Below are 112,740 nucleotides of genomic sequence, written 5' to 3'. Positions count from 1 at the left end.
TGTTTGGTGGGGGGGGGGGGGCGGCCGCCCCCCGCTGGGTTTCGCCCCGGCGGGGGGGGGGGGGGGGGGGTTCCCCCCCCCCGGGGGGGGGCGCCCCCCCCCCCCCCCCCCCCGACGTTGTGGTAATCGCTCGTGCTACCCCACCATCTTCCTCAGCTCCGCCTTCGCCACCTTCTCCAGCGTCGAGCGCGGCATGTCGTCGACGAAGCGGATCTCGCGCGGCATCTTGAAGTCGGCAAGGCCGGCGCGGCAGGCGGCCATCACGGCGTCGTGCAGATCAGGCCGGGCACCGGCGACGCCACCCTGCGGGATGATGAAGACGACCGGCACCTCGTCCAGCATTGGATGCGTCTTCGCCACCACGGCGGCCTCGCGCACGCCGGGGACCAGTGCGACCACCTGCTCGATCTCCGACGCGGCGACGTTCTCGCCGCCGACCTTCAGCATGTCCTTGCTGCGGTCTGCGAAGCGAATGTAGCCGTTCTCCAGCCGCCCCACGCGGTCACCGGTGAGAAAGAAGCCGTGCTCGTCGAAGCTCTCGCGCGTCGCCTTTTCGTTGTGCAGATATTCGGCGAACAGCGACAGGCCGACAATGCCCCTGATCGAGAGATTTCCGGTGCCGTCGATTTCGGTCGGCCGCCCGTCGTCGTCGGTGATGCGGATTTCATATTCCGGCGCGGCGCGGCCGATCGACATCGGGATGTTGGGCTGGTCGATCTCGCCGACGATGCCGTGGGTGATGGTCTCGGTCATGCCCCACCAGCCGATGATCTTGACGCCGAAGGCGGCGAAGGCCGGCGGCTCGTTGATCGCGGTGCCCCACAGACGGAATTTGTGATCGCTCGGGATCTCCTGCTCGAGCAGCGCCTTCATGCAGAACGGGATCGTCGAGGTCCAGGTCGAGCCGTGCTCGCGCGCAGCGCCCCAGAACCGGCTGGCGGAAAAGCGCGGCTGGATCACGCAGGTGGCGCCGACCCATAGCGTCGCCAGCATCGAATAGGCCAGCGCGTTGGTGTGGAACAGCGGCAGATAGGCCTGATGCACGTCGCTTGCGTGCAGGTCTTCGTGCGCGGCGTTGATCTTGGCGCCCCACAGCGCGTTGGCGTGGGTCCACAGCACCGCCTTGGGGCGCGATGTCGTGCCCGAGGTGTATTGCACGCTGCACGGCGCGAGCGGATCGATCGCGCGCCTGGGACGGTCGGCGCTATCGGCGAACAGCTCCTCAAAGCTGTCGCCGCGTGAGACCGGGTTCCCGGGCGGCGCGCCCGCATCGTGCGAAGTCACCGCCATCCAGCGGATGTTGCGGCAATTCTGCGCGACGATCTCGGCATAGGCCGGCTGTGTGATCGCGGCGACCGCGCCGCAATGATCGGCAAAATAGTCGAGTTCGGCCGGCGCCGAGCGCGTGTTGGTGGTCACCGCGATGGCGCCGAGTTCGACACAGGCGAACCAGGCCAGCAGCGCCTCGATGCAATTGTCGAGGTGAATGAGCACATATTCGCCCGGCTTCACGCCGCGCCTCCCCAGTCCCGCCGCGAGCGCGCCGACCCGCTCGTGAAACTCGCCATAGCTCCAGCGCCGGGCAGGCGCGTCGAACGGCGCCCAGATCAGGAACGGATGTGAGCTGCGCACGTCAGCCCGCATCTTCAGCAGCCAAGGCACATCGAGCCCGTCGAATGGGCCGACGATTCCGGCGGCGGCTTGCGAAGTCGGCATATGTCCTCCCGTGCAGCCTGCATCTTGCCGGCGGCCGCGTTTTGATGATTGCGTCTTCCTGCTCGCTCGGCCCTCATGCGACGGTGCGTGGGGCAGGCGGCTTGGCCTTACCGGCCGCCGTCCTCGTATGACGAAATCTCGATCAGGCTGCCATCCGGATCCCTGCAATAGACCGAGCGCAGCGTGCCGCGGGCGCCCTGCTTGGGAACCGGGCCCTCTTCGATCGCAACGCCATGTGCCTTCAAATGCGCCACCACCTCGTCGGGGCTGGCGGAGGTGAGGAAGCACAGATCCTCGCTGCCGGGGGTCTGGTGGTCCGCGGTGAACCACTCCACCTTGTCGGCATCGCGCGGCCGGACGTTGATCTTCTGGTTACCGAATTGTAGCGACGTCCGCGGCGCTTTGCCGCCGCCGGGGTCGAACACCTTGACTTCCATGCCGAGAATCTTGCCGTACCACTCGGCGGTCACTGCGACGTCCGCGACGTTGATCACGAGATGATCGAGGGCTTCGACCTTGACCGCCATGCCTTATCCTTTCGTCGTGATGCGCCCCGTGTACTTTCCGCCTGCGGCAAGCTTTGTTACAACCGCGCCGACGCCATTTTCAAGCTATCTGGCTTCAAGAACAACACGTTGGGAGAACCCTTGAGATGATCACACGCCGTACCGCGCTGAGCCTGCTCGCCGCCAGTCCGCTTGCAGCCAGCCCGCTGTCGAAGGCCCTTGCCGCCGATTACCCGACCCATCCGGTGAAATGGGTGGTCGGCTATCCGCCGGGCGGAGCCACCGACATCCTGGCGCGCCTGATCGGCCAGCGGTTGTCGGAGAAGTTCGGCCAGCAATTCGTGATCGAAAACAAGCCGGGTGCCGGCAACAATATCGCCACCGAATCGGTCGTCAACGCCGAACCCGACGGCTACACGCTGCAACTGGTCAATCCGGCCAACTTCATCAACGCCTCGCTCTACACCAACCTGAAATTCAACTTCGTGCGCGACATCGCGCCGGTCGCCTCGTTCCAGCGCGTGCCGAACGTGATGACCGTCAACAAGGACGTGCCGGCCAAGACCGTCGCCGAGTTCATCGAATACGTGAAGGCCAACCCCGGCAAGGTCAACATGGCCTCCTCGGGCAACGGCACCTCGGTGCATCTGTCCGGCGAGATGTTCATGGCGCTGACGGGCTGCAAGATGCAGCACGTGCCCTATCGCGGCGCCGCACCCGCGATCACCGACATGCTCGGCGGCCAGGTGCAGGTGATCTTCGACAACATGCCCTCGATCATCCAGCACATCCGCTCCGGCTCGCTCCGCGCCATCGGCGTCACCACGGCGGAGCGCTCGCCGCAGCTGCCCGACGTGCCGGCGATCGGCGAGACCGTGAAGGGCTATGAGGCGAGCGCGCTGTTCGGCATGGGGGCGCCGAAGAACACGCCCAAGGAGATCATCGCCAAGCTCAACAGCGAGATCAACACGCTGATAAAGGAGCCGGACATGGCCAAGCGCCTGGTCGAGCTCGGCGGCGAGCCGCGGGCGCAGACGCCCGAGGCGTTCGGCGACGAGATCAAGGCCGAGACCGAGAAATGGAAGAAGGTGGTCGAGTTCGCCGGCCTGAAGGTCGAGTAGCGATCTTGTGATGTCCGGGAATGGAGCCCTGCCGTTCGGCAGGGCTTTTTTCTTGGATGCCGTGCCATTGAGCTGGAATAAAGCGGCTTCGTGAAACCTGATGGGTATATGGCGCGTATGATGCGCTGTGAGGAGAGGAGTAGATCATGCGTAAGACGCAATTGGTGCTGGTGGCACTCGGCGTGACGGCCCTTGCCGGCTTCGCGACGGTTACGCCGGCAGCGGCGCGCGACTATCCTTGGTGTGCCCAGGGCGGTGAGTATGATTATCCGGGGGAATGCTCCTACAGCAGCTATGAACAATGCCAAGCCAGCGTGTCCGGCCGGCTGCTGTACTGCGATCGCAATCCCCGCTTTGCCTACAGCCAGGTTTCTCCGGCGCAACCGCGATCGCACCGGCGGCCGCGCCCCGTCGCGCCGTACTAGCGAGCTGGCTGACTTCAGCCCGGTTGGAGCGCCTCGTATAGGCTCGACGCCTCCAGCCGGCCCGCGTTGCCGCTACCGCTTCGCGTCGGCCTGCTCGATTCCGTTGCATGAGATCAGCATCGTGTAGGGCCGCGCATTGCCCGCGATGTCTGTGGTCTTGATCTCGCCTTTCGGTTCGGCAGTCTGGTAAGGCACCACGGAGTTGTCGAGGAAGTCGCGCAACGCGCCGGTCTTGATCGCGAAGTTGATGTTTTCGGGGATGTTGCCGGTCGCAGCGGCCATCCGTAATCCGTCCAGCTTTCCCGTAACGACGCCAACGATCTGCCCGGTGGTGTCGAACAGCGGGCCGCCGCTATTGCCGGGCTGCACCGGCGCACTGATTTGCAGGAAACGCGAATCGTTGCGCATGCCGCTGAGCGAGCTGACGATGCCGGTCGTGACGGTGAAGTCCGAAGTCAGCAGCCCATGGAAGGGAAAGCCGATCGCGACGACGGAATCGCCGGAGCGGATCGAGCGGTCGCGGATCCGGGCGAACTCCTTGAACATGGTCGTCGACGGCGCCTGCAGCAACGCGAGGTCGTTGTTGGCGTCGCTCGACACCACGCGCAAAACCATTCCGGCTTCGCCCGTGAGATTGCCCTTGATGTCGCCGATGCAGCCATTGATCACATGGTTATTGGTGACGACGTGTCCGCTGGCACTCACGACGAACCCGGTGCCGCTCTTGGCTCTGGCAGGTTTGCTGCCGTTGGCTGGCGGTCCCTGCTTGTCCGGCGCTGGCTGCGGCTTGGCGGCGATCTTGGTGAAGTCGCCGGCCTTGTCGAGCCCGTCGGCTTTCACCTTAGTGACGCAATTGGCCAGTGCCGCAATCACGGGCCCGGCCGAGGTCAGGTCGAAATTCAGCACGGTGCGGCCGCTCGTCGCGACCATCAGGCTTGCCTTCTGAAACGTTCGTACCACGTTGGCAGGCATGACGGAGCTGAGCATGTTCGTCTGGTTGGCCGTGGCGAACAGTCTGGCCTGCTCCTGTCCGTCAAAGATGACGTCGATCGCGGCGTTCTCGCCCTGCTTGAAGCGGTAGCTGGGACTGGCAAAGCTCAAGATCCACGAGCCCCCAGCATTCTGGCCGACGACGAGAATGACGCCGTTGGCATAAGGCGCCGTCGCGGCACAATGCGAGAAGGCTCCCGTTTCGTCATTGCTGAACGCGCCGCCGACCCAGTTGCCGATTTTGACGCTGCCGAATGGGCCGGCTGCCTGTGCTGCGGTGACGACGCTCACCTGCAACAATGACGCAACGATGAATGACTTAAGCCACATACTCTCCCCCCAGCGCGTTCGCGCGCATCTTATCTGCGGGAGGACGTCTCGCGCAACCGGCAGTTGTCTGTTGAGGACGGATCCTCTCGGGCGACTTCGGGACTTGCCTTTACTTTGCAATCCGATATACTTTGCGGTACAAAGTAACGGACCGATAGACCCGGCAGGGATAGGCGGAGCGAGGTTTTGGCGTTGCCAATGCGCGATCTCGACAAGGCACTGGCCGACATCGTGGCGATCCGCAGCCAGATTGCGGCAGGCACGGCATTTCGCGGTTACGGCCCGGCGACGATGGCCGCGACCGGCGCGGTCGCGCTTCTCACCGCGATCCTGGAATTCTGGCTGCTTGGTGATGCCACCAGCGAACCGCTCGGCTTCTTCTTCGGCTGGTTCATTGCCGCCGCGCTCTCCGGCCTGATCATCGGCATCGAGATGCGCGCGCGTTCGCGCCGCCATCATTCGGGCCTCGCTGATGCCATGATCCACCAGGCTGTCGAGCAATTCCTGCCCGCTGGCGTTGCCGGTGTGCTGCTTGCGGTGGTGATGTGGAAGTTCGCGGGCGAAACGCTGTGGCTGCTGCCGGGCCTGTGGCAGATCCTGGTGTCGCTCGGCATTTTTGCCTCCGTCCGTTCGCTGCCGCGCACCGTGGCGCTCGCCGGCGCTTGGTATTTCATATCCGGCTTTGCGGTGGTGGTGCTCGCGAGCCAGACCCATACGCTGTCGCCATGGACCATGGGCCTGCCCTTCGTGATCGGGCAATCGGTGATGGCGGGCATTCTGTATTTCGCATCGGGAGACCATGATGTCGAAGATTGACAGCGCACCCTTCTCTTATGAAGGACTGGACCGCGTGATCCACGAGAAGGCGAGGCTCGGACTTCTGACCTCGCTGATGGCGCATCCGAAAGGTCTGGCGTTCGCCGATCTCAAGCAGCTCTGCGGCCTCACCGACGGCAATCTCAGCCGGCATCTCGCCGTGCTCCAGGAAGCCGGCCTCGTCGAGGTGACCAAGGGCTATGAGGGCAATCGCCCGCACACGACCTGCCGCCTGACCAAGGCCGGCCGCCGCCGCTTCCTCGACTATCTCGCCGTGCTCGAACGCCTGGTGCGCGACGCAGCCAAGGCTGCCGGCCGCGAGGCGGCGCCGCTCGGCCGTCTCGGTATCGTCTCGACCTGATCCTCCCCCTCTTTTGACCGGAGACTTTGCAATGCAAAGTGACCTTGTGTCCCGCAACGAGAAGCTTCACGTCGGCATCATCATGGATGGCAACGGCAGATGGGCGACGCGGCGCGGCCTGTCGCGCGTGCGCGGCCATGAGGCCGGCGTCGAGGCGATCCGCCGCATCGTCGAGGCCGCGCCCAAGCAGGGCATCGGCACGCTGACGCTCTACGCCTTCTCGACCGACAATTGGCGAAGGCCGAAGGCCGAGGTCGCCGCGCTGATGACGCTTCTGAGATTCTACCTCGGCAACGAGGTGCAGAGCCTGGTCAAGAACGGCGTGCGCCTCACCGTGATCGGCCGGCGAGACCGCCTGCCCGACGGTATCGCCAATGCGATCGCGCGCGCGGAAGACGCCACCGCGCACGGTGGCACGCTTCATCTGCGCATCGCCGTCGACTATTCCGCCCGCGACGCCATCCTCAACGCGGCGGCGAAGGCGGCGGCGCTGACGAGTCTCACCCGCGAGGCGTTCTCGCAGCTCGTCACCGGCGAGGCCGGTTTGCGCGACGTCGACCTCATCATCCGCACCTCGGGTGAGAAACGGCTGTCGGACTTCCTGCTCTGGGAAGGTGCCTATGCCGAGCTGCACTTCACCGAGCGGATGTGGCCCGAATTCGACGCGGGCGATCTCGCTGCGGCCCTGGCCTCCTTCCACGGCCGCGAGCGTCGCTTCGGCGGCCTCCAGGCGATCGTGCCGGAGGAGGTGCCTTCACTCTCTCGCGTGTGACGCCCGGCACCGAGCAACGAACTGTTCGTTTTCGGCCGCAAGATTGGCAGCACCGTCCAAGCGGTAAGCGCGCGGTCTCGGCTAGGTGTGCATTCGATGCAACCTGCCGAGAGCCGCGCGCATGTCACAGCCGTTGCTGGATGCCATTGTCGAGTCAGCCGAAGGCAACGCCACGCTTCGTATCAGGCCGGCCAGCGCGTCCGATGTCGAGATCCTCTCGATCTATTTCACGAGCCTCTCCACGACATCGCGCAACAAGCGCTTCATGGGCGCGCGGGCGGACTTTGCAATGATCGCGGCCGAATGCGTCGCCAAGACCAGCAATCCCGGTCATTTCACCCTGCTCGCCGAGATCAGGCACGAAGGGCAGGGCACGATCATCGGCGAAACCAGATACGCCTACGATGCGGCTGCACGGCATGGTGATTTCGCCATCTCTGTTGCCGATGGCTTTCAGCGCCAGGGCGTCGGCCTCCAGATGATGACGGCGATGGAGAGGCACGCGAGCGATCTCGGTCACGAGATGATTGCAGCCGAGACCGCGCGCGTGAACGCCGAGATGCGCGGTCTTGCGAAGAAGGCGGGGTTCGAGGACACCGGTCTCGGAGACTGGCAGTCGGTCCATCTCGCGAAGCGTCTGTCGCGATAGCCGGGCTTGCCGCGAACCGAGCAAGCGCGACCGAAGTCGGCGGACGTGGCGGAGCTGGACCCGAGCGTCGAATTCTGGTGTCGTGGCACACCCTCAATCGCGTGTCTCCCAATGACCTCCTTCAAGACCATTCGTGCGCGCGCCGAAAAACGCAAGGGCGGGCCCAAGGCGCTCGAAAAGCTGATGCCGGAAAAGCCCGACCTGAAGGGCCTCGCCAAACGCGGCGACGACCGCATCGTCGCAGAGATGACGAAGCGTGTGTTTTGCGCGGGCTTTGCCTGGAGCGTGATCGAGACGAAATGGGACGGGTTTGAAGACGCCTTCCTGCGTTTCCAACCGGCCAAGCTCACCTTCCAGCCGGAGGATTATTGGGAGGACCTGCTGCGCGACGCGCGCATCGTGCGCAACGGTGCCAAGATCATGTCGGTGCGCGACAACGCGGCCTTCGTCCAGGAGATCGCAAGAGAGCACGGCAGCTTCGGCAGGTTTCTGACGAAGTGGCCGCCGTCCGACCAGATCGGCCTGCTCGAGCTTCTAAGCAAGCGCGGCAGCCGTTTGGGTGGCAATACCGGCCAGATGCTGCTGCGGTTCGTCGGCTGGGACGGCTTTGTGACGTCCAGGGACGTCGTGGCCTGCCTGCGCGATGCCGGTCTCGACATTGCCGAAGAGGTCAAGTCGAAGGGCGATCTCGCCAAGGTGCAGGCGCAGTTCAACGCCTGGGCCGAGGAGACCGGGTTCTCCTACACATATCTGTCACGCATCTGCGCGCTCTCTGTTGGCGAGAACAGAAGCGAGTAACGAATTCGGCTCTTGAAATCAGCTCTTGGAATTTGGCTCTTGGGATGTTGAATCATGTGCATCCTGTGGCGATCTGATGCCGCAAGCGCGGCAGACGCGACGCGCGATCACGAAATGCATTTCTCCGGAACATTTGTGCGTAGCACCTGTTCGGGAGATTGGGCCAGGCGAACATCAGCGCAGGGAACGCCCGCTCTGGCTCAGCTCAGTGAAACCGACGTGACAGAAACGGAGCAGCTCATGAAGCTCACATCCGAACAGGTGAAGCAGACCGTCAACCAGCTCGGCGCTCAAGTGCTGCCCGACGAGCATCCCGCGATGCCGCAGCTCAACAGCATGTTCGGCGAGCACACTTTCTTCGTCGATGAGACGGGGCTGAAGGTCGTCGAGCCCACGGCGCCGCCCGGCACCGAGCGTCAGAGCGGCGAAGTCGTCAGCCTCGCCGATTGGGGCGATTCCGAGCTGACCCGCCTGATGGCACACGAGCCCGAACCGACGGGCGTGATCGTCGTGTTCGAGCACGTGAGGCATTGATCGGGCCCAGCGGATCGTCCTTCGGCGGCGAGTCTGAAAACCCGCCACCGTAGATTTGCGTTGCGAGCGCGCTCGACGTGGCTCTCTGCGTCCGCCGAAAGCCCGTCGGTTTGGTTCAGATGCCGAGAGTCAGCTGCGGCGGCTCCGCATCGTCCCCGGCCTGGAGGGAAGACAGCGAGACCCCCAGCAGCCTGACGCTCTTGGGCAGCGGAATCTCGACTTCGAGCAGGCCGCAAGCCAGCCGCTCAAGATCGTCCCGGCCTGCAACCGGCGAAAGAGCGGACCTGCTGCGCGTGATGATCTCGAAGTCGGCAAACTTGATCTTCAAGGTGACGGTGCGGCCACGGCTGCCCGTCGCCTCGCAATGGCGCCACACCTTGTCGACGAGCGGCTTGAGCTCGGCGACCAGCGCGTCGAATTCGGTGAGATCGCTTGAGAACGTGGTCTCCGCGCCGATGGACTTGCGGACCCGGTTGGCCCGGACCGGCCGTTCGTCGACACCGCGCGAAATCCAGTAGTAATAGGCGCCCGACTTGCCGAAATTCGCATTCATGAACTCCAGCGTCTGACGACGAATATCGAGACCGGTGAACATGCCGAGCGCGTTCATCTTCGCACCCGTGGCCGGGCCTATCCCATGGAACTTTCCGACCGGCAGGGTCTCGACGAAGGCGGGTCCCATCTCCGGTGAAATCACGAACTGACCGTTGGGCTTGCGATGATCGGAGGCGAGCTTGGCCAGGAACTTGTTGTAGGAGATGCCGGCCGAAGCGTTGAGGCCCGTCTCGGCCTTGATCCTCTCGCGGATCCTGAGCGCAACATCACGCGCCAGCGGGATGCCCTGCAGGTTTTCCGTCACGTCGAGATAGGCCTCGTCGAGCGACAACGGCTCGATGATGGGGGTATGCTCCGCGAAGATGTCGCGGATCTGCCTAGAGATCGCCTTGTAGACCTCGAAGCGCGGCTTGACGAAGATCAGATCGGGACATTGTCGCTTCGCCGTCACGGATGGCATGGCAGAGCGAACGCCGAACTCGCGGGCCTCATAACTGGCGGCCGCGACGACGCCACGTTCCGCGGAGCCTCCGACGGCGACCGGCTTTCCGCGCAGCTCCGGATGATCGCGTTGTTCCACGGACGCGTAGAAGGCATCCATGTCGATATGGATGATCTTGCGGACGGGCGAAGCTTCGCCGGTCGCCGTGTCGGATTCGCTCATGGCAAGATGATACAATCGAGCGATGAGAAGCGCGAGGTGGGTGTGGTTCAGCGCTCGAGACAGGCTGGCCGCCGCTCCGGGATGTCCCACTTCATCAAAAAACAATCTCAGGCTTGTGAGTGGCCAGCATGGCCACGCGCTCTAATATGAGGCTGCGGAGGACAGCCCATGCAATACAGCTCCGAACTCATTCGAACGATGCGTCAGGCGCTGGAGGCCGTGATGGCCAGCGTGCCGCCCGATCAGTCGGTGTTCGGCCTGAAGGCGGCGGTCGCCGAATGCATCCTGAAGGCGGCCGCACACGGTCAGACGTCGTACGCCGGACTGGTGACGTCGGCTTCCGACCAGGTCCAGACGATCATCTCGATGCTGAATTGAGCGTGGGCTTGCGCTGAGCAGGCGATGGCTCCGGCGCGAGCGGTATCAAGGAAATTCGGGTGAGGGTGCTCCCAGCGCGGACTGGAAGAGACTGGCGCACCCGACACGATTCGAACGTGTGACCTTTGCCTTCGGAGGGCAACGCTCTATCCAGCTGAGCTACGGGTGCTAGTCGAGGTTCATTTAGCCGATTGGCGGGGGGCGGGCAACCGCTTACGCCGTCTTCTGCCAGGCTGATTTGGGCTAGGCTGATTTACGCGCCACGTGGCCAGGAACCGGCACGCTGTCCCGGCCGAGCTTGGCGAACTCGGCGAGCAGCCGTTCGGAGCACATGACGCGGTTGCGGCCGAGCCGTTTGGCCGCATAGAGCGCCTGGTCAGCGGCGCCCAGCAGCCGGTCGGGGCTGCCGTCGGTTTCGCCCGGAATGTGGCTGGCGACGCCGACGCTGAGGGTGACGTGGTCACCGGCCCCGATGGCGCCATGGGTGATCCGCAAGGTCATCACGGCGCAGCGGATCTCGTCGGTGATGGCGCAGGCGGCATCGCAATCCATGTCCGGCAGGATCAGCGCGAATTCCTCGCCGCCATAGCGGCTGGCGAGATCGAGCGGGCGCACGGCATGCCGGCTGACGACGGACGCGACCGCGCGCAGGCATTCATCGCCGCTCTGGTGGCCGTGGCGGTCGTTGAACAGCTTGAAATGATCGACGTCGACGAACAGCAGCGCCATCGGCTTCTGCGTCCGCTGGGCGCGGGCCCATTCGCTCATCAGCATCTGGTCGAACGCGCGGCGGTTCGACAGGCCGGTCAACCCGTCCTTGGTGGCAAGCTCCTTCAGGGCCATCTCGGCGCGCTTCTGGTCGGTAAGGTCGCGCAGCGTCTCCACCACCGCGATCAGATGGCCGGCCTCGTCGTGGATCGGCCCGGCGTCGATGGCGAGATAGAGCTGGCTGCCGAGCTTCGGCATCACGCACCAGTTTTCGGCGCTGAAGCCAAGCCCGTTGTGGCCGCGCGCGCCATACTCCGAATAGAACTCCGGCAGCTGTTCAGGGCGGTCGAGTGCGACGAGGTCAGCGAGGCAAGGGCGCCTGGTCTCGTAGAAGGCCTGCCAGTGCTTATTGGTGCCGATCACCTCGGAGGCGGCGACACCGGTCAGCCGCTCGCAGGCCCTGTTCCAGATCACGACGCGGCGCTTGGGGTCGATCACGAAGGTCGGCACCACCAGATGCTGCATCAGCCGCACGGCATAGGAATCCGCAACGTCGACCGTCTTGGCTGGCGTTTTCCCCGGCTTCGCCATCTCAGGCCACCGCCGCCACCGGCAAGGCATGGCTCGAACCGAACAGCTTTCGCACTTCGCTGGCCGGCTTCGGTCTGCTGAAGAGATAACCCTGCATCTCCGTGCAGCCGAGCGCACGCAGCATCTCGCGCTGCGCCTCGGTCTCGACGCCCTCCGCGACCGTGGTCATGTCGCTGGCGGCGGCGATGTGCACCACCGCCTGCACGATCACGGGCGCGCCGCTCGTCTCGGCGATATCAGCGACGAAACAGCGGTCGATCTTGATCTTGTCGAACGGAAAGCGCTTCAGATAGCTGAGCGAGGAGTAGCCGGTGCCGAAATCGTCGAGCGCGATGCGCACGCCGATGGCGCGGAGCTGGTGCAGGATCGAGAGCGCCGCCTCGTCGTCGCGGATCAGCACGGCCTCGGTGATCTCGAGCTCGAGCCGGGAGGGGGCAAGTCCGGAAGCGACGAGCGCGCCGGCGATCCGCAGTGCCAGCGTGTCGCATTTGAGCTGCACCGGCGAGACGTTGACCGCGACACGCACATGCGCCGGCCAGGTCGCGGCCTCGTTGCAGGCCATGCGCAGCACCCAGTCGCCGAGCTCGTTGATCAGGCCGGTGTCCTCGGCAATCGGAATGAACTCCGCCGGCGACACCATGCCGCGCTCGGGATGCCGCCAGCGCAGCAGCGCCTCGCAGCCTGTGACCTCATTGGTGCGCAAGTCGACCAGCGGCTGATAGTGGATCTCGAAACCGCCGTTCACCAGGGCCTGCCGCAGATCCTGCTCCAGGCTCAGGCGCGCCTTGGCGCTCGCATCCATCTCCGGCTCGAAGAAGCGGTGAGCGCGGCGTCCTCCGGCCTTGGCGCCGTACATCGCGAGATCGGCATTCTTGATGAGCTGGTCGAGATCGGTGCCGTCCTGCGGCGCCATCGCGATGCCGATGCTGGCGTCGGTGGAGAGCTGATGGCCGAAGCAGTGATAGGGCCGGCGGATCGCCTCGAAGATCCGCGTCACGAATGACACCACGTCGGCGGACGACTTGATGCCGGTCTGGATCACCGCGAATTCGTCGCCGCCGAGCCGCGCGATCAGGTCGTCCTGTCCGAGGCAGCCGCGGATGCGGGCGGCGATTCCCTTCAACAGCTCGTCGCCGACGTGATGGCCGAGCGAATCGTTGATGCCCTTGAACTCGTCGACGTCGATATAGAGCAGCGCGAACTGACTGCCGCCGCCGACCTTCTCAAGTTCGCGCTCGATCTGCTCGCGGAATAGCGTCCGGTTGGGCAGGTCGGTGAGCGCATCGTAATGCGCCATATGCGCGATCTTCTCGTCGGCGCGCCGTCGTTCGGTGACGTCCTCGACCACGTTGATGAGGTAACGCGGCTCGCCGGAATTGTCGCGGATCCCGATCCGGGTCGAGGTGATGTAGCGCATTCCCTTGGCCTGGCTCTGCCAGGCATGTTCGTCTTTGAACAATCCCTCGGTCATCTGCAGCGCCTTGCTGTCGTCGTCGGTGACGACTCTGGCGGAGGCATCCGGGTAAATGTCGAAGGGAGTCTTGCCAACGATGTTTTCACTCGATTGGCCGAATTGCTCTTCCGCGGTCCGGTTGACCAGCAGATATTGCCGCGTTTGAGCATCCTTCACCGTGATCTGCGATGGGATGTGGTCGATGATCTCGCGCAGGAACATGTAGTTGCGGTCGCGTTCCTGCTCCAGATTGCGGCGTTCGGTGATGTCTTCGATCGTGGCCACCCATCCGCCCTGCGCGAGTGGGGTGTTGATGACCTGGAAAGCGCGGCCGCTCGGCAAGTGATGGCTTCTGGTGGAGACCGTGCCCTCCGCGACGATCCTCATGACGTCGGCGCAAAATGCCTCGACATCGCCTTCGAACGCGCTGCGCTCCTTGCGATGATACATCGCCTCGCGGATGTGACAGCCGGGCTTGATGACGTCGTGGGAGAGGCCGAACATGTCGGCGTAGCGGCGGTTGCAGGTGACGATGTATCCGGCTGCATCGTACAGGATCAACCCTTGCGACATGTTGTTCAAGGCGGTGTCGAGCCGCCCTCGCTCCGCTTCCAGCCGCTGCTGCGCCTCCCGATTCTGCCGGCTGATCTGGCGAACGATCAGGAACAGGATCAGCGCAATCACAGTCGCCGAAAGCGCGGCGGTGGTGACCATGAAACCGGTCTGCTGCCGCCAGTCGGCCAGTGCCGCGCTCGTGGTGTTGGTCGCGACGATGACCAGCGGGAAATGCGAAAGCGAGGCGCCGGAGCCGAGGCGCTCGTCGCCGTCGATCGGGCCCCTGACGCGCAGGGTGTGCCGGCCACCTTCGGCCAGCATCTTGCGCATCAGCGGCGCGTCCTTGAAGTCCCTGCCGATCAGCTCTTCGACATGCGGGTAGCGCGACAGCATCTTGCCATTGCGGTCGAACAGCGAGATCGCCGTGCCCTCCGCAAGCGCAACGGATGCGAAATAGTTCTGGTAGCTGTCCGGATCGATCCGGCGGACCATCGTGCCGAGGAAGCTGCCGTCCACGCCGTTCAGCCGACGCGCGACAATCGTGGTCCATTTGCCGATGATGAAACTGCGGACCGACTCCAGAATTACCGGTTCGGCCATCGGATCGGATTTGAAGGTCTGGAAGTAGGCGCGCGAGGAGATGTTGATCTTGGGCAGCGGCTGGGCTCGCGACCAGTTGATCAGTTCGCCATCGGCATCGTAGATCGCGATGTCGCCGAGATAAGACACCGAGCTGATCTTGCTCCGCAGCATCTGGTTCGTCGCAGGTCCGGACATGCGCTCGCGGAACATCGCGGCGGAACTGATCTCCGGCAGGTTCATCTGCCCGATCACATCGGCGGCGACGACGTCCGCATCTTCGAATTGCTGATCGAAGTGCCGCGCGATCAGCTGCACGGTATTTTCCAGCTCGCGCTCGCGGTTGGCCAGGGTACGTTCGCGAAATTCGCCGACGGCCATGGCGGTCACGGCGAAGATCCCGGCGACCAGCAACACGCCGCACAAAGTGAGCCACAGCACCGGTCCGCGCCGAATGGCTGCCTCCCAGCCGTGCTTCGCGGCTAGGAGCATTCGTGACGCAATCTCTGCAAAGACCTGGCGCATTCCCTCCCCCTGGAAGGACAGGAATACACCGCACAAATGGCGTAAAGCTTAGGAAAGCCAGTTACCTGGGCGTTAATCTCGTTGCGAGAATACGGTTGCGCCGAGCGAGCCGCCGCGCTGCATCATGAATCGCGCGTTAACGCGCGCTGCCCGCACTCTTGTGGTCGCCGGCACTGCGCAGCCGTCCCACCACGCCGGTCGGAAAGAAGTAGACGCTGGCGATGAAGAGCAGCCCGAGCCACAGCAGCCAGCGATCGGGATGCAGCAGCCCTGGCAGCAGCGGCAGGCCGGCTTCCGACGCCGCCTTGGAGGCGACGCCCATCAGCGCCTGCAGATAGTTCTGGGCGAGGATGAAGATGGTGGCGCCGATGATCGCGCCGTAGATCGTGCCCATGCCGCCGATCACGACCATCAGCAGGATGTCCAGCATGATCGAGAAGCTGAGCGAGGTATCGGGGCCGGCATAGCGCAGCCACAGTGCATTGAGAATGCCGGCGCCGGCGGCGACCAGTGCGGCGATGCAGTTGGCGTAGCTCAGGTGGAAAACGGTGCGGAAGCCGAGCGCCTCGGCGCGGAAGCGGTTTTCGCGGATCGCCTGCAGCACGCGCCCGAACGGCGAGTTCACCACCCGCAGCAAAGCGAGGATCATCAGGGCGGAGACGGCGAACACCAGATAGTAGGTCAGGATGCGGCCGTTGACCTCAAATCCCAGCACGTTCTTCGAGATCAGCACCGTGCCGGGCCTGAGCAGCTCGGGCAGCTGAAAGCTGCGCCCGTCCTCGCCGCCGGTCAGCCAGGACAGCTGCGAGGCCAGCACCTGGAAGGCGGATGCGACCGCGAGCGTGATCATGGCAAAGAAGATCGCGGCGACCCGCAGCGAGAACAGTCCGATTGCAAGCGCAAGCAGCGCGGCAAGCGGCAGGCCGACCACGATGCCGGTTGCGACCGCGCCCCAATTCGGGCCCATCCCGTACAGCGCGATCGCGATCGCGTAGCTGCCGATCCCGTAGAACATGGTGTGTGCGAATGACACCGAGCCGGTATAGCCGAGCAGGAGGTCGTAGGAGGCGACCAGCGCGGCGAAGACGCAGATCTTGGCCGCGACGTTCAGCGCCTTCGCCCCGGGAAACAGGAACGGCGTCGCCACCAGCGCCAGGATGATGAGGACGAGAACGAGCGTGAGCACGCGGCTGCGCGGCGGATCGCCTGACAGGATCATCATCGGCTGGTCACCGCATAGAGGCCGCGCGGCCGCCACATCAGAATGGCGACCATCAGCAGGATGTTGGAGACGAGGGCGAGCTTCGGCACCAGGAAGCCGCCGTAATTGGCAATCATTGCCACCAGGATCGCTCCGATGAAGCAGCCGCCGATCGAGCCGAGGCCCCCGATGATGACGACGATGAAGATCAGGACGGTGAGGTCGTCGCTCATGGAGGCGTGGACCTGCTCGCGATACAGCGCCCACATCACGCCGCCGAGGCCGGCGAGCGCCGATCCCGTCATGAACACGCCGAGGAACAGACGGCGGATGCGATAGCCGAGCGCCTCGACCATCTCGCGATTCTCGACGCCGGCGCGGATCAGAAGCCCGAGCTTGGTTCGGTTGAGCACCAGCTGGATCGCGATGAAGACGGCGAGGCCGATCAGCGTCGCCAGCACGCGGTATTTCGCGATCGCGACGTCGCCGAGGATGAAGGAGCCGCGCAGCGAGGTCGGCAGCGGCGTCGGGATGATCTGCGGCCCCCACACCGCATAGAGCGTCTGCTCGGCGACGATCAGGCCGCCCGTCGTCATCAGGATCTGCTTCAGATGCTGGCCGTAGACGGGCAGGATCAGCACCCGCTCGACGATCAGGCCGAGCGCGCCGGACACCGCCATCGACAGCAATGCCGCCGGCGCCAGCACCGCGAGGTTGATCCACAGCGAATCGACCTGGAGCGAGGCCGCGAACGGCGCCAGAACGAGGGTCGCGACATAGGCCCCGACCGCGATGAAGGCGCCATGGCCGAAATTGAGCACGTCCATCAGGCCGAACACGAGCGTCAGTCCGGAGGCCATGATGAAGATCATCATGCCCATCGCGAGGCTCGCGGCCGTCAGCGTCAGCCAGGTGCTGGGCGAGCCGATCAGCGGGATCATCACGAGGGCGACCGCGATCGGCAGCAGGATCGGCGCGATGTCGCGCTTCGGCTTCGGCAGCGGATCGGTTGCGGCGAGCTCGGTCATTGATGCGTCTCCAGGCTCAGGCCCAGCAGCCGCTCCTGCAGTGGCACGTCGGCGGCCAAGGCGGCCATCTCGCCGCGATGAACGATGGTGCCGTTGTCCATCACCAGCACGTCGTCGCCGAGCTCGCGGGCGGCAAAGAAATTCTGCTCGACCATCAGGATCGTGGCGCCCTTGCGCTTGATCTCCTTCAGACACTCGATCAGCGCCATCACGATTGCTGGGGCCAGCCCCTTGGTCGGCTCGTCGATCAGCAGGAGCTTGCGCGGTTCGATGATGGCGCGGGCAATCGACAGCATCTGCTTCTGTCCGCCCGAGAGACTTCCCGCGCGCGACAGCCAGAACCGGCGCAGCGCGGGGAAGAAGCCAAAAATCCAGTCGAGCTGGGCGTCGTCGAGTGGTCCGTCGCGCGCCGCCAGCACCAGATTTTCCTTCACCGTGAGGTCGGAGAACACCGCCATGCTCTCCGGCACGTAGCCGACGCCGAGCCGCGCGATGTCGGGCGTCGCACGGCTCTCGATGCGCTCGCCGGCGAGGCTGATCTCGCCGGAGGAGGCCTGCCAGAGGCCCATGATGGTGCGCAACGTCGTGGTCTTGCCGGCGCCGTTGCGGCCGAGCAGCATCGTGGTCTGCCCCTGCGCGACAGCGAGATCGATGCCCTGGAGGATGTGATAGCGGCCGATATGAGTGTGAACACCGGAGAGCCTCAACAGATCGGTCATGCTGCGCTCCCTGCAACTTTATTGGGCGCGACGCCGAGATAGGCTTCCTGCACGATCGGTGACGCAATCACCTCGGCAGGCCTGCCGTCCGCAACAAGCTGCCCGTTATGCAACACGATGATGCGGTCGGCGAGCGATCGCACCACGTCCATCTTGTGCTCGACCAGGAGAATGATCCTGCTTTTGTCCTGCTTGAGCTGCGCGATCAGGTTCAGCACGACCGGCACCTCGTCGATGCTCATGCCCGCGGTCGGCTCGTCGAACATGAACACCTTTGGCTCGAGCGCCATCATCAGCGCGACCTCGAGCTTACGCTGATCGCCATGCGACAGTGCGGTCGCGGCGACGCCACGGCGGCCGCCGAGCGCGACCTGATCCAGGATAGCATCGGCGCGGGCGATCAGATCACGGCGGACCATCCAGGGCCGCAACATGTCGTAGTGAGTGCCGTTGGCGGCCTGCACCGCGAGGCGGACGTTTTCCTCCACCGACAGATTCGGAAAGAGGTTGGTGAGCTGGAAGGCGCGCCCCAGGCCTGCGCGCGTCCGCATCGGCGCGGAATGCTGGGTGATGTCGGTGCCGTCGAACAGAATGCTGCCGCTCGATGCGCGGAGCTGGCCGGAGATCAGGTTGAAATAAGTGGTCTTGCCGGCGCCGTTCGGGCCGACGATCGCGGTGAGTTCGCCCGGGCGGAAGCTGCAAGTGACGCTGTTGACCGCGACATGGCCGCCGAAGCGGATGGTGAGGTCGCGGGTTTCGAGGGTCAGCGTCATGGCGGATCTGGCAAATGATGAGAGGAGAATTTGTCCGCGATCAGGCTGCGCTCCCTCTCCCGCTTGCGGGAGAGGGTGGGAGAGGGTGTCTCCTCAGGCGAGAACCCCAAGAGGACAGAGCCTTCTCCCGGCCTCTCCCGCAAGCGGGAGAGGTGAAGGAAGAAAGATCAGCGCTTGTTCTTGATCGGAACGTCCATGTCTTCGATCTTCAGTTCGCGCACCGGCTCGAGCACGGCCCAGGCGACATTCGGATCGACCTTGACCTTGAAGTGATACATGCTCTGCAGCGCCTGATGGTCTTCCTTGCGGAACATCATCTTGCCCTTCGGCGTGTCGAACTCCAGGCCTTCCATGGCCGTGATCAGCTTCTCGGTATCGGTCGACTTCGCCTTGGTGACGGCGGCGACGACGGACATCGCGGCGGCGAATCCGCCTGCGGTGAAGAAGTCCGGCGGCGCGTTGAAGCGCTTCTGGTGCTCGGCGACGAGCCAGTCATTCACCGGGTTCTTCGGGATCGCGTAGAAATAATAGGTCGCGCCTTCCATGCCGGGCAGGCCCTTGTAGGCGGCGAGCGCCGGCAGGATGTTGCCGCCGGTGGACAGCTCGATGCCGTAGCGCTTCGGATCCATGTCCTGGAGTTTCGCCAGCGGATTGCCGGCGCCGGCCCAGATCACCCAGATCACCTTGCGGCCCGGCTTGTCCTTCAGCGCGTCGAACAGGCGCTGGCCGACCGCGGTGAAGTCGGTGGTCGAGGTCGGGGCATATTCTTCGGCGGCGAGCGTCGCCCCCGTCTTGCCGAGCGCCTCCTTGAAGGCGGCGACGCCGTCGCGGCCGAAGGCGTAGTCCTGCGCCAGCGTCGCGACGGTGACGCCCTGCTTGCCGATCGCGACTGCGTTCGAGATCGCGTCCTGCGACGAGTTGCGCGCGGTGCGGAAGATATAGCGATTCCACTTCTCGCCGGTAATCTGATCCGCGACCGCGGGCTCGACGATCAGGATTTTCTTGTTTTCCTCGGCGACGGGCAGGATCGCGAGTGCCGCGGCCGACGAGGTCGTGCCGATCGCGATGTCAACCTTGTCGTCCTGATAGGCTTCCGCGAGCGCGGCCTTGGAGAGATCCGGCTTGCCCTGGTCGTCCTTGGTGATGACGACGATCTTGCGCCCGTCGAGCGTCATGGTGCCCTTGGTGGCGTATTCGAACCCCATCTGCAGGCCGGTCTCGGTCTGCTTGGCATAGGCCTCGAGCGGGCCGGTCTTGCCATAGATCAGCGCGATCTTGAGATCGTCGGCCTGTGCGGAGGTGCCCGCGGAGAGGGCGAGGATGGTTGTTGTTAAGATGAGCGATCGGCGCACGATGGTCCCTCCTGATGAATTCTTTGGCCATAGCGATTTGCACAACCGTGCGGACATTGCAATTCCACCTTCCGGCGGACCACGCGACGGGCATGTGTGACATTGTCCGGCCCGGCCGCGCCGGATCGCTTCTGCCGAGGAAATCGGCAGATGCAATTGTTGACCTCACCCGTGGAACAGGTCGCTCAGGCTTTGCAAAGTAACGATCAGGCCGGGGGTTACCGCCGGTATCCGTTCGCGCGGGAATAGCCCTGCCGGTTCTGCTGCGTCGAGCGATTTGTGACGCTGGCGCGTGCTTCGCTGGAGATGGGCGTTGCGAGCTTCAGCTCCTCCAGGAAGATCGGCCGGGAGAAGTAATAGCCCTGCGCGTAACGGATCTTGGTCGCAGCCTGGAGGTAGGCGAGCTCCTCGTAGGATTCGATGCCTTCGGCAATCACGGTCATGCCGAGCGCTTCGCTCAGGGATTCGATCGCGCGCAGGATGCCCTGGTTGCGTGGACGCTTATGGATATCGGTGATGAAGGAGCGGTCGATCTTGATCTCGTCCGCGGTGATGTCGGCCAGCGCCGAGAGCGAGGAATAGCCGGTGCCGAAATCGTCGATCGAGATGGCGACGCCGAGCTTGCGGAACATCGGCAGGATCTCGGCCTGGAAATGATTCTTGGCGACGAAGGCGTCTTCCGTCACCTCGATCATGAAGCGCTGCGGAAAGCCGGTGTCGTCGAGTGCCTGGGCAAAGCTGCGCATGAATTCCGGGTTGCCGGCCTGCTTGGCCGCGACGTTGATGCTGATGGTCGCTTCCGCACCGAACGTCTCGTTGATCAGGTCGATCGACTTGACGATCTCGGCGAGCACGAGATGGGTCAGCTCGTCGATCAGCCCGAGCTCGGTGGCAAGATTGATGAACGAGCCGGGCGCCTGGATCACGCCCTCGTCGTCGCGCAGCCGCACCAGAGCCTCGATGCCCTTCACGTCCTGCGTGCGGATGTCGACCTTGGACTGGAAGGCGCAGCAGAAGCGCTTCTCCAGGATGGCCTGCCGCAGCGACTGCTCGATCTTCATCCGCGCCAGCGCCTCGCGTTCCATGCTGGAATCGAAGAAGGCCGCCGATCCCTTGCCGTCATTCTTGATGCGGTACATCGCGATGTCGGCGTTCTGGCGCAGTGTCTCGAAGCTGCTTCCGTGATCGGGGTAGAGGCTGATGCCGACGGAGGTTGAGGCGAACACTTCCGAATTGTCGATGAAGAACGGCGCCGTCAGCCGCTCCAGCGTCGACTGCATGAATTCGGCGACTTCCTCCTGGTTCTGGATCGGCGATAGCAGCAGCAGGAATTCGTCTCCGGAGATGCGCGACAGCATGTCCGAGTCGCGCAAGCCGCGTCCAAGCCGCTTCGACAGCTCGACCAGCAGGGCGTCGCCCACGGCGTGCCCGTAATAGTCGTTGATGTGCTTGAAATTGTCGACGTCGAGAAAGGCGAGCGCAAAGCGATCGCCCGTGCGACCCTGCGCGAGCAGGCTGGTGGCGCGATGCTCGATCACGCGCCGCGAGGGCAGGCCGGTCAGATCGTCGAAATAGGCCGAGCGGAACAGCTGGTCCTCGAAATTCTTCTGCTCGGTGATGTCGGAGGAGGCCGAGATCAGCAGCTCGCGTCCGTCGAGGCGGACCGGACGATGGGTGGTCAGCAGCACCTGGCGTGCGGCTCCGTCTTGGAGCGCTTCCTCGGCGACGACCGCCTGGCCGGAGCTCAGGGCCTGCCGGCAGGCTTCGAGGCGCGACGCGAGATCGCGCGAGGGGCGGCTGCCGTCCATGCCGAGCTGGGCAGCCGCGACATCGTTGACCAGGAGAAGTTCGCCTTGCGCGTCCTGCACGGTCAGGCCGGCAGGCAGCATTCTAACGATTTCCTTGAGAAATCCGAGTTCGGCTTCGCTCGCGCCGGAATATTTGTTGTCGTTCATAGAAGTCATGAATCTTGTTGTTTCAGCGCGCCTTTGCAATGGCCGCGATCTTGCGCGGTTCCCTCTTAAGTTTGGTTAAGGGGCCCGGAGAATTACGGTGGTGTTTTGCGGCGATGCGACGCGCGCAGCCTATCGTCATTAACAGGGCGTCAACGCGTCCGGTGAAACCGCGAACGACGCGCGCGAACGGGTTTCGTTGGCGCCGCGTCTAACCGTCCTTGGGGATACGGCATTGCATGGTGCAATGAAGTCCGGTCCTGAGATAGGAGACCTCCGTCTTGCCGTCGAAGGCCGACAGCGCCGACTTCAACAGCTTGGTGCCGAAACCCGGCTCGGAGATCTTGTCGACGCTCGGACCCTCGGTTTCATCCCAGGTCACGGTCAGGCGATCGTCGCTGACGGTCCATGACACCTGCAACAGCCCGCGCGGCGCGGAGAACGCGCCATATTTGCCTGCGTTGGTGGCGAGTTCGTGAAACATCAGGGACAGCGTGACCGCAAGTTTCGGCGGCAGGAACAGCCGGTCGCCGTTGAGCGTGAAGCGGACATGGCCGTAAGGGCCGAGCTCGGAGATCAGGAGGTCGCGAATGTCGCAGCCGGCCTTGTCGATCCGTGAGATCAAATCGTCGGTCGCGGCAAGCGACCGCAGCCGCGGATCGATCCGGGCCCAGATCTGCGGCTGATCGTGCAGCACCTGATGCAGCACGGCATGCACCGTCGACAGCTTGTTCTTCAGCCGGTGCTGGAGCTCGTCGACCAGCAGCTTGCGGTAGTCTTCTTCCTCGATCAGGCGTCTGGAAATCCGCCGCTGCTCGACGAGGAGCGAGCGATAGTGCTCGACGCCCCAGATGGTGAGCGCGCAGACCGCCCAATATAGCGCCAGCAGGGCGAATCGCGCGTTATCGGCAAAGGCATCGCCGAAATTCACGACGACGCCGAGCACGCCGCCCACCAGCGCCGTGATGATGCCGATGCGGAAGCCGCCGAACGCGGCTGCAAAGAACACGGCCGGGAAATACGGCGTGAAATAGACGTCGGGCCGCACATGGGCGAGGGCCCAGCGCGCCAGCGTCGCAACCAGCAGGCAGGCGACCGCAAACGCAAGGCTCACGCCGAGCGACGGCGGTGCCACGCCCTGCCAGCCCTTGCGGAATTCGTCGATCAGCTTCCCCATGCGCAGTCCGGTCGCGATATGCGTTCGACAATCGAGCGATCGCCAGGAATGTTACGCATGTCGCCGGCCCCAAGCAAAGCTTGCCTTGTCGGAAGCCGGCAGGAATAGTGCCTGCCGCGGCGCCGACCGTCGCGGCGCCGTCGTCGGTGTCCGCCATTTGGCGTCAAGAGGTTCGAAAACAGGGACATTCCATGGGCAGGCTGGATGGCAAGGTCGCGGTGATCACGGGCGCGACGAGCGGGATCGGGTTGCGGACCGCAGAAGTCTTCGTTGCCGAAGGTGCCAAAATTGTGATCGCGGGCCGGCGCATACCGGAAGGCGAGGCCCTGGCGAAGCAGCTCGGGGCGAATTGCGTCTTCCGCCAGACGGATGTGACGGCCGAAGCGCAGATGCAGGCGCTGATCGCGCTCGCGGTGGGCAAATTCGGCCGCATCGACTGCCTGTTCAACAATGCCGGCGGTCCGGCGCAGACCGGCGGCATCGAAGGCCTCGAGGTCGAGCGCTTTGACGCGGCGATGGCGACCCTGCTTCGCAGCGTCATGCTCGGCATGAAGCACGCCGCGCCGCACATGAAGAAGCAGGGATTTGGCAGCATCATCAACAATGGCAGCATCGCCGGCCGTCTTGCCGGCTTCTCGTCATCGATGGTCTATGGTGCAGCCAAAGCGGCGGTGATCCATCTCACCAAATGCGTGGCGATGGAGCTCGGCGAATCCAACGTCCGCGTCAACTCGATCTCGCCCGGCGCCATTGCGACCGGCATTTTCGGCAAGGCGCTCGGGCTTTCGACCGACGCGGCGGAGAAGACGCCGGCGGTGATGCGCGAGGTCTACAAGACCGCGCAGCCGATCCCGCGCGCCGGCCTTCCCGATGACATCGCCCATGCTGCGGTGTTCCTGGCCAGCGACGAATCCAGCTTCATCAACGGCCATGACCTCGTCATCGACGGCGCGATGACCGGCGGCCGCAACTGGAGCCAGCAGCAGCAGGGCTACGTGGCCCTGCGCAAGGCGTTCGATCAGGGGGCCGGGTAGTTTTCGTCATTGCGAGGAGCGAAGCGACGAAGCATTCCGCAGAGGAAGTCAGGATTGCTTCGCATCGCTCGCAATGACGACTGCGATGCTCAAACCGCCTTCACCCGCACCCGCAATCCGTCGCGCGGCTTGGGGATCGGCCACATCTGCCAGTCGGGCTTGTAACCCGGCTCCAGCGATACCTCGATGTTCTGCAGGAAGTGCCGCGCGAAGCATTTGGCCTGCATGTAGGCGAAGTGCAGGCCGAGGCACATATGCGCGCCGCCGCCGAACGGCACCCAGGCGAAGCGGTGGCGGTTGCGCTGGGCCTCTTCGGTGAAGCGCAGAGGATCGAAGCGGTCCGGCTCCGGCCAGATCTCCTTCATGTGGTGGGTGTAGAGCGGATTGACGCCGATCGCGGTGCCGGCCGGAATCGAAAAACCCTTGAAGCTGAAATCGCGCATAGCGCGGCGCGGCATCGAGGGCACCGGCGGCTTGATCCGCAGCGCTTCCTTGAACGCCATCTCCGACAGCGGCATCTTTTCGAGATCGTCGAAGCTGCTTGGCGCGTCAGGGGCGAGCCCCAGCGCCATGACTTCCGCGCGAAGCTTGTCCTGCCAGCCGGGATTTGCCGCGAGTTCGCCAATGAACGACGTCAGCGACGAGGTCAGCGTGTCGTGCGCCGCCATCATCAGGAAGCTCATGTGGTCGATGATGTCCTGTTCCGAGAGCAGCGCGCCGTCCTCGTGGGTTGCGCGGCAGAGCTGCGAGAACAGATCATCACCGCCGAGATTGCCGCGTCGCAGCGGAATCTGCTCGCGGAAATAAGCCACGATGCGCTTGCGTCCCCTGACGCCGGCCGCCATCTGCGTGCCGGGCAGCGGTCGGCGGATCGGGGCGACGGCAGCGGCGACCATGTCGATGAAGGCCCGGTTGATCTCGTCGACCTCCGGCCCGATATCGGCGCCGATAAAGGACGCGGCGGCGAGATCGAGCGTGAGCTGCTTCATCGCCGGATAAAGCTGCATCTCGCCGGGCTTGGCCTTCCACTGCGCGACGCGGGCGGCGATGCCGCGGTCGAGATCGCTCAGATACGACTTCATCGGGCCGGACTTGAATGCGACCGACAGCGCCTTGCGGTGCAGCCGGTGCTCCTCGAAATCCAGCAGCATCAATCCCCGCGGAAACAACAGGCCGAGCACCTTGTTCCAGCCATGGGTCGAGGAGAACAGCTTTTGCTGGTCGAACAGCACGAGCTCGTTGGCCTCGGGGCCGAGCAGCACGATATTGGTCTCGCCGAAGAAATGCGTGCGATAGACGAGGCCGTATTTGGCGCCGTTCGCCTCGATATGCCCTTTGGGGTCCGCGAGCACCTGGAAGGTCTTGCCGATGATCGGCCAGCCTTCGTCGCCGGGGATGTGGGTCAGCTCGTTGCGCTTGGGCGGAGTGAAGCCGTGCGCAGGGGCGGCCACATTCTGCATCGACATGACGATTGCTCCGGTTGGCTGGACCCGGCCAACATAACACAATCCAGCTGCGATGACTCCGCGCCTACCGCTTCGCCGCTTCCTTCTGCAAATCCGGCGCATTGACGGCCGGAATCGCAACGCGGCCGGCGCCGGTCACCTTCAGCGCCTCGGCGGCCTTTTCGTTTTCCATGATCTTGGCCATCACGGCCTGTCCCGCGCGCTCGAAGATCGCGCGGTTCTCGATCACGAATTTTTGCGACTTGCGCAAGCCGTCGATGTAGCCGTTGATCTCGGGCACCACGTAGCGCGCGACCATGTCCCAGCTCCGGCGCGTGTTCTCCGGATTGGCCCAGTCGTGCACGAAGCCGATGACGGCGCCGATTCCGCCGGAGACCTGCATCACGTTCTTGATCATCTTGACGAGGTCGTCGGGCGTGCCGATGACGGAGGCCGCGCCGTCGACGAAAGCGGTCTTGTCCACGGCCTCGTCGGGTGAGGCGAACGCGGTGAGCCCGGGCCGTTGCAGCGTGCCGACATTATATTCATTGTGCCAGCGCATTAGGCCGGGGCCGGCCTCGCGGCGCGCCTGCTCGCGGGTCTCGGCGATGTGCCAGGTCAGCAGCACGCGCCAGTTCGCGCGATCGACTTTGGTGCCGTGCTTTTTCGCCGCGTCCTCGGCGAACTGCCATTGCTGCTGCAGCGACATCAGCCCCTGCGTCGTCATCGAACCCAGCGAAATGATGCCGATTCCGTATTTTCCGGCGAGCGTCATGCCGGAGGGCGAGATCTGCGAGGCCACGACGAAGGGCATTTCCTCCTGCAACGGCAGGAGCTGCAGCGCGGCGTCGTTCATGGTGAACCAGTCGCTCTTCGCCGTGACGCGCTCGCCGCTGAAGAGGCGGCGGATCACGCCGATCGCTTCGTCCTGGCGGTCGCGCTGCGTCATCGGATCGATGCCGAGCGTATGCGCGTCGGAGGCGAGCGCGCCGGGACCCGAGCCGAAGATGGCGCGGCCGCCGGTCATGTGGTCGAGCTGCACCATGCGCTGCGCGACGTTGTAGGGATGATGGTAGGGCAGCGACACCACGCCGGTGCCGAGCCTGATCCGCTTGGTGCGCTCGCCGGCCGCCGCCAGGAACATCTCCGGCGAGGCGATCATCTCCCAGCCGGAGGAATGATGCTCGCCGCACCAGAACTCGTCATAACCGAGGCTATCTAACTGCTCGACCAGGTCGAGATCGCGCCGGAACTGGAGCATCGGATGCTCCCCGATCGGATGATGCGGGGCAAGGAAGGCTCCGAACTTCAGGCGCGCCATGGCGTTCTCTCCGGCTTACATTTTTTTGTTTGTGGCGCGAAGCTACGTGCTGGAGACAGCGAACGCAATCGCGCGATGTCCCGCGCGGCGGAATGCAGCCATGCGTATGTCGTCTTCCTCTCCCGGCACGCTGAGAGAGGCGGAACGCGCGAGGATCCTACCTTCGAGGTAATCGCGGCGCCGCATGCGGTCTGAGATGATCGGCAAGGACATCCGAGGATCACGCGCCGATGCATCAAACCGTCACAAAGCAGGTCGACACGTCGCGTCGCTGGTGGGTGCTGGCGATCGTCGTGGCCGCCCAGTTCATGTTCGGCGTCGATGCCTTCGTGGTCAACGTCGCCATTCCGACCATCGCGGTCGAGTTGAAGGCGTCGCCGGCTCAGATCGAATCCGTCATCGCGATCTACCTGATCGCCTATGCCACGCTGGTCGTCACCGGCGGCCGGCTTGGCGACATTCACGGCACCAGGAACGTGTTCCTGGCTGGCCTGCTCGGTTTCACCCTGACGTCGCTGTGGTGCGGACTGGCGCGATCCGGTTCGGAGTTGATCGTCGCGCGGTTGACGCAGGGTGCCTCCGCCGCGCTGATGGTGCCGCAGGTGCTGGCGACGCTGCATCTCCTGTTCACCGACGAACAGCGCAACCGCGCCTTCGCCATCTACGGCATTGTGCTGGGGCTCGCGGGTGCCGCGGGCTTTCTGCTCGGCGGTCTCCTGGTCACGATCGATCTCGCCGGCACCGGCTGGCGCTCGGTGTTCTTCGTCAATGTGCCGTGCGGTCTCGTGATCGCGGTGGCGGCCTGGCGCATCATGCCCTCGGCACCGCATCGCGCCGGCACACGGCTTGACATCACGGGCAGCATCGTCCTGTTCGCCGGATTGCTGTGCATGATCGGTCCGCTGCTGCTGGGTCACGATGTCGGCTGGGCACCGTGGCTGTGGCTGGTGATGGCGGTCGGCGCCGCGATCCTCCTGGGGTTCCCGAAGCTGGAGCATGCGGTGACACGCGCCGGCGGCATGCCGCTGATTGATCTCTCGCTGCTGGCGGACGCCGCTTTCCTGCGCGGCCTTGGCGCGGCGTTCTTTTTCTTCTCCGCCAATCTCTCGTTCTATCTGGTCATGACGCTGTTCATGCAGCGAGGGCTGAAAATCCCGCCGCTCGCGGCCGGCATGGCCTTCATTCCGCTCGCGCTCGCTTTCGTCGTGGCCTCGCGCCACAGCGGCGTACGGGCGCGCCATCGCGGCACCAGGGTCTTGATCGAAGGCTGCGCGCTTCAGATCGCGGGCCTCGCGGCGCTTGCGCTGGTCGCGTTCTCTGTCGACGCGCCGTCCGCGCTCCTGCTCGCGCTCACCATGATCGTGTTCGGCTACGGTCAGGGGCTGGTGATGGCGCCGCTCTCCGGCGCGGTGCTCTCGACGGTGAAGCCTGTGGCCGCAGGTTCTGCCTCCGGCATGTACGGCACCACGGCGCAGATCGGAAATGCGGCCGGAGTGGCCGCAATCGGCGCCATGTTTTTCGCCGTCGAAGCGGTGCAATCAGCGCGCGCAGGATTTCTCGTCTCGCTCGCACTGTTCGCAACATTAATCATGATCTGCGCCGCATTCCTGGCGTGGATGCGCCGGGTATCTGCACGAAGTTGAGGCATTGCGGTTAATGCGTGCTGATTTCTGCAGGCTTTCCTGAGATTTAGCACCTCATCGACAGCACACGGTCTTTTTATTTTGCGCTGCAGCAACTATTTGGTTTGGGTGGACGTTGAACGTCGCCTGCTAGGAGCTGCCGTGTCGTTAACCAGAAATGTCGATCTCTTGAGACGTCTGCCAAAGCTGGACGGATTGCGCTTCGCCGAGTTTGGCCGGAGCGCCGATGCGTCCAGTCCGTTGCAAGAGGTCACGGGCTTCGGCGACAATCCCGGCAATCTGCGCCTGTTCGCGTTCGTGCCGCCGCAACTGCAGAAGCCGCGCGCGCTCGTCGTCGTGCTGCACGGCTGCGGCCAGACGGCGGCAAGCTACGACCTCGGTGCCGGATGGTCGACGCTCGCCGAGCACTACGGCTTCGCGCTGTTGATGCCCGAGCAGCAGCGCATCAACAACAGCAACACCTGCTTTAACTGGTTCAATCCGGAAGACACGGCGCGGGACAGTGGCGAGGCCTGTTCGATTCGCGAGATGATCGCGCATATGACGGAAACGCATCGCGTCGATCCCAAGCGCATCTTCATCACGGGCCTGTCGGCCGGCGGCGGCATGACGTCGGTGATGCTCGCGACCTACCCTGAAGTCTTCGCGGCCGGTGCGGTGATCGCGGGACTTCCCTACGGCATCGCGACCAATCTGCGCGAGGCGCTCGACGGCATGTTTCATTCCCCGGAGCGGCCGGCGCGTGAACTTGGCGATCTGGTGCGGCGGGCCTCGAATCATCGCGGGCCCTGGCCGAGGATCTCGGTGTGGCACGGCAGCGCCGATCGCACCGTCAATCCCGGCAATGCCAACGAGATCGTCAAGCAATGGCTCGACCTGCACGATCTGCCCGAGGCGCCGATGGCGGAAACTGACATCGACGGCTATCCCCGCCAGGCCTGGTGGAACAAGGACGGCGAGACGCTCGTCGAGTCCTACGCCATCACCGACATGGCCCACGGCACGCCGCTCGGCCTTGCCGACAACGACCAGCGCTATGGCGTGGAAGGCGCGTTCCTGATCGAGGCCGGCATCTCCTCGTCTTATCACATCGCCAAATTCTTCGGCCTCACCGGCTGGATTCCCGACGCTGCGAAGAAGGCGGAGGCAAAGCCGACGCCGGCCCGCTCGCCCGCGCCGCATCTGGCGCGCTCGATCCGCGCCGCGATCGCCGAAGAGCCGGCCGAGCCGAAGCGCGAGGAGGCCCGCGGCTTCGATCTCGGCCAGATCATTACGCGCGCGCTCACGGCCGCGGGATTGATGAAGTAACTCAGGCCGTCGCGCCGATAAGGCAGGAGTTTTGTGCCCGTCGTCGCTGCGATCCGCGAATGGGGTGACCGCAACCTGAGCCAGCCCGCGGCGTTCGCAGACGCCGCGGAATAGGCGCTCACATCTCGCCGGTGATGAACGGATTTGTCATCCGCTCCTGGCCGATGCTCGAGCCGGCGCCATGGCCGCAGATGAAGCCGACATCGTCGCCGAGCGGCAGCAGCTTGGTCTTGATCGAGTCGATCAGCGTCGCGTGACTGCCGCCGGGCAGATCGGTGCGACCGACCGAGCCCGCGAACAGGACGTCGCCGACATGGGCGAAGCGCAAGTCCTTGTTGAAGAACACCACGCTGCCGGGCGAGTGGCCGGGGCAATGATAGATCTCGAACTGGAGATCGCCGATGGCCACGCTGTCGCCTTCGTCGAGCCAACGGTCCGGCTCGAAATTGCGCACCCCCGTCATGCCGAAGCGCGCGCCGCTCTCGACCACGTTGTCGAGCAGGAATTTGTCCGCGACGTGCGGGCCCTCGATCGGCACCTTCAGCGCGTCGCGCAGTTCGGCCGCGCCGCCGACATGGTCGATATGGCCGTGGGTGAGCCAGATCTTCTCCACGGTGACGCCGGTCTGCTTGATGGCGTCCAGGATCTTCGGCACGTCGCCGCCGGGATCGATCACCACGGCCTTCTTGGAAGGCTCGTCCCAGATGATGGTGCAATTCTGCTCGAACAGCGTCACGGGGACGATGATCGCGCCTGCCTTCGCGCTGGCCTCAGCTTGTGTCTCGTTTTGCTCGGTCATGGCGCCACAATGCCGATTTTTGCCATGCCGCCAAGCAAAAGATTTCTCCCCGGGGCCTGGGAACAACCGCAGACATCGTCACACGGCCGTCCCAATTCGCCTGCTGGTTTGAACCGGAGCGCTCCTTCCGCGTTCTCCCGCGCAACAAGCAGTTTTGGATGGATTTCCCGCATGGCTCAGGGCGGCAGCGATTGGTGGCGCGACGGCATCTTCTATCAGGTCTATCCGCGCTCCTTTCAGGATTCAAACGGCGACGGTGTCGGCGATCTCGCCGGCATTTTGCAGCGGCTACCTTATGTGAAATCGCTCGGCGTCGACGCGATCTGGCTGTCGCCGATCTTCCCCTCGCCGATGGCCGATTTCGGCTACGACATCTCCGACTACACGGGCATCGAGCCGCTGTTCGGCACGATGGCGGATTTCGATGCGCTTCTCGCCGCCGCGCACGACAACGGCCTTAAGCTGATCCTCGACCTCGTGCCGAACCACACCTCGGACCAGCATCCCTGGTTCGTCGAGAGCCGTTCCTCGCGCGACAATCCCAAACGCGACTGGTACATCTGGCGCGACCCGGGCGAGGGTGGCGGCGTGCCGAATAATTGGCTGTCCGAGTTCGGCGGCAGCGCGTGGCAGTTCGACGAGACCACCGGCCAATACTACTATCATGCCTTCCTCGCCCAGCAGCCGGATCTCAACTGGCGCAATCCCGATGTCCGCGCGGCAATCTACGACGTGATGCGGTTCTGGCTGGAGAAAGGCGTCGACGGCTTTCGCGTCGACGTGATCTGGCATCTGATCAAGGACGCCGAGTTCCGCGACAACCCGCCCAATCCGCATTATGCCGAGGGCCGGCCGCCGAACGAAAAGATAATGACGCAATATTCCACCGACCAGCCGGAGGTGCACGACGTCATCGCCGAGATGCGCCGCGTCACGGATGCCTATGATGCCCGCGTCCTGATCGGCGAGATCTATCTGCCGCTGCATCGCCTCATGGCCTATTACGGCAACGATCTCACCGGCGCGCAGATGCCGTTCAACTTCGCGCTGCTCTCGACCTTCTGGAGCGCGCGCTCGATCGAGAAAATCGTCGAGGATTACGAGAAGGCGCTGCCGAAGGGCGCCTGGCCGAACTGGGTGCTCGGCAATCATGACCGTCCACGCGTCGCAAGCCGCGTCGGGCCGGAGCAGGCCCGCGTCGCCGCCATGCTGCTGCTGACGCTGCGCGGCACGCCGACGCTCTACTATGGCGACGAGATCGGCATGCATCAGCTCGCGATCGCGCCCGAGGACGTGCGCGACCCCTTCGAGAAGAACGTGCCCGGCATCGGTGTCGGCCGCGACGGCTGCCGCACACCGATGCAGTGGGATTCTTCCAACTTCGCCGGCTTCTCGGACGTCAGGCCATGGCTGCCGCTGCCGGAGGATCACATCCGCAACAACGTCGTCGATCTCGAGGCCGATTCACGTTCGATCCTGACGCTCTATAAGCGTCTGATCGCGTTGCGGCAGGGCTGTCCGCCGCTGGTCGCGGGCGACTATCATCCGCTTGCCGCGCAAGGCGATCTCCTGATCTATCGCCGCGAGGCCGAGGGCAGGGCGGTCACCGTGGTGCTCAATCTCGGCCCTGAGCCGATCGCGGTCACCACCAGCGCGATCAGGTTCGGCAGCGAGATTCTGCTGTCGACATTCCTGGATCGCGAGCGAGAGCGGATCGAAGGCGTGCTGGATCTGCGCGGCAACGAGGGCGTGATCATCACGCCACCCTGACCGTCGTCCTGGACAAGCGAAGCGCAGATCCAGGACCCATTGCCCCAGGGAGTGGTTTGACGAAGATTCGTGGTGATAGCTTCGTACAACAATCACCTATTGGGGTAATGGGTCCTGGCTTTCGCCAGGACGACAACGGAGTGCGTGGTCGCACTGACTACCCCGGATGCTTGTTCCCTCGCACCGTCCCGTCGATATCGCTCCGCTTCAACAGATAGTCCAATCCGCCGACGCGGTACCAGCGATAGCCATAGGGCTCCAGCACGACGCGGTGCTGGCCGCGCTTGTCGGCGTGGCTGTGGTCCTCCGCGAGCAGATTGATCAGGTGCGCGCCGGCCTCGCGTGGCAGCCCCGCCGAGAACGCGATCTCGCGCGGCTTCTCGTCGAGATTGTGCACGAACAGCACGGAATTGTTGCGCCAGTCATAGCGCATGATGAACACGGCGGGATCGCGCGTCGCGATGATCGAAAAATCGCCCCAGCCGATCTCCGGCACCTCCTTGCGCATGCGGACGATGCGCTCGGTCCAGTTCAGCATCGAGTTGGGATCGCGCCGCTGCTTGGCGACGTTGACGTGCGGATAGCCGTACGGTCCTTCGTCGATGACGGGCAAGGCCGGCTTGTCGCTGGTGGTGAAGCCGCCATGCGGCTCCGTCGACCATTGCATCGGCGTGCGCGCGCAATTGCGCTCGGGGAGGGAAAGATCATCGCCCATCGCGATCTCGTCGCCGTAGCGGATCACGGGCGTTCCCGGCAGCGTGCACATCAGGCTGTAGGCGAGCTCGAGCCGCCGGCGGTCGCCACCGAGCATCGGTGCCAGGCGACGGCGAATGCCGCGGTCGTAGAGCTGCATGTCCTTGTCAGGACCGAAGCTTTTGAACACGGTGTCGCGCTGCGCCTTGGTCAATCGCCCGAGATCGAGCTCGTCATGATTGCGCAGGAACAGGCCCCATTGCGCCGAGGCGGGCCGCGGCTTGGTCGCCTTCAGCGCTTTCCCCAGCGGGCGGGAATCGGACGAGGCCAGCGCATAGAACAGATGCTGGTTGACCTGGAAATTGAACATCATATGCATGCGGTCGGCATCACGGCCGAAATATTCCATGTCCGTCTTCGGCAGCACGTTGGCCTCGGCGAGGATGATGGCATCGCCCTGCCGCCATTGCAGGAATTCACGGAACGTCCGCAGCATGTCGTATTGTTCGGCCGGCTTTTTCACTTTGGCGCCTTTGGTCGCGATGACGAAAGGCACGGCATCCATCCGAAAGCCTGAGACGCCGAGTTGGATCCAGAAGCCCATGATCTTCAAAATCTCGGCCTGCACGCGAGGGTTCGAGGTGTTGAGGTCGGGCTGGAAATCGTAGAAGCGGTGGAAGTACCAGGCGCCGGCTTCCTTGTCGCGCGTCCATGTCGATTTCTGAACGCCGGGAAAGACCATGCCCTGATTGGCGTTGGCCGGCTTCTTGTCGGACCAGACATACCAATCGCGGTAGGGCGAATTCCTGTCGCTCCGCGCCGCCTTGAACCAGGGATGCTGGTCGGAGGTGTGGTTGACGACGAGATCGATGATGACGCGAATGCCGCGTTGCTTGCAGCCATGAGTGAACTCGACGAAATCGCCGAGCGTGCCGTAGCGGGCATCGACGCTGTAATAATCCGCGACATCGTAGCCGTCGTCGCGGCCGGGCGAGGTCTGGAACGGCATCAGCCAGATCGTGGTGATGCCGAGGCCGTGCAGATAATCGAGCCGGCGCAACAGGCCCTTGAAATCGCCGATGCCATCGCCGTTGGCGTCCATATAGGTGCCGACGGACAGGCAATAGATGATGGCGTTCTTGTACCAGAGATCGTCGATCATGCGCGCGCAGCCTCGGTGGTTCCGCCGAGGTGCGGCGGCTGCGTGATAAGTGTTAAGAGCGAGAGCGGTTCCGTACCCCGCCGTCGTCCTGGACAAGCGAAGCGCAGATCCAGGACCAATACCACAGGCCGAAATTTGACGAGGACTGGTGGTGATCCCCTCGTGCACCAACGATCCCTTGGAGTCATGGTCCTGGCTCCCGTGCGCAATTGCGCACTAGGCCAGGACGACGACGGAGGAATCGGCTATCCTCCCCCGATGGACAACACCGCCCGAATTGCCCTCGTGCCGCCGCCGGACCGCCGTCAATCCGAGACGGCGCTGGCGATCGCGCGCGGCACGGCGCGATTGTTGCGCTCGCTCGGCTTCACCTGCATCAGCGAATTACCGCTGCCCTCGGGGCGACGCGCCGATCTCGTCGCGCTGAACGAGCGGGGCGAGATCTGGATCGTCGAGATCAAATCGTCGGTGGAGGATTTGCGCGCCGATCAGAAATGGCACGAATACCGGGCGCATTGCGACCGGCTGTTCTTCGCCTTCACGCAGGACCTGCCTTGCGAGATCTTTCCGCAAGATACCGGCTTGATCATCGCGGATGCCTATGGTGCGCACCTGCAATGCGAGGCGCCCGAGCACAAGCTCGCTGCGGCCACGCGCAAGCAGATGACGGTGCGGTTCGCCATGGCGGCGGCGTTGCGGATCAACCGGCTGGTCGATCCGCAGGGGCATGCGGAGTTTTGGGAATAGCGGCGCCGCGAGCGCGATGCCGTAGGGTGGGCAAAGCGGAGCGTGCCCACCATCCAGGTCAAAGATTGAAGCAGACATGGTGGGCACGGCGCTTTGCGCCTTGCCCACCCTACGGCACCGTTATCGCGGCGCGCGCTTGGCCAAAATCCGCTGCAACGTGCGCCGATGCATGTTGAGCCTGCGTGCCGTCTCCGAGACGTTGCGGTTGCACATCTCGTAAATGCGCTGGATGTGTTCCCAGCGCACGCGGTCGGCCGACATCGGGTTCGCCGGCAACTCGGACTTGTCCGAGCCGGTCGACAGCAGCGCCGCGACGACGTCGTCGGCGTCCGCGGGTTTCGAGAGATAATCGACCGCGCCCATCTTCACCGCGGTGACGGCGGTGGCGATGTTGCCATAGCCGGTCAGCACGATCGCGCGGGCGTCGGGGCGCTTCTTCTTCAGCGCCGAGACCACGTCGAGACCGTTGCCATCACCGAGCCGCAGATCGACCACGGCGAATGCCGGCGCCGCCTTGCCGATCTGCGCCAGACCGTCCGAGACGGTGTCGCATGACGTCACCGCAAAGCCGCGCGTTTCCATGGCGCGCGACAGCCGCTCCAGAAACGGCTTGTCGTCCTCCACGATCAGCAGCGAGCGGTCGGTCTGTTCGTTCAGTTCGGCGATGGCGTTCAAGGTTTCGTCCTCTCTCCAGCGCGTCTACATATGGCGGCGCAATCGGGCGGTGCCAAGGGCGCCAATGGTCGATCGGCCCCGTTGTGCGACGCAAGGTCGCGGCCTATCCTATTGTTTCTTCGAAGGTCTCGATAGCCTCAAAACGGTCTCGCGGCCACGTGATCTGGACCACTGCGCCATGGTCCGGAAAGGTCCGGTTGGTAAACGAGACCTTGGCGCCGGTGCGCTCCAGCAAGGTGCGCGCGATGAACACGCCGAGCCCGAGGCCGCCGCCTTCGTCCTTGCTGCGCCGCCGCGACAAATAGGGCTCGCCGATCCGGTTCAGGATGTCAGGCGGAATCCCGGGACCATCGTCGGAGATCACGAGCTCGATTGTGTCCTTGTTCCACCACGCATTCACCTCGACGGTGGTGCGGGCGAAATCGACCGCGTTCTCGACGATATTGCCGACGCCGTAGAGGATCGCCGGATTGCGCGAGCCGACCGGTTCGGCCACGATGGCGACGGCGATGCGCACCTTGATATCGACGCCGAAATCGCGGTGCGGCGCCACCACCTCCTCGATCAGCTCCGACAGCTTCATGCGGTCGAACGGCGCGCCGGTGGAGGAGAGCTGGGTGATCTTGCTCAATATGTCGCGGCAACGCTGCGTCTGCTCGCGCAGGGTCTTCAGGTCGGCGGCAAAGTTCGGCTCCTTCACCGTCTTCTCCAGCTCGCGCGAGATCAGGAAGATCGTCGCGAGGGGCGTGCCGAGCTCGTGCGCTGCGGCTGCGGCCAGGCCGTCGAGCTGGGTCAGATGCTGCTCGCGCGTCAGCACCAGCTCGGTCGCGGCCAGCGCGTCGGCGAGCTTGCGCGCCTCCTCGGTGACCTGGAACGAGTAGAGGCTGGTGACGCCGATCGCGAGCGCGATCGAGAGCCAGACGCCGACGAGATAGATCGGCGGCAGCACCAGCGGATCATCAGAATCCCAGGGCAGCGGCAGATGGAAGAAGAACAGGACCGAGGCGCAGGCGACAGCCAGCACGCCGAGGCCGAAGGTGAAGCGGGCCGGCAGCGCCGTCGCGGAGATCAGCACGGGCGCGAGGAACAGGAACGAGAACGGGTTCTGGAGTCCGCCGGTGAAGAACAGGAGACCCGCCAGCTCCACGATGTTGAGCGCGAGCAGTCCGGCCGCCTGCATCGGCTCCAGCCGCTGCAGCGGATTGGACACGGTCTGGAGCGCCAGATTGAGCGCCGCCGACAGGGCGATGATGCTGACGCAGGGAACGATCTCGACATTGAATTCCAGCCCCTGCGCCACGATGAAGATCGCGGCGAGCTGGCCGAGCACCGCGAGCCAGCGCAGTCGCAGGATCGTATCCAGGCGGATATGCCGCTGCGCGGGGCGAAAGTCGGAAGCGGCAAGTTCGGTCATTTCGGCCAATGGGGCGGTGCCTTCTCGATCACAAGCGCGCGGCTCACGGAACCGCCGGATTACAAGCCTTGCGCTCTCCGCTGCAATAGCAGAAGAACGCCCAGCATGACGGAGAATGACAAGGCTTCAAGCTGGCCGACTGTCGCGGATCGCAGCCTCTCCGCGGCAATCGCGGTCGATCACCTGGTCAAGGTCTACAAGCAGACCCGCGCCGTCGACGACATCTCCTTTTCGCTTCCGCGCGGCAGCATCACCGGGCTGCTGGGCGGCAACGGCGCCGGCAAGACCACGACCATCGCGACGATCATGGGCCTCGTGCTGCCGACCTCCGGCCGCGTGCAGGTGCTCGGGCATCGGATGCCGGAGGACAGCGCGTCCGTGCTGGGTCGGATGAACTTCGAGAGCCCCTATGTCGACATGCCGATGCGGCTCACGGTGCGTCAGAACCTCACGGTGTTCGGCAAGCTCTATGCGGTGAAGAACCTCTCCGATCGCATCGCTGAGCTCGCCGACGATCTCGATCTCACCGAGTTCATCGACCGCGCCAACGGCAAGCTCTCCGCAGGACAAAAGACGCGCGTTGCGCTCGCCAAGGCGCTGATCAACCAGCCCGAGCTGCTGTTGCTGGACGAGCCGACCGCCTCGCTCGATCCCGACACCGCCGACTGGGTCCGGGGGCATCTGGAGCGTTATCGCATGGCGAACAACGCCACCATCCTCTTGGCGTCGCACAACATGCTCGAGGTCGAGCGGCTCTGCGATCGCGTCATCATCATGAAGCGCGGCCGTATCGAGGACGACGATACGCCCGAAGCCATCATGGCCCGCTACAACCGCACCACGCTGGAAGAGGTGTTTCTGGACGTCGCGCGCGGAAGGGTGAACGGCGCGCAGGAGGTGGCACGATGAGCCAGGCCGTATGTTGCGACCGTAGCCCGGGTGAGCGAAGCGATACCCGGGAACGCCGCCAGCAAGGTCCCGGATATCGCTTCGCTCATTCGGGCTACGCGGTGCCGCAATGACCGAACTCTCCCTCCACCGCGGCATCTCCGTCCACCGCATTGGCGCGATGATCCTGCGCTATTGGTACCTGTTGCTGTCGTCCTGGCCGCGGCTGCTCGAGCTGCTCTACTGGCCGGCGCTGCAGGTCATCACCTGGGGCTTTCTGCAGCTTTACATCGCGCAGAATGCCAACTTCTTCGCGCGTGCCGGCGGCACCCTGATCGGCGCCGTCATTCTCTGGGACATCCTGTTTCGCGGGCAGCTCGGCTTTTCGATCTCGTTCCTGGAAGAGATGTGGGCGCGCAACCTCGGCAATCTCATGATGAGCCCGTTGAAGCCGATCGAATTTCTGCTGTCCCTGATGATCATGAGCCTGATCCGGCTCGCGATCGGCGTCATCCCCATGACGCTGCTCGCGTTATTCCTGTTTCACTTCAATGTTTATGCGCTCGGCGTGCCGCTGATCGCGTTCTTCTGCAATCTGATCTTCACGAGCTGGTCGGTCGGCATTTTCGTCTCCGGACTGGTGCTGCGAAACGGCCTCGGCGCCGAGAGCATCGTCTGGACCTTGATGTTCGGCATCATGCCGCTCGCCTGCGTCTACTATCCCGTCAGCGTGCTGCCGGTCTGGTTGCAATACATCGCCTGGACGCTGCCGCCGACCTACGTGTTCGAAGGGATGCGCGCGCTGCTGATCGAAAACACCTTCAGGACCGATCTGATGCTGAGCGCGTTGGCCATCAACGCGGTGCTGTTGCTTGCATCTTTTGGGGCATTCCTTGCCCTTTTGCGCAGCGCCAGGATGCAGGGCTCGCTGCTGTCAGGCGGCGAATAACGTCACTTTCTCGTGGATTCTGCCCGGTTTGGGCACCTCGGCCACGTAGATGTACGGAACCATGCATTGACGCAATATTACGCATTCGGCAGTATGCTGCGATGCGAAGAGGAATATAGCGATGCCGATTGGTGAGTTTGGCGGCGCGCCGCCCCTGGTGGCCGAAGGCAGTCCTGTCCTGACGACGCCGATGTACTGGATGTACGAGATGGGGCAAGCCTCTCTCAATCCGGCGCGTGCGATCACGGACGCGACCAAGCTCCTGTTTCAGAATCCGCTGAACCCTTGGGCACGCACCGAGGTTGGCAAGTCGGTTGCCGCGGCCTGCGAATTGTTCGAACGCACCACCCGCCGCTACGGCAAGCCGGAATGGGGCCTCAACGACACCGAGGTCAACGGCATCCGCGTTCCCGTCGAGGTCCGCTCGGTCTGGGAAAAGCCGTTCTGCCGCCTGCTCTACTTCGATCGCAAGTTCGCCCGTCCACTGCGCAGTCCGCATCCACGCGTGCTGATCGTCGCTCCGATGTCCGGCCATTACGCGACGCTCCTCCGCGGTACCGTCGAGGCTTTCCTGCCGGCGCATGAGGTCTACATCACCGATTGGGCCGATGCCCGCATGGTGCCGCTCAGCGACGGCCGCTTCGATCTTGACGACTACATCGACTACGTCATCGAGATGCTGCATGTCCTCGGCGGCAACACGCATGTGCTGGCGGTGTGCCAGCCCTCGGTTCCCGTCGTCGCTGCCGTTTCGATTATGGAAGCGCTACGCGATCCCTTTGTGCCGACCTCGATGACGCTGATGGGCGGCCCGATCGACACCCGGCGCAATCCGACTGCGGTGAACAACCTGGCCCAGGAGCGCGGCATCGACTGGTTCCGCAACCACGTCATCACCAAGGTGCCGTTCCCGCATCCGGGTATGATGCGCGACGTCTATCCGGGCTTCTTGCAGCTCAACGGCTTCATCAGCATGAATCTCGACCGGCATATGGATGCCCACAAGCAGCTATTCGCCAACCTGGTGAAGGGCGACGGCGACCTCGTCGACAAGCATCGTGACTTCTACGACGAATATCTCGCGGTGATGGATCTCTCCGCCGAGTATTACCTGCAGACCGTGGACACCGTGTTCGTGAAGCATTCGCTGCCGAAGGGCGAGATGACCCATCGTGGAACACGCGTCGATCCCTCCAAGGTCACGCGCGTCGCGTTGATGACCGTCGAAGGCGAGAACGACGACATCTCCGGCATCGGTCAGACCGAAGCAACGCACACATTGTGCAGCTCGATTCCCGATCACCGCCGCGTTCATTACGTCCAGAAGGGCGTCGGACATTACGGCGTGTTCAATGGCTCGCGCTTCAAATCGGAAATCGTGCCGCGCATCCACGACTTCATGGTCTCGGCGGCGAATCCGAGCTCATTGCAGGCTCTCGCGGCCGAATAATCGCGTTTTTCGGCTTTCCCGCTGAAAATCGACGCCCTGTCGGAGGCTCCGACAGGGGCGAGTTCCCGCTAGATTCGCGGTATTTAGGTAGCTTTGTAGGAGTGAGTCCAACCTCACCCCTTGGGGGTGCCACATGCGCCGAACGGGGGCGAAAAAAGCCGGTTCCAACCCCAGTCTGTAGGGTCTCCCGGACGCCAGACCCCTGTATATTGGGCAAATGATTTGTTTTTGCGCCGAGCGCTTTCCCTGGCGGCGGTTATGGCAGAATCCGGGCGCTCTCCTGCCCCCCGGACTGACAGACATGGCCACTCGCGCACTCCTCTATCGGCGGCCCCACGAGCCCAAGACCCTCCTGATCACCCATGGATCGCAATATTTTGCGATTCGACTGCGCCGGCATCGCCGCGCGCGCCGTTACACGCTCAGAATTCATCCGAGCGATCGCGAAGCCATCCTCACCATGCCGCCGCGCGGCACGCTCGCCGAAGCAAAAGACTTCGCGCAGCGCCACGGCGCGTGGATCGCGGCACGTCTCGGCCGTTTGCCGAAGGCCGCGCCGTTCCAGCCTGGCACAGTGATACCACTTCGCGGCACGGCCCATCGCATCGTTCATCGCGCCGGCACGCGCGGTACGGTGTGGACGGAAGTGCGCGACAGCGGGGAGCGCATTCTCTGCGTCGCCGGCGGCGTCGAGCATGCGGACCGTCGCATCAGCGACTTCCTCAAGCGCGAGGCTCGCCGCGACCTTCAGCGTGCGGCGGAATCCTATGCCGCCGAGCTCGGCGTCAAGGTCAAGCGGCTCTCGATCCGCGATCAATCCAGTCGTTGGGGCTCCTGCACCTCGGCCGGCTCGCTGTCGTTCTCCTGGCGCCTGATCCTCGCGCCGCCCTACGTGCTCGACTATCTCGCCGCCCACGAGGTCGCCCATCTCGTTGAGATGAACCACTCGGCGCGGTTCTGGCGCGTCTGCGGCAAGGTCTGCCCGTCGATGGAGCGCGCCAAGAAGTGGCTCGATACGTACGGCAACGACCTGCACCGCTACGGGGTCGAGGATTAGGCCCTCGCTGCCAACCTCCATCTGACGCTGTCATCGCCCGGCTCGACCGGGCGATCCAGTGTTCCGAGGCGGTTGTTATTGAACCGAGAGGCCGCGGCGTACTGGATTCCCGCGTTCGCGGGAATGACAGTTGAGAATGCAGCGACGTCCGCGCGTACTCAATTCATCCCTCTGCTCAGGCGCTGACATCCGCGCTTGTCCCCGGCTGCGTGCGCGAGGCGAGATAGGATGACTGCAATTGCACGCCGGCCTTCTGGCCCTCGGCCAGCATCGCCTGGAAGGCTGCGTCGAGTTGATCGCGGCTATAGGTTGCGGAGCTGCTTTCACGCGGGGTCCATTGCGATTGCGTGATCGCGGTGGAAGCTTTTTCAACGGTGCCACCGAGCCGCTCGGCGTATCTGTCGGCCCGCCACTGCGCCAGATCTGGTCCACTCAGATCGGGTGGATCCTCCAGCTTGCCGATCTTTCCAGCCGCCTCGTTGGTCATCGTTGAGGACCCGCCATTGTACAGGGTGGCGACCACCTTGCCGTCGACCTTCACCTGAGCATAGGTGTTCTCAGTGGCATCGTCCGAGACGACCGACTGAGTTGCGCTCGTGTCATGGGTCATCAGCCAGTTCGTTGCCATGAGGTCGCGCAGGTGAGGATTGTCCGCCGCCGATATCGACTTAGCGCCTGTCAGGGGCTTGACCTGCGAGACGTCAATCCGAAAGCCGTCGGTCGCAGCATCAGTCGCATCCGGTCCCGCCGGCTGAAGACTCGATGTCCTATTCGAAGCGGACGTTGATGCGGGTCGCAGATGAGGCAACGCCGCGCTGGATACACCCGACATCATGGAACGCTCTCCGATACTTGCTCAACCTGTGAGAGCAAATCCCGGGCCGCCGACCGGAGCTTGAAGAGACTGGTGTTTTTGCGTTCCGGGAGCTGCGGGGATCGGCCGATTTTGCCATGGTAGGCAGGACTTGCCGAAGACGACACCGGTGGCGAACCGGGAGAGCCGAGATAGCGGCCGCGTTCGGGATGATGGCGGAACGGTTCTGTTTTGCCCGAGGTGTCAAATGGCTTTGCTGTCAGAATCAGCCGTCTTGCGACTCACGCAAGCCGTTGATTTCGTTATCCTCGGCTACTGTGCATGGGGTTGTTTTCGCTTGTTTTTGTTTTGAGGTCACCCGGACCTCAGGTCGGCGCTAGCGATTCCCGCCGAACAGCCGGTCCATCAGCCAGCCATCGAGTCCTGCGGCTGCCTCCGGTCGCGCATTGGCGCGCGTGGGGGGTGGGCGATAGCCGCCGTTGCTGGCCGGTGCGGGTCCGGGCGCTGCCGCTGTTGGCGGCGACACCTGCGACGTCGCCTGCGCCAGGTTCGACAGGCCCCAGCCACCTGGAGAGCTCGGCAAGGCTGCTACCGGCACGCCCTCGTGCGCTGTGCGCATGAAGCGCGACCAGACTTCGACCGGCAAGCCGCCGCCGGTGGCCTTCTTGGTCGGCGAGTTGTCGTCATTGCCGAGCCACACGCCGGTGACGAGGTTGGCGGTGTAGCCGATGAACCAGGCGTCGCGGTAGTCCTGGCTGGTGCCGGTCTTGCCGGCCGCTGGCCAGCCCGGGATCTCCGCCTTCTTGGCGGTGCCGCTGATCAGCGTTTCCCGCATCATCGCGTTCATCATGCCGACATAGCGCGGGTCGACCACCTGGTTGTGCTCGTCCGCCTGGCGCATGTAGAGCAGCTTGCCACTGAGCGTCCTGATCCGCGTGACGACATGCGGCGTCGCCGTGAAGCCGCCATTGGCGAAGGGTGCATAGGCGCCGACCAGCTCGACCATCGAGACTTCGGAGGTGCCGAGCGCGATCGAGGCGTTGGGCTCGAGTTTCGAGGAGATGCCGAGCCGGTGCGCGGTGCGCACCACGTTCTTCGGCCCGACCTCGAGGCCGAGGCGAATGGCGACCGTGTTGAGCGACATCGCGAGCGCCTGGGTCAGCGTCACCGCGCCGAAATATTCGTGGGTGTAGTTCTCAGGCCTCCAGCCCTTGACCTCGATCGGCGCGTCCTGGCGGACCGTGTCGGGCGTCAGCCCCTGCTCGAGCGCGGTCAGGTACACGAACGGCTTGAACGAGGAGCCCGGCTGGCGCCTGGCGGTGACCGCGCGGTTGTACTGGCTCTCGGAATAGTTCCGCCCGCCCACCATGGCGCGAACCGCGCCGTCGGGCGTCATCGCCACCAGTGCGCCCTGGCTGACATTGAATTTCACGCTCTTGGCCGCGAGCTCGTCGATGATGGCGGCTTCCGCCACGCTCTGGAGCTTCGGATCGATCGTGGTCTCGACCTTGATGCTCTCGTCGATCTGGCCGACCAGATCGTCCAGCACCTCGCCGATCCAGTCGGCGACGTAATTGACCGTGCCGGCGCCGACCGGCTTCACATTGTAGGAGGGCTGGCCGATCGAGGCCTGCGCCTGCGCTTCGGTGATGAATTTGGCATCCGCCATCGCCGTGAGCACGATTTTCGCGCGCGCTTCTGCGCCCTCGGGGTTGCGGTTCGGCGCGAGCCGCGAGGGCGATTTGACGAGACCGGCCAGCATCGCCGCTTCCGCGACGGTGACGTTCTTGGCCGATTTGCCGAAATAGCGCTGCGCGGCGGCCTCGACGCCGTAGGCGCCGGAGCCGAAATAGACGCGGTTGAGATAGAGCTCCAAGATCTCGTTCTTGGAATGCTTGCGCTCCAGCCAGATCGCGAGCTCCGCTTCCTGCAGCTTGCGCGCCATGGTGCGTTCCTGGGTCAGGAACAGGTTTTTCGCCAATTGCTGCGTCAGCGTCGAGCCGCCCTGCGACACGCCGCGATGGAGCACGTTGGTGACGAGCGCACGCAAGATGCCTACGGGATCGATGCCGAAATGCGAATAGAAGCGGCGATCCTCGATGGCGATGAACGCCTTGGGTAGATATTGCGGCAGATCCTTCAGCGAGACGTTGGCGCCGGCCATCTCGCCGCGCTGCGCCAGCATGCTGCCGTCCATGCCGACGATCTGGATCGTCGGCGGCCGCTTGGGGATTTCCAGCGACTGGATCGGCGGCAGATGAGCGCCGACATAGATCACGACGCCGATCACGGCGATCGCGCCCCACAGGCCCAGCACCGCGCCCCAATAGACCAGGCGGCCGAGGCTCGCGCCGATGCGTGACTTGGATCGGCGCTTGGCACTGCCGCGGCCGGCTGGCGCCTTGCGCTCGCGCGGCGGCTCGTCGCCGGCATCCTCGCTCTTGCGCTTGGCAGATGATTTCGTTGATTTCTTCGGCTTCTCATCGCCGCCAGGAATGCGGTCGGCCGCGGTCAGGCGCAGATCGGCGAGTGCCGCAGGCAAGCCGAACAACGGCTCCTTCCGCCCACCCTTTTTCTTTCCCAACCCCATACGCAAACGCCCGGTCAGCCCGCCCCGCCGCACGCTAGCGGTCGCTGTTTAAGGCCCGGTTACCCAGAGCTTAACGCGCGATTAGGAGGTGCGGCATTCGCTGGCCGCAGTTCCGCTGGGAGGTCGGCAGAGCTAGGATCGCCGGCATAAAAGAAAAGGAAACCCAGATGGGCCACATCGATCCAACCAAGGAGATTTTCGCGCAGTTCCGGGACAACGACCGTCCCGGCCCGATCCACATGCTCAACCTGGTGCGCTTACGCAAGGAGGCAGCCTATCCAGATGGCCGCAAGGCGAGCGGCGCGGAAGCCTATGCGGCCTATGGCCGCGAGAGCGGCCCGGTGTTCGAACGCCTCGGCGGCCGCATCGTCTGGCAAGGCAAATTCGAGTTGATGCTGATCGGCCCCGAGACTGAGCGCTGGGACCATTGCTTCATCGCCGAATACCCAAGCGTCGCCGCGTTCGTCGAGATGATCCGCGATCCCGTCTATCGCGAAGCGGTTAAGCACAGGCAGGCCGCCGTGGAGGATTCACGGCTCATTCGGCACGCAGTGCTGCCGGTGGGCAAGAACTTTGGCGAGGTGCCGGCCTGAGCGGCGTCGGCGGAACTCCCTCCTCAAGGTGGATGGCCGGGCTTGACTCGGCCATCCACGCCTCACCTGCTTGCTCCGAGAGAACTAACCCGCCGGACCCGCATCTTCCAGGAGCGGGCCGAACAGCTCCCAGCGTTCGCCGTTGAACTTCATCATCTGAAGCTGCTTGTTGACGCGGTAGTCGGTCGCCGAGGTGTTGGCCTTGATGCCGGGCAGGGCGATATCGCTGGTCACGTCCTTCAGCGAAGCCGCCTGCTTCATGACGTTTTCGCGCGTCAGGTTGTCGCCGCACTGCTGCAGCACGTGGGCCAAAAGCTGGGCGGTACCGTAGCCGTAGGTATTGAAGTTCGAATCCTTGTCGCCGTCCGGATAGTACTTCGCCATGAAGTCGAAATACTTCTTCAGGCCGGCATCGTCCTTCCAGGTCGGATCGAGCGGATCCTTGCCGTAATTGACGCTGATCACGCCCTTGGCGGCGTCGAGACCGGCAGGCTTCATCACCGCGCCGACCGAGGTGGCGTTGATGTCGACGATCTGCACCGGCTTCCAGCCGATCTCGCCGATCTTCTTGATCGCCTGCGCCGCTTGCTTCGGCGTGCTGGCGCTGAAGAACAGATCGGCGCCGGCATCCTTGATCTTGAGGATCTGCGAATCGACGGTCGGGTCCGAGACTTCGTAGGAGGACTCGTTGACGATCATCTTGGCGGCCTTGTCGCCGAGCCCGGCCTTGATGCCGTTCAGATAGTCCTTGCCGAGATCATCGTTCTGATAGAGCACGCCGACTTTGGCGTTTGGATATTCCTTCAGGATGTACTGGCCGTAGATGCGGCCCTCGACGAAATAGTTAGGGTTGTAGCCCATCGTCCACGGAAAGTTCTTCGGGTCCGTGAACTTCGAGGCGCCGGTGGCCGCGAACAGCTGCGGCACTTTCTTGGAGTTGAGATATTTTTGCACGGCCGCATTCGATGGCGTGCCGATGATCTGGAAGGTCAAGAGCACCTCGTCGCTCTCGACCAGCTTGCGCACCTGCTCCACTGCTTTTGGCGGCGAGTAAGCGTCGTCATACTGGATCAGATTGATCTTGCGGCCGTTGATGCCGCCCTGGTCGTTGATCATCTTGAAATAGGCGGCCTGGGTCTTGCCGATCGACGCGTAGGCCGATGCCGGTCCCGAGAACGGCACGGTCTGGCCGACTTTGATCTCGGTATCGCTGGCCCCCGGATCATATTTCTTCTGGGCATTGGCCGCCGAGACCGATAGCGCCAGGGTCAGCGCCGTTGCCGTGGCCAGATGCAGCATTCCATTCCTCATTCGCATTTCCTCAATGTTTGTTGCCGGTGATCAATCAGGTGCGCCTGTGCGCACCTGATGTCACCGCTGACGGCGATAGTGGATGAGGCGTTGTTGCAACGCAAGCTGGGCGTGCGCCCGCAGTTCGTAGCATGCGCGGCTGCGCAGCAGGTTTGTAAGGTGGGCCAGCGCCGGCGGATGCGCGAAGTGCAGTCCGCCGGGCGTAACCCGCCCTATGAGATATCCGAGAGGCTAACCCGCTGGACCCGCATCCTCCATGATCGGGCCGAACAGCTCCCAGCGTTCGCCGTTGAACTTCATCATCTGCATCTGCTTGTTGACGCGGTAGTCGTTCGGCCCGGTGTTGATCTTGATGCCGGGTAGCGCGAAGCTCGGGGTGAAGTCCTTGATGTTAGCGACCTGCTTCATCACGTTCTCACGCGACAGGTCGTCGCCGCACTGTTTCAGCACCTGCGTCAGCAATTCGGCGACTGAATAAGCATAGGTGTTGACGGTATTGAGCTTGTCGCCTTCGGGGAAATACTTGTCCATGAAGGCAAAGAACGCTTTCACGCCCGGATCGTCCTTCCACTGCGGATCGCCGGGCTCCTTGCCATATTGGGTGGAGATGATGCCCTTGGAGATGTCGAGACCGGCCGGCTTCAACGTCGCCGAGATCGGGCTCGCGTTGATGTCGAGAATGTGCACCGGCGTCCAGCCGAGCTCGGCGACCTTCTTGATCGCCTGCGCCGCGAATTTGGGTGTCGAGGCATCATAGAAAAGATCGGCGCCCAACGACTTCAGTTTGACCACCTGCGAGTCCACCGTCGGATCGGTGACCTCGTAGGACACCTCGCCGACGATCATGCTGGCGGCCTTGTCGCCGAGACCGCTCTTGAGGCCGGCGAGATAGTCGCGGCCCATGTCGTCGTTCTGGTAGAGCACGCCGATCTTGGCGTTCGGATGCTCCTTGAGGATGTACTTGGCGTAGATGCGTCCCTCGGACACGTAGTTGGGATTATAGGCGATGGTCCAGGGATAGTTCTGCGGATCGTTGAAGCGCGCGGCGCCGGTCGAGGCCAGCAGTTGCGGGATCTTCTTGCCGTTGAGATATTTTTGCACGGCAGCGTTCGCGGCCGTGCCGATGATCTGGAAGGTGAACAGCACCTCGTCGCCTTCGACGAGCTTGCGCACCTGCTCGACCGTCTTCGGCGGCGAATAGGCGTCGTCATACTGGATCAGATTGATCTTGCGGCCGTTGATGCCGCCCTGATCGTTGATCATCTTGAAGTAGGCGGCCTGGGTCTTGCCGATATTGGCGTAGACGGAATAGGGTCCGGAGAACGGCACGGTCTGGCCGATCTTGATCTCGGTGTCGCTCGCGCCGGTGTCGTATTTCTTCTGGGCGAGAGCTTGGTTGGCGGAGAACGCGAAGGCGAGCGCCGCCGTGGCGGTGATGAAGGCTCTGCGATTGCTCATGTGGGCTTGTTCCTCCTGACGGAATTTCCGACCGACGGTCTTGTCCCGTTGATTGCCAACGGTCGCCATCGCTGTCGGAGATTGTGGAGGAACGGCAGGCGCCGCGCAAGGATCGCGGTGCCGCGCTATGGCATCTCAGGTCAGGAACAAGGCCAACAGCGCGAGCGCCGCCGGCAGCGCCTGCACGATCAGGATCCGCGTGCTGACGGTCGCCGCGCCAGAAGCGCCCGCCACGATCACGCAGAGCAGGAAGAACGCCTTGATCTGGAACGCGAAGGCCGGATTGCCGTGCACCAGCCCCCAGACCAGGCCGGCGGCCAGGAAACCGTTATAGAGTCCCTGGTTCGCGGCCAGCACCTTGGTGATCGCTGCCTTCTCCGGCGTGTTGCGGAAAACCTTCAAGCCCTGCGGCTTGTCCCAGAGCAACATCTCCAGGATCAGGAAGTAAGCGTGCAGTGCGGCGACCAGCGCCACCAGGATATTCGCGATCCAGATCAAGTTGAGCTCCCCCAGCGTCAGCTTTCGGGTGGACGCTAGCACGGCTGGCGTGGCAAGTGCGATGGCGTGTTTCGATGCAATGGTGCCGCAATGCCCGCGCGACCGACCAAACCGCCTGTAAGCTTCGGCCTCGATCGGCTGGCGACGCCGATCGGGATGGCGCTGCTGATCACCGACGCTGAGGGCGCCTTGCGCGCGCTCGACTGGGAGGATTACGAGCACCGCATGCGCGAGCTCTTGCGCCTGCATTACGGTCTGGTGGACCTGAGTGACCAGCCCGCGCCCGCGGCCATGCGGACTGCGCTGTCGGACTATTTCGACGGCGATCTCGGCCAGCTCTCAGACATCGCCTGGCGCATCGCCGGCACGCCGTTCCAGCAGAAGGTCTGGAATGCATTGGCGCAAATCCCTGCCGGCACCACAATGAGTTACGGCGCGCTCGCCGCAAGGATCGACACGCCCAAAGCCATTCGCGCCGTCGGCCATGCCAACGGCTCCAATCCGATCAGCGTGGTGCTGCCGTGCCACCGCCTGATCGGCGCCGATGGTTCTCTGGTGAAGTATGGCGGCGGCCTCGAGCGCAAGCGCTGGCTGCTGCGGCATGAAGGCGTGGCGGTCTAAGCGCCTGTTTGACAACGGTTGAGCGATTGGCGGCGGCCGGCGATGGGCCGTCGAGCGAGCCTTCGGCCGCTCTCCCCCGCCGTGACCGAATCCATCAGACGTTCGACGTCATTACTTTCTGCACGATCTTCCAAGTCCCGTTCACCTTCAAGCACGACAACAGGTCTGTGAAGTAACGCGGCGGGATGCGCAATTTCACCTTCAAAAGCGCGAGCTCTCCTTCAACATCCGTCGACAGGATCTGATCGTCTCGCTCGAAGCCCTGTTGCTTTGGAGCTTTCATGTCGCGGACCGCTGCCAGCCAGGTCGCAATCGGCGTCACGCCCACGTTGCCGTCCTCGGCGACCTTCGTCACGGAACTCAAGGGGTGAAATATGGATGCAAATTTCTCGGCATCCATTTCATAGGCAGCATCGAAATAGGTTTGCGCAAGGGAGTGCAAGGCGGGAACGTCCGTATTCATTGTCATCCTCAAAGCCGTTACACCGGGCATTCATGCGGCCCGGCCCGGCCAGCCGTGCCGAGCGTCAGCCTGGCGCCCGTGCAGAAAAGCACCGTAGGTCGTCGAATTGCGGGTGGGAGCCTACGGCATAGTTGTTTATGAAGCCAGCCGACTTGCGCGGCATGGGCTTATGATCGATATTCATAGACGATGACAAACGAATTGAACGAGCTCGCGACGTTCGCAATCGTGGCCAGTGAACGAAGCTTTACGCGCGCTGCGATAAGGCTGGGTGTGTCTCAGTCTGCCTTGAGTCACACAATCCGGAGGCTTGAGCAACGGCTTGAGCTGCAGCTGCTCGCTCGAACAACCAAGAGCGTTGCGCCAACCGCTGCGGGGGCAGCTCTTTTGGAAGACTTGTCTCCGGCGCTTGAGCAAATTCGTCACGCCCTCGACAAGGCCCGAAGTGTTCGGCAGCGACCCGAAGGTCGTCTCCGAATCGTAATGTCACGATCAGCTGCCGTGATGGTGTTGTTGCCGCGGTTGAGAGCTTTCGCTGAGTCCTACCCGGACATCGTTCTGGACGTTGTTACCGTCACTGGCCCCGTGGACCTTGTTGCAGGCGAGTTCGATGCCGGTATCCAGCTTGGCGAGTACATTCAAAAGGATATGATCGCGGTTCGCCTCACGCCCGAACTGCGATTGGCGGTAGTGGGCTCGCCAAGCTATTTCGCTTCACGAAGCATCCCCAAGAAACCAAAGGATCTGAACGATCATCGGTGCATTACGCTGCGTCTTGCGGGTGGACCATATCGGTGGGAGTTTCAGCAGGGACGAAAGTCGGTCACGATCAACGTGAACGGCCCACTCATCATTGACGATACCCACCTGGTGATCCAGGCGGCGCTCGCCGGGGTTGGTGTGGGACTCGCTTATGAAGAGCAGGTCGCCGAATATGTTGCGAAGCGCCGCCTTGTCCGGGTGCTGGAGGATTGGACTCCGCCAATTCCGGGCTTCTTCATGTATTATCCCAGTCGTCGGCATCAACCGGCGACGCTGTCTGCGCTGGTGAACGCGCTGCGATTCTCCGAACAAAAGTCGGCGCGATGATTCAGCGGGGAATGACGAGAGAAGTCAGGCCGCTGGCTGAACCGCCTTGTCGCCGGCCATCACGTGGGTCAGCGCGCTCTTGATCGCGGCCTGACGTGTCGGCGCGCTGATCTGTGCGCCCAGGAGATCGGTGACGTAGAACACGTCGCGCGCGCGCTCGCCGAAGGTCGCGACATGGGCCGAGGCGATGTTGAGGTTGAGCTTCGAGATCGCGGTGGTCAGCTCGTAGAGCAGCCCGGGGCGGTCGAGGCCGGACATTTCGATCACTGTGTAGCGGTCGGACCATTGGTTGTTGATGGTCACTTCCGGCTCGATCACGAACGGCCGCGCCTTGCCGCGCACGGTGCGCCGGGCCACCACTTCGGGCAGACGCAGCTTGCCTTCCAGCACGTCCTCGATCATCTCGCCGATGCGTGTGGCGCGCCGTCCCTCGTCCTCGTCGCGGTCGTATTCCCTGGAAATCGAGATGGTGTCGAGCGCGCGACCGTCGGTCGTGGTGTAGATCTGGGCATCGACGATGTTGGCACCGGCCGAGGCACAGGCGCCTGCGATGATCGACAGCAGCCAGGGATGGTCGGCGGCGAAGATGGTCAGCTCGGTGACGCCACGCACCTCGTCGAAGCCGACATTGATCGCGAGCTTGTGGCCCGCCTGCTCGCTGGCACGGACGAAGCGCGCGTGGCGGATCTTGCGCGGCAGCTCGACCTTGAGCCAATAGGCCGGATAGTGCCGGGCGATATAGGCGTCGAGCTCTTCCGCCGGCCATTCCGCGAAGGCGTTACGGAATTCGGCATACGCGGCCGTGAGCCGCTTGCCGCGGTCTACCTCCGAGAAGCCACCCGTCAGCACCGGTTCGGTCTCGTAGTACAGCGAGCGCAAGAGCTGCGCCTTCCAGCCGTTCCACACGCCTGGGCCGACGCCGCGGATGTCGGCGGTGGTCAGGATCGTCAAGAGCTTCATCTGCTCGACCGACTGCACCACGGCGGCGAAATTCTCGATGGTCTTGCGGTCGGAGAGATCGCGCGACTGTGCGACCGTGGACATCGTCAGATGCTCCTCGATCAGCCAGGCCACGAGCTCGGTGTCGGCCGGACTGAAGCCGAGCCGCGGGCAGAGCCGTCGCGCCACCTTGGCGCCGGCGATCGAGTGATCCTCGGGCCGGCCCTTGGCGACGTCGTGCAGCAGCGTCGCAATGTAGATCACGGAGCGATGCTCCGGCCGGATCTTGCGCATCAGGTCGCTCGCCACCGCGAATTCCTCGATGCCGCCGCGTTCGATGTCCTGGAGGAACCCGACGCAGCGGATCAAATGCTCGTCGACGGTGTAGTGATGATACATGTTGAACTGCATCATCGAGACGATCTTGCCGAAGGCACGGATGAAATGGCCGAGCACGCCGGTCTCGTTCATCCGCCGCAGCACGATTTCCGCGTTGTCGGATGTCAGGATCTCCATCAACAGCCGGTTGGCTTCGGGATTCTCGCGCATCTGCGCGTTGATCAGGCCGAGCGAACGCGTCACGTCGCGCATCGCGTCCGGGTGGAAGGCGAGATTGTTCTTCTGCGCCAGGCGGAAGATGCGGATCAAATTGACCGGATCATGCTTGAACACGTCGGGCGCGGCGACGTTGATGCGGTTGTTGTCGACGATGAAGTCGTCGCTGTCGGGCACTCGCCGCTTCACCGCGGTGGGGCGCAGCCGCGCCATCATCCGGCTCAGCACCGGCGCGGGCTTGGCCTGCTGGTCCTCGAGCTTGGCGCAGAGGATGGCGGTGAGGTTGCCGACTTCCTTGGCGACCAGGAAGTAGTGCTTCATGAAGCGTTCGACGTCCTGCATGCCGGGATGCGAGGTGTAGCCGAGCCGGACCGCGATCTCGCGCTGGAGGTCGAAGGAGAGGCGCTCTTCAGGGCGACCGGAGTAAAAGTGAAGATTGCAGCGCACCGACCAGAGGAAGTCGGCGCAGCGGCGGAAGGTGCGGTATTCCTGCGCGTCGAACACGCCGCGGTCGACCAGTTCGTCGGTGTCGCTCACGCGGTAGACGTACTTCGCGATCCAGAACAGCGTGTGCAGGTCGCGGAGCGCACCCTTGCCGTCCTTGACGTTGGGTTCGACCAGATAACGCGATTGGCCGCCGCGGCGATGCCGCTCCTCACGCTCGGCGAGTTTCGCGGTGACGAACTCGGACGCGGTGCCTTGCACGACCTCCTTGTCGAAGCGGGCAACCAGCTCGTCATAGAGCGGCCGGTCTCCGGTAAGGAAGCGCGTCTCCAGGATCGCGGTGCGGATGGTCATGTCGCCGCGCGCCTGCCGGATCGACTCGTCGACCGAGCGCGTGGCGTGACCGACCTTCAGCCCCATGTCCCAGAGGCAATAGAGAATGGCCTCGGCGACCTGCTCGCCCCAGGCGGTCTGCTTGTAGGGCAGGATGAAGAGCAGATCGATGTCGGACTCGGGGGCCATCAGGCCGCGGCCATAGCCGCCGGTCGCCACCACTGCCATGCGCTCGGCACCGCTCGGAATCGGCGAGCGGTAGAGATGGCGGGTCGCGGCCGAATACAGGATGCGGATGATCTCGTCCTGCACGTGGCACAGTCGCTCGGCGCAGCGCCGGCCATGACGGTCCTTCAGCAGGATCGTCTGTGCCGCAGCGCGCGAGGCAATCAGCTCGGCCTTGAGCAGTTGCGCCATGGCCGTGCGGAACGCGTCCTCGCGTCCCTGGTGCTTCTCGGCAAGCGCATCGACCGCGGCGGTGATCCGCGCGGTGTCGAAGCGATCGTCCACCTCGGCCTTGTGTTCAGTCGCGACGCTGTCCATGTCTCACCGGATATAAGAGGCGGCCGGCGCTGTCACCCGCCATTCTCTCGCAATAGTCGTTCCATGCTGGAAAGGTGCGGCTTTGGGCAAAGCTGTTCTCAGCCGGCGCGCTTTCGAGGGATGGATTTTCTCGTTGATTTCTAGATCTAACTCATTGAAAAACAATGAAGTTTTGAGGAGGTCTGGCATGACCAGGATTACGCGACGCATACTGTTGGCGGGAGCGGTCGCTCTTGCCATGTCCCCCGCGGCGCGGGCGGCGGATCCGCTCAAGGAAATCCGTATCGACTGGGCGACCTATAATCCGGTGTCGATGGTCCTGAAGCAGAAGGGGCTCCTGGAAAAGGAGTTCGCCAAGGACGGCATCACCGTCACCTGGGTGCAGTCGGCCGGCTCCAACAAGGCGCTCGAATTCCTCAATGCGGGCTCGATCGACTTCGGCTCGACCGCGGGCTCGGCGGCGCTGGTCGCGCGTATCAACGGCAACCCGATCAAGTCGATCTACGTCTATTCGCGTCCCGAATGGACGGCGTTGGTGACATCAAAGGATTCCAAGATTGCTAATGTCGCCGATCTCAAGGGCAAGCGGGTCGCGGTGACGCGCGGCACCGATCCGCACATCTTCCTGGTGCGCGCATTGCTTGGCGCAGGTCTCACCGAAAAGGACATCACGCCGGTGCTGCTCCAGCACGCCGACGGCAAGACCGCGCTGATCCGCGGCGACGTCGATGCGTGGGCCGGGCTCGATCCGATGATGGCGCAGGCCGAGGTCGAGGACGGCGCGAAACTGTTCTATCGCAAGGCCGACGCCAACACTTGGGGCATCCTCAATGTGCGCGAGCAGTTTTTGAAAGACTATCCGGACGCCGCCCGCCGCGTGCTCGCGGTGTACGAAGAGGCGCGCAAATATTCGCTCGCGAATTACGACGAGCTCAAGAAGACCTTCATCGCCGTGACCAAGCTGCCGGAGCCTGTCGTCGACAAGCAACTCAAGGAGCGCACCGAGCTGACCCACAGCCGCATCGGCGCGCCCCAGCGCGAATCGATCCTCGCCGCGGGCCTCGCCCTGCAACAGGCCGGCGTCGTCGACGCCAAGGTCGACGTGAAGGCGACGCTGGATGGGCTGATCGACGATCAGGTGCCGCTGCCGACGAATTAAAGGTAGGCGCGCGGCAAACTCGGTCGTCGTCCCGGGGCGCGAAGCGAGCCCGGGACCCATAACCACAGGAAGTGGTTTGGCGCCAAAGGGGCAACTCCAAGTCCCCGTAGCCACGCCTTCCCGTGGTTATCGGTCCCGGATCTGCGCTCCGCTTCGCTGCGATTGTCCGGGACGACGCCGAGAATGCCGCGCGCCCTTGCAATCCCGCACAAGACGCGCTTCCTACCGGCCATGATCTCTGACGCGCCAGTGCTGCAACAGACTACGGAACCGGCCGAGAGCGCCGCGCCCTCGCGGCTGTCGCGCTATGCGGGGCCGACGCTGGGATTAGTGTTGCCACTGACCCTCGCGCTTGGCTGGGAACTCGTGGTCTGGTCCGGCTGGTCCAACGGCCGGCTGGTGCCGCCGCCCTCGCGCGTGTTCGCCACCGTCGTTGATCTTGCGCGCTCCGGCGAACTGTTCCGTCACATCGCCGCAACGCTGTGGCGTGTCGGCCTCGGCTTCGCGTTCGGGGTGGTCGCGGGCACCTTGCTCGGCGCCATATCCGGCTATTGGTCGCTGGCGCGGCGGCTGCTCGACCCGACCGTGCAAGCGCTGCGCGCGATCCCGTCGCTGGCCTGGGTGCCGCTGTTCATCCTCTGGCTCGGCATTTTCGAGACCTCGAAGATCGCGCTGATCGCGGTCGGCGTGTTCTTTCCGGTCTATCTCGGCGTGATGGGCGCGATCCTCATCGTCGATCGCAAGATCGTCGAGGTCGGTCGCACATTCCGTCTCTCCGGGCCTGCCATGATCCGCCGTATCCTGCTGCCCGCGGTGCTGCCGGCCTATGTCGTGTCCTTGCGCGTCGGTCTTGGTCTGGGCTGGATGTTCGTGGTGGCGGCCGAGCTGATCGGCGCGTCCGAAGGCCTCGGCTATCTCCTGCTCGACGGCCAGCAGCTCGGCAAGCCCGCGCAGATCCTCGCCGCCATCGTGATCTTCGCGATCCTCGGCAAGCTCACGGATTGGTTGATCGAGATCGCGGCTGCGCCCTTCCTGCGCTGGCAGGACGCCTTTGGGCGTACAACGGGAGCATAAGGCGATGCTGGCGCTCGACCGGGTCAGCAAGACCTATCCCAACGGCGTGCAGGCGCTGGCGCGCTTCTCCGCCGAGATCAGGCAAGGCGAGATCGTCGCCATCATTGGCGGCTCGGGCTGTGGCAAGTCCACGCTGCTGCGCGCCATCGCGGGCCTCGACCGCGCAAGCTCGGGCACGGTGACGCTGGACAACGAGGCGATCGCCGCGCCGCATGCCAAGATCGGCATCATCTTCCAGGAGCCGCGGCTGCTGCCCTGGCTCAGCGTCGCCGACAATATCGGCTTTGGTCTTGCCGATGGGCCCGCGACCGAGCGGCGTGAAAAGGTGGCGCGTGCGCTCGAGCGTGTCGGGCTCGCCGAGAAGGCGCAGGCCTGGCCGCGCGAGCTCTCGGGCGGGCAGGCACAGCGCGTCGCGATCGCCCGCGCGCTGGTGCCGCAGCCCGAGGTGCTCTTGCTCGACGAGCCGTTCTCGGCGCTCGACGCTTTCACCCGCAGGGACCTCCAGGATCATCTGCTCGATCTCTGGGCCGACACGCGGCCGACGCTCATCCTCGTCACCCATGACGTCGACGAGGCCGTGGTGCTGGCTGACCGCGTGCTGGTGATGCGGCCGCGGCCGGGCCGGCTGTTCGACCAGATCGAGATCAACCTGGGCAGGCCACGCGACCGCAATTCGCCGCTGTTCGAGAATTTCAAGCGAAGTGTGCTGACGTCACTCGACCGTTCGCTCGACCGCAGCGTGCCCGACCGTGACGCAACCCAGGGTCCCGGTCAGGCCATGTGGTGGTGACAATTTCGCTCCGAGCCGGTACATCGCAAGCCGGTACTTCGTAGAGACGATTTTCCCGGGAGAGACAAAATGGACGCCGCAGCACTGCGCCAGATGCAGGCCCCGATCAAGGAGCGCTACAAGACCGACCCCAAGACCGCGATGATCACGTTGAAGGCCAAGGGCTCGACCGACAGCGAGGGCATCGCCTGCAAGGTCGAGACCGGCCGCGCCATCGCGATGGCCGGCCTGCATCCCGCGACTGGCGGCTCCGGCCTCGAGCTCTGCTCGGGCGACATGCTGCTCGAGGCGCTGGTCGCCTGCGCCGGCGTCACGCTGAAATCGGTCGCGACCGCGATCGAGGTGCCCTTGAAGACCGGCAACGTCTACGCCGAGGGCGATCTCGATTTCCGCGGCACGCTCGGCGTCGACAAGGAGACGCCGGTCGGCTTCGCCGAGATACGTCTGCGCTTCGACGTCGATACTGATGCGCCGCAAGACAAGCTCGACCTGCTGCTCAAGCTCACCGAGCGCTACTGCGTGGTCTATCAGACCATCAAGAACGGCCCGAAGGTCTCGGTGTCGATGCAGCGGATGTAGCGAGCGAAGGCCGCTCGCCCAACAATTCGTGTCGTCTCGGCGAAGCCCGGGACGACAAAAGAAAAAAATGTCCCCCGAGCTCCACCTCATCCTCATCCTCGTTCTGCGCATGATGGTCGCGGCGGCGTTCGTCGTGACGGCGTCGATCATCACCGAGCGCTCAGGGCCGGTGATCGGCGCGCTGGTCGCGACCTTGCCGGTTTCGGCCGGGCCATCCTACGTCTTCCTTGCGCTCGACCACGATGCCGCCTTCATCGCGCAGGGCGCGCTGTCGAGCTTGCCGGTCAATGCCGCGACGATCTTCATGTGTCTCACCTATGTGGTGCTGGCGCAACGGCGCAGCCTTCTGGTGAGTTGCGGAAGCGCGGTCGCGGTCTGGATCGTGTTCGCCTCGATCATCAAGCAGTTTGACTGGCCGCTCACCGCCGGGCTCGCCGCCAATCTGATCGCATTCGGCATCTGCATTCCGCTGCTCGCGGGCTATCGCCATGTAAAGATGCCGCTGGTGACGCGACGCTGGTATGACGTGCCGATGCGGGCCGCGCTGGTCGCGACCCTCGTCGCAATCGTCGTCTCGACCTCGGGCTGGGTCGGTCCCCGGATCAGCGGCATCATCGCGCTGTATCCGGTGGTGTTTTCCAGCATCATGGTGATCCTGCATCCGCGAATCGGCGGTCCGCCGACCGCCGCGGTGCTGGCCAATTCGGCCTGGGGGCTGCTCGGATTCGGAATGGCGATCGCGGTGTTGCACGTGGCGGTGGCGTGGTTCGGCTCCGCCGTCGGTCTTGGGCTTGCACTCGCCACCTGCATTGTTTGGAATCTTACGCTGTGGGGGATCGGGCGGCGTACGCTGCACAGGGCGCGGCAAGCGCCGTGACACTACGGACATGCGGCGCGGCGTCGCCGGATACTTCCGTAGCAAACTCGCCATGACCGGTCACGAGACGCATTCCTTCAAACTCCTGAAGGACCAAGGCCATTTCAAGTCGCAGCGCCGACCGAGCAGCGTGTAAGGCGCGCCGTCGTGCAGCTTTAGGCTGCTTTGTCGGCCATCGCCTTTCGCAGAATTCGTTAGCACTTTATTCGAGTCTTATGGGTACTGAATTATTCTGCATACCCGCCTCGGTCTTCGCAATGCGAGTTTTACCGGCGGAAGTTTCGATTGGAATTCGGCGCGTGTGCCGCGCCGTCACGTCCCCTGATCCCGTCACGCAATTTCATGATTTCGGAGATTCACTGATGTTTGGTCGCAAGTCCCGCAACGACGCGGATGCTCAGCTCGCAGCCATCGGCCGCTCGCAGGCCATGATCGAGTTTGCCATGGACGGCACGATCCTGACCGCCAACCAAAATTTCTTGAACGCCCTCGGCTATTCCCTCGACGAAATCAAGGGAAAGAAGCACGCCATGTTCATGCCGGCCGACCAGCGCGACGGCGCCGAGTACAAGGCGTTCTGGGCTGAATTGAACCGCGGCGAGTATCAGGCAAGCGAGTTCAAGCGGATCGCGAAGGGCGGCCGTGAGATCTGGATCGAAGCATCCTACAATCCGGTGCTCGACGGCAACGGCAAGACGGTGATGGTCGCCAAGATTGCGACCGAAATCACCGAGAAGAAGATCCGGAGCATGACGGCCTCTTCGAAGATCGCCGCTATCGGCCGCGCCCAGGCCGTGATCGAGTTCAAGCTCGACGGCACCATCGTCACGGCCAACGAGAATTTCTGCAACGCGCTTGGCTATTCGCTGGCCGAGATCCAGGGCAAGCATCACAGCCTCTTCATGCCCCAGGCCGAGCGCGACGGCGCGGCCTATCGCGAGTTCTGGGCCAAGCTCAACCGCGGCGAATACCAGGCTGGCGAGTTCAAGCGCATCGGCAAGGGCGGCCGCGAGGTCTGGATTCTCGCCTCCTACAATCCGCTACTCGATGAGAACGGCAAGCCCTTCGGCGTCGCCAAGTTCGCGACCGACGTCACGGCGGAGAAGCTGAAGAATGCCGACCTTGCGGGCCAGATCTCGGCGATCGAGAAGGCGCAGGCGGTGATCGAGTTCAACATGGACGGCACGATCATCACCGCCAACGCCAATTTCCTCGGCGCCCTCGGCTATTCGCTGGCTGAGATCAAGGGCAAGCACCACAGCATGTTTGTCGAGCCCTCGGAGCGCGATGGCAATGGCTATCGCGAGTTCTGGGCGGCGCTCAACCGCGGCCAGTATCAGGCGGCCGAATACAAGCGCATCGGCAAGGGCGGCAGGGAGGTCTATATCCAGGCCTCCTACAATCCGATCATGGATCTCAACGGCAAGCCGTTCAAGGTCGTGAAATATGCGACCGACGTCACGAAGCAGGTGCTGGTCCGCATGGGCAACGAGCGCGTCCGCGGCATGATGGAATCGGTCGCCGCCGGATCGGAAGAGCTGAACGCCTCGGTGCGGGAGATTTCCGGGGCCATGACCAAATCGCGCGAGACGGCGATGAGCGCGGTGGAGCAGGTCGCGTCCGCTGATGCCCAGGCCCAGCGCCTCACTGAAGCGGCGCTGGCGATGAGCGGGATCGTCGAGCTCATCAACAACATCACCGGGCAGATCAACCTCCTGGCACTTAACGCCACCATCGAATCCGCCCGCGCCGGCGAAGCCGGTCGGGGCTTTGCGGTGGTGGCCTCGGAGGTCAAGAGCCTCGCCAACCAAGCCAAGCAGGCCACTGACAAGATCGGCGCTGAGATCGGTAGCCTCAACGGCATCTCTGGAGACGTCGTCACTGCCCTGGCTTCGATCAAGACGGCCATCAGCAACGTCAGCGAATATGTGACGTCGACGGCCGCGGCAATCGAAGAGCAGAGCACGGTGACCAACGAGATGTCGACCAGCATGCAGCGCGCCGCAGCGGAAGCGGCGGCGATCGCGGCGAGGGCGTAGCGTTCAGAAGCATAGGGTGGGTTAGCTAAGCGTCCCCCCACTTCTCGCGCGCTGACAAAGGTGGCGGGTTACGCCTTCGGCTAACCCACCCTGCGGCACCGTCACTGCTTCGGCAGCTTGGCCTTCAACGCATACAGCGCATCGAGCGCTTCGCGTGGCGACATCTCGTCCGGATGCAGCGCCTTCACCGCGTCCATCAGCAGTTCGGCCTCGCTCGGCGGTGTGGCTTCTGCGGCGGCGCGCGAGGGCACTGCGAACAGCGGCAGATCGTCAGCAAGCGCGCGCGCGGTCTGGCCGCGGTCCTGGGCTTCCAGCTTCGCCAGTACCGATTTGGCGCGCGTGATCACGGCCGGCGGCAGGCCCGCGAGCTTGGCGACCTGGATGCCGTAAGAGCGATCGGCCGAACCCGGCAACACCTCGTGCAGGAACACGACATTGCCCTGCCATTCCTTCACCCGCACGGTCGCGTTGAACATCCGCGGCAGCTTGGCGGAGAGCGCCGTCAGCTCGTGGTAATGCGTCGCGAACAGCGTGCGGCAGCGGTTGCTCTCGTGCAGGTGCTCGATTGCGGCCCAGGCGATCGAGAGGCCGTCGAAGGTCGCGGTGCCGCGGCCGATTTCATCAAGGATCACGAGCGCGCGCTCGCCGGCCTGGTTGAGGATGGCAGCGGTCTCAACCATCTCGACCATGAAGGTGGAACGGCCGCGGGCGAGATCGTCGGCGGCGCCGACACGCGAGAACAGGCGGTCGATGATGCCGATCCGCGCGCGTGTCGCCGGCACGAAACTTCCGATCTGGGCGAGCAACGCAATCAGCGCGTTCTGGCGCAGGAAGGTCGACTTACCCGCCATGTTCGGACCGGTCAGCAACCAGAGCTGGCCGGATTTTTGCGCAGGGCCCGGCGAGAGATCGCAGGCATTGGCGATGAACGGCTGGCCATTGCGCTTCAAGGCCTGCTCGACCACGGGATGGCGGCCCGCCTCGATCGCGAAGCCGAGAGACGAGTCCACCTCGGGCCGCACATAGTTCTCGTCGAGCGCCAGCTTGGCCAGCGACGACGCGACATCGAGCAGCGCAAAGGCGTGGGCGGCGGCGCGCAGCTCCTCGCTGATTGCCAAAGCCTTGGCGCAGAGCCGCTCGAAAATCTCGAGCTCGAGCCCGAGTGCGCGGTCGCCGGCATTGGCGATCTTGGCTTCGATCTCCCCGAGCTCGGAGGTGGTGAAGCGGACCTGGCCGGCCAGCGTCTGGCGGTGGATGAACGTGGCGTTCAGCGGCGCCGACATCAGCTTGTCGCCGTGCTGCGCGGTGACCTCGACGAAATAGCCGAGCACGTTGTTGTGCCGGATCTTGAGCCCCTTCACACCCGTGTTGTCGGCGTAGCGCGCCTGCATCGAGGCCACCACCAGGCGCGAGGCGTCGCGCAGGTTTCGCGTTTCGTCCAGCGCAGGCTCATAGCCCTGGCGAACGAACCCGCCGTCGCGCTTGATCAGCGGCAGTTGATCGTCGAGCGCCCTGGCGAATTCCGCCGCGAGCTCGCGCGATGGCTTTTGCAGCGCCGCCATCACCACGGCGATCTCCTGCGGCGGCTGGTCGAGTTCGTCAAGCCGCGTTAGCACCTGGTCGGCGGCGATGATGCCATCGCGCAGGCCGGCGAGGTCACGCGGACCGCCGCGGCCGACGGATATACGGGCCAGCGCCCGCGACATGTCCGGGGCGCCGCGCAGGATGCTGCGGATGTCCTCGCGCGCGGCCGAGTCGGCAACGAAGCTGCCGACGGCATCGAGCCGCCGCGCAATCGCCGCCGCATCGGTCAGCGGCGCGGCAAGCCGCTGCGCCAGCAGGCGCGAGCCGGCCGAGGTCACCGCGCAGTCGATCGCGTCGAGCAGCGAGCCGCGGCGTTCGCCGGCGAGTGTCCGCGTCAGTTCGAGATTGGCGCGGGTGGCGGGATCGATCGCCATGGTCGCGCCCGAGGCTTCGCGCGCGGGCGGCGACAGCGGCGGATGCTTGCCGACCTGGGTGCGGTCAACATAGGTGACGGCGGCGGCGGCGGCAGTGGCTTCCAGCCGCGTGAGCTGGGACAGTCCGTCCATGGTCGCGACGGCAAAATAGTCGCACAGCCGCTTCTCGGCAGTGGCGCCGTCGAAGACGTCGCGGGTCAGCGGCGTCACCGCCGGCAGCTCGCGCAGGGTCTGTCCGAGCTCGCTGTCGTTATAGAGCGCGTCGGTGACGATCACCTCGTTCGGATTGATCCGCGCCAGCGTGGCGGCGAGTTCGCCGCCCGAACATTCCGTCACCGTGAATTCGGCGGTCGAGATGTCGATCCAGGCGAGGCCAAAGCGGTCACCGCCCGCCGATGAGCGCGCGCGCGCGAGCGCCAGCAGGTAATTGTTGGCGCGCGCGTCGAGCAGCGTGTCCTCGGTCAGCGTGCCCGGCGTGACCAGGCGCACCACGCCGCGGCGCACGACGCTCTTGTTGCCGCGTGCTTTCGCCGCCGCGGGATCCTCGGTCTGCTCGCACACCGCGACCCGGTGCCCGGCGGTGATCAGCCGGTGCAAATAGTCCTCGGAGCGCTCGACTGGCACGCCGCACATCGGGATATCGGCGCCTTGATGCTTGCCGCGCTTGGTCAGGACGATGCCGAGTGTCCTGGAGGCGATCTCGGCGTCCTCAAAGAACAGCTCGTAAAAGTCGCCCATCCGGTAGAACAGCAGAAGGCCCTGATGTGCCGCCTTGATTTCAAGGTACTGTTCCATCATCGGCGTGACGCGCGCGGCAGCTTCCGCCTGCGGCGCGGGCGTATCGTCGGGAGGCGGTGCAGGGATCGGTTGTTGCATTGTCATGGGCGGCGCAACCTACAAAATTTCGCCCCGCGCTCCTATCGCTTTGGCCGGAGAGGGGAGGTTTTCCACGTTGTCCGCACCGCGGCATGCGCAACTCGCGTGCACACCCCTCGGAACACGCGCGTATCGGTCAATTGACCTGCCGCGGGCGCCCTCCTAAAACTCCGTCGACATTGAAGAATTTAGGCCGGATCGCGGCATTCAGGGAGAACAACCATGCGTGACGTCTTTATCTGCGATGCCGTGCGGACCCCGATCGGCCGTTTTGGCGGGTCGCTCGCCAAGGTGCGTGCCGACGACCTGGCGGCGGCCCCGATCAAGGCGCTGATGGCCAAGCACCCCAATCTCGATTGGGCACAGGTTGACGAGGTCTTCTTCGGCTGTGCCAACCAGGCCGGCGAGGACAACCGCAACGTGGCACGCATGGCGCTCCTGCTTGCGGGCCTGCCGGATTCCGTTCCAGGCCAGACCCTGAACCGGCTCTGTGCCTCCGGTCTCGATGCGGTCGGTGCCGCCGGCCGCGCCATCCGCTCCGGCGAGATCGAGCTTGCGATTGCCGGCGGCGTCGAATCCATGACGCGCGCGCCCTTCGTGATGGGCAAGGCGCAGGAAGCGTTCTCGCGCTCGGCTGAGATCTTCGACACCACGATCGGCTGGCGCTTCATCAATCCGCTGCTGAAGGCGCAGTATGGCGTCGACGCGATGCCCGAGACCGGCGAGAACGTCGCCGAGGAATTCCAGGTCTCGCGCGCCGATCAGGACGCCTTCGCGATCCGCTCGCAGCAGCGCGCGGGCGCCGCGATTGCGGCCGGCTATTTCGCCGAAGAAATCACCCCAATCACCATTCCCGGCGGCAAGGCCGGCCCTGTCACCGTCGACAAGGATGAGCATCCGCGTCCCGAGACCACGCTGGAAGCCCTGACGAAGCTCAGGCCGATCGTGCGCAATCCCGGCACGGTGACCGCGGGCAACGCCTCCGGCGTCAATGACGGCGCCGCCGCGATGATCCTGGCGTCCGAGGCTGCGGTTAAGAAGCACGGCCTGACGCCGCGCGCGCGCATCCTCGGCCTCGCCTCGGCCGGCGTGCCGCCGCGCATCATGGGCATCGGCCCGGTGCCGGCCACCCGCAAGCTGATGGAGCGCCTCGGCAAGAAAATCAGCGATTTCGACCTGATCGAGCTCAACGAAGCCTTTGCCTCGCAGGGTATCGCCTGCATGCGCCAGCTCGGCGTTGCCGACGATGCCGATTTCGTCAATCCGCATGGCGGTGCGATTGCGCTCGGTCATCCCCTCGGCATGAGCGGCGCGCGGCTCGCGCTCACCGCGGTACACGGCATGGAGAAGCGCGGCGGCAAGCTCGCGCTCGCCACCATGTGCGTCGGCGTCGGCCAGGGCGTTGCGGTCGCGATCGAGAAGCTGAACTGACGGGACGCGTGGCGTTCCGTCATCCCGGAGCCGGGTGCCCCAGACTCGTCATGCCCGGGCTTGTCCCGCCTGCGAGGCCGAAGCCTCTTCGGCGAGGCGAAGGCCCGGGCATCCACGTTCTTGGTGCCGCGAGAAGAAGGTCGTGGATGGCCGGGACAAGCCCGGCCATGACGCAAGGTGAGGGAGCATCCCATGATCATCGCGCGCGAGCAGGACGTCACGGCCGCGGCCTTGGCGGTGATGGAGCAGACATCCGATCCACGGCTACGCCAGATCATGGTCTCCCTGGTCAAGCATCTGCACGGTTTTGTTCGCGACGTTCGCCTGACCGAGAAGGAATTCCGCGACGCCACGGCTGTTATCGCCGAGCTCGGCAAGCTCTCGACCGACACGCATAACGAGGTCGTGCTGATGGCGGGCTCGCTCGGCGTCTCGCCGCTGGTGTGCCTGCTGAACAATGGCGATGAGGGCAACACGGAGACCGACCAGTCGCTGCTCGGACCATTCTGGCGGCTGAACTCGCCGCGGGTGGAAAATGGCGGATCGATCGTCCGCTCCGAGACCCCAGGCGCGCCGCTGTTCGTCAACGGCCGCGTCGTGGACAAGGACGGCCGTCCCGTCGCCGGCGCCGAGGTCGACGTCTGGCACGCGTCGCCGGTTGGTCTTTATGAAAACCAGGACCCCGAGCAGGCCGACATGAACCTGCGCGGCAAGTTTACGACCGACCAGGACGGAGCCTTCTCGTTCCGCTCCGTGATGATGGTCGGCTATCCCATTCCGACCGACGGCGTGGTCGGCCGCCTCCTGGAGGCGCAGAACCGGCATCCCTATCGTCCCGCGCACCTGCACGCGTTGGTCTTCAAGCCCGGATTCAAGGTGCTGATCTCGCAGGTCTACGACCCCGCCGACCCGCATATCGATAGTGACGTGCAGTTCGGCGTGACCAAAGCGCTGATCGGCAAGTTCCTGCGCCATGACACGCCACATCCGACCGAGCGCGACGTCGCGACGCCCTGGTATTCGCTGGACCATGTCTATCGGCTCGAAGCCGGCGAGGCCGTCCTGCCGCGTCCGCCGATCAAATAGGGCTCAAAGCCGCTTCCCCCAATTAGTTATATCCTATAATGATTGGCGGAAGCGTTGACCGGTCGGAAAAGGGCCGGGGAGGAGTTCGCCAATGACATTCATCTATCCCGTCGACAGCAACACGGCGCATCCGCTGCCGCTGTCGCCCGAGTACAAAAGCTCGATCAAGCGGGCGCCGAACAAGCCCTTGATCCCGATGCGCCATACACTGTCGGAGCTGACCGGCCCGGTCTACGGCCACGAGACCGTTCGCGAGGGCGACAATGATCTCACCACCCAACACACCGGCGAGCCGCTCGGGGAACGCATTATTGTGCACGGCCATGTGTGCGACGAGGACGGCCGCGGCGTGCCGAACTCGCTGGTCGAGATCTGGCAGGCCAATTCCTGCGGCCGTTACGTTCACGTCCGCGACCAGCATCCGGCGCCGCTCGATCCGAACTTTACGGGCGCCGGCCGCACCGTGAGCGACGTCTCCGGTTACTACCGCTTTGTCACCATCAAGCCTGGCGCCTATCCCTGGGGCAACCATCATAACGCCTGGCGTCCCGCACACATCCATCTCTCTGTGTTCGGCCATTCCTTCGTCACGCGTCTCGTGACGCAGATGTACTTCCCGGCCGATCCGCTGTTCCCGTTCGATCCGATCTTCAATTCGGTGCCGGACGAGAAGGCGCGGGCGCGGATGGTGTCATCGTTTGATCTCGAGAACACCCAGCCCGAATGGGCGCTGTGTTACCGCTTTGACATCGTGCTGCGCGGCAAGAACGCCACGCCTATGGAGAACCATTAAGTGCAGGACAATGGGATCACGCCGTCGCAGACCGTCGGCCCGTTCTTCAAATACGGCCTGACGCCGACCGGTGAGTACGCCTGGAACGATGCGTTCACCAACTCGACCCTGACGCCCGACGTCACCGGCGACCGCGTCCGGATCGAGGGCCGCGTGTTCGACGGCGATGGCGTCGCCGTGCCCGATGTCATGCTGGAGATATGGCAGGCCGATGGGCAGGGGCGCTTCGCGGATCCGCAGGACAAGCGCGGGCTGTCGAATGCGAGCTTCCGTGGCTTTGCCCGTTGCGGCACCGACAAGGACGGCAATTATTCCTTTGAAACCATCAAGCCGGGCGTGGTGCCCGATCCCGACGGCAAGCCGCAGGCACCGCATGTCCTGCTTGCGGTGTTTGGTCGCGGCATGCTGCGGCATCTCTATACCCGCATCTATTTCAGTGACGAGGCCGGCAATGCCGCCGATCCCGTGCTGGCGGTGGTGCCTGCCGACCGTCGCGCCACGCTGACGGCCGTGCGCGAGGCCGGCAAGCCGGTGTACCGGCTCGACCTGCGGCTCCAGGGCGACAACGAAACGGTATTTTTCGACGTGTGACCCCCAGCGCCGTCCCGGACAGGCGGAGCCCCGATCCGGGACGACAGCGGAGGACGGGCCCAAGCTTCGCTGCCCGAAACCGTTGACCTGACGCCATTTCCCGTATTTTTCCGGAGTTCGCGCGATGCAATTTCCGCGCGATGCAATCCCGTGTTTACCGTAATCCTTTAGGGTCCGTGGGATTCAGCGCGGCCCATTGGATTTTTCCATGAAAATTCGTCTTTCGCTTTCTTCCGCAATCATTGCTTTCGGCATCGTTCTGGCCATCGGCTTTACCGCCGTGGTCTCGACCAGCCTCTACGCCTTGAAAGAGCTCAAGGTCGGCGGTCCGCTCTATTCTGATATCAAGCTCGGAAACGATCTCATCGCCGACATCCTGCCGCCGCCGGAATATGTGATCGAGGCCTACCTCGAGGCCACGCTCGCCATGCGCGAGCCCGACCAGCTGGCGGCCCATGCCGAACGCCTGGCCCAGCTCCGCAAGGATTACGACGAGCGCAAGGCATTCTGGGTCACCTCCAGCCTCTCGGCCGACCTGAAGACGACCCTGGTGTCGAAATCCGACGCCGAGGTGCAGAAGTTCTGGAAGCTGTTGTCCGACCAGCTCCTCCCCGCCCTCAAGGCCAAGGATACGGCCGTCTCCGAGCGGGCCTACGCGCAGCTCAAGGAGGCCTATACCGCGCATCGCGCCGTCATCGACAGCATCGTCGAGAGCGCCAACAAGCAGAATGCCGACATGGAGAAGCTGGCCGCGGACCGCGACAGCTCGATGCTTTACATCCTCCTCGGCGTCTCCGCCGCCGTCCTCGCCTTCATTGCGGCGGGCCTGCTCGGCGTCGCCTTCGGCGTGATGCGCCCGATCGTGCGCATGACCAGCGCGATGCAAAAGCTCGCGACCGGCGATCTCGCCGCCGACATTCCTTTCGCGCACCGGCAGGACGAGGTCGGCTCGATGGCGGGTGCGCTCTTGGTGTTCAAGCAGTCCGCGGTCGAGAATTTCCGCCTGCGCGAGGAGCAGTTGCAGAAGGAGCAGGAGGCGGCGCTCGCCAAGCGTGAGGCCCTGCATCAGATGGCCGAAACCGTCGAGCGCGAGACCGGCCGCTCGGTCGACACCGCGAGCGCGGCGACGCAAGGCGTGGAGCGTGCCGCCTCCAGTCTGTCCGAGATCGCAAGGTCGCTCTCGACACAATCGCAGGCGGTCGCAGCCGCCTCCACCCAGGCCCTCGGCAGCTCGCAGACCGTCTCGGCCGCAGCTGAAGAACTCAGTGCTTCGATCCGCGAGATCGCAACCCAGGTCGCGCGGACCAGCACGGTTACAAAATCGGCGGTCGCCGGTCGGGAACAGGCGCGCTCGACCATCCAGACGCTGGCTGGATCGGTGAAGAAGATCGCCGAGGTCTCCGACCTCATCGGCGGCATCGCCGGCCAGACCAATCTGCTGGCACTCAACGCCACGATCGAGGCGGCGCGCGCCGGGGAGGCCGGCCGTGGCTTCGCGGTGGTCGCCGCCGAAGTGAAATCCCTCTCCGACCAGACCGCCAACTCCACCGAGGAGATCGCGCGGCTGATCGCCGAGATCCAGGCCTCGACGCAAGCCGCCGTCGACGCCGTCGAAACCATGGGAGGCCACATCGTCGAGATCGACGGCGTCGCCACCTCGGTTGCCGCCGCGATGGAAGAGCAGGACGCCGCGACCCGCGAGATCACGCGGTCGATTTCCGAATCGACTTCCGCGGCGAAGGAGGTCTCGGCCAAGATCGGTGATGTCAGCCGCGACGCCGCCTCCGTGAACGAGCGCGCCGCGGAGGTCAGGCAGGCGATCGCCGGCATGGCGGCCAATCTCGAGCAGCTCCGGTCGGTTGTCGTCAGGACCGTGCGTGACTCGACCGCTGCGGCTTGAGCCGGGCGGCTGATGCCGCTGGCGCCCGGCAGCGCGGTTGTACAGAATGGAGCAACGCGACGGGGGTCGGGCGCGCATGAAAGATACACGGTTGCCGGCGGTGGCGGACGCGGCAAATCTAACCGCGGCGCTGCGCAAGGCTGGCGCACTGGACGCCGGTGCCGTGCGCGAGGTCAAGGTCCTGCATGAGCGCGATACGGTCGTGTCGCATATCACCCGACTCGGCCTGCGCTATGTCGGGGAATCCGCCGGCTCGCCGCAGTCACTGATTCTCAAGACGCCCCATGCCGCGTTTGCCAAGCCGCTGGCGAATGCCGGTCGCCATGAGGTGGCCTACTACACACAGCTTGCACCCAGAACGCCCGCGCTGCTGGTGCCGCGCTGCTTTGACGGGAATTTCGACGAGGAGAGCCTCGCCTGGCATCTCCTGCTTGAGGATCTCACTGATAGTCACGAGATAGCGACCCAATGGCCGCTGCCGCCATCGCGCGCTCAGGCGATGGCCATCGTCGCCGCGCTCGCGCGCTGGCACGCGGCGTGGTGGGACCATGCTGGTCTCGGCGAGACCGTCGGGGTCTGGGCGAGCACCGACGATACGGCGGGGCATATGGAAACGTTCGCATCCCATTACGACCGATTCGCTGATCAGCTCGGCGATCGTCTCAGTGAAGAGCGCCGCACGCTCTACCGCCGCTTCATCGATCGGTCCGACAGGATGTCACTGCGCTACCATTCGCATCGCCACCTCACCATCACCCATGGCGATGCCCACATCTGGAATTTTCTGCTGCCGCGCGCCGGCGTGTCCGACACTGTCCGCATCTTCGACTTCGACTTGTGGGACATCAACGTGCCGACTCACGACCTCGCCTACATGATGGCGCTGCAGTGGTATCCGGAACGCCGGCAGGCGTTCGAACGCCTTCTGCTCAATCATTACCACGACACGCTGATGGCGCACGGTGTCAGCGGCTATACGCGCGGCGCGCTCGACCAGGACTATCGGCGGTCGGTGCTGTGGCACATCACCAAGCCAGTCTGGCAGTGGAGCATCAACATCCCACCGGTGATCTGGTGGAATAATCTGGAGCGGGTGATGATGGCGGTCGAGGATCTGGGCTGCGAGGAGATTTTGGGGTAGAGGCGCGCAACATCATCGGTGTCGTCCCGGCGAAGGCATCACTCCATCACCGCATGTTCCGGCCCCGCCGCCTGCTTGCGCAGGGTGGCCTTGGTCGAGCCGATCAGCAGGGCGAGCGGGATGGTGCAGAGGATGAAGAACATCACCAGCTCGTAGTCGTGCGCGAAGGCGATGATCTGCGCCTGCACGCTGACCATGCGATCGGCCATGGCGCGACCGGCGTCGGTGGAGAGATTGATCATGCCGCTGACGCTGGGCATCTGGAGCGCATGGTTGAACGGGTTGATGTGTTCGGACAGGATCGCGTAGGTCCGCCGCGTGCCTTGTGTCAGCTGGGCGATGACGACGGAAATGCCCACCGAGCTCGCGACGTTGCGCATTAAGGTCAGCATCGCGGTGCCGTCGGTGCGCAGCTCATTCGACAAGGTCAGGAACGCCACCGTCGATAGCGGCACGAAGACGAGGCCGAAGCCGAAGCCCTGGATGACGCTGACGGTCACGATCTCCGGCACCTGGGTCAAATCGGTCCAGCCGGTCATCTGGAACAGCGAGCCCGCGGTCAGCGTCAGGCCGGTGATGATCAGTGTGCGGGCTTCGATGTAACGCATCATGCGGCCGACCAGCATCATGGCGAAGAAGGTGCCGAAGCCGCGGCTCGCCAGCAGCAGGCCCGCGGTGATGATGGGATAGCCGATCACGTTCTGCATATAGGGGGAGGCCAGCGCCATGGTCGAGAACAGCACGAGGCCCATCACGACCATGAACACGCAGCCGGTGACGAAATTGCGGTCCTTGAAGAGCCCGAAGCGGATGAACGGTGTCGAGGTCGTGAAGGAATGCGCGATGAAGAAGTAGAAGGCGACGGCCGAGACGATGAACTCCGCAAGGATCTCACCCGATTCGAGCCAGCCCAATTGCTCGCCGCGGTCGAGCGCGAGCTGAAGCGACCCGATCGCGACCGCCAGCGCCGCGAAGCCGAACCAGTCGAACTTGAGACTGAGATCCTTCCGGGTCTCGTCCATGAAGATGATCAGCCCGATCACGGTGATGGCGCCGAACGGCAAATTGACGAAGAACACCCAGTGCCAGGAATAAGTCTCGGTCAGCCAGGCGCCGAGCGAGGGACCCATGATCGGCCCCATCATCACGCCCATGCCCCAGATCGACATCGCCTTGGCGCGTTCCTGGAGCGTGTAATAGTCGAGCATCACCGATTGCGACAACGGCACCAGGGCCGCGCCGAACACGCCCTGCAGCAGGCGGAAAATCACCATCTGGTTGATGTCCTGCGCAAGCCCGCACAGCACCGATGCCATGGTGAAGCCGGCCGAGCAGATGATGAAGATGCGCTTGCGGCCGAAGCGGTTGGCGATCCAGCCCACCGGTGCCGTCATGATCGCGGCGGCGACGATGTAGGAGGTCAGCACCCAGTTGATCTGGTCCTGCGAAGCCGACAGCGTGCCCTGCATGTAGGGCAGGGCGACGTTGGCGATGGTGGTGTCCAGCGCCTGCATGATGGTTGCCGTCATGGCGCAGATCGTCACCATGTTCCGGCGCAGGCCGGGGACCATAAGGGCGGGATTGGACTCCGCCATAGGATTAGTCCTCCTGATCTTTGTCTTGGCTCGCGGTCGCCGACAGGCCGAGCAGACCGGCGAGCGAGCGCTGGTGGCCGGTGTCGATGGTGGCGTAAACGCTCATGCCGGCCTTCAGCTTGCGTACGTATTTGTCGGTCTCGTCGAAATAGATGCGGATCGGCACGCGCTGCACCACCTTGACGAAATTGCCGCTGGCGTTCTGCGGCGGCAGGATCGCGAATTGCGCGCCGGTGCCGGGCGAGAGCGAGCCGATCTTGCCCTTGAAGGTATGGTTCGGGAACGCGTCGACCTCGAGCGTGACCGGCTGTCCTTCGGTGACGTAGGTGAGGTCGCTCTCCTTCGGATTGGCGTCGACCCAGGGATGGGCCACGTCGATGATGGAGAACACCGGCGTGCCGGCGGCGACGTAGCGGCCGAGCTGGATCTGTTCGACCTGTGTTGCCACGCCATCCATCGGCGCGCGCAGCACGGTGTGGTCGAGGTTGCGCTGGGCATCGTCCAGCTTGGCTTTCGCTTGCGCGTAGGCGGGGAATTGCTCCAGCGGCAACTCGGGATTCCCCAGCAATTGGGTCTTGGCATTGGAGAGTTGCTGCTTGATGTATTGCGCCTGCGCGCCGGCGGTAACCAGTGCATTGGACGCGTTGTCGAGATCGAGCTGCGAGCCGTAATTGTTCTTCACCAGCGACTGCTTGCGTTCGACGTCGCGCTGCTTCAGGTCCATGCCCTGCTGGGCAAGATTGAGCATGTCACCGTAGATCTTGATGTTGGCAACAAGATTGTCATAGGTGATGCGGGCTTGGGCGAGTTGCGCTTTGGCTTCTTCCAACGCATGACGGAACGGAGCGGGGTCGATCTCGAACAACTCGTCGCCGTGCTTGACGACCTGACCTTCCTTGACGACGACCTTCTGGATTTTGCCGGAGATATCAGGGGTCACCAGCACTTTCTGCGCGCCGACATAGGCGTCATCAGTGCCGACGTAACGGCCGCCATTGAGATAGAAGGTGAAGCCGGCAACCGCGACGACGAGCGGCAGCACAACCAGGAGCAGCACGCGGCGATAGCGGCGCAGGCCCGCCACCAGGCGGCGGCGCGGATCGGTGCCGGCTTTCTTGGTGGGCTTGCCGCCGTCGATTTTCTGCTCGGGCTGGAACTTGAGAACCTGATCAGCCATAGCGTTGCTCCTTACGCGCTTGTTCCGCTCCGCTGCTCTGGATCGCGGACCGCACGTTTTCCTTGATTGTTTCGAGTTGGGTGAGGAGGCGATGGGCGTCCGCCGGAGTGATGCCGTCGAGCGCGTTGGCCGTGAGCTCGGACTTCAGCCCGCTCATCCGCCCGAGCAACTGCCGCCCGGCCTTCTTCAGGTACAGCCGCTTGACGCGGCGATCCGAAGGATCGTTGCGTCGCTCGATCCAGTCGCTGTCACAGAGTTTATCGATCAGGCGCGTCAGCGTGATCGGCTGCACCTCGAGAAGCTCGGCAAGCTCCGACTGCTTCATGCCTTCGCTGCGCTCGACCTTGGCCAGCACCGCCCATTGCGCGCGGGTGATGCCGAAGCGCGAGGCTTCCTTGTCGGCATAGACCCGGAGCAGGCGGTAGAGCTCGGCGAGTGTAAACAGGAAATTCTGGTCCACGGGTCCGGGGCTCATGAGCTTGGTCTCCAATAAGCTTGGAATATAATAAGCAAGCTTATGATTATTTCACGGCGGGTTTGCGGGACGCTGTCCCGCAGGCCGAGCATGGCTGCTGGCCGCATCGCCGGTCCTGCTTTGGGTTCCCCTTTCGAAATGCTAGAACGCCGATCGCATGACCCTTGCAAGACCGGCATTTCCCGCGCCCGACCACGATCACGGCCGCTGCACCGCGGATGCGCTGGCGCATGCCGAGGCCGTCTGCGGAGAGCGCGCGCAGAAATTCACGCCTATACGCCGCCATGTGCTGGGGGCGCTGCTCTCGAGCCACCGGCCGCTCGGCGCCTATGAGGTGATCGACGAGCTGGCGAAATCGATGCAGCGGCCGGCGCCGATCACGGTCTATCGTGCTCTCGATTTCCTGATGGCCAACGGCCTCGTGCACCGGATCGAAAGCCGCAACGCCTATCTCGCCTGCGCCGCTCACGACCACGACGCGATCTCGGCGGTGACGTTCCTGATCTGCGAGCGCTGCGGCCTGGTCGGTGAGATTCCGTCGGCATCCTTCGCCAAGGACCTCAACGCCGCCGCGCGCAGCTCAGGCTTCGCTCCCAAATTGTCGGTGGTGGAAATCACGGGCGTTTGTGCGCATTGTCAGAAAGCCGCATAGAGCAACAACGGCGCAAAGCCGGTTTTTAGGAAGAAATGTCCTCACCTCAAGCCATACCGTCCGCCGGTCGTCCCCTCAGTGCCGGCGCCATCGCCCTGATGCTCATGCTGTGCCTGACCTGGGGGTTCAACCAGATCGCCGTGAAGCTGGTGCTGCCGGACATTCCGCCGATGCTTCAGGCCACGTTCCGCTCGATGGGCGCGCTGCCGGTGCTGTTCATCATCGGCAGCTTGCGCGGCGTTAAATTCTTCGAGCGCGACGGCACCTGGAAGCCCGGCGTCATCGCCGGACTGATGTTCGGCATCGAGTTCGTGCTGATCTTCCAGGGCCTGCGGTTCACACCAGCATCGCGGGCGGTCGTGTTCCTCTACACCGCGCCGTTCTTCGTCGCGCTCGGCTCCTACCAGGTGCTCGGCGAGCGACTTGGTGGGACGCAATGGCTGGGGCTCGCCATCAGCTTTGCCGGTGTCGCGCTCGCGATCGGCGTGCCGCAGCCCAACGTCGATTCGCATGTCCTGCTCGGCGATCTCATGATCGTCGGCGGCGCCGCGCTGTGGGCGGCGACCACGCTAGTTGCCAAGGGCACGCGGCTGCGCTTCGCGGCGCCCGAGAAGGCTCTGGGCTATCAGGTCGCGACCTCGATCCCGATCCTGGGGCTGGCCGCCTGGCTGTTCGGGGAGACCATCCCCCACACGCCGTCGCCGCTGTCGCTGGGCCTGATGGCCTTCCAGGCGATCTGGGTCGTGGGAACCACGTTCACGCTTTGGTTCGCGCTGGTGAAGACCTATTCGGCCAGCAAATTGTCGGCTTTTACCTTCATCACCCCTTTGTTTGGCGTGGTGGGTAGCTATTTCATCATGCACGACACGCTGAACCTGACATTCGGGGCTGCCGCCGTCCTTGTCATTGCTGGGCTTTTTCTGGTTAACCGTCCCAGTCAATCCGCTGCGGCGCCGCGCGATGCATTGCTGAACGTCACCAAAACCTGATATTTGGACGCCATGAACAAGCTCGAAAAAACCATCGATTCCGACGTCGCGGGCCCCGCGCCCCGGCACAAGACTACCCAGGTCAAGGTCGGCGACGTTGCCGTCGGCGGCGGTGCCCCGATCGTCGTGCAGTCAATGACCAACACCGACACCGCCGATATCGACGGCACCATTGCCCAGGTCGCAGCGCTCGCCCGCGCCGGCTCCGACATGGTCCGCATCACCGTGGACCGCGAGGAGGCCGCCGCTGCCGTCCCGCACATCCGCGACGGCCTGCTCAAGCGCGGCATCACCACGCCGCTGATCGGCGACTTTCACTATATCGGCCACAAGCTGCTCGCCGCCTATCCGGCCTGCGCCGAGGCGCTCGCCAAATATCGCATCAATCCCGGCAATGTCGGCTTCAAGGACAAGCGCGACACCCAGTTCGCCGACATCATCGAGATCGCCAACAAGAACAACAAGCCGGTGCGCATCGGCGCCAATTGGGGCTCGCTCGACCAGGAGCTCTTGACCAAGCTGATGGACGAGAACGCCGCCTCCCCCGATCCGCGCGACGTGCGCGCGGTGACGCGCGAGGCCATGGTGCAATCCGCGCTGCTCTCGGCCGCGCGCGCCGAGGAACTCGGCATGCCGAAGAATCGCATCATCCTCTCGGCCAAAGTCTCGGCCGTGCAGGATCTGATCGCGGTCTATCAGGATCTCGCCAGCCGTTCCGACTACGCGATCCATCTCGGCCTGACCGAGGCCGGCATGGGCACCAAGGGCATCGTGGCGTCCTCGGCCGCGCTCGGCATCCTGTTGCAGCAGGGCATCGGCGACACCATCCGCATCTCGCTGACGCCGGAGCCCGGCGGCGACCGCACCCGCGAAGTGCAGGTCGGCCAGGAGCTCTTGCAGACCATGGGCTTCCGCACCTTCGTGCCGCTGGTTGCGGCGTGCCCCGGCTGCGGCCGCACCACCTCGACCACCTTCCAGGAGCTGGCCAGCTCGATCCAGGGGTTCATCCGCGACGAGATGCCGACCTGGAAGACGAAATATCCCGGCGTGGAAGAGCTCAACGTCGCGGTGATGGGCTGCATCGTCAACGGCCCCGGCGAATCCAAGCACGCCAATATCGGCATCTCGCTGCCGGGTACGGGCGAGGCGCCGGCTGCCCCGGTGTTCGTCGACGGCAAGAAGTTCCGCACCCTGCGCGGCCCGACCATCTCCGCGGACTTCAAAGCACTCGTGATCGACTACATCGAGCAGCGCTACGGCCAGGGCGCCAAGGTGCCGGTGACCGCGGCGGAATAGTTCTGCTCCAGATCAGGAATCGTAGGGCGGGTTAGCGAAAGCGTAACCCGCCTTATTTTTGTGGGCGCGAAGTGGCGGGTTACGCTTCGCTAAGCCGCCATACATTGCTACGATGCTCCCAAGCAAGAATGCATCGGGAGACACGCCATGAGCTCACTCGCCGGCAAGCAGGGCCCGCGCTATCGCCACGCGATGGACGACGGCGCGCCTTACGAGACCATCGCGGTCGAAAAGCTGACCCCGATCATCGGCGCGGAGATCTCCGGCGTCGACATCGGCAAACTTGTCTCCGACGATGCGCGCTCCAACCGGCAGATGGACGAGGTCCACCGCGCGCTTGCCGAAAACCTCGTCATCTTCTTCCGCGACCAGCACATCACGCCACAACAGCATCTCGCCTTCGGCCGCAAGTTCGGTGAGCTGCATTTCCATCCCGCCGCGCCGCATGAGGATGAAGACCCGGCCCTGATGAAGATCTATGCGGATGCGAATTCGCCGCGGGCCAATGGCGAGGGCTGGCATTCCGACGTGTCCTGCGATCACGAGCCGCCGATGGGCTCGATCCTCTACATCAAGCAGTGCCCGCCGCGCGGCGGCGACACGCTGTTCGCCAACATGTATGCGGCCTACGAGGCGCTGTCGGACCGGATGAAGGCCTATCTCGACGGGCTGACTGCGTTGCATGACGGCGAGCCGATCTATCGCGGGCTCTACGCCAATTACGGCGTCGCCGACCGCCCGTCCTATCCGAGTGCCGAGCATCCCGTGGTGCGCACGCATCCGGTCACCGGCAAGAAGGCGCTCTACGTCAACCGCGGCTTCACCCGCCACATCAACGGCATCCCGCGCGACGAGAGCGAGGCGATGCTTGCCTATCTCTACCAGCACGCCGAGAATCCGCTGTTCCAGTGCCGCTTTCGCTGGACAGAGAATGCCATCGCCTTCTGGGACAACCGCTGCACCCAGCACCGCGCGATGTGGGATTACTGGCCGCACACGCGCTCCGGCACGCGCGTGACGGTGAAGGGGGAGCGGCCGGTTTAACCGGCCTGCGCGCCGCGTTCCGCGTTGACGTCTTCCCGCGTCCGCGCCAATCTTGCCGGCAACAACGACCGTCGGGAGGATTTTCCATGCTCCGCGCCGAGGACAACAAATTCCTGACCGAGTCGGGCTCTGGTACGGGCATGGGCGAATTGTTGCGCCGGTTCTGGATTCCTGTGCTGCTGTCCGAAGAACTCCCTGAACCCGACGGCGAGCCGAAGAAGATCATCGTTCTCGGCGAGGAGCTGCTCGCCTTCCGCGATACGCGCGGCGTTGTCGGAATCATCGATCAATACTGCCCGCATCGCGGCGCCAATCTCTGGCTCGGGCGCAACGAGGAATGCGGCATCCGCTGTGTCTATCACGGCTGGAAGTTCGACACCGACGGCCGCTGCGTCGACATGCCGACGTCCTATCCCGACCTCAATGCCAAAGACCTCATCCGTATCAAATCCTATCCGGCGCGCGAATGGGGCGAGATGATCTGGGCCTATATGGGTCCCGCGGATGCGATGCCCGAGCTGCCCGATCTTGAAATGGCGCTGCTGCCGGCCTCGCACCGCTATGTCAGCAAGAAATGGCAGGACTGCAACTGGGTGCAGGCGTTGGAAGGCTCGATCGACACCGCGCATTTCACCTTCGCCCATCTCTCCTTCGACAAGGAGGAGAACGAGATCCTGGACATCAAGAAGCATTTCGTGAATCCGATCGCGCGGATGTCGAGCGATCACATGCGCTGGATCGCGGAGGATCCGCGTCCCGTGATCAAGATCGCGCCGCACGCGGCGGGCCTCACCATCGCCGGCGGGCGGCTCACCGGCGGCGACAACATCTACTGGCGCATTGCGCAGTTTCTGATGCCGTTCCACGCCTATGCCCCGAGCGCGATGCCGGGTGAGAACATCTTTGGGCAGACTTTCGTGCCCGTCACCGACACCAATTGCTGGATCTACACCTATGCCTGGAATCCGGAGCGGCCGCTGACGCAAGCCGAGCGCGACGTCTTTGACCGCGGCAACGGCGTGATCGCGGAGGTTGGCGACAATTACGTGCCGCTGCGCCACAAGGGCAACGACTATCTGATCGACCGCAAGCTGCAGAAGACCAGGAGCTACACCGGCATCAAGGGCGTCTCCGAACAGGATGCGGCCGTGCAGGACAGCCAGGGCCCGATCGCCGACGCACCCGCGAGCATCTCGGTCCGACCGATCTCGGTATCATGCATTTCCGGAAAGTCGTGATGGAGCTGGCGCGGGCGCTTCAGCAGGGCGAGCCGCCGCCGCAGGCCGCGCATCAGGATCGCTATGCCGTGCGCTCGGGCGCCTGCGTCACCAGCAAGGCCAAGGACCTTTCCGCGGTGATGCTGGAGCGTTTCGGTGACGTCACAGGCTTTGTCGGCCGGCCGCGAACAGCGGCAGCGGAGTAGTACTTGGGACAGCCGCGCAGCATCATCGCAAGTCTCGTCTCGACGCTGGTCGCGTCGATCTTGCTATGGTCGCTGGCGCCTGCAGACTCTGGTCATGCTGCTATCGCGCGGAAAATCGCGAAACCCAAGCCGCCGCACGCGCCGGTCAAGTGTGAGCTGTCGAAATTCCGGATCCTCGTGGATGTCGGGCACACCCCGGACTCCTACGGCGCGTTGAGCGCGCGCAACGACACGGAGTTCGGCTTCAACTTCCGGCTTGCAAGTCTGATTACGGCGAGGCTCAAGGCCGAAGGCTTTGCCGCGACCCGGTTGCTCGTCACGGACGGCAAGGCGCGGCCGAGCCTGTTCAAGCGCGTCAGCACCGCGAATGACGCCCGGGCCGATCTCTTCCTGTCGATCCATCACGATTCGGTGCCGGACAAGCTGCTCGGGAGCTGGGAGTTCGACGGCGCGAACAGCTATTTCAGCGACCGCTTTTCGGGCCACTCTCTGTTCGTGTCGCAGCGGAATCCGCACTTCGCCGCCAGCCTGATGCTGGCCCGGATGATCGGCAGGCAGCTGAAGCAGCAGGACCTGCACTATGCCAGCCAGTACACCCTGCCGGTGATGGGCCGCTACCGGCGCCAATTGCTCGACAAGGATGTCGGCGTCTACCGCTATGACGGGCTCGTTGTGCTCTCGCAGACCCGCAGCGCCGCAGTGCTGCTCGAAGCGGGCTCCATCATCAACCGCGACGAGGAGATGGCGATGAACTCCCCGGAGCGGCAGGAGATCATTGCGGGCGCCGTGGCGGTGGCGATGAGGGAATTTTGCGAGAGGCGGTAGTTCGCGCCCCTAGCAATGACGGGAATCTATAGCGGCCCTCCCCGGTACTCCCGGTTTGCCAAGCTTGCCTCCTCCAGGTCCAGATCGCGCTCGATCCGCCGCCGCGTCTCGTCGGTGATCTGGCCCTCGCGCAGCAGCTCGTGGATGAACTTGCGCTCGGTGGCGATCAGACCGCGGGTCAGGGCGGTGCCGGCGGCGGAGACGTCGTGGTGGGTGGGATCGAGCGAGTCCGGCAGCTGGTTGACCCGGATCTCGTGGCGGGCGCGCAGGAGCCGCATCACCTCGTCGGACACGTCCTTTTCCTCGGTCAGCGCGTCGAGCGACTTTAGCGCCGCGTCGAGGGCCTGGCGCCGTGCCGCGATCTCGGCCTCGTGCTCGGCGGCATGCTCGTTGCGACCGGCTTCCGCGACACCGAGCCAACGAACCACGGGGGGCAGCGTGAGGCCGACGCCGATCAGTGTGATGAAGATGACGCCGAACGCGACGAACAGGATCAGGTCGCGAAACGGGAAGGCCTCGCCGCCCGGCAGCGTGAACGGCAGCGCCAGTGCTGCCGCCAGCGACACCGCGCCGCGCACGCCGGTGAACGCAAGCACGAACGGCCATTGCCATGGTGGTGACGGATCGCGCGCACGCAGCGACTTGCTGAGCATTCGTGGCAGATAGGTCGCGGGATAGAGCCAGGCGAAGCGCGCGATCACGACCACCGCCAGCACCACGGCAGTCGCAATCATGATGTCGTCGAGCGGGAACGCCTTCGATTTCTCGTAGAGTGCGCGCATCTGGAATCCGGTGAGCAGGAACAGCAAGCCCTCGATCAGATAGATCACGAGGTCCCAGAAGAAGATGCCTTGCAGGCGCGTCGATGCCGAGATCAGCAGCGGGCCATTCCAGCTCACATAGAGGCCACAGGCGACGGTGGCGATCACGCCGGAGCCGCCGAGATGCTCGGGCAGCCAGTAGGACACGTAGGGCGTGATCAGCGACAGTGTCAGCTCGACCTGCGGGTCTCCCGACCATTTGCGGAACCGCAGGGAGAGCCAACCGACGCCGATGCCGAAGGCGATCTCGCCGGCGACGATGAGCAAGAACTCGCCGCCTGCCAGAGGCAGCGAGAATTGCCCGACCATGATTGCGGCGAGCGCGAAGCGGTAGAGGATCAGAGCGGTGGCATCATTCGCGAGCCCTTCGCCTTCGAGGATGACCATCAGCCTGCGCGGCAGATGCAGCCGGCGCGCGATCGCGAGCGGCGCCACCACGTCGGGCGGCGCGACGATGGCGCCGAGCAGGAAGCCGATCGTCCAGGGCAGGCCGATGAAATAATGCGTGGCGGTTGCGACCAACGCCGCGGTGAAGATCACCGCACCGACCGCCAGCAGCACGATCGGGCGAAGATTCTTTTTGAACTCGCGCCAGCTCATCGCGACGCTCGCCGAGTAGATCAGCGGCGGCAGCACCATCAGCAGCACCAGTTCCGGCGGCAGTTCGACCGCTGGCATGCCCGGCACGAAGGCAAGGCCGACACCTGAGAGCATCAGCAGAATGGCGGGCGCGATGTTGAAGCGGCGCGCGACAAGCGCGGTGCCCGCCAGCACGGCGAGCAGGATGAGAAAGGTCTGAAATTTCGCTTCCATGATGGTCTGTCTTCACCCGGAAGCGGCCGCAAGGTCAATGCGTGCGGCTCACGCCAGCCGCTCGGCCACGATGCGGCCGATGCGTGCGAACACGGCTTCGATCTGCGCCGCGCTCGGCGTGCCGCCCTGGGTATAGGTCGCGATCAGGATCGGTGCATCGGGCTTCGTATCGGGCTTGGGCCAGGCCACCGCGATGTCGCCCGAGGCGTCCTTGCCGTTGTTGCCGGTCTTGTCGCCGATCTTCCAGCTTGCGGGGAGCCCGCCACGCAGCCGGTTTGCACCGGTCTTGCAGCCCACTAGCCACTCCGTGAGCTGCGCACGCGAGGTGGCCGACAGCGCCTCGCCCGTGAGCAGCCGGCGCAGATTGCCTGCCATCGCCGCCGGCGTCGTGGTGTCGCGGGGATCGCCGGGCGGTGAGCGGTTGAGCTCGGGCTCGTTGTGGTCGAGCCGCGAGGTGGTGTCGCCGAGCGACCGCCAGAACGCGGTGAGTGCGGCGGGACCGCCGATCCGCGCCAGCAATAAATTGGCGCAGGTGTTGTCGCTGAGCTCGACGATCGCCTTGCACATCTCGGTGACCGACATTGCGCCGGCGGCAATGTTCTGCTTGGCAACCGGTGCGTACTCCAGCAGGTCGGCCTTGCCGTACGGGATCATGGCCGCAAGCTGATCCTCGCCACGATCGACCCGCGCCAGGACGCAAGCCGCCAGCGAAGCCTTGAATGTCGAGCACATGACGAACCGTTCGTCGGCGCGCCAGGCGAGCCTTGCGCCGGTCGCGAGGTTCTCGGCATAGACCCCGATCCGGCCGCCACTCTCGCGCTCATAGGTTTCGAGCTCAGGCTGCGCGTCTGCGGCGAGCGCGGGGGAGGCGGCGATCCAGTACAGCGAGGCGAGCAGCGAACGGCGGTCGAGAAGCATGGTGGACCTTTTGAGCGAGACGGGGGCGGAGGAGAGATGCGGCATGCACTCCATCCGCATCGTCATTGCGAGCGCAGCGAAGCAATCCGGTCTTCCTCCGCGGAAAGACTCTGGCTAGCTTCGCTGCGCTCGCAATGACGGAGGATGTGGGACGAGTGTGCCCGATTTCGGGCAGCGGAAGCCCTCACTCTCGCAGATCATACCGGTAAGACTTCGATACGATCTGCCAGCCATCGGCGAGCTTCATAGCCACCAGATAGTCCGTGAAAAAACGCGGCGGCAGTTGGCATCGGACCTTGATGAAGGCGGTCTTGTCGTCCGAACGGTCAATCGTGACGATGAAATCCTCGCGCGGCTTGCCTTCGGCCTTGCCGGAGGGGCGCTTGCGCACGCGGTCGAGCCAGTCCGGCACGGTCAGCACCTGCAGCTCGCCCTTCTCGACCCAGCGCAAATCGGCGGAGGGATGGAAGATGGCGCCGAGCTTTTCGGCATCACCCTCGTAAAGTCCGTCGAAGTAAGATTGCACGACGGCTTCGACGCTCGAACGGTTCTGGCTCATGGGTCATCCCTTTGAATGATGGCTCAGGGCGAACTTAGTCGTACACGTCAAAATGCGCTATGGTGTCCGTACCATTTGCTGGGACGCTGTGATGACCGGATCAGAGAATTCGAACGCTCCCTTCCTGATCGGCGAATGCTGCTGCCGCGCCGTGCGCTACGAGGTAGCGGACGCGTTCTCCTATGCGATGAACTGCCATTGCTCGAATTGCCGCCGCACCACCGGCGCTGCCTTCAAGCCGGTCGCCGGCATCGAGCAGGGCAAGCTCCGCATCGTCAGAGGCGAGAACCAGCTCACCATCTACGGTGACGAAACCACCCACGACGCCCACTGCGCCCGCTGCGGCTCGTTGCTTTATTCCCGGGTGCGCGACGGAAAATGGGTCCACGTCGCCATGGGAACCCTGGTCGATGCCCCCTCGATCCGACCGAGCGCCCACATTTTCGTGGGGTCGAAGGCGCCCTGGCACGAGATTACGGATAATCTGCCGCAATATCGGGGCCACATCGGGGATGTCTGAGGGAACCTGCTGCGCACCTGTTTGGCGGCGAACCGCGGCCGGACTGGCGCGACGAACAAAGGGGACCTTTCGGCTTGCCGCCGGCGCCATCTTCGTGACCTCCGTTACAAGCGTCCGCGACGGACCCTGCTAAAGCCGTCCCAAAGGGCGCGAACCGCCCCGAAATCGGAAGTCGTGTCATGCGCAAATTGCTCAGACTTTGCCCAGTCCTCCTCGCCGTCGCGCTGCTATTCGGCGCCGGGCCTGCTTTCGCCGGAAAGCGCGTCGCGCTCGTGATCGCCAACTCCGCCTATCAGCATGCGCCGTCGCTGACGAACCCCGTCAATGACGGTTCGGTGATGGCCCGGACGCTGAAGGAGGCCGGGTTCGACATCGTCGATTCCCGGCACGACCTGACGGCGCAGGAAACCCGGCGTGTGCTGCGCGAATTCGCCGACCGGACCCGCGATGCCGATATCGCCGTGGTCTATTATGCCGGCCACGGCCTCGAGGTCGAAGGCTCGAACTATCTGATCCCTGTCGACGCCAAGCTGGAGCGTGACACCGACGTCTTTGACGAGGCGCTCTCCCTCGACCGCGTCCTGGTCGCGGTCGAACCGGCCAAGCAGCTTCGCCTGGTGATCCTGGATGCCTGCCGTGACAATCCGTTCGGCAAGACCATGAAGCGCACGATCGCCTCGCGAGGCGTCGGCCGCGGCCTCGCCCAGGTCGAGCCGACCAGCTCGAACACGCTGATCGCCTATTCGGCCAAGGCCGGTTTCACGGCGCAGGATGGCGACGGTGCGAACAGCCCCTTTACGGTGGCGCTGTCGAAGCATCTGACGAGGCCCGGCCTCGACGTCCGCCGTGCCTTCGGCTTCGTGCGCGACGACGTGCTCAAGTCGACAGGTAATAAGCAGGAGCCGTTCGTCTATGGCTCGCTCGGCGGCGAGGACGTGCCGCTGGTGCCGGTCAAGGTGACCGCTGGGGCTGCCGCTGCGCCCGCGCCCAACCCTCAGGCCGACATCCGCCGCGATTACGAGCTCGCGCTCCAGGTCGGCAACCGGCCGGCGTGGGAGGCCTTTCTCGCCCAGCATCCCGACGGCTTCTATGCGAGCCTTGCCAAGCTGCAACTCGAGAAAATCGGCGCCGAGCAGGCTCATGCGGCGGCCACCGAGAAGGCGAAACAGGCCGAGGCCGAGCGCGATCGTCTTGCCGCACTTGGCGCGCAGAAGGATACGCAGGCCAAGGCAGCCGCCGATGCGGAGGCCGCCGAGCAGATACAGCTTGCGGCGCAAAAGGCCAAGGAGCAGGCGCAGCAGCAGGCGGCCGCTGCCGAGCAGCAGCGCGTCAATCTCGCCGCCGCGGCGCCGAGTGCAGCGCCCGCCAGCACGGCGGGCCCCGCCGGCACCAACGTCGCCTCGCTGACGCCGGCCATCGCGCCGGCCGATCTCAGCCGCTCGGTACAGACCGAGCTCGGCCGCGTCGGCTGCTTCTCCGGCGCCGCCGACGGCAACTGGACGACATCCGCGCAGCGGTCGTTATCGCAGTTCAACCGTTATGCCGGCACCAAGCTCGACGTGAAGGTGGCGAGCACCGATGCACTCGACACGGTCAAGTCGAAACAGTCGCGCGTCTGTCCGCTGGTTTGCGAGCACGGCTTCAAGACCGACGGCGACAAATGCACCAAGATCGTCTGCCGTGATGGCTATGCGCTCAACGACGACAACGAGTGCGAGAAGCAGCGTGCCGCCAAGCCTGCGACCGCCAAGCCTGCGACCGCCAAGCGGGACGACGGCGACGAGCGTCCCGCACGGCAGCGTCGTCAGGCCGGCGGTGAGGCTGCCGGAGCGGCCGGCGGCTTTGGTGGCGCTGCGGGCATCGCTGCTGCCGCTGGCGCCAGCCGCCGCTCGAGTGGCGGACAGCTATTCTGCAACAACAGTGGCTGTCGTGCGGTCAACCGCGGCTGCCATCTCGAATATCGCGGCGGCGGCGGCCCGGGCAACGATGGCAATGCCGAGGTCTGTAACTAGGATTGCGGAAATGAGTTCAGGTCGAGATCGCGCTCGCCGCGATGTTGACCGTCAGCGCCAGCAAGGCCGTGTTGTAGATGAATGAGACGATGCCGTGCGCGGTGGCGGTGCGGCGGATGGTCTTGTCGGAGATGCCGACATCGGAGACCTGCGCGGTCATGCCGATCACGAACGAGAAATAGACGAAGTCCCAGTAATCTGCGTGGTCTTCCTTGTCGCCGCTGGGAAACTGAAGGCCGCCCGGCGTGGCGTGCCGGTAATAATCATGCGCGTAATGCAGAGCGAAGATTGTGTGCACGGCGGCCCATGACAATACGATGGTGGTGATTGCGATGCTCAGCTCCAGGCCGCCGCGATGCGGCGTTCCAAGCTCGGAGACGATCGCGGCGATGCTGGCGAAGGCGCCGATCGCCGTCACCAGCAGGATCACGAAGCGACCGTCGTCCTGCATCGCTGCGGCGCGGCGGATGTGCTGGTGGTCGTTGCACAGCATCATCGCGTAGACCAGCACCAGATAAACGGCGATCAACGCATCCCAGCCGAACAGAAGCCGCGTGACCAGCCGGTGCGAACCCGGGATGAGCAGGCAGACGAGAATACCAACGGCAAGCGACATGAACGTCCGCGGACGCGCATAAATCAGCCGCATCGGCCGCGACATCTTGCGAAAGCGGGCGAGGGCGGGGTCTTCCTTGCTGCCGCCCGCCATCGCGCTATCAGCTCTTCCGTTCGGCCACGAACCGCGCAGCCGCTTGCAGCACGGCGGCCCGTTCGCCGAAGATCGACACGGCGCTGTCGGCGCGCGCGAGCAGATCGCGCACGCGCTGCTTGGCGCCTTCGATGCCGAGCTGGGTGACGAAGGTGGTCTTGCCGAGCGCTGCATCAGCGCCGGCAGGCTTGCCGAGCGCGGCGGCATCGCCTTCGACGTCGAGCAGGTCGTCGGCGATCTGGAAGGCTTCGCCGAGCGCGCGGCCGTAATCGTCGAGCGCCTGATATTCCTTTTGCGAGGCCTGGCCGAGGATCGCGCCGGCGATGCAGCCGTAGCGCAGCAGCGCGCCGGTCTTCATCTGCTGAATGCGGGCGACGTCGATCGGCTCGTTGCCGCCAAAGCGGCCTTCGCCGGCGAGGTCGAGAATCTGGCCGCCGACCATGCCGCCGATGCCGGCGCAGCGCGCGAGTGCGCGGGTCAGCAAAAGCCTCACATTGGCGTCGCGATGAATCTCGTCGCGGGTGATGATGTCGAAGGCGAGTGTCAGGAGGCCGTCGCCGGCGAGGATCGCGGTCGCGTCGTCGGTCTTCTTGTGCAGGGTCGGGCGGCCGCGGCGCAGGTCCGAATTGTCCATCGCCGGCAGATCGTCATGGATCAGCGAATAGCAGTGGATGCATTCGAGCGCCGCACCGACGAGCAGCGCGGCTTCGCGGGACACGCCGAACACGGCCGCGCTCTCGACCACCAGGAAGGGCCGGAGGCGCTTGCCGCCGTTGAGGCTCGAATAGCGCATTGCGTCCATCAGTCGCTTGGGCCGGGCGATCTCATCGGGCAGGATGTCGTCCGACAGCAGGCGCCCGAGCAGGGCCTCGGTGTCATCAGCGGTCTTGTCCAGACGTTTGGCGAAATCGGACGGGGACGTGCCGGTCATCAAGAAGGGCTCCAGAACTAAAATTCGGCGGGACAATCCTTTATGCGCCCGCCTCAGTCAATCGTTTGGAAGGCCTAAAAAGTGCTGGAAAAGGCCCGAATTATCACAGACTTAATGCCGGGCCCGTGGCCGCGTTTCGTTCTGCGCCGGAAAGGTTGATTTGCGCGTCGTCAAAACCCTTCTCCTGGTGCTCGCGGTCGCGGCTCTCGCGCCCTATGTCGTCGCGCCGTTCTACCGTGCCGGCCATCCCGTTTCGACGCTGATGATCTGGCGCTCGCTGCGGGGTGCGCCGATGCAGCGGGAATGGATCGATCTGGCAGCGATGTCGCCCTCGCTGCCACGCTCGGTGGTGGCGGCCGAGGACGCCCATTTCTGCAAGCATCACGGCATCGACTGGGGTGCGCTGCGTGAGGCGATCGACGATGCGAAGGAGGACGGCACCCCGTTCCGGGGCGCTTCCACCATCACCCAGCAGGTGGCGAAAAACCTGTTCCTCTGGCAGGGGCGGGACTTCGTCCGCAAGGCGCTGGAATTCCCGTTGGCGCTGTGGATCGATCTCGTCCTGCCCAAGGCACGGATCCTGGAGATTTACCTCAACGTCGCCGAGCTCGGCCCGCAGAGCCAGTTTGGGGCCGAGGCCGCCAGCGCCTATGCCTTCGGCAAGTCGGCAGCGAACCTCTCCCCCCGGGAGGCCGCGCTTCTGGCCTCCATCCTGCCGAATCCGGTCAAACGCAGCGCCAGGACGCCGGGACCGGGTGTCCGGCGGCTGGCCGGGACCTATGTGGTGCGAGCGCAGGCGAGCTCGCTTTCGACCTGCTGGCGGGAGAACCGCTGATTTCCGGTCCTTTTCGGGCGCATTTTCCAGCCCAGAGCCCTAGATTTAAGGCAGGCCTTCCTCTATAAGCCCGGCCTTGACCGGCATTCAGCTCGCCTCGGTTTGCGGGTGCTGAGCCGTCCCCTCGCGGACGATGCCCCAAAACACCAATCCCTAGAGGATATTGAAATGGCCGTTCCGAGAAGAAAAACCTCGCCGTCCCGTCGTGGCATGCGCCGCTCGGCAGACGCCATCAAGAAGCCGACCTATGTGGAAGACAAGGATTCCGGCGAACTGCGTCGTCCGCACCATCTCGACCTCAAGACTGGCATGTACAAGGGCCGTCAGGTCCTGAAGAAGAAAGAGTCCTGAGTTCGGGACCTTTCTGTGGGCAGGACGATCGGGCCTGCCTGATTTCGGCCAACCCATGAGATATGACAGTGACGGCGGCGGAGCGAATGCATCGCCGCCGCATTGTCCTGTCTGGATATCTTGATCGAGAAGGCATTTCGCCGATGGTCGGTTTCCCGCTGCTCCTGATCCCGCTCGCGGTCTACAACATCATCGCATTCCTGATGCCGAGCGTGTCCTTTGCGGACGTGCTGTTCAAAGTGCCGATGATCACGGGCGAGGCCTGGCCGGTCACGCTCGCCGACGTGATGCTCGCGCTAGGTATCGTGCTGCTGCTGCTCGAAGTGGTCAAGGGCGCGCGGCCCGGCTCGAAATTCCTGATGGATCATCTGCTGTCGCTGATCGTGTTCGGCGCGGCTGCGGCCGAATTCGTGATGTGGCCGAAATTCGGCAACTCCACCTATTTCCTTCTGGTGCTGCTCGCGATGGCAGATTTCCTGGGCGGCATCGCCCAGCGCACCCGCCGCCGCGTCGCTTATGTCGCCGAAACGACGGTGCCGGCGCCCCGCAAGACCAAGCGCCAGGCCGAGACGCCGGCGGATGAGTTCGAGCCCAAGTTCGAGCCAGTGTCCGCTCCGCGACCAGCTCCGGCGGAGCCGCCCGCGCCCACGGCACAATCGGTCGCCGAATCCGTGCTGATGGATCACCCGGCGCCGAAGCCTGTGAGTGCGCCCTCGCCGGAAATTCCCTCGCCGCATTTGCAGCCGGGCAACGGCACCCAGCCGTCTCCCGACGCGCCGCGCTGATTCAAGCCACCTGCCGCGTGCGCGCGCTAACGCTCGGAAGCGGGCGCTTGCTGCCATAGGCGACCTGCGCATCCTCGGAAGACGCGCGGCGGAGCCGGCTCGCCTGGGGCAGATGCTCGGCATTGGCGATGAGCTGGGCGACGAAGCTGGGATCGGGGCGTGGCAGCGGGGCCTTGTGGACCCACTGCAAAACCGGCATCAGCGGCACCAGGGCCGAGCCTGTGCCGTTGTCCGCCACGTCCCGTTGACCAGTACTCAACATCGCAATCACCGTTGACCGGCCTAGATTGTCGCGTTTCGAGACGCTGGCGCCGGTGCGTGTCATGTACTCGCAAGGCCTATGCCGGGTGAGCCGCTTCGGTTCCTGCGAGCGAGGAAACGTGGTTTCCAAATTGTTTATCAACTTTGCCTAGGGTCAATGGCGAATCTGGCTTTATCCTGTGCCGGCTCAGGACTCCCCGCTGTCCCGAAACGAGGCGATTTTGACCCCCGCATTGCCGCAAGCCTCCGACATCCTGGCTGCCCTCGGCCAGGCCGTGTTCGCCTGGGACATCGCCAGCGATGCCATCGTCTGGGGTGAGCAGGTCAGCGCCATCTTTCCCGGAATTCCCGCCGAACGGCTGGCCACCGGCGCCGAATTCGCCAGGCTGATCGAGCCCGCGCAATCAATGCGGACCGCCGCGCTGGCACAGACCTCCGCCGTGCATGGCGCCGACGGCACGCCCTACCGGGTCGAGTACGGCGTGCGCATGAGCGCCGCCGATCCCATGGTCTGGATCGAGGAGACCGGCCGCTGGTTCGCCGGCCCCGACGGCCGCCCGGTGCGTGCGATCGGCTCCGTCCGCATCAACAATGAACGCCATGCCCGCGACGAGGAACTGACGAAGCTGGCCCGGCTCGATCCGCTGACCGGCGAGCTCAATCGCTCGCATCTGATCGCCGCGCTGGCCGAGGCCATCGAGGAGACGACCCGTTTCCGCTCGACCGCGGCCTTCATGCTGGTCGGCATCGATCATCTCGCGCGTGTCAACGAGGCCTTCGGCTTCGACGTTGCCGACGCCGTGATCCTCGACGTCGCCACGCGCATTCGCGCGCGCTTGCGCGGCGGCGACGTGCTCGGCCGCTTCTCCGGCAACAAGTTCGGCCTGATCCTGAAGAACTGCACCGTCGATGACATGAACGTGGCTGCCGAACGTTTCCTCGCCGGCATTCGCGACGAGGTGGTGCCGACCAAATCCGGACCGGTGTCGGTCACCGCCTCGATCGGCGCGGTCAGCGTGCCGCGCTATGCCCGCAACGCCGATGAAGCCGTCAATCGCGCCCACGAGACCCTGGACACAGCGAAACAACGCCGCGTCGGCTCGTTCGCAGCCTGGCGCCCGGATGCCGCGCGCGACGCCCAGCGCCGCGTCAACATCCGCGTCACCGACGAGATCGTCACCGCACTGAATGAGCGCCGCATCAAGCTTGCCTATGAGCCGGTAGTTGCCGCCCTTTCGCGCGACTGCGCCTTTCACGAATGCCTGGTGCGGATGGACCAGGGCGAGGGCCAGGTGCTGCTCGCGCCCGACATCGTGCCGGTTGCGGAACGCCTCGGCCTGATCCGCCTGGTCGATCACCGGGTGCTCGAGCTCGTGGTCGCCGAGCTCGCGGCCGCGCCGGACATCTGCCTCAGCCTCAACATCTCGCCCGACACCACCATGGATCCGGATTGGTGGGCGGGAATCGAATCGCTGATGCGTGCCCATCCCGGCGTCGCCGAGCGGCTGATCGTCGAGATCACCGAAACCGTCGCGATCCAGGACATCGACGATGTGCGCGGCTTCGTCACCCGGCTGAAGAATTTCGGCAGCCGCATCGCCATCGACGATTTCGGCGCCGGCTACACCTCGTTCCGCAATCTGCGCAAGCTGGGCGTGGACATCGTGAAGATCGACGGTGCCTTCGTGCAGAACATCACCCGTTCCGCCGACGACCGCGCCTTCGTGCAGACCCTGATCGACCTCGCCCGCCGCCTCGACATCAAGACGGTGGCCGAATGGGTGCAGGACGAAGAAGCTGCGAACATGCTGCGCGACTGGGGCTGCGACTACATCCAGGGCCGCCTGATCGGGCTCGCCTCAGCCGACCGCCCCTGGGGCGCGCCGCCGGATAACGTGCTGCCCGCGGCAGGCTGAGACACCTGCCAATCCCTCACGCGCCCTCATCCAGCGCCACGAGCTCGCGCTTCTTACGCAGCGCGGGTAATAGCGGCGCCATCAGCAGCACCAGCGCGAGCGCAAGACACGCTGCCGAGATCGGCCGCTGCACGAAGGTCCAGAGGTCGCCCTGCGACAGGATCAGCGACTTGCGCAGATTGTTCTCCATCATCGGTCCCAGCACGAACGCCAGCACCAGCGGCGCGGGCTCGAAGCCGAGCTTGCGCATGAAATAGCCGACGATGCCGAATGCGATCATCACGTAGACGTCGAACACATTGTTGCTGGAGCAGTAGACGCCCAGGATCGTGAACAGGATGATCAGCGGGAACAGGATGTTGTAGGGCAGCTTGAGCAGCTGCACCCACATGCCGATCAGCGGCAGATTGAGGATCAGCAGCATGACGTTGCCGATATACATGCTGGCGACGATGCCCCAGAACAGGCCCGGGTTTTGCGTGATCAGCAGCGGTCCCGGTTGCAGGCCGTGGATGACGAAGGCGCCGAGCAGCAGCGCCATCACCACATTTGGGGGGATGCCCAAGGTCATCAGCGGAATGAACGCGCCGCCGGCCGCCGCGTTGTTGGCGGATTCGGGACCCGCTACGCCCTCGATTGCGCCATAGCCGAAGCGCTCCGGCGTCTTCGACAGCCGCTTCTCCAGCGCATAGGACGCGAACGAGGCCACTACCGCGCCGCCGCCCGGGAGAATGCCGAGCAGGAAGCCAAGTAACGTGCCGCGCGCCACCGGGCCGGCGCTCGCCTGCCAATCGGCCTTGTTGGGCAGCAGCTGCGTGATTTTGGCGTTGATGATGTCGCGTTTGATCACCTGCTCGGTATTGAGCAGCACCTCGGCGACGCCGAACAGGCCCATCACGACGGGGACCAGTCCTATGCCGTCGATCAGCTCCATGCGGCCGAATGTCAGCCGCGGCTGCGCGGTGATGCTGTCGAGCCCGATCAGTCCGAGCACGACGCCGATACATGCCATCAGAAGCGCTTTCGGCATCGATCCCTGCGTGAGGAAGGTGAGCACGACGAGGCCGAGCACCATCAGGCTGAAATATTCGGCAGGGCCGAACGCGATGGCGATGTTGGCGAGCCGAGGCGCCACCAGCATCAGTGCAACGAGTGAAAATGTGCCGGCGATGAACGAGCCGAAGGCTGAGATGCCCAGCGCGGGGCCGGCACGACCCTGCTTCGCCATCTGGTGGCCGTCAATACAGGTCACGACGGAAGCCGCCTCGCCGGGAATGTTGACCAGGATTGAGGTCGTCGAGCCGCCATACATCGAGCCGTAATAGATTCCCGCCATCATGATGATGCCGGATTCCGGCGTTCCTGACAGTGTCACCGGAAGCAACAGAGACATCGCCGAGATCGGCCCGATGCCCGGCAGCACGCCGACCAGCGTGCCGATGAAGACGCCGATGAAGCAGTAGAGCAGGTTGATCGGCAGGAGAGCGACGCCAAACCCATGCGCGACGTTGAGAAGCGTATCCATGCGATCAGCCGATCCCGAATAGGCCGGAGGGTAACTGGATCAGCAGCAGTCGCTTGAGCATCCACCACATGCCGAGCGGTGCCAGAGCGGCGATCGGCATCGCCAATGTCCACCGCAAGGGATCGATCAAGCGCAACAAAAGCAGCATGAGCGGGATCGATGACAGTAGGAATCCCAGCGGCTCAAGGGCAAAAGAAAACGCGGTAAGGCAGACGATGACGAGTAACGGCTTGCTCCAGCTCACGTTCTGCCAGCGCGAAGCCAGCGTTGGTCCGCCCTCGGTGATGGCCGAGATGATAATGCTGGCCGCGAACACGCACATCAGGATGCCCGTGTAGAAAAGCACGTAGCCGGAGCCAGGGTCGTTGATGGTGCCGAGCTTGAGCTTTAAGCCTTGCCAGATCACGAAGCCGCCGAGTGCGAGCCCGATCAACCCACCCCAGAGTTCGGAGTTGTTGAGGCGGAGTTTGACGGTGGTTTGGTCGTTCATCAATACCTCTCGGCCGTGCCGGGACGCTATGCGGCGCGAAGCGGTGCGCTGCAGATCCGGGATCGATAGATGCGTGGCAAAGGTAGATCCCGGCTCTGTGGTGCAGCGCTGGAGAAGCGCTGCACCACGCCCGGAACACGAAAGTGGCTCAATACTACTTCTTCGCAAGCCCGAGCGTATCGATCACCTTGCGCTCCGATTCCGTGACCTCGACGACGAACTTCTTGTAGTCCTCGGTATTCTTGTAGCTCGGCACCATGTCGTATTTGGCGAGCGTGGCAATCACTGCGGGATCCTCGACTGCCTTCTTGAAGGCGTCGTGCAGCTTGGCGACGATCTTGGGATCCATGCCCTTGGGGCCGGCGATGCCGAACGGGGAATCATAGACCATGGGATAGCCGAGTTCCTTCAGCGTCGGCACGTCAGGATAGTTCGGTGATCGCGCGCCGGTCCACACCATGAGAAGCTTCAGCTTGCCGGCGTCGACCAAGGGTCGCCAACCGGTGGAGTCGGCCTGCAGCATGGTGTGCTGGCCGAGTACCGCGGCGTTGGTCTCTGCCCCGCCCTTGAACGGCACCTGCGTGAGCTTGATGCCGGACATCGCGGCGATCTGCTCCATGCCGATATGAAGCGAGGTGCCGGTGCCGGGCGTCGCGTAGGTCACCTTGCCCGGATTTGCCTTCGCGAACTCGACCACGTCTTTCCAGGACTTGAATTGCGACTCCGCGCTGGTGGTTACGCCGAAGGTGTAGCCGGTGAGATGTATGATGTAGGTAAAATCCTTTGCCGGATCCCACGACACCTCCTGCATCAGGGGCAGGCGGAAGACGGTGATCGGAAGCTGTGAGATGGTGTAGCCGTCCGGCTTCGCAGCCGCGGCCATGGTGGCCGGTCCAACCGTACCGCCGCCACCGGCTTTGTTGTCGATCACGATGGGCTGCCCCAGGACCTTGGACGCGCTGTCGGCGATCGCGCGCATCGAGATGTCGGTCGATCCGCCGGCCGGCCATGGAACGATCAGCGTCACCGGTTTGGTGGGATAATCCTGTGCACCCGCGGCGGTTGCGAGCAGCGCGCTCACGACGGCATGCATGGCGGCAATGGCAAAGGTCTTCAGCCCGTATCGCGACATCGAAACTCCTCCCTCGCGGTGGCCTCGTTCGGACCGCCGTTTCTCATTGTTATGACGGGATTGTCCCCGAAATCATGGGAGAAGAAAAGCGCATTGCGCGGCGGCCCCGCAGGGGCGATACGGTGATCCCGCCGAAAAGCGCACATGCGACAATTGGTCGTTTGGAGGCGTGCCGAGATACGGAATTTGGCTCTCGGCTGAGCCCTTACGCCACACGGCGGACTGCGCTCAGCGTCTCGATCATGCGTCCGACCTCCGCGGCCGGCGAGGGCTTGCCGAAATAATATCCCTGCACGGCGGTGCAGCCGCATTCGCGGACGAAGTCGAGTTGTTCGATCGTCTCGACGCCTTCCGCCGTGGTCTCGACGCCGAGCACCGAGCCGAGGCTGGCGATGGTGCGGACGATCGCCACGCTCTCCGGGCTTTCGCCGAGCGTGCCGACGAAGGAGCGGTCGATCTTGATGCGATCGAACGGAAACTTGCGCAAATAGCTCAGAGAAGAATAGCCGACCCCGAAATCGTCGAGGCTGACGCGCACCCCCAACGCGCGCAGCTGGTGCAGGATCTCGATCGTCGCCTCGCTGTCGTCGAGCAGCGCCGTCTCGGTGACCTCGAGCTCGAGCCGATGCGGCGGCAGGCCGGCCTCCGCAAGCGCGCTCGTCACCATCGTCACCAGCCCGCGCGATCGGAACTGCACCGGCGACAGGTTCACCGCGACCGTGAGATCGGGCCAGGTCGCGGCGGTCGCGCAGGCTGTGCGCAGCACCCACTCTCCGATCGGAACGATCAGCCCGTTCTCTTCCGCAATCGGAATGAATTCGGCCGGCGGGACGAGGCCGCGCGAGGGATGTTTCCAGCGCAGCAGCGCCTCGAAGCCGGTAAGTTCGGTGGTGTCGAGCCGCACCTGCGGTTGGAACGCCAGGTGGAATTCACGGGCCTCCAGCGCGCCGCGCAGATCGTGCTCGAGCGCGTGCCGGCTGCGCGCCTCTTCCTCCATTTTGGGCTCGAACAGCTGATAGGCGCCGCGCCCCTTGGCCTTGGCCTCGTACAGCGCGAGGTCGGCGCATTTCATCAGCTCGTCGGCATCGAGCCCGTGATCGGGAGCGATTGCGATGCCGACGGAGACGCCGACATGGATCGACTGGTTCTCCAGCGGCGGCGGGTGACCGATGATCTCCACCAGGCGGCGTGCGAGCCTTTCCGCCGATTGCGGCTGCGGTCCGCGCTGGAGAACCGCGAACTCGTCGCCACCGAGCCGCGCGACGGTGTCGTGCTCGCCGACATTCTCCTGCAGCCGCGCCGCGACCCAGCGCAACAGCCGGTCGCCGGCCGCGTGTCCGAGGCGGTCGTTGACGGTCTTGAAATTGTCGAGATCGAAGCACAGCACGGCCATCGCGCCACCTGCGATTGCGACCTGGTTCAGCCCCTCGCCCATCTTCTCGCGGAACAGCGTGCGGTTGGGCAGGTCGGTGAGCGAATCGTGCCGCGCCATATGCGCAACGCGGGCCTGGGCCTTGTGGCGCTCGGTAACGTCCTCATAGGTGACGACCCAGCCGCCATGCTCCATTCGCTTGTGATTGAGCTTGATGATGCGGCCGTCGCCCAAATAGCGGTGCAGTGTGTGCTCGCCCTCGCGCAGCCTCTCGACATAGTCGGCATAGAGCCGCGCGGCGGTGGTGTTTGGATGGATGCCGAGCTCGCAGCTGTGCTCCATGATCTCGCGCATCGACACACCCGGCTTCACCAATTCGGGTGACAGTTCGTACATCTCGATGTAGCGCCGATTGCAGACAATGACGCGCAAGCTCGAATCGAGCATGCACAGGCCCTGGCTCATGTTGTTCAGGGCCGCGTCGAAGCGCCGATACTGCTCGCTCAGCTCCTCGACTGCGTGCTCGCGCTCGGTGATGTCCTCGTAGGTGGCCACAAAACCACCCTCGGCCAGGGCGCAAGCGCACGGAGATCGTGGTGCCGTTCGACATCCGTCGGCGTATCGGCGAGGAGTTGCGGTCAGCGATCCTTGCGCTGGCGGCCTCCAGGAGGTGTCGCGGGCTATACTCGGAAGAGAACGCGCCGTTTGCCATCGAGCGTTCGATCAGTTCGCCGAGATGCGTGCCCGGCTTGGCTTCCTCCGGCGAGAGCCGATAGATCTTCCGGTAGGTGGTGTTGCAGACGCGCAGGCGCATCTCGCTGTCGTAGAAGGCGAGTCCGTGCGCCATGTTCTCCAACGCCGCATCGAGCATGAAGTTCTGGTGCCTCAGCATCTCCTCGTATTGCAGCCGCTCGGTGACGTCTTCGTGCACCGTCACCCAGCCGCCGTCGGGCAGAAAACGGGAAACCACCTGCACCATCCGTCCGTCATAGCGCATCACCAGCAGGGTTTTCTCCTTCCTGGTGCGCACGTCCTCCAGCCTGGTGTCGTGGAATTCCTCGCCCGGCATGCCCGGCAGGTTGCCGCGCGACATCCAATGCTCGATGACCGTACAATGCGAGACGCCCGGCTTCACGATTTCCGGGTCGAGGTTATAGAGATTCAGGAAACGTTCGTTGCAGACGACGACGCGGCTGTCGGCATCGTACATGATCAAGCCGTGCGCCATGTTGGCGAGCGCGTGCTGGCTGCGCTCGGTCTGCACGCGCAGCTCCGCCTCGAGCCGGGCGAGGCGGCTGACGTCGTCGCAGATCGTCATCCAGCCGCCGCCGGGAAGCGGCTTCAGCTCGAGCGCCATGACGAGGCCGCTCGCGAGTGTCTGTTGAGTCCGGAACGGCTGGCCGGCTGCGATCCGCGCCATGCGCGCGGCATAGAGTGCGTCGACTTCCCCCGCGGGGATGTTGCCGAGGGCCACACTGTGGGCGAGCACGTCGCGGTAGCTCGTGCCGACCCGCACGATTTCGGCCGACATGTTGAACAGGCTGAGATAGCGCTGATTGACCAGCACGATCCGGTTGCCGGCATCGTAGACGCAGACACCCTGTTCCATGTGGTCGAGTGCAAGCTGGCTCAGCCCGACCAGGGCCTTCGGGCCCTGCTCGCGGCGTGCATCAAGCTCGTTGTCGCGGATCGACGTCATGGGGCGGCGGGGTCTCGGCGGGCAATAGACTTAACGCAGGGCAATTCAGCCGCCGAGGCTAGCGAACAGGCGGGAAAATTCCCTTAAGCGCCGTAGTTTACGGAGGGTGACCGTGATGCAGAGATGCTGCCAATGTGGAGGGGGGTGCAAGGTAGCGTCGCGCCGGTCGGCCTGCGCAATTGCGCCTTAGGCCCGGATGGACATCGAATGTCTGGTCCAAACGGGCCTACGGCCCGTACAGCACGAGTTCCGTATCCGTGAGATCGGCGAGCTGCGGCCGGTGCGGGCCCTTGAAATATTTGCGGCCGCGACGCTCGGTGTAGATGCCGACGAGGCCGGGAACGGAGCCGTTGGAATCGACGGCGACCGCGATCTTGCCGAGCCGCAGCAGCAGCCGGCCGATGCGGCCCGCGCATTCGGTGTACTCGGCCGCGTTGCGGCAGTAGATCAGCTTCATCGCGGGCGGCGCAATGATGCCACGGCGGATGCGCACCGGTTGCAGGATGAAGGGGAACGCTCCCTTCGGCGTGCGGCAGACGAGGCTGAGGCAATTGTAGCGCGCATGCCGCGTCAAGAGCTCGGTCTCGGCATCGGAAAGCCCGTCGATCGTTTTGGCGTGCTGCGAGATGACCTCGATCTTGCTCCAGCGTGGGACGCGCGCCAGCGCAGGCACGGAGAAGAATATACCCCTGCAATAGGCGCGAAAGCCCTGCGTCTCGATGATCGGCCAGGTCCACGGCGCCGGGCTGATGTTGAGATAGGTGACGTCCTTGTGCCGCTGCGCGATCTTGGTCAGGAGCGGGGCGTAGTTGCGGTAGGCCGGATCGACGTACCAGCTCGACAAATTGCACTGGATGGCGGTCTCATCGCCGTCCCTCCGCGCCGTGTAGATCAGCAGCAGCACGCCGACCGGCGTGCCGTCATTGTCGAGCATGTAGCCGAAGCGCGGGTAGCCATCCGGTACCGGTCGGAAGGCTTGCCGGCGCAGGCCTTGGATCCAATAGCCGCGCGAGCGCCCGACGAAGCCGCGCGTCAGCAAGTCCGCGACCGCATCGACGTCGGACTCGGTGATCTCGCGGCATCGGACCTTGGTGTGGATCACGCTCGTCTTTCCCGTGGAAATGACCGGCCTCGTTCCGTTAGCGCCCGCCTTCGCCGTGGGCATCGGCCGCGATCTGCGGCTGCAGGACCATGATCTCCCGCACCTTGGCGGGCCAGGCGGAAGGGTCGGTGCCGTGGGTGTGGAACATGGCGACCGCCAGCCGGTCCATGCCGAAAGCGACGCAGCCGGTGTGGGCCGGCTCGCCATTGGCGTCCTTGATGTCCCACGTCGTGCCGAAATGCTCGCGGTGATAATTGAAGCTCATGCAGGCGGTCGGCTGCTCTTCCGAGCGCAGCGGGATCAGCAGTTCGAACTTGAGCTGCTGCTGCTTCTGGCTCACGGCCTTCATCTGACCGACGCGGCCGAAGAACGGATCGCTGGCATAGTCGACGCGGAAGGTGAGACCGAGATCGGTCGCAATCGCCTGCGCGCGCACCATCCAGCGCTCGCGAAAATCGGCCACGTCATCGGGGCTTCCGATGCAGACATATTCCCGCATCCGGAACGATTGCAGCCGGTCGAGATGTTTTGACGGTTCACGGCGGAAGCAGTCGGCGGCGACGTCGAAGCGCAGGCCACCCTTCGGCAACTGGCCGCGGCTCGCCGCGATCGGATAGACGGGATAGCAGGCCGCCGGCGACAGCACGAGGTCTGCCGGCGAGAGCGAGCTGGTCCAGTCACCGCCGGCGTCGAAGCGGCTTACCGCGGCGTTGATCTCGCGCTCGGTGCCGTGCAGGCCGCAGACGCAGCCGAGCAGGTTCGGAAAGCTCTTCAGGTAGCCGGATTTTTCCAGCTGGGACCGGCTCATCACCGGCGGGAAGCGCATCACCTCGGTGCCGGCCTCGCGATGGCTCGTGATCAGCGCGGCGAGCTTTTCGACGATGCCTTCATAAAGAGCGGTGCGGGCATAGACGCCGTCCGAGCCCATCGGATGAAAGAGCTTGCCGGCGAGATGATCCAGCGGATCCGCGATCTGCGGCACGGTCTCGGGCGAGTTGGGGAGAACAGCAATGTTCATGTCGGCTTCCTGCTATCTGAAATTGTTCTTATTGAACGAAGGCACGTCAGTCTCGAAAGCTCGTCAGTCCCGAAGGCTTGTCGGCACGCCGCTCATCAGGGTCGACGTCGCGGCATTGGCCAGAATGCGGTCGTTGTTGATCATGATCGGCGACGACAGCACGTCGCGCAGGTGGCGGCCCATCGTGAACTCGCCGTCGTTGCGGTAGCCGGAAAGGCCTGCGGTGCGCATCGCATGCATCACGGTCTCGACCGCGAGCTCCGAGGCCTGCACCTTCAGAAGCGTGATCGAAGACTGGAAGTCGAGCGAGCCGAGCGCGCGTTCATCGTGCTCGGCGCGAGCAAAGGCGTCGATATTGGCCGATATCAGCGCCCGCAGCTTGGCCAGCGACATCTTGGCGGCGGTGAAATGTGCGGCTGCCGGGGGCATCTGGCCCCCTGAGGTGCGGGCCGCCTTACGGACGAAGGCCTGCGCACGGGTGACGGCGGCTGCAGCGATACCAGCCCAGGCCGAGGACCAGCACAGATGCGCGAACGGCGTCATGGTCTGGGCGTGGATCTTGTCGTAGGATTCCGGGAAGACGCGATCGGTCGGGCAGTCGACCTTCAGCTCGAAACCGGTCGAGCAGGTGCCGCGCATGCCGAGCGTTTCCCAGCCCAGCGTCCGCTTCAGCGAATAATCGTCCCTGGCGAGCGCCAACAGCACCTGGTCGGACGCAGAAGCGTCTGTGGCGCGGCGGGCGATGGTCACGAGGCCGTCGGCCTCGGCACCGTAGGAGATCACGGTGGCGTCGCGCAGCAGCGAGACAGTGTCGCCGGCGACGTCGACGGCGGCGGCGCTAGCGCGGATGTTGCCGCCGTTCTGACCTTCGGTGGTGGAGGAGGCGAGCAGCCACTGGTCGCGTGCGACCCGGCGCATCATGGTTTCCATCCAGGGGATGCCGTGGCCGTGCCTGACGACGCAGGCGACCTTCGTGGTGTGCATGGCGTAGATCATCGCCGTGGAGGCGCAGGCGCGTCCGAGCGTGTAGCAGACGTCGGTGACGTCGTGGATCGAGGCACCGAAGCCGCCGAACTCGGCCGGGATCATGACGCCGAGCAGCTTCTGCTCACGCGCAACCTCGAAAGCCTTGTGGGGGAAGCGGGCATCGCGATCGACCCCGTCTGCGTCGGCAGCCGCCACGGTGGCGGTGCGGGCGGCGCGCTCAATGAGAGAGGGACCATGCTCGAGAAAGCTCGTCTGCGTCTCGTCGACAGTGAGGACTGCTTCACGCACGTTCATACTCGTCCGCCTCCGGTTTGCCGTTCAGGATCGCTGGCATCATTCGCGATGCCGCTTGAGCGATTCCTTCGACCATCTTTGCTTATGAGATGAGGCTACGGATTTAATTCAAATTCGTCGATGAAATAGAGGGTAAACAAAGCCCAATTCCGAACGAACAGTTAAGTTCGGGTTGTTTGCCTCGTCCGGATTTCCGCGATCGCGTTAGGGATCTGTAAGAAGCCGGAAATCCAGACAATCTGAGTCATCGTTTACTAAGAAACGCGAAGTAATGGTGGCGTCCATTGCGGGATCGGCCCGCCGTGCCCATCGTAGCCGGCAACCGGTCCGACCTTTGTCGACAGATGGGAATTTACCGATGCAGGCTTTCGATACCGAGTTGCGCAATCGCATCATCAAGCTGGTGAAGGGCATCCTCGCGCAGAACTCGCTCTCCGCTGAGGTCACGCCGCAGGCCAAGCTCGTCGACGTCGGCCTGACCTCGATGGACATGGTCAATCTGATGCTCGGCGTCGAAGCCGAATTCGACTTCACGATTCCCCAGGTCGAGATCACACCGGAGAACTTCCAGTCCGTCGAGACGCTGGAGCGCATGGTCGCGACCCAGCTGCGGTCGGCGGCCGCGGCATAGCCGGGAGTGCTGGCGCGCGTTCTCCTGACGGCACCTCTTGACCCCATCACCCGTTCCAAAACCGACGTAAAACTGGCATAGCTTCTCCACGGAATCGCGATGGCGCGAACGGGGTGGAGCAGGCATGACGCAGGCGGTATTGGGCATCATCGGCGGCTCCGGCATCTACGATCTGCCGGGGCTGGAGGACGCTCGCGAAGAGGTGATCAGGAGTCCCTGGGGTGAACCGTCGGCACCCCTGCGGCGCGGCTCGATTGCCGGCCTGCCGATCGTGTTCCTGCCGCGCCACGACAAGGGCCACCGGCTGTCGCCCTCCGACATCAATTATCGCGCCAATATCGACGTCCTCAAGCGCGCAGGGGTCACAGACCTGATCTCGCTGTCGGCCTGCGGCTCGTTCAGGGAGGAACTGCCGCCGGGAACCTTCGTTCTCGTCGACCAGTTCGTCGATCGTACCCACAAACGCGAGAGCTCGTTCTTCGGGAGGGGATGCGTCGCGCATGTGTCGATGGCGCACCCGGTCTCGCCGCGGCTGCGCATCCACCTTGCCACGGCGGCCGAAGCCGAGGGCATCGCGTTTGCGCGCGGCGGCACCTATGTCTGCATGGAGGGACCGCAATTCTCGACCTATGCGGAAAGCATGACCTACAAGACGCTTGGCTATTCCGTAATCGGCATGACCAACATGCCCGAGGCGAAACTCGCGCGTGAGGCGGAGCTTTGCTACGCCACCGTCGCGATGGTGACGGATTTCGATTGCTGGCATCCTGATCACGACGCCGTCACCGTGCAGGACATCATCCGCGTTCTGAGCTCGAACGCCGACAAGGCAAAAGCGCTGGTGGCGCGGCTGGCGAAAGACTTCCCGCGCGAGCATGAGCCGTGCCCGATCGGCTCGGACCGCGCGCTCGATACCGCGCTGATCACCGCGCCCGAGGCGCGCGATCCCGAGCTCTTGAAGAAGCTCGACGCGGTGGCCGGGCGCATCCTGCGAACGTGATACGAAAGGCAGAATCCCATGAAGGTCGACGGCAAGCATTTCCGCAGCATCTGGCGTGAGCGCGACGGCTGGTCGGTCGGAGCGATCGACCAGCGCCGGCTGCCGCATGAGTTCATCGTTGCGAAGCTGACCTCATGCGAGGACGCGGCCCTCGCCATCCGCGACATGCTGGTGCGCGGTGCGCCACTGATCGGCGCGACCGCAGCTTACGGCATGGCGCTGGCGATGCGCGAGGACGCTTCCGACGCCGGCCTGAAGCGCGCCTACGACACGCTCGTGGTGGCGCGGCCGACCGCGATCAATCTGAAATGGGCCCTGGACGAGATGCGCGCGAGCCTCGCGCCGATCGATGCACTGGAGCGCGCGGAGGCCGCCTATGCGCGCGCCGACGAGATCGTCGAGCAGGACGTCGAGATCAACCGCGGCATCGCCGGCAACGGCCTGAAACTCATCGAGGCGATCGTCGCAAGGAAGAAGCCGGGCGAGACCGTCAATGTGCTGACCCATTGCAATGCCGGCTGGCTTGCGACCGTCGACTGGGGCACGGCGACGGCGCCGATCTATCTGGCGCACGAGCGCGGCATCAAGATCCATGTCTGGGTCGACGAGACGCGGCCGCGCAACCAGGGCGCCTCGCTCACGGCCTGGGAGCTTGGCCATCACGGCGTGGCGCATACGGTGATTCCGGACAACACCGGCGGGCATCTGATGCAGCACGGCATGGTCGATCTCGCCATCGTCGGCACCGATCGCGTTGCCGCCAATGGCGATGTCTGCAACAAGATCGGCACATATTTGAAGGCGCTCGCCGCTCACGACAATAATGTGCCGTTCTATGTCGCGCTGCCGTCGCCGACGATCGATTTCGCCGTTGATGACGGCATCCGCGACATCCCGATCGAGCAGCGCAGCGGCACGGAAGTCACCGACATGACCGGCCGCACCGCGGACGGAAGGCTTGAGACCGTGCGCATCGTGCCGGAGGGCTCGCCGGTCGCGAACTATGCCTTCGACGTGACCCCGGCACGGCTCATCACCGGCCTCATCACCGAGCGCGGCGTGCTGAAGCCCGATCGCGCCTCACTTGCCGCGGCGTTTCCGGAGCGGATCGCAGCTGCGGCGGAGTAGTTCTGGCTCGGCGATAGCTCGCAATGACGGAGAATGACGCTCTAGCTCAGCTTCAATCCCGTCGCGGCCTCGAGCCCGGCGATCGCCTGGGCGCCGCTGGTGACCTTGATCGTCGTCATGCCCATCTCGCGTGCCGGCTTCAGATTGACGCCGAGATCGTCGAGATAGACGCAATTCTTCGGATCGACCTTCAGCGTTTCGACCATCAGCTGATAGATGCGCGGGTCGGGCTTGCGCAGGCCGATTTTGGCGGACTCGATGACATGGTCGAACAGCACCATCACCTCGGCGACATAGAGTGAGCGCCCGGTCATGCTGCCGATCGCATTGGCCGGCAGATTGTTGGTAATGCAGCCGGTCTTGAATTGCGCCTTGATGCGCTTCAACGCTTCGACCATCTCGGGGCGCAGATCGCCCTGAAGCAGCGGCAGCACGTCGCAGCCGCGCACCTCCGCGCCGAGCGCCAGCGATTCCGTCGCGAACAGTCTGTCGAACGTGTCGATATCGACCTCGGCGCGCTCGAACTTGGCCCAGGCATTTTCCAGATGATTGGCGGCATTGGTGCGCCGGATGATGTCGATGGGCAGGCCACGCTCTGTCTCGAACCGCGTGAACGCTTCAAACGGCGAACTCGTCAGCACGCCACCAAAATCAAAGATCACAGCCTCGATCGTCAAGATCCCGCCCTCGTCAATTCCTTTCCAAGAGCGCTAGCATGCGCTATCGGCAAGGGCCAGTCCGAAGCCATCCTAATGCTGTCACCGACGCCAACACCAAAGCGTGTTCCCATGAAGAAGCTCGTAACCCTCATTGCGACCGCGCTGCCGCTCGCCACGCCCGCTTATGCCATCGTTGGTGGCGGCACGCCCCAGGCCGATGGCGTCGCGCGCGCCGTCGTCACGATCGTCGGCTCGCGCGGCAATTTCTGTACCGGCACCCTCGTTGCGCCAAAGCTGGTGCTTACCGTCGCCCACTGCGTGCAACCCGGCGCGGACTACAAGATCGTCGATCGCGGCACCGACGGGCAGCCGCAACTGCTGAATGTCCGCACCGTCGCGATCCATCCGAATTTCAACATGCAGGCAATGCAAGCGCATCGCGCTACCGCCGACGTGGCGCTGCTGCAGCTGGAAATTCCACTCAAGGGAAAATCGACGGTGCCCGTCGGCGCGCCGAATATTCCGATCCAAGTCGGCAGCCGCTTCGTCATCGCCGGTATCGGCGTCACCGTGCGTGGCGAGGGCAAGAGTGGCGGCGCGACGCGTGTTGCCGGCCTCGTCGCGACGGGTCAGCCCGGCACGCTCCAGATCCGGCTGGTCGACCCCGTAACCAACGGTGTTCGCGACGGAATTGGCGCCTGCACCGGCGATTCCGGCGGTCCCGTATTCGAGGACAAGCCGACCGGATCCGTGCTCGTCGGCGTCATCAGCTGGTCCACGGGGCCGAACGGAGCCGCCGGCTGCGGCGGGCTGACCGGTGTTACGCCGCTCACGCTCTATCGCGACTGGATCTTGCAGACCGCGCGGAGCTGGGGTGCGGCGCTGTGATTTGACCGCGACCCGATCTATGTCATCTTGAAGCGGAAGCGCGATGGGCGACCATGTCCGTCGCGGAGGAAACGCGCCGCCCAACCAAGGGCGGCCACAAAAACAAGCAAGGCATAGAAGCAACAATGAATGTCGCTGTTCGCAGTCACGCCACGGCCAAACAGGCTTCTGAACATTTCGACGTGCTGATCGTCGGCGCCGGCATCTCGGGCATCGGCAGCGCCTATCACATGACCAAGCAGCTTCCGGGTGCGAGCTTCGTCATCCTGGAAACGCAGGCGACGTTCGGCGGCACGTGGACCACGCATCGCTATCCCGGCATCCGCTCCGACAGCGATCTCCACACCTTCGGTTATAGCTTCAAGCCCTGGGTCGGGCCGCCGATCGCGACCGCCGAGGAAATCCTCGCCTACATGAACGAGGTGATCGACGAAAACGATATCGCGCGGCATATCCGCTACAAGCACAAGATCAATTCGGCGAGCTGGTCGAGCGAGCAAAACCTCTGGACTATCGAGGCGGTGACGACCGACACCGGCGAAGCGAAAACATTCACTGCGAACTTCCTCTGGATGTGCCAGGGCTATTACCGCCATTCGGAAGGCTATACGCCGGAATGGAAAGGTACCGATCGCTTCAAGGGCCGCATCGTTCATCCGCAGACCTGGCCTGATGATATCGACCTCGCGAACAAGAAAGTCGTCGTGATCGGCTCCGGCGCGACGGCGGCGACGCTGGTGCCGAACATTGCCGACAAATGCGCGCATGTCACGATGCTGCAGCGTTCGCCGACCTATTTCCGTCTCGGCCGCAACGCCATCGAGATCGCGGAGGAGCTGCGCCGGCTGCAGGTCGACGAGGCCTGGATCCACGAGATCGTTCGCCGCAAGATCCTGTTCGAGCAGGACGCGTTCACCAAGCTTTGCTTGTCAAAACCCGAGCAGGTGAAAAAGGAGCTGATCGGGCAGATCAGCGCAGTGCTCGGTCCGGAGTACGATGTCGACACGCATTTCACGCCGAGCTACCGGCCGTGGCGGCAGCGCATCGCCTTCGTGCCCGATGCCGATCTGTTCAAGGGCATCGCCAGCGGCAAGGCGTCCGTCGTCACCGACGAGATCGAGTGCTTCGTCGAGAACGGCATCCAGCTCAAATCCGGCAAGCTGCTCGAGGCCGACGTCATCATCACCGCAACCGGCTTCAATCTCGCGGCGCTCGGCGACATCGCCTTCGAGGTCGACGGCAAGCCGCTCGCCTTCGGCGACACCGTCACCTATCGCGGCATGATGTTCACGGGCGTGCCGAACATGGTCTGGGTGTTCGGCTATTTCCGCGCCAGCTGGACGCTGCGCGTCGACCTCGTCGCCGACTTCGTCTGCCGCCTGCTCGGTCACATGAAGGCCAAAGGTGCGAAGAAGGTCGAGGTCAAGTTGCGAGCCGAAGACCACAACATGCCGATCCTGCCCTGGATCGATCCGGAAAACTTCAATCCCGGCTATATGATGCGCAACATGGACTTGCTGCCCAAGCGCGGCGACAAGCCGGAATGGCAGCACAGCCAGGATTACTGGACCGAAAAGGACGAGATCCCGAAGACGAATCTGGATGGCGGGGAGTTTGTGTACGGGTGAGGACTAGGCGCTAACCAAGCATTGCAACGTCGTCCCGGCCTAGTGCGCAATTGCGCACGGGGGCCGGGACCCATACAGCGAGGCCTATCGATTGCGGACGGTGCTAGTCCGAACGACTAGTCTTCGCCAAATCACTCCCTGGGGTTATGGGTCCCGGCCTTCGCCGGGACGACACGGTGTGCTGAGTCACATCCCAACTCACTCGGAGCAAGACTACGAATTCCTTCTTGTCGCATTCGTTGCAATCGCCGCAGCCGCGGTCCGGTTCTCGACTCCAAGCTTGGAGTAGATCTGCTCGAGATGCTTGTCGACCGTGCGCGGGCTCAAGCCCAAAATCTGCGCGATGTCGCGGTTGGTCTTGCCCTTGCTGAGCCAGGCCAGCACCTCGCCTTCGCGGGTAGTGAGGCCGAGCTCGCTGGTGAACTCGGGTGGCGGCGCGGTGCCGGATTCCCTGGAGAGCCGCAGCAGGAACTCGTTCGGTGCGGTCTCGCCCATGTAGTACAACCGGAGTTGAGGATTGTCGGGCAGGGAAGCCGCCTGAGATTTCGAGCTGCCCTTGCCCTTCGCCTGCTCCAGCCATTGCAGCAATGATACCGGCAGGACGAAATCGTCGTCGGCCTGCGCGCCGTGGTGGTCCGCCAGCAGCTTCTGCGCCTGCGGGGTCGCCCACAACAATTTGCCCTGGCGGTTGACCGCGAACAGGAATCGGCCGGAGACATCGAGCGCGGCGCGCGCGCTTTGCGTCAGCCGCGCATTGCCGAGATGAACGCGGATCCGCGCCAGCATCTCCTCGATCACGATCGGCTTGGTCACGTAGTCGACGCCGCCGGCCTCCAGCCCGCGCACAATGTGCTCGGTCTCGGCGAGCCCCGTCATGAATATCACCGGGACATTGGCAAGGCCCGCATCGCGCTTGAGGCGGCGGCAGGTCTCGAACCCGTCCATGCCCGGCATCACCGCGTCGAGCAGCACGATGTCGGGCGTGATCTGGTCGACGATACGCATCGCGGCCGCGCCGTCGAGTGCCACCATCACCGTCATCCCGGCGCTGTCAAGCGCGTCGGTGAGCAGCCGCAGCGTCTCCGGGGAGTCGTCGACAACGAGCGCGACGTCGCGCTTTTTCGACTCAGTGCTCATACGCATGCAACGTCTTCAATGTGGCCATGTACTGGTCGAGATCGAAGCGGTCGACCAGCGACCGCATTTCCGCGACGAAGTCGGCATGTTCAGGGTGCTCACTGCCGATCTCGTCCAGCTTCAACTGGATAGCCTTGACGTAGCCGATCTGACCGAGCCCGATCAGAGCCTCGATGTGTCGTACAGGCGGCCGCGAGCCGCTCTCCGGCCGCCACAGCGGCACCGCGATCTCCTCCGAGCCGTATTGCCATTCGACTTTGAGAAGCTGGCGGATGCTTTCCAAAAGCCTGGGAATATCGATCGGCTTCATCAGGTAGCCGTCGTGGAAAGGCTGTGCCAGCGGTGTGCCGTGCGCCTCGAGCGCGCTAGCAGACACCATCAGGATGCGCGCCTGATGGTGGCCGTTCGCGCGCAGCGTCTCCGCCACCGTCCAGCCGTCCATGCCAGGCATGGAGATATCGAGCAGGAACAGATCAGGCCGGCAGTGCTGGGCTAGCGCCAGGCAGCCAGGCCCGTCGGGCGCGCTGAGCAGGATGAAGCCGAGTGGGGTCAACACCTCGCGCAGGAGGTCGCGATGCACGGGATCGTCGTCGGTGATGAGGATGGTCTTGCGCGCGCCGTGATAGCCGGAGATCGGGGCCTCCACCGGCGCAATGCGCTGCGGATTGGTGACTTCCGACAGCAGCATCTTGACCTTGAACGTGCTGCCGCTGCCGACCGTGCTCAAGACCTTGATGTCGCCGCCCATGACGCCGGCGAGCAGCCGGCTGATGGTCAGGCCCAGCCCGGTGCCGGTCTGCGGCTGCGAGACACCGAGCGCGCCGCGTTCGAAAGGTGCGAAGATGCGCTCGAGATCGTCGCCCTGGATGCCGGGGCCGGTGTCGATCACCTCGAACTCCGCGACCGGGCTGCGATAGTGCACCACGAACTGCACACTGCCGACCTGGGTGAATTTGATCGCGTTGGACAGCAGATTGATCAGCACCTGGCGCAGCCGCTTCTCGTCGGCATAGACCACGACCGGCAAATGCGCCGGCCGCCTGAACACGAAGTCGATGCTCTTGGCCGCGGCCTGAAGGCGGAACATGCCGACGAGCTGGTCGAGGAATTCGGTCAGGCGCACCTCGTCGCGCGACAGGTACAGCCGCCCCGCCTCGATCTTGGAGATGTCCAGAATGCCGTCGATCAGGCCGGAGAGGTGATCGGCGCTGCGGCGGACGACGCGGACCTGGTCGCGCGGCTTGGTGTTGAGCGTGGTGTCCTGCTCCAGGAGTTGGGCATAGCCGCTGATCGCATTCAGCGGCGAGCGCAGCTCGTGGCTCAGGCCCACCACGTAGCGGCTCTTGGCGAGGTTGGCGGATTCTGCGATTTCCTTGGCGCGCTGGAGCTCGGCATCGGTGCGCTTGTGGGCGTCGATCTCCTGAATCAGCAGCGTGGTCTGGCGCCGGGTCTCGGCCTCGGCGGCCCGTCGGCTCTGCTGCGCCAGCACGAACAGCCAGGCCACCACGCCGATGATGATGCTGAGCGAGAAGAACACCTTCCAGAGCACGTTGGAGACGAGCATGTTCTCGCCAGGCACGCTGACCGAGCTCTGGAGGTAAATCAGCCCCAGCACCAGCGCGACGAGGCCCGCGGAGACCACGAACACACCGATGTAGTGGCCGAACTGCGAGTTGATCCGCTGATAGATCGCCTGCGGCAAGATCCTGGCGAGTGCGTCGGCGAACTGCACCTGCGCGCGCGCATGCGGTTTGCACAAATCGTGGCAGCGCGCATCGAGCGAGCAGCATAGCGAGCAGATCGGGCCGGCATAGGCAGGACAGGAGGTCATGTCCTCCGGCTCGAAATGGTGCTCGCAGATGCAGCACTGGATCGATTCGATGTTGGCCCAACTCCTCTTCGGCTTGCGCGCGATGTAATATTTTCCGTCGGTGAGCCAGGCGATGACGGGCGCGGTGACGAAGGCGACCGTCAGCGCGACGAAGGCCGCGAGCGCTTTCATGGTCGAGCCGAACAGGCCGTAGAATGCCGCGATCGAGACGATGGTCGCGATCGTCATCGCGCCGACGCCGACCGGGTTGATGTCGTAGAGATGGGCGCGCTTGAACTCCATCTGCGGCGGGCGCAGGCCGAGGGGCTTGTTGACCACGAGATCAGAGACCAGCGCACCGACCCAGGCGATCGCGACATTGGAGTAGAGCGCGAGCGTCTGCTCCAGCGCCTTGTAGACGCCGATCTCCATCAGCAGCAAGGCCACCATCACGTTGAACACCAGCCAGACGACCCGGCCCGGATGGCTATGAGTGAGACGCGAGAAGAAGTTCGACCAGGCGATCGAGCCTGCATAGGCGTTGGTGACGTTGATCTTGAGCTGCGACAGGATCACGAACGCGCCGGTGAGTGCCAGAGCCATGTCCGGCTGCGACAACACGTAGCGAAACGCCTCGAGATACATGTGCGCAGGCTCGGCCGCCAGTTCGCTGGAGAGGCCGTGGCTCAGCGCGAAGAAGGCGAGAAACGAGCCCAGCAGCAATTTCAGCGCGCCGAAGATGATCCAGCCGGGCCCCGCGATCAGCAGGGCGGCCCACCACGACGTTCGCGAGGTGCGGCGGTCGCGCGGCAGAAACCTGAGGAAGTCGACCTGCTCGCCGATCTGAGCCACCAGCGAAAACACCACGGAGGATGCTACGCCGAACAGCAGTAGATCGAAATGTCCGCTGGGGTCGCCGTGCTCGCCGGCGAATTTGCGCCATTCCGTGAACGAGTAAGGGTTGGCCCAGGCGATCGCCGCGAAGGGCAGGATGTGCAGGATGATCCAGATCGGCTGCGTCCAGAGCTGGAAGCGGCTGATCAGCGTGATGCCGTAGGTGACAAGCGGGATGATCGCGACCGCGCTGATGAGATAGCCGATCGGGCGCGGAATGCCGAAGCACATCTCGAGCGCCGTGGCCAGGATCACCGCTTCGATCGCGAAGAAGATGAAGGTGAAGGAGGCGTAGATCAGCGACGTGACGGTCGAGCCGATATAACCGAAGCCGGCGCCGCGGGTGAGCAGGTCAATGTCGATGCCGCATTTGGCGGCATAATAGGCAATCGGGACGCCGCAGCAGAAGATGATGATGGAGACGACGAGGATCGCGGCGGTGGCGTTGGTAACCCCGTAATTCAGGGTGATGGTGCCGCCGATCGCCTCAAGCGCGAGAAAGGAGATGGCGCCCAGGGCAGTGTTGGCGACGCGGGCAGCGGACCACCGGCGCGCGCTCTTGGCGGTGAAGCGCAGCGCGTAGTCTTCCAGCGTCTGGTTGGCGACCCATTGGTTGTACTGGCGCCTGACGCGATCTATTCGCTGCCGCCCTGCCACTTCAGCCCCCACTCCTACTCCCGAACGCGCCGGACCCCCTCGCAAAATCCGTACCAAAAGCCTACGTCGTCATTTTGCGGTGCAGTATACGCGATCTTGCGTATGCTTGCAGTGCACAAATTCGAGCCATCCTCACGGCACCAATCGCGTGTCCTCGAACAACAGTGGGGTGCTCATGTCAGACGAAGCGAACAAGGGCCTGTTATCGCCGCTCCGGCGCAAATTATTGATGGGAATGGCGGCCGTGCCGGCCATCACCATGCTACCGCGAGCATCTTTTGCGCAGGCCCCAGCGACCTCGGCAGTCAACACCACGGGTCTCGCGGTCACCGACACCGAGGTGACGGTCGGCATCCTGCATTCGGCGACCGGCACCATGGCCATCTCCGAGACCGGCTCGATCGAAGCCGAAAAGCTTGCCATCGAGCAGATCAATGCCATGGGCGGCGTGCTCGGTCGCAAGATCAAGTTCATCCAGGAAGACGGCGCCAGCGACTGGCCGACCTTTGCCGAGAAGGCCAAGAAGCTGCTGGTCAACGACAAGGTCGCGGCGATCATGGGCTGCTGGACCTCGGCGTCCCGCAAGGCCGTGCTGCCCGTCATGGAGCAGTACAACGGCATGCTCTATTACCCGACCTTCTACGAAGGTCTCGAGCAGTCCAAGAACGTGATCTACACAGGTCAGGAAGCCACTCAGCAGATCCTCGCCGGCCTGAACTGGATCGCCAAGGAGAAGGGCGCCAAGTCGTTCTTCTTCATCGGCTCCGACTACATCTGGCCGCGCACCTCGAACAAGATTGCGCGCAAGCATGTCGAGAACGTGCTGAAGGGCAAGGTGGTCGGCGAAGAGTATTATCCGCTCGGCAATACGCAGTTCAATTCGGTCATCAACAAGATCAAGCTGACCAAGCCCGACGTGATCTTCACCGACGTCGTCGGCGGCTCGAACGTCGCGTTCTACAAGCAGCTCAAGGCGGCCGGCATCGACCTCTCCAAGCAGGCGCTGCTCACGATCTCGGTGACCGAAGACGAGATCGACGGCATTGGCGGCGAGAACATCGCGGGCGCCTATGCCTGCATGAAGTACTTCCAGTCGCTCGACAATCCGAACAACAAGACCTTCGTTCCTGCGTTCAAGAAGATGTGGGGCGAGAAGACCGTGATCGGAGACGTCACCCAGGCTGCCTATCTCGGACCGTGGTTGTGGAAGTTGACGGTGGAGAAGGCGGGCTCCTTCGACATCGACAAGATCGCCGCGGCGTCGCCGGGCATCGAGTTCAAGGGCGCTCCGGAAGGTTATGTGCGCATCCACGAAAATCATCACCTCTGGTCGAAGACCCGGGTGGGACGCGCCAAGCTCGATGGCCAGTTCGAACTGATCTACGAGACCGCCGATCTGGTCGAGCCGGATCCGTTCCCCAAGGGCTACCAGTAAGACGAGATCTATCAGTTAGTCACGGCGTTCGTCGCCGTTTCCCTCTCAGGCAAAACCTCTCCCTGGCGTGGACCGCAAATCCACGCCGAAGACCCCCCGGGGGGGGGGGCGGGGGCGCGGGCGGGGCCCCGGGCCCCGGGGGGGGAAGGGAGGTGGGGGGGGGGAGGGGTGTGGGGGGGGGGGGGTGGTGTTGGGGGGGGGGGGGGGGGGGGGGGGGGG

Annotated in this window: 98 protein-coding genes, 1 tRNA gene and 1 pseudogene; 52 read left to right on the top strand and 48 right to left on the bottom strand. The window is 64.2% G+C overall.

Annotated elements, in window-relative coordinates; genetic code table 11:
* Positions 1–135: 135 nt before the first annotated feature.
* Together AC0L23_RS08550 and AC0L23_RS08545 are read right to left on the bottom strand one after the other, a co-directional pair.
* Positions 136–1,716, bottom strand: coding sequence for an AMP-binding protein (locus AC0L23_RS08550; RefSeq protein WP_085349735.1), 1,581 nt, complete (start codon positions 1,714–1,716; stop codon positions 136–138).
* Between the two features lie 107 nt (positions 1,717–1,823).
* The gene (locus AC0L23_RS08545; RefSeq protein ID WP_085349736.1) at positions 1,824–2,243 is read right to left on the bottom strand and encodes a VOC family protein; all 420 of its coding nucleotides are present in this window, start codon (positions 2,241–2,243) and stop codon (positions 1,824–1,826) included.
* A gap of 125 nt (positions 2,244–2,368) precedes the next feature.
* On the opposite strand from AC0L23_RS08545, the gene AC0L23_RS08540 reads away from it, so the two are divergent.
* Both AC0L23_RS08540 and AC0L23_RS08535 read left to right on the top strand, forming a co-directional pair.
* Positions 2,369–3,343 (top strand): Bug family tripartite tricarboxylate transporter substrate binding protein, encoded by a 975-nt coding sequence (locus AC0L23_RS08540; protein WP_018455852.1) that lies wholly within the window; start codon positions 2,369–2,371, stop codon positions 3,341–3,343.
* Between the two features lie 146 nt (positions 3,344–3,489).
* Positions 3,490–3,768: a DUF3551 domain-containing protein gene (locus AC0L23_RS08535; protein ID WP_083926408.1), complete on the top strand. Its 279-nt coding sequence runs from the start codon at positions 3,490–3,492 to the stop codon at positions 3,766–3,768.
* 72 nt (positions 3,769–3,840) lie between these two features.
* On the opposite strand, the gene AC0L23_RS08530 is transcribed toward AC0L23_RS08535, so the two are convergent.
* Positions 3,841–5,088: a S1C family serine protease gene (locus AC0L23_RS08530; RefSeq protein WP_085361991.1), complete on the bottom strand. Its 1,248-nt coding sequence runs from the start codon at positions 5,086–5,088 to the stop codon at positions 3,841–3,843.
* 198 nt (positions 5,089–5,286) lie between these two features.
* Here AC0L23_RS08530 and AC0L23_RS08525 point away from each other — a divergent pair, with 198 nt between their 5' ends.
* The 6 genes from AC0L23_RS08525 to AC0L23_RS08500 all read left to right on the top strand — a co-directional run bounded on the left by AC0L23_RS08525 (position 5,287) and on the right by AC0L23_RS08500 (position 9,018).
* Complete coding sequence (locus AC0L23_RS08525; RefSeq protein WP_018455854.1) at positions 5,287–5,904, top strand: hypothetical protein; 618 nt, start codon at positions 5,287–5,289, stop codon at positions 5,902–5,904.
* Positions 5,891–6,265, top strand: a complete 375-nt coding sequence (locus tag AC0L23_RS08520; RefSeq protein WP_007616058.1) for a winged helix-turn-helix domain-containing protein — start codon at positions 5,891–5,893, stop codon at positions 6,263–6,265. The genes AC0L23_RS08525 and AC0L23_RS08520 overlap by 14 nt, the downstream gene beginning before the upstream one ends.
* Before the next feature lie 31 nt (positions 6,266–6,296).
* Positions 6,297–7,037 carry a di-trans,poly-cis-decaprenylcistransferase gene (locus tag AC0L23_RS08515; RefSeq protein ID WP_085361990.1) on the top strand — a complete coding sequence of 247 codons (741 nt, stop codon included), beginning with the start codon at positions 6,297–6,299 and terminating at the stop codon, positions 7,035–7,037.
* A 121-nt stretch (positions 7,038–7,158) separates the two neighbouring features.
* A complete protein-coding gene (locus tag AC0L23_RS08510; RefSeq protein WP_085385541.1) occupies positions 7,159–7,686 on the top strand; it encodes a GNAT family N-acetyltransferase in 528 nt (175 codons plus the stop codon).
* Positions 7,687–7,797: 111 nt separating this feature from the next.
* The gene (locus AC0L23_RS08505) at positions 7,798–8,484 is read left to right on the top strand and encodes a DNA-3-methyladenine glycosylase I (RefSeq protein WP_085385540.1); all 687 of its coding nucleotides are present in this window, start codon (positions 7,798–7,800) and stop codon (positions 8,482–8,484) included.
* A gap of 240 nt (positions 8,485–8,724) precedes the next feature.
* Entirely contained in the window at positions 8,725–9,018 is a 294-nt protein-coding gene (locus AC0L23_RS08500; protein ID WP_007598221.1) for a hypothetical protein, read from the top strand.
* A 115-nt stretch (positions 9,019–9,133) separates the two neighbouring features.
* Here AC0L23_RS08500 and dinB read toward each other — a convergent pair whose 3' ends face one another.
* Positions 9,134–10,237, bottom strand: coding sequence for a DNA polymerase IV (dinB, locus tag AC0L23_RS08495; RefSeq protein ID WP_018455858.1), 1,104 nt, complete (start codon positions 10,235–10,237; stop codon positions 9,134–9,136).
* 168 nt (positions 10,238–10,405) lie between these two features.
* Between dinB and AC0L23_RS08490 the strand changes: the two genes are divergently transcribed.
* Positions 10,406–10,615 (top strand): hypothetical protein, encoded by a 210-nt coding sequence (locus AC0L23_RS08490; protein WP_085361988.1) that lies wholly within the window; start codon positions 10,406–10,408, stop codon positions 10,613–10,615.
* A 92-nt stretch (positions 10,616–10,707) separates the two neighbouring features.
* Here the strand turns inward: AC0L23_RS08490 and AC0L23_RS08485 are convergent.
* The 10 genes from AC0L23_RS08485 to AC0L23_RS08440 form a co-directional block, all read right to left on the bottom strand.
* Positions 10,708–10,784, bottom strand: a tRNA-Arg gene (locus AC0L23_RS08485).
* A gap of 74 nt (positions 10,785–10,858) precedes the next feature.
* On the bottom strand, positions 10,859–11,914 hold the full coding sequence (locus AC0L23_RS08480; RefSeq protein WP_085361963.1) for a sensor domain-containing diguanylate cyclase: 1,056 nt from the start codon (positions 11,912–11,914) through the stop codon (positions 10,859–10,861).
* Position 11,915: 1 nt separating this feature from the next.
* Positions 11,916–15,026 carry a bifunctional diguanylate cyclase/phosphodiesterase gene (locus AC0L23_RS08475; protein WP_085361962.1) on the bottom strand — a complete coding sequence of 1,037 codons (3,111 nt, stop codon included), beginning with the start codon at positions 15,024–15,026 and terminating at the stop codon, positions 11,916–11,918.
* 136 nt (positions 15,027–15,162) lie between these two features.
* Positions 15,163–16,248 carry a branched-chain amino acid ABC transporter permease gene (locus tag AC0L23_RS08470; RefSeq protein ID WP_198957652.1) on the bottom strand — a complete coding sequence of 362 codons (1,086 nt, stop codon included), beginning with the start codon at positions 16,246–16,248 and terminating at the stop codon, positions 15,163–15,165.
* Positions 16,245–17,255 carry a branched-chain amino acid ABC transporter permease gene (locus AC0L23_RS08465; RefSeq protein WP_027514610.1) on the bottom strand — a complete coding sequence of 337 codons (1,011 nt, stop codon included), beginning with the start codon at positions 17,253–17,255 and terminating at the stop codon, positions 16,245–16,247. The genes AC0L23_RS08470 and AC0L23_RS08465 overlap by 4 nt, the downstream gene beginning before the upstream one ends.
* Positions 17,252–17,974, bottom strand: coding sequence for an ABC transporter ATP-binding protein (locus AC0L23_RS08460; protein ID WP_085361960.1), 723 nt, complete (start codon positions 17,972–17,974; stop codon positions 17,252–17,254). Before AC0L23_RS08460 ends, AC0L23_RS08465 begins: the two co-directional genes overlap by 4 nt.
* Positions 17,971–18,747 carry an ABC transporter ATP-binding protein gene (locus tag AC0L23_RS08455; protein WP_018455864.1) on the bottom strand — a complete coding sequence of 259 codons (777 nt, stop codon included), beginning with the start codon at positions 18,745–18,747 and terminating at the stop codon, positions 17,971–17,973. The genes AC0L23_RS08460 and AC0L23_RS08455 overlap by 4 nt, the downstream gene beginning before the upstream one ends.
* Positions 18,748–18,914: 167 nt before the next feature.
* Positions 18,915–20,099, bottom strand: a complete 1,185-nt coding sequence (locus tag AC0L23_RS08450; RefSeq protein ID WP_085385526.1) for a substrate-binding domain-containing protein — start codon at positions 20,097–20,099, stop codon at positions 18,915–18,917.
* A gap of 218 nt (positions 20,100–20,317) precedes the next feature.
* Positions 20,318–22,054, bottom strand: a complete 1,737-nt coding sequence (locus AC0L23_RS08445) for a putative bifunctional diguanylate cyclase/phosphodiesterase (protein WP_085385525.1) — start codon at positions 22,052–22,054, stop codon at positions 20,318–20,320.
* A 208-nt stretch (positions 22,055–22,262) separates the two neighbouring features.
* Entirely contained in the window at positions 22,263–23,228 is a 966-nt protein-coding gene (locus tag AC0L23_RS08440) for a sensor histidine kinase (RefSeq protein WP_085361957.1), read from the bottom strand.
* Between the two features lie 191 nt (positions 23,229–23,419).
* On the opposite strand from AC0L23_RS08440, the gene AC0L23_RS08435 reads away from it, so the two are divergent.
* Positions 23,420–24,262 (top strand): SDR family NAD(P)-dependent oxidoreductase, encoded by an 843-nt coding sequence (locus AC0L23_RS08435; RefSeq protein WP_085361956.1) that lies wholly within the window; start codon positions 23,420–23,422, stop codon positions 24,260–24,262.
* A gap of 89 nt (positions 24,263–24,351) precedes the next feature.
* On the opposite strand, the gene AC0L23_RS08430 is transcribed toward AC0L23_RS08435, so the two are convergent.
* Positions 24,352–25,728 (bottom strand): cytochrome P450, encoded by a 1,377-nt coding sequence (locus tag AC0L23_RS08430; protein ID WP_094183357.1) that lies wholly within the window; start codon positions 25,726–25,728, stop codon positions 24,352–24,354.
* A 64-nt stretch (positions 25,729–25,792) separates the two neighbouring features.
* A complete protein-coding gene (locus tag AC0L23_RS08425) occupies positions 25,793–27,028 on the bottom strand; it encodes an LLM class flavin-dependent oxidoreductase (protein ID WP_018455870.1) in 1,236 nt (411 codons plus the stop codon).
* A gap of 230 nt (positions 27,029–27,258) precedes the next feature.
* Here AC0L23_RS08425 and AC0L23_RS08420 point away from each other — a divergent pair, with 230 nt between their 5' ends.
* Positions 27,259–28,671, top strand: a complete 1,413-nt coding sequence (locus AC0L23_RS08420) for an MFS transporter (RefSeq protein ID WP_085361954.1) — start codon at positions 27,259–27,261, stop codon at positions 28,669–28,671.
* A 141-nt stretch (positions 28,672–28,812) separates the two neighbouring features.
* Positions 28,813–29,979, top strand: coding sequence for an extracellular catalytic domain type 1 short-chain-length polyhydroxyalkanoate depolymerase (locus tag AC0L23_RS08415; RefSeq protein ID WP_085385574.1), 1,167 nt, complete (start codon positions 28,813–28,815; stop codon positions 29,977–29,979).
* Between the two features lie 118 nt (positions 29,980–30,097).
* Here the strand turns inward: AC0L23_RS08415 and AC0L23_RS08410 are convergent, their stop codons facing one another.
* Entirely contained in the window at positions 30,098–30,778 is a 681-nt protein-coding gene (locus AC0L23_RS08410) for an MBL fold metallo-hydrolase (protein WP_085361953.1), read from the bottom strand.
* A 171-nt stretch (positions 30,779–30,949) separates the two neighbouring features.
* On the opposite strand from AC0L23_RS08410, the gene AC0L23_RS08405 reads away from it, so the two are divergent.
* On the top strand, positions 30,950–32,548 hold the full coding sequence (locus AC0L23_RS08405) for an alpha-amylase family glycosyl hydrolase (protein WP_085361952.1): 1,599 nt from the start codon (positions 30,950–30,952) through the stop codon (positions 32,546–32,548).
* A 157-nt stretch (positions 32,549–32,705) separates the two neighbouring features.
* Here the strand turns inward: AC0L23_RS08405 and AC0L23_RS08400 are convergent, their stop codons facing one another.
* The gene (locus AC0L23_RS08400; RefSeq protein WP_085361951.1) at positions 32,706–34,403 is read right to left on the bottom strand and encodes an alpha-amylase family protein; all 1,698 of its coding nucleotides are present in this window, start codon (positions 34,401–34,403) and stop codon (positions 32,706–32,708) included.
* 258 nt (positions 34,404–34,661) lie between these two features.
* Between AC0L23_RS08400 and AC0L23_RS08395 the strand changes: the two genes are divergently transcribed.
* Entirely contained in the window at positions 34,662–35,150 is a 489-nt protein-coding gene (locus tag AC0L23_RS08395; RefSeq protein ID WP_085361950.1) for an MmcB family DNA repair protein, read from the top strand.
* A 120-nt stretch (positions 35,151–35,270) separates the two neighbouring features.
* On the opposite strand, the gene AC0L23_RS08390 is transcribed toward AC0L23_RS08395, so the two are convergent.
* Both AC0L23_RS08390 and AC0L23_RS08385 read right to left on the bottom strand, forming a co-directional pair.
* Positions 35,271–35,825, bottom strand: a complete 555-nt coding sequence (locus AC0L23_RS08390) for an ActR/PrrA/RegA family redox response regulator transcription factor (RefSeq protein ID WP_007598178.1) — start codon at positions 35,823–35,825, stop codon at positions 35,271–35,273.
* A 103-nt stretch (positions 35,826–35,928) separates the two neighbouring features.
* Positions 35,929–37,239: an ActS/PrrB/RegB family redox-sensitive histidine kinase gene (locus AC0L23_RS08385; protein ID WP_018455877.1), complete on the bottom strand. Its 1,311-nt coding sequence runs from the start codon at positions 37,237–37,239 to the stop codon at positions 35,929–35,931.
* Between the two features lie 105 nt (positions 37,240–37,344).
* Here AC0L23_RS08385 and AC0L23_RS08380 point away from each other — a divergent pair, with 105 nt between their 5' ends.
* The 4 genes from AC0L23_RS08380 to AC0L23_RS08365 all read left to right on the top strand — a co-directional run bounded on the left by AC0L23_RS08380 (position 37,345) and on the right by AC0L23_RS08365 (position 41,583).
* Entirely contained in the window at positions 37,345–38,148 is an 804-nt protein-coding gene (locus AC0L23_RS08380; protein WP_085349757.1) for an ABC transporter ATP-binding protein, read from the top strand.
* A gap of 109 nt (positions 38,149–38,257) precedes the next feature.
* The gene (locus AC0L23_RS08375) at positions 38,258–39,076 is read left to right on the top strand and encodes an ABC transporter permease (RefSeq protein ID WP_018455879.1); all 819 of its coding nucleotides are present in this window, start codon (positions 38,258–38,260) and stop codon (positions 39,074–39,076) included.
* A 121-nt stretch (positions 39,077–39,197) separates the two neighbouring features.
* The gene (locus tag AC0L23_RS08370) at positions 39,198–40,526 is read left to right on the top strand and encodes a polyhydroxyalkanoate depolymerase (protein WP_018455880.1); all 1,329 of its coding nucleotides are present in this window, start codon (positions 39,198–39,200) and stop codon (positions 40,524–40,526) included.
* A 217-nt stretch (positions 40,527–40,743) separates the two neighbouring features.
* Complete coding sequence (locus tag AC0L23_RS08365; RefSeq protein WP_026233044.1) at positions 40,744–41,583, top strand: M48 family metallopeptidase; 840 nt, start codon at positions 40,744–40,746, stop codon at positions 41,581–41,583.
* Between the two features lie 175 nt (positions 41,584–41,758).
* On the opposite strand, the gene AC0L23_RS08360 is transcribed toward AC0L23_RS08365, so the two are convergent.
* Positions 41,759–42,418 carry a hypothetical protein gene (locus tag AC0L23_RS08360; protein WP_085361949.1) on the bottom strand — a complete coding sequence of 220 codons (660 nt, stop codon included), beginning with the start codon at positions 42,416–42,418 and terminating at the stop codon, positions 41,759–41,761.
* Between the two features lie 355 nt (positions 42,419–42,773).
* Positions 42,774–44,987, bottom strand: a complete 2,214-nt coding sequence (locus AC0L23_RS08355; RefSeq protein WP_085349760.1) for a transglycosylase domain-containing protein — start codon at positions 44,985–44,987, stop codon at positions 42,774–42,776.
* Positions 44,988–45,154: 167 nt separating this feature from the next.
* On the opposite strand from AC0L23_RS08355, the gene AC0L23_RS08350 reads away from it, so the two are divergent.
* Positions 45,155–45,580: a DUF1330 domain-containing protein gene (locus tag AC0L23_RS08350; protein WP_018455884.1), complete on the top strand. Its 426-nt coding sequence runs from the start codon at positions 45,155–45,157 to the stop codon at positions 45,578–45,580.
* Between the two features lie 84 nt (positions 45,581–45,664).
* Here AC0L23_RS08350 and AC0L23_RS08345 read toward each other — a convergent pair whose 3' ends face one another.
* From AC0L23_RS08345 to AC0L23_RS08335, 3 genes are all read right to left on the bottom strand, one after another.
* Complete coding sequence (locus tag AC0L23_RS08345) at positions 45,665–46,891, bottom strand: ABC transporter substrate-binding protein (protein WP_085385519.1); 1,227 nt, start codon at positions 46,889–46,891, stop codon at positions 45,665–45,667.
* Positions 46,892–47,122: 231 nt separating this feature from the next.
* A complete protein-coding gene (locus AC0L23_RS08340; RefSeq protein ID WP_026233046.1) occupies positions 47,123–48,349 on the bottom strand; it encodes an ABC transporter substrate-binding protein in 1,227 nt (408 codons plus the stop codon).
* A 135-nt stretch (positions 48,350–48,484) separates the two neighbouring features.
* On the bottom strand, positions 48,485–48,847 hold the full coding sequence (locus tag AC0L23_RS08335; RefSeq protein WP_162496325.1) for a DUF1304 domain-containing protein: 363 nt from the start codon (positions 48,845–48,847) through the stop codon (positions 48,485–48,487).
* Between the two features lie 90 nt (positions 48,848–48,937).
* On the opposite strand from AC0L23_RS08335, the gene AC0L23_RS08330 reads away from it, so the two are divergent.
* Entirely contained in the window at positions 48,938–49,468 is a 531-nt protein-coding gene (locus AC0L23_RS08330; protein WP_085361947.1) for a methylated-DNA--[protein]-cysteine S-methyltransferase, read from the top strand.
* A 94-nt stretch (positions 49,469–49,562) separates the two neighbouring features.
* On the opposite strand, the gene AC0L23_RS08325 is transcribed toward AC0L23_RS08330, so the two are convergent.
* Positions 49,563–49,931 (bottom strand): nuclear transport factor 2 family protein, encoded by a 369-nt coding sequence (locus tag AC0L23_RS08325; protein ID WP_085349795.1) that lies wholly within the window; start codon positions 49,929–49,931, stop codon positions 49,563–49,565.
* A 189-nt stretch (positions 49,932–50,120) separates the two neighbouring features.
* On the opposite strand from AC0L23_RS08325, the gene AC0L23_RS08320 reads away from it, so the two are divergent.
* Positions 50,121–51,020, top strand: coding sequence for a LysR family transcriptional regulator (locus AC0L23_RS08320; protein WP_085361946.1), 900 nt, complete (start codon positions 50,121–50,123; stop codon positions 51,018–51,020).
* A gap of 24 nt (positions 51,021–51,044) precedes the next feature.
* On the opposite strand, the gene AC0L23_RS08315 is transcribed toward AC0L23_RS08320, so the two are convergent.
* A complete protein-coding gene (locus AC0L23_RS08315) occupies positions 51,045–53,834 on the bottom strand; it encodes a [protein-PII] uridylyltransferase (RefSeq protein WP_085361945.1) in 2,790 nt (929 codons plus the stop codon).
* A gap of 187 nt (positions 53,835–54,021) precedes the next feature.
* Between AC0L23_RS08315 and AC0L23_RS08310 the strand changes: the two genes are divergently transcribed.
* The 6 genes from AC0L23_RS08310 (at position 54,022) to AC0L23_RS08285 (ending at position 60,352) form a co-directional block, all read left to right on the top strand.
* Positions 54,022–54,993, top strand: coding sequence for an aliphatic sulfonate ABC transporter substrate-binding protein (locus tag AC0L23_RS08310; RefSeq protein WP_085349765.1), 972 nt, complete (start codon positions 54,022–54,024; stop codon positions 54,991–54,993).
* 231 nt (positions 54,994–55,224) lie between these two features.
* Positions 55,225–56,067, top strand: coding sequence for an ABC transporter permease (locus AC0L23_RS08305; RefSeq protein WP_085349796.1), 843 nt, complete (start codon positions 55,225–55,227; stop codon positions 56,065–56,067).
* A 4-nt stretch (positions 56,068–56,071) separates the two neighbouring features.
* The gene (locus AC0L23_RS08300; RefSeq protein WP_018455896.1) at positions 56,072–56,857 is read left to right on the top strand and encodes an ABC transporter ATP-binding protein; all 786 of its coding nucleotides are present in this window, start codon (positions 56,072–56,074) and stop codon (positions 56,855–56,857) included.
* Positions 56,858–56,926: 69 nt separating this feature from the next.
* A complete protein-coding gene (locus AC0L23_RS08295) occupies positions 56,927–57,436 on the top strand; it encodes an OsmC family protein (RefSeq protein ID WP_027566043.1) in 510 nt (169 codons plus the stop codon).
* Between the two features lie 67 nt (positions 57,437–57,503).
* A complete protein-coding gene (locus AC0L23_RS08290) occupies positions 57,504–58,313 on the top strand; it encodes a hypothetical protein (RefSeq protein ID WP_085361944.1) in 810 nt (269 codons plus the stop codon).
* A gap of 362 nt (positions 58,314–58,675) precedes the next feature.
* Positions 58,676–60,352, top strand: coding sequence for a methyl-accepting chemotaxis protein (locus tag AC0L23_RS08285; RefSeq protein ID WP_085361943.1), 1,677 nt, complete (start codon positions 58,676–58,678; stop codon positions 60,350–60,352).
* Between the two features lie 101 nt (positions 60,353–60,453).
* Here AC0L23_RS08285 and mutS read toward each other — a convergent pair whose 3' ends face one another.
* On the bottom strand, positions 60,454–63,192 hold the full coding sequence (mutS, locus tag AC0L23_RS08280; protein ID WP_085361942.1) for a DNA mismatch repair protein MutS: 2,739 nt from the start codon (positions 63,190–63,192) through the stop codon (positions 60,454–60,456).
* A gap of 216 nt (positions 63,193–63,408) precedes the next feature.
* Here mutS and pcaF point away from each other — a divergent pair, with 216 nt between their 5' ends.
* The 6 genes from pcaF to AC0L23_RS08250 all read left to right on the top strand — a co-directional run bounded on the left by pcaF (position 63,409) and on the right by AC0L23_RS08250 (position 70,128).
* Positions 63,409–64,617: a 3-oxoadipyl-CoA thiolase gene (gene pcaF / locus AC0L23_RS08275; protein ID WP_027566040.1), complete on the top strand. Its 1,209-nt coding sequence runs from the start codon at positions 63,409–63,411 to the stop codon at positions 64,615–64,617.
* A 192-nt stretch (positions 64,618–64,809) separates the two neighbouring features.
* A complete protein-coding gene (locus AC0L23_RS08270; protein WP_085361941.1) occupies positions 64,810–65,703 on the top strand; it encodes a dioxygenase family protein in 894 nt (297 codons plus the stop codon).
* 91 nt (positions 65,704–65,794) lie between these two features.
* Positions 65,795–66,496 carry a protocatechuate 3,4-dioxygenase subunit beta gene (gene pcaH, locus AC0L23_RS08265; RefSeq protein WP_085361940.1) on the top strand — a complete coding sequence of 234 codons (702 nt, stop codon included), beginning with the start codon at positions 65,795–65,797 and terminating at the stop codon, positions 66,494–66,496.
* Positions 66,497–67,087: a protocatechuate 3,4-dioxygenase subunit alpha gene (gene pcaG / locus AC0L23_RS08260; RefSeq protein ID WP_085349771.1), complete on the top strand. Its 591-nt coding sequence runs from the start codon at positions 66,497–66,499 to the stop codon at positions 67,085–67,087. It abuts the gene before it with no gap.
* Between the two features lie 208 nt (positions 67,088–67,295).
* On the top strand, positions 67,296–68,987 hold the full coding sequence (locus AC0L23_RS08255) for a methyl-accepting chemotaxis protein (RefSeq protein ID WP_085361939.1): 1,692 nt from the start codon (positions 67,296–67,298) through the stop codon (positions 68,985–68,987).
* 76 nt (positions 68,988–69,063) lie between these two features.
* Positions 69,064–70,128 (top strand): phosphotransferase, encoded by a 1,065-nt coding sequence (locus tag AC0L23_RS08250; RefSeq protein WP_094183356.1) that lies wholly within the window; start codon positions 69,064–69,066, stop codon positions 70,126–70,128.
* 38 nt (positions 70,129–70,166) lie between these two features.
* On the opposite strand, the gene AC0L23_RS08245 is transcribed toward AC0L23_RS08250, so the two are convergent.
* The 3 genes from AC0L23_RS08245 to AC0L23_RS08235 are packed head-to-tail and all read right to left on the bottom strand — an operon-like array spanning position 70,167 to position 73,375.
* Positions 70,167–71,723, bottom strand: a complete 1,557-nt coding sequence (locus AC0L23_RS08245) for an MDR family MFS transporter (RefSeq protein ID WP_018455907.1) — start codon at positions 71,721–71,723, stop codon at positions 70,167–70,169.
* 4 nt (positions 71,724–71,727) lie between these two features.
* On the bottom strand, positions 71,728–72,900 hold the full coding sequence (locus AC0L23_RS08240; RefSeq protein WP_085349773.1) for an HlyD family secretion protein: 1,173 nt from the start codon (positions 72,898–72,900) through the stop codon (positions 71,728–71,730).
* On the bottom strand, positions 72,893–73,375 hold the full coding sequence (locus AC0L23_RS08235; RefSeq protein ID WP_026233050.1) for a MarR family winged helix-turn-helix transcriptional regulator: 483 nt from the start codon (positions 73,373–73,375) through the stop codon (positions 72,893–72,895). Before AC0L23_RS08235 ends, AC0L23_RS08240 begins: the two co-directional genes overlap by 8 nt.
* A 157-nt stretch (positions 73,376–73,532) precedes the next feature.
* On the opposite strand from AC0L23_RS08235, the gene AC0L23_RS08230 reads away from it, so the two are divergent.
* The 7 genes from AC0L23_RS08230 (at position 73,533) to AC0L23_RS08200 (ending at position 79,604) form a co-directional block, all read left to right on the top strand.
* The gene (locus AC0L23_RS08230) at positions 73,533–74,027 is read left to right on the top strand and encodes a Fur family transcriptional regulator (protein ID WP_085349774.1); all 495 of its coding nucleotides are present in this window, start codon (positions 73,533–73,535) and stop codon (positions 74,025–74,027) included.
* Positions 74,028–74,062: 35 nt separating this feature from the next.
* Positions 74,063–75,016, top strand: a complete 954-nt coding sequence (locus AC0L23_RS08225) for a DMT family transporter (protein WP_007615962.1) — start codon at positions 74,063–74,065, stop codon at positions 75,014–75,016.
* Between the two features lie 12 nt (positions 75,017–75,028).
* On the top strand, positions 75,029–76,312 hold the full coding sequence (gene ispG / locus AC0L23_RS08220; RefSeq protein WP_473356812.1) for a flavodoxin-dependent (E)-4-hydroxy-3-methylbut-2-enyl-diphosphate synthase: 1,284 nt from the start codon (positions 75,029–75,031) through the stop codon (positions 76,310–76,312).
* Positions 76,313–76,459: 147 nt separating this feature from the next.
* Complete coding sequence (locus AC0L23_RS08215) at positions 76,460–77,356, top strand: TauD/TfdA dioxygenase family protein (protein ID WP_085361938.1); 897 nt, start codon at positions 76,460–76,462, stop codon at positions 77,354–77,356.
* A gap of 86 nt (positions 77,357–77,442) precedes the next feature.
* Positions 77,443–78,594: a Rieske 2Fe-2S domain-containing protein gene (locus AC0L23_RS08210; protein ID WP_240543369.1), complete on the top strand. Its 1,152-nt coding sequence runs from the start codon at positions 77,443–77,445 to the stop codon at positions 78,592–78,594.
* Positions 78,573–78,779 carry a hypothetical protein gene (locus AC0L23_RS08205; RefSeq protein ID WP_240543368.1) on the top strand — a complete coding sequence of 69 codons (207 nt, stop codon included), beginning with the start codon at positions 78,573–78,575 and terminating at the stop codon, positions 78,777–78,779. The genes AC0L23_RS08210 and AC0L23_RS08205 overlap by 22 nt, the downstream gene beginning before the upstream one ends.
* A 3-nt stretch (positions 78,780–78,782) precedes the next feature.
* Complete coding sequence (locus AC0L23_RS08200; protein WP_018455915.1) at positions 78,783–79,604, top strand: N-acetylmuramoyl-L-alanine amidase; 822 nt, start codon at positions 78,783–78,785, stop codon at positions 79,602–79,604.
* A 26-nt stretch (positions 79,605–79,630) separates the two neighbouring features.
* On the opposite strand, the gene AC0L23_RS08195 is transcribed toward AC0L23_RS08200, so the two are convergent.
* The 3 genes from AC0L23_RS08195 to AC0L23_RS08185 form a co-directional block, all read right to left on the bottom strand.
* Positions 79,631–81,238, bottom strand: a complete 1,608-nt coding sequence (locus AC0L23_RS08195) for a Na+/H+ antiporter (protein WP_085385517.1) — start codon at positions 81,236–81,238, stop codon at positions 79,631–79,633.
* A 48-nt stretch (positions 81,239–81,286) separates the two neighbouring features.
* Positions 81,287–82,156: a class A beta-lactamase gene (gene bla, locus AC0L23_RS08190; protein ID WP_085362047.1), complete on the bottom strand. Its 870-nt coding sequence runs from the start codon at positions 82,154–82,156 to the stop codon at positions 81,287–81,289.
* Between the two features lie 184 nt (positions 82,157–82,340).
* The gene (locus AC0L23_RS08185) at positions 82,341–82,715 is read right to left on the bottom strand and encodes a nuclear transport factor 2 family protein (RefSeq protein ID WP_007598116.1); all 375 of its coding nucleotides are present in this window, start codon (positions 82,713–82,715) and stop codon (positions 82,341–82,343) included.
* Between the two features lie 91 nt (positions 82,716–82,806).
* On the opposite strand from AC0L23_RS08185, the gene AC0L23_RS08180 reads away from it, so the two are divergent.
* The gene (locus AC0L23_RS08180) at positions 82,807–83,235 is read left to right on the top strand and encodes a GFA family protein (RefSeq protein WP_473356811.1); all 429 of its coding nucleotides are present in this window, start codon (positions 82,807–82,809) and stop codon (positions 83,233–83,235) included.
* 179 nt (positions 83,236–83,414) lie between these two features.
* On the top strand, positions 83,415–85,247 hold the full coding sequence (locus AC0L23_RS08175) for a caspase family protein (protein ID WP_085361936.1): 1,833 nt from the start codon (positions 83,415–83,417) through the stop codon (positions 85,245–85,247).
* Positions 85,248–85,263: 16 nt separating this feature from the next.
* Here AC0L23_RS08175 and AC0L23_RS08170 read toward each other — a convergent pair whose 3' ends face one another.
* Both AC0L23_RS08170 and AC0L23_RS08165 read right to left on the bottom strand, forming a co-directional pair.
* The gene (locus AC0L23_RS08170) at positions 85,264–85,956 is read right to left on the bottom strand and encodes a DUF1345 domain-containing protein (RefSeq protein WP_085349782.1); all 693 of its coding nucleotides are present in this window, start codon (positions 85,954–85,956) and stop codon (positions 85,264–85,266) included.
* A gap of 7 nt (positions 85,957–85,963) precedes the next feature.
* Entirely contained in the window at positions 85,964–86,887 is a 924-nt protein-coding gene (locus AC0L23_RS08165) for a polyprenyl synthetase family protein (protein WP_085361935.1), read from the bottom strand.
* Between the two features lie 160 nt (positions 86,888–87,047).
* Here AC0L23_RS08165 and mtgA point away from each other — a divergent pair, with 160 nt between their 5' ends.
* The 3 genes from mtgA (at position 87,048) to AC0L23_RS08150 (ending at position 88,858) form a co-directional block, all read left to right on the top strand.
* The gene (gene mtgA / locus AC0L23_RS08160) at positions 87,048–87,722 is read left to right on the top strand and encodes a monofunctional biosynthetic peptidoglycan transglycosylase (protein ID WP_085385516.1); all 675 of its coding nucleotides are present in this window, start codon (positions 87,048–87,050) and stop codon (positions 87,720–87,722) included.
* A 168-nt stretch (positions 87,723–87,890) separates the two neighbouring features.
* Positions 87,891–88,073: a 50S ribosomal protein L32 gene (gene rpmF / locus AC0L23_RS08155; protein ID WP_007598106.1), complete on the top strand. Its 183-nt coding sequence runs from the start codon at positions 87,891–87,893 to the stop codon at positions 88,071–88,073.
* Between the two features lie 143 nt (positions 88,074–88,216).
* A complete protein-coding gene (locus AC0L23_RS08150) occupies positions 88,217–88,858 on the top strand; it encodes a hypothetical protein (protein ID WP_026233053.1) in 642 nt (213 codons plus the stop codon).
* 1 nt (position 88,859) lies between these two features.
* Here AC0L23_RS08150 and AC0L23_RS08145 read toward each other — a convergent pair whose 3' ends face one another.
* Entirely contained in the window at positions 88,860–89,120 is a 261-nt protein-coding gene (locus AC0L23_RS08145) for a hypothetical protein (protein ID WP_085385569.1), read from the bottom strand.
* A 220-nt stretch (positions 89,121–89,340) separates the two neighbouring features.
* On the opposite strand from AC0L23_RS08145, the gene AC0L23_RS08140 reads away from it, so the two are divergent.
* The gene (locus AC0L23_RS08140; RefSeq protein WP_085385514.1) at positions 89,341–91,035 is read left to right on the top strand and encodes a bifunctional diguanylate cyclase/phosphodiesterase; all 1,695 of its coding nucleotides are present in this window, start codon (positions 89,341–89,343) and stop codon (positions 91,033–91,035) included.
* A gap of 16 nt (positions 91,036–91,051) precedes the next feature.
* Here the strand turns inward: AC0L23_RS08140 and AC0L23_RS08135 are convergent, their stop codons facing one another.
* The 8 genes and pseudogenes from AC0L23_RS08135 to AC0L23_RS08100 all read right to left on the bottom strand — a co-directional run bounded on the left by AC0L23_RS08135 (position 91,052) and on the right by AC0L23_RS08100 (position 100,654).
* The gene (locus AC0L23_RS08135) at positions 91,052–92,560 is read right to left on the bottom strand and encodes a tripartite tricarboxylate transporter permease (RefSeq protein WP_085361932.1); all 1,509 of its coding nucleotides are present in this window, start codon (positions 92,558–92,560) and stop codon (positions 91,052–91,054) included.
* A 4-nt stretch (positions 92,561–92,564) separates the two neighbouring features.
* Complete coding sequence (locus AC0L23_RS08130; protein ID WP_085349786.1) at positions 92,565–93,050, bottom strand: tripartite tricarboxylate transporter TctB family protein; 486 nt, start codon at positions 93,048–93,050, stop codon at positions 92,565–92,567.
* Positions 93,051–93,204: 154 nt separating this feature from the next.
* Positions 93,205–94,182, bottom strand: a complete 978-nt coding sequence (locus tag AC0L23_RS08125; RefSeq protein WP_085349787.1) for a tripartite tricarboxylate transporter substrate binding protein — start codon at positions 94,180–94,182, stop codon at positions 93,205–93,207.
* A gap of 205 nt (positions 94,183–94,387) precedes the next feature.
* A complete protein-coding gene (locus AC0L23_RS08120; RefSeq protein ID WP_473356810.1) occupies positions 94,388–96,001 on the bottom strand; it encodes a putative bifunctional diguanylate cyclase/phosphodiesterase in 1,614 nt (537 codons plus the stop codon).
* Positions 96,002–96,185: 184 nt separating this feature from the next.
* Positions 96,186–97,163: pseudogene (locus tag AC0L23_RS08115) on the bottom strand (PAS domain-containing protein); the annotation flags it as partial.
* A gap of 316 nt (positions 97,164–97,479) precedes the next feature.
* The gene (locus AC0L23_RS08110; protein ID WP_026233056.1) at positions 97,480–98,355 is read right to left on the bottom strand and encodes a hypothetical protein; all 876 of its coding nucleotides are present in this window, start codon (positions 98,353–98,355) and stop codon (positions 97,480–97,482) included.
* A gap of 37 nt (positions 98,356–98,392) precedes the next feature.
* The gene (locus AC0L23_RS08105; RefSeq protein ID WP_085349788.1) at positions 98,393–99,373 is read right to left on the bottom strand and encodes an amino acid--[acyl-carrier-protein] ligase; all 981 of its coding nucleotides are present in this window, start codon (positions 99,371–99,373) and stop codon (positions 98,393–98,395) included.
* Between the two features lie 63 nt (positions 99,374–99,436).
* The gene (locus tag AC0L23_RS08100; RefSeq protein ID WP_085349789.1) at positions 99,437–100,654 is read right to left on the bottom strand and encodes an acyl-CoA dehydrogenase family protein; all 1,218 of its coding nucleotides are present in this window, start codon (positions 100,652–100,654) and stop codon (positions 99,437–99,439) included.
* Positions 100,655–101,012: 358 nt separating this feature from the next.
* On the opposite strand from AC0L23_RS08100, the gene AC0L23_RS08095 reads away from it, so the two are divergent.
* The 3 genes from AC0L23_RS08095 to mtnA all read left to right on the top strand — a co-directional run bounded on the left by AC0L23_RS08095 (position 101,013) and on the right by mtnA (position 103,413).
* Positions 101,013–101,285, top strand: coding sequence for a phosphopantetheine-binding protein (locus AC0L23_RS08095; protein WP_018455933.1), 273 nt, complete (start codon positions 101,013–101,015; stop codon positions 101,283–101,285).
* A 124-nt stretch (positions 101,286–101,409) separates the two neighbouring features.
* Positions 101,410–102,285, top strand: a complete 876-nt coding sequence (locus tag AC0L23_RS08090; protein ID WP_018455934.1) for an S-methyl-5'-thioadenosine phosphorylase — start codon at positions 101,410–101,412, stop codon at positions 102,283–102,285.
* 18 nt (positions 102,286–102,303) lie between these two features.
* Positions 102,304–103,413 carry an S-methyl-5-thioribose-1-phosphate isomerase gene (gene mtnA / locus AC0L23_RS08085; RefSeq protein WP_018455935.1) on the top strand — a complete coding sequence of 370 codons (1,110 nt, stop codon included), beginning with the start codon at positions 102,304–102,306 and terminating at the stop codon, positions 103,411–103,413.
* A 41-nt stretch (positions 103,414–103,454) separates the two neighbouring features.
* On the opposite strand, the gene AC0L23_RS08080 is transcribed toward mtnA, so the two are convergent.
* Complete coding sequence (locus AC0L23_RS08080) at positions 103,455–104,090, bottom strand: HAD-IA family hydrolase (protein ID WP_085385513.1); 636 nt, start codon at positions 104,088–104,090, stop codon at positions 103,455–103,457.
* A gap of 111 nt (positions 104,091–104,201) precedes the next feature.
* Between AC0L23_RS08080 and AC0L23_RS08075 the strand changes: the two genes are divergently transcribed.
* Entirely contained in the window at positions 104,202–104,960 is a 759-nt protein-coding gene (locus AC0L23_RS08075; RefSeq protein ID WP_085349790.1) for a S1 family peptidase, read from the top strand.
* 125 nt (positions 104,961–105,085) lie between these two features.
* Positions 105,086–106,588, top strand: coding sequence for a flavin-containing monooxygenase (locus AC0L23_RS08070; RefSeq protein ID WP_085385568.1), 1,503 nt, complete (start codon positions 105,086–105,088; stop codon positions 106,586–106,588).
* A 213-nt stretch (positions 106,589–106,801) separates the two neighbouring features.
* Here the strand turns inward: AC0L23_RS08070 and AC0L23_RS08065 are convergent, their stop codons facing one another.
* Positions 106,802–107,731 carry a response regulator gene (locus AC0L23_RS08065; RefSeq protein WP_007598081.1) on the bottom strand — a complete coding sequence of 310 codons (930 nt, stop codon included), beginning with the start codon at positions 107,729–107,731 and terminating at the stop codon, positions 106,802–106,804.
* Positions 107,715–111,086, bottom strand: a complete 3,372-nt coding sequence (locus AC0L23_RS08060; RefSeq protein WP_085361930.1) for a hybrid sensor histidine kinase/response regulator — start codon at positions 111,084–111,086, stop codon at positions 107,715–107,717. Before AC0L23_RS08060 ends, AC0L23_RS08065 begins: the two co-directional genes overlap by 17 nt.
* 175 nt (positions 111,087–111,261) lie before the next feature.
* Between AC0L23_RS08060 and urtA the strand changes: the two genes are divergently transcribed.
* Entirely contained in the window at positions 111,262–112,521 is a 1,260-nt protein-coding gene (gene urtA, locus AC0L23_RS08055; protein ID WP_018455941.1) for an urea ABC transporter substrate-binding protein, read from the top strand.
* The last annotated feature ends 219 nt before the right edge of the window (positions 112,522–112,740 follow it).

It is taken from the genome of Bradyrhizobium sp. MI1.4 (genome assembly GCF_055811315.1).
The sequence above is the reverse complement of the archived record's forward strand: the minus strand, read 5'-3'. Positions and strand labels throughout refer to the sequence as shown.

Excerpts from the sequence above, each read along its gene's own strand:
- AC0L23_RS08230 (WP_085349774.1), top strand. The coding sequence starts at position 73,533 with ATGACCCTTGCAAGACCGGCATTTCCCGCGCCCGACCACGATCACGGC.
- AC0L23_RS08180 (WP_473356811.1), top strand. The coding sequence starts at position 82,807 with ATGACCGGATCAGAGAATTCGAACGCTCCCTTCCTGATCGGCGAATGC.
- urtA (WP_018455941.1), top strand. The coding sequence starts at position 111,262 with ATGTCAGACGAAGCGAACAAGGGCCTGTTATCGCCGCTCCGGCGCAAA.
- AC0L23_RS08500 (WP_007598221.1), top strand. The coding sequence starts at position 8,725 with ATGAAGCTCACATCCGAACAGGTGAAGCAGACCGTCAACCAGCTCGGC.
- AC0L23_RS08185 (WP_007598116.1), bottom strand. The coding sequence starts at position 82,715 with ATGAGCCAGAACCGTTCGAGCGTCGAAGCCGTCGTGCAATCTTACTTC.
- AC0L23_RS08360 (WP_085361949.1), bottom strand. The coding sequence starts at position 42,418 with ATGATGTCGGGTGTATCCAGCGCGGCGTTGCCTCATCTGCGACCCGCA.
- AC0L23_RS08510 (WP_085385541.1), top strand. The coding sequence starts at position 7,159 with ATGTCACAGCCGTTGCTGGATGCCATTGTCGAGTCAGCCGAAGGCAAC.
- bla (WP_085362047.1), bottom strand. The coding sequence starts at position 82,156 with ATGCTTCTCGACCGCCGTTCGCTGCTCGCCTCGCTGTACTGGATCGCC.
- AC0L23_RS08550 (WP_085349735.1), bottom strand. The coding sequence starts at position 1,716 with ATGCCGACTTCGCAAGCCGCCGCCGGAATCGTCGGCCCATTCGACGGG.
- AC0L23_RS08175 (WP_085361936.1), top strand. The coding sequence starts at position 83,415 with ATGCGCAAATTGCTCAGACTTTGCCCAGTCCTCCTCGCCGTCGCGCTG.
- AC0L23_RS08250 (WP_094183356.1), top strand. The coding sequence starts at position 69,064 with ATGAAAGATACACGGTTGCCGGCGGTGGCGGACGCGGCAAATCTAACC.
- AC0L23_RS08255 (WP_085361939.1), top strand. The coding sequence starts at position 67,296 with ATGAAAATTCGTCTTTCGCTTTCTTCCGCAATCATTGCTTTCGGCATC.
- AC0L23_RS08215 (WP_085361938.1), top strand. The coding sequence starts at position 76,460 with ATGAGCTCACTCGCCGGCAAGCAGGGCCCGCGCTATCGCCACGCGATG.
- AC0L23_RS08480 (WP_085361963.1), bottom strand. The coding sequence starts at position 11,914 with ATGGCGAAGCCGGGGAAAACGCCAGCCAAGACGGTCGACGTTGCGGAT.
- AC0L23_RS08325 (WP_085349795.1), bottom strand. The coding sequence starts at position 49,931 with ATGAATACGGACGTTCCCGCCTTGCACTCCCTTGCGCAAACCTATTTC.
- AC0L23_RS08540 (WP_018455852.1), top strand. The coding sequence starts at position 2,369 with ATGATCACACGCCGTACCGCGCTGAGCCTGCTCGCCGCCAGTCCGCTT.
- AC0L23_RS08205 (WP_240543368.1), top strand. The coding sequence starts at position 78,573 with ATGCATTTCCGGAAAGTCGTGATGGAGCTGGCGCGGGCGCTTCAGCAG.
- AC0L23_RS08195 (WP_085385517.1), bottom strand. The coding sequence starts at position 81,238 with ATGGAAGCGAAATTTCAGACCTTTCTCATCCTGCTCGCCGTGCTGGCG.
- AC0L23_RS08440 (WP_085361957.1), bottom strand. The coding sequence starts at position 23,228 with ATGGGGAAGCTGATCGACGAATTCCGCAAGGGCTGGCAGGGCGTGGCA.
- AC0L23_RS08315 (WP_085361945.1), bottom strand. The coding sequence starts at position 53,834 with ATGGACAGCGTCGCGACTGAACACAAGGCCGAGGTGGACGATCGCTTC.
- AC0L23_RS08410 (WP_085361953.1), bottom strand. The coding sequence starts at position 30,778 with ATGACCGAGCAAAACGAGACACAAGCTGAGGCCAGCGCGAAGGCAGGC.
- AC0L23_RS08350 (WP_018455884.1), top strand. The coding sequence starts at position 45,155 with ATGGGCCACATCGATCCAACCAAGGAGATTTTCGCGCAGTTCCGGGAC.
- AC0L23_RS08435 (WP_085361956.1), top strand. The coding sequence starts at position 23,420 with ATGGGCAGGCTGGATGGCAAGGTCGCGGTGATCACGGGCGCGACGAGC.
- AC0L23_RS08225 (WP_007615962.1), top strand. The coding sequence starts at position 74,063 with ATGTCCTCACCTCAAGCCATACCGTCCGCCGGTCGTCCCCTCAGTGCC.
- AC0L23_RS08545 (WP_085349736.1), bottom strand. The coding sequence starts at position 2,243 with ATGGCGGTCAAGGTCGAAGCCCTCGATCATCTCGTGATCAACGTCGCG.
- AC0L23_RS08120 (WP_473356810.1), bottom strand. The coding sequence starts at position 96,001 with ATGCTCGATTCGAGCTTGCGCGTCATTGTCTGCAATCGGCGCTACATC.
- rpmF (WP_007598106.1), top strand. The coding sequence starts at position 87,891 with ATGGCCGTTCCGAGAAGAAAAACCTCGCCGTCCCGTCGTGGCATGCGC.
- dinB (WP_018455858.1), bottom strand. The coding sequence starts at position 10,237 with ATGAGCGAATCCGACACGGCGACCGGCGAAGCTTCGCCCGTCCGCAAG.
- AC0L23_RS08380 (WP_085349757.1), top strand. The coding sequence starts at position 37,345 with ATGACGGAGAATGACAAGGCTTCAAGCTGGCCGACTGTCGCGGATCGC.
- AC0L23_RS08305 (WP_085349796.1), top strand. The coding sequence starts at position 55,225 with ATGATCTCTGACGCGCCAGTGCTGCAACAGACTACGGAACCGGCCGAG.
- AC0L23_RS08420 (WP_085361954.1), top strand. The coding sequence starts at position 27,259 with ATGCATCAAACCGTCACAAAGCAGGTCGACACGTCGCGTCGCTGGTGG.
- AC0L23_RS08345 (WP_085385519.1), bottom strand. The coding sequence starts at position 46,891 with ATGAGGAATGGAATGCTGCATCTGGCCACGGCAACGGCGCTGACCCTG.
- AC0L23_RS08400 (WP_085361951.1), bottom strand. The coding sequence starts at position 34,403 with ATGATCGACGATCTCTGGTACAAGAACGCCATCATCTATTGCCTGTCC.
- AC0L23_RS08210 (WP_240543369.1), top strand. The coding sequence starts at position 77,443 with ATGCTCCGCGCCGAGGACAACAAATTCCTGACCGAGTCGGGCTCTGGT.
- AC0L23_RS08135 (WP_085361932.1), bottom strand. The coding sequence starts at position 92,560 with ATGGATACGCTTCTCAACGTCGCGCATGGGTTTGGCGTCGCTCTCCTG.
- mutS (WP_085361942.1), bottom strand. The coding sequence starts at position 63,192 with ATGACAATGCAACAACCGATCCCTGCACCGCCTCCCGACGATACGCCC.
- AC0L23_RS08520 (WP_007616058.1), top strand. The coding sequence starts at position 5,891 with ATGTCGAAGATTGACAGCGCACCCTTCTCTTATGAAGGACTGGACCGC.
- AC0L23_RS08525 (WP_018455854.1), top strand. The coding sequence starts at position 5,287 with ATGCGCGATCTCGACAAGGCACTGGCCGACATCGTGGCGATCCGCAGC.
- AC0L23_RS08330 (WP_085361947.1), top strand. The coding sequence starts at position 48,938 with ATGCCCGCGCGACCGACCAAACCGCCTGTAAGCTTCGGCCTCGATCGG.
- AC0L23_RS08090 (WP_018455934.1), top strand. The coding sequence starts at position 101,410 with ATGACGCAGGCGGTATTGGGCATCATCGGCGGCTCCGGCATCTACGAT.
- AC0L23_RS08295 (WP_027566043.1), top strand. The coding sequence starts at position 56,927 with ATGGACGCCGCAGCACTGCGCCAGATGCAGGCCCCGATCAAGGAGCGC.
- AC0L23_RS08340 (WP_026233046.1), bottom strand. The coding sequence starts at position 48,349 with ATGAGCAATCGCAGAGCCTTCATCACCGCCACGGCGGCGCTCGCCTTC.
- AC0L23_RS08375 (WP_018455879.1), top strand. The coding sequence starts at position 38,258 with ATGACCGAACTCTCCCTCCACCGCGGCATCTCCGTCCACCGCATTGGC.
- AC0L23_RS08455 (WP_018455864.1), bottom strand. The coding sequence starts at position 18,747 with ATGACGCTGACCCTCGAAACCCGCGACCTCACCATCCGCTTCGGCGGC.
- AC0L23_RS08320 (WP_085361946.1), top strand. The coding sequence starts at position 50,121 with ATGACAAACGAATTGAACGAGCTCGCGACGTTCGCAATCGTGGCCAGT.
- ispG (WP_473356812.1), top strand. The coding sequence starts at position 75,029 with ATGAACAAGCTCGAAAAAACCATCGATTCCGACGTCGCGGGCCCCGCG.
- AC0L23_RS08370 (WP_018455880.1), top strand. The coding sequence starts at position 39,198 with ATGCCGATTGGTGAGTTTGGCGGCGCGCCGCCCCTGGTGGCCGAAGGC.
- AC0L23_RS08310 (WP_085349765.1), top strand. The coding sequence starts at position 54,022 with ATGACCAGGATTACGCGACGCATACTGTTGGCGGGAGCGGTCGCTCTT.
- AC0L23_RS08405 (WP_085361952.1), top strand. The coding sequence starts at position 30,950 with ATGGCTCAGGGCGGCAGCGATTGGTGGCGCGACGGCATCTTCTATCAG.
- AC0L23_RS08145 (WP_085385569.1), bottom strand. The coding sequence starts at position 89,120 with ATGTTGAGTACTGGTCAACGGGACGTGGCGGACAACGGCACAGGCTCG.
- pcaF (WP_027566040.1), top strand. The coding sequence starts at position 63,409 with ATGCGTGACGTCTTTATCTGCGATGCCGTGCGGACCCCGATCGGCCGT.
- AC0L23_RS08095 (WP_018455933.1), top strand. The coding sequence starts at position 101,013 with ATGCAGGCTTTCGATACCGAGTTGCGCAATCGCATCATCAAGCTGGTG.
- AC0L23_RS08130 (WP_085349786.1), bottom strand. The coding sequence starts at position 93,050 with ATGAACGACCAAACCACCGTCAAACTCCGCCTCAACAACTCCGAACTC.
- AC0L23_RS08430 (WP_094183357.1), bottom strand. The coding sequence starts at position 25,728 with ATGTCGATGCAGAATGTGGCCGCCCCTGCGCACGGCTTCACTCCGCCC.
- AC0L23_RS08270 (WP_085361941.1), top strand. The coding sequence starts at position 64,810 with ATGATCATCGCGCGCGAGCAGGACGTCACGGCCGCGGCCTTGGCGGTG.
- AC0L23_RS08505 (WP_085385540.1), top strand. The coding sequence starts at position 7,798 with ATGACCTCCTTCAAGACCATTCGTGCGCGCGCCGAAAAACGCAAGGGC.
- AC0L23_RS08470 (WP_198957652.1), bottom strand. The coding sequence starts at position 16,248 with ATGATGATCCTGTCAGGCGATCCGCCGCGCAGCCGCGTGCTCACGCTC.
- AC0L23_RS08125 (WP_085349787.1), bottom strand. The coding sequence starts at position 94,182 with ATGTCGCGATACGGGCTGAAGACCTTTGCCATTGCCGCCATGCATGCC.
- AC0L23_RS08535 (WP_083926408.1), top strand. The coding sequence starts at position 3,490 with ATGCGTAAGACGCAATTGGTGCTGGTGGCACTCGGCGTGACGGCCCTT.
- AC0L23_RS08530 (WP_085361991.1), bottom strand. The coding sequence starts at position 5,088 with ATGTGGCTTAAGTCATTCATCGTTGCGTCATTGTTGCAGGTGAGCGTC.
- mtnA (WP_018455935.1), top strand. The coding sequence starts at position 102,304 with ATGAAGGTCGACGGCAAGCATTTCCGCAGCATCTGGCGTGAGCGCGAC.
- AC0L23_RS08240 (WP_085349773.1), bottom strand. The coding sequence starts at position 72,900 with ATGGCTGATCAGGTTCTCAAGTTCCAGCCCGAGCAGAAAATCGACGGC.
- pcaH (WP_085361940.1), top strand. The coding sequence starts at position 65,795 with ATGACATTCATCTATCCCGTCGACAGCAACACGGCGCATCCGCTGCCG.
- AC0L23_RS08465 (WP_027514610.1), bottom strand. The coding sequence starts at position 17,255 with ATGACCGAGCTCGCCGCAACCGATCCGCTGCCGAAGCCGAAGCGCGAC.
- AC0L23_RS08445 (WP_085385525.1), bottom strand. The coding sequence starts at position 22,054 with ATGAACGACAACAAATATTCCGGCGCGAGCGAAGCCGAACTCGGATTT.
- AC0L23_RS08100 (WP_085349789.1), bottom strand. The coding sequence starts at position 100,654 with ATGAACGTGCGTGAAGCAGTCCTCACTGTCGACGAGACGCAGACGAGC.
- AC0L23_RS08075 (WP_085349790.1), top strand. The coding sequence starts at position 104,202 with ATGAAGAAGCTCGTAACCCTCATTGCGACCGCGCTGCCGCTCGCCACG.
- AC0L23_RS08065 (WP_007598081.1), bottom strand. The coding sequence starts at position 107,731 with ATGCGTATGAGCACTGAGTCGAAAAAGCGCGACGTCGCGCTCGTTGTC.
- AC0L23_RS08355 (WP_085349760.1), bottom strand. The coding sequence starts at position 44,987 with ATGGGGTTGGGAAAGAAAAAGGGTGGGCGGAAGGAGCCGTTGTTCGGC.
- AC0L23_RS08165 (WP_085361935.1), bottom strand. The coding sequence starts at position 86,887 with ATGACCGGCACGTCCCCGTCCGATTTCGCCAAACGTCTGGACAAGACC.
- AC0L23_RS08285 (WP_085361943.1), top strand. The coding sequence starts at position 58,676 with ATGTTTGGTCGCAAGTCCCGCAACGACGCGGATGCTCAGCTCGCAGCC.
- AC0L23_RS08515 (WP_085361990.1), top strand. The coding sequence starts at position 6,297 with ATGCAAAGTGACCTTGTGTCCCGCAACGAGAAGCTTCACGTCGGCATC.
- AC0L23_RS08385 (WP_018455877.1), bottom strand. The coding sequence starts at position 37,239 with ATGACCGAACTTGCCGCTTCCGACTTTCGCCCCGCGCAGCGGCATATC.
- AC0L23_RS08150 (WP_026233053.1), top strand. The coding sequence starts at position 88,217 with ATGGTCGGTTTCCCGCTGCTCCTGATCCCGCTCGCGGTCTACAACATC.
- AC0L23_RS08070 (WP_085385568.1), top strand. The coding sequence starts at position 105,086 with ATGAATGTCGCTGTTCGCAGTCACGCCACGGCCAAACAGGCTTCTGAA.
- AC0L23_RS08425 (WP_018455870.1), bottom strand. The coding sequence starts at position 27,028 with ATGGCGCGCCTGAAGTTCGGAGCCTTCCTTGCCCCGCATCATCCGATC.
- AC0L23_RS08490 (WP_085361988.1), top strand. The coding sequence starts at position 10,406 with ATGCAATACAGCTCCGAACTCATTCGAACGATGCGTCAGGCGCTGGAG.
- AC0L23_RS08395 (WP_085361950.1), top strand. The coding sequence starts at position 34,662 with ATGGACAACACCGCCCGAATTGCCCTCGTGCCGCCGCCGGACCGCCGT.
- AC0L23_RS08245 (WP_018455907.1), bottom strand. The coding sequence starts at position 71,723 with ATGGCGGAGTCCAATCCCGCCCTTATGGTCCCCGGCCTGCGCCGGAAC.
- AC0L23_RS08475 (WP_085361962.1), bottom strand. The coding sequence starts at position 15,026 with ATGCGCCAGGTCTTTGCAGAGATTGCGTCACGAATGCTCCTAGCCGCG.
- AC0L23_RS08290 (WP_085361944.1), top strand. The coding sequence starts at position 57,504 with ATGTCCCCCGAGCTCCACCTCATCCTCATCCTCGTTCTGCGCATGATG.
- AC0L23_RS08105 (WP_085349788.1), bottom strand. The coding sequence starts at position 99,373 with ATGAACATTGCTGTTCTCCCCAACTCGCCCGAGACCGTGCCGCAGATC.
- AC0L23_RS08300 (WP_018455896.1), top strand. The coding sequence starts at position 56,072 with ATGCTGGCGCTCGACCGGGTCAGCAAGACCTATCCCAACGGCGTGCAG.
- AC0L23_RS08170 (WP_085349782.1), bottom strand. The coding sequence starts at position 85,956 with ATGGCGGGCGGCAGCAAGGAAGACCCCGCCCTCGCCCGCTTTCGCAAG.
- AC0L23_RS08235 (WP_026233050.1), bottom strand. The coding sequence starts at position 73,375 with ATGAGCCCCGGACCCGTGGACCAGAATTTCCTGTTTACACTCGCCGAG.
- AC0L23_RS08365 (WP_026233044.1), top strand. The coding sequence starts at position 40,744 with ATGATTTGTTTTTGCGCCGAGCGCTTTCCCTGGCGGCGGTTATGGCAG.
- AC0L23_RS08460 (WP_085361960.1), bottom strand. The coding sequence starts at position 17,974 with ATGACCGATCTGTTGAGGCTCTCCGGTGTTCACACTCATATCGGCCGC.